Below are 114959 nucleotides of genomic sequence, written 5' to 3'. Positions count from 1 at the left end.
GGCACCGCCTGGCGGTGACCTCCGACGAGGACGTGGTCCGCCTGCTCGCGCTCAACGGGCTCGAGCTCAGCGACCCCCGCGACGAGGCCCGCCTGGCCGATCTGCGCCAACAGGCCGTCCGCTACATCAGCGACGTGCTCAAGCTGCGCCTCGACGACACGATCGCCGACAAGGTGCCGTGGGTGCAGCTGCCGCGGATCGCCTCCGGCAAGGCCGGCGCCCACCAGCGCCAGGCCTGCACCGTGCTCAAGGTGATGCACATCCTGTATCACCTCGAGGCGCGGGAGATGCGGGCGTCGCTGGCGATCTCCGACTCGGAGATCTTCTCGCTGGTCGAGGAGAGCGTGACCCGCATGTTCGACGAGCTGCGCACCGCCGGGGTGCCGGTGGTCGAGTTCTCGTGGTCGCGCAAGTCGAAGGAGTCGCAGCTGACCAAGCTGCTGCTGAAGCGCGAGACCAATGCGGCGCGCGTGTTCGACCGCCTGCGCTTCCGCCTGATCGTCCGCGACCCCGACGACCTGGTGCCGACGCTGCGGATCATGCTGCACCGCTGTATCCCGTTCAACTACGTGGTGCCCGACCAGACGGTCAACACGCTGATCGACCTCCACAGCCTCAAGGTCCTCGGCGACACGACGTTCGACACCGACGCGGCCAACCACCCGCAGCCGGGCAACGAGTTCTCGGGCAAGGGCTTCCACGTGCTCAACTTCGTCGCCGACCTGCCGGTCCGCGTCGACGCGCTGCTGCCCCACGACCACGACGAACGCCGCGGCCGGGTGGTGTTCGTGCTCGCGGAGTTCCAGGTGATGGACAAGCGCACCGCCGAGGCCAACGAGCAGGGCGAGAGCTCGCACGCCGAGTACAAGCGGCGGCAACACCAGCACGTCCGCATGCGCCTGCTCCGCGAGCCCCGCGACGGCTGAGGGCGCGATCTCGCCGTCTTGTGGGCGCCCGCGGCGGCGTCTACCGTCGATGCCGAGATGCAGGAGCGCCGTCGTCGTCGCCGTCGTCGCCGGGTGTGGCCGTGGGCGCTGCTGGTGGCGATCGCGCTGCTGCTGTTGTGGTACCGCCGCGAGGCGCCGCTGGTGCTCGGGACTTTTAATATCCGGACGTTCCCGGACAAGAAGACCGATCCGGAGGAGGTCGCGGCGGCGATCGCCGAGCTGAACGCGGACGCGTTCGCGGTGCAGGAGATCCGCGAGCCCGCGCGGCTGTTTGCGGTGCTGGACCGGGCGAACGCGCTGACGGGGCGGCGCTACGGGGCGGCGTTGACGGCGTCGTGCCGCGGCAACAGCAAGGGGCGGCTGCACGTCGGGGTGGTGTACGACGCGGCGCGGCTCGAGCTGAAGGAGCACCGGCCGCTCAGCGAGGGCGAAAAATGTCCTCTGGGACAGGCGCCGGCGTCGCTGACCTCGCTGCGCACGGCCAGGGGGCGGACGCTGGCGCTGGTGTCGGTGCACTTCGATTCGGGCGGCAAGCCGGAGCGGTGGGCCCGGCGCAAGCAGCAGTGGCAGTGGCTGTCGTCGATCCTGCCGCGGCTGCGCGAGGAGTTCGGCGGCGAGGTCGTGGTCGCGGGCGACTTCAACACGACGGGCTACCTCGAGGCGGAGGACGAGGAGCGGCGCTTCATCGACGGCATGGTCGAGCGCGAGGGGCTGCAGCTGCCGACCGGAGTGCTCGGCTGCACGGAGTACTGGCGGCCGAAGTCGAAGGTGCGGCGCTGGGAGGCGAGCCTGCTCGATCATTTCCTCGGCGGGAAGGACCTGTCCTTCGGGACACCCGAGGTCCTGGGCATGTGCGCGGCGCTGGGGTGCGCGGTCCAGACGGCGGAGCCGGCGAAGCTGCCCACGGTGTCCGACCACTGCCCGGTGCGCATCACGCTGCGGTGAGGCTGGGGACGCGCCGACCAGGGATCCGCGAGACGCTCCCCGTCAGGGCCTGCCCCGCGCAGGTCTGCTCCACGCGCGGCATCGAGACGTGCGGAACTGGAACCCGCCCGTGACCCGCGCGAGCATCACTCCGCGCGAACTCGTCACCTCCAGCAGGTGTCTCGTCTCGCCCCGTCGAGTCGCGCGCTTCAGATAACCTGGCCCGAAGGACAGGAGAACCGGTCGCGCCGCGGCTCACCACTTCACGGCGTCGCAGGTCGCGTCGAGGCTGGGGGCGTCGGCCTGCGGGAGACTGACCTCGAGCTTCTGGTCGCCGCTGCGGATGGTGTAGTTGCCGGGCTCGAGGCCGCCGACGACGCAGGCGATGGAAAGGGTCAGGCAGGTGTCGCAGGGGCCGCTGCGCTGGGTGTAGACGCCGCCGGCGTGGAGGTTGATCGTGCTGCCCTGGCGGTCGACCTCGCAGTTGGCGTTGAAGTCCTTGGGGCAGGCCATGCAGTCGTCGAGCACGACCACGATCTCGAGCTCGTCGCCGGCGGCGAACGAGGCGAGCGCGGGGGCGTCGACGCAGATCTCGCCTTCGCTGTAGTTGTGCTGCTCGGTGCAGGCCGGGGCGAACACCAGGAGGAGGGGGACGAGCCAGGTGAATCGCATGGGATCAGTATGGCAGATCGGTGGCGGATGGCCGGGCGCGCCGGCGCTCACAGCGAGCCGGCCCGGGTGACGCAGTTCCGGCCGTTGTGCTTGCAGTGGTAGAGCGCCTGGTCGGCGCGCTCGATGAGCTCGGCGGTGGCGTGGCCGTCGATCGGGTACTGAGCGACGCCCATGGAGACCGTGACGGCGAACGGGCCCTGGTCGCTGGTCATGGTCTGGGCGGCGACCTCCTCGCGCAGCTTGTTGGCGAAGATGGCAGCGCCCTCGGCGTCGGTGTCGGGCAGGACCAGCACGAACTCCTCGCCGCCGTAGCGGGCGACGATGTCGACCTTGCGCGCGCGGCCGGCGAACACCGCGGCGACGCGCTTCAGCACGGCGTCGCCGATCGGGTGGCCGTAGGTGTCGTTGACCCGCTTGAAGTGGTCGATGTCGGTGAGGATCAGGGAGAAGTTGCGACCTGTCCGTTCGGCCAGGGCGTGGATCTGGGCCAGGCGCTCCTGGAAGGCGCGGTGGTTGGTGAGGCCGGTGAGGCCGTCGGTGGTGGCGCGCTCCTCCATGGCCCGGTACATGCGCGCGTTCTGCAGGCCGACGCTGAGCTGGTGCGAGAGGACGCGGAGGATCTCGCGGGTGGCCCGCGGGAACTGCCGCTCGCGCACGGCGGCGAGGGTGAGGGTGCCGAGGACCTTGTCGCCGTGGAGCAGCGGCAGGACCAGCACGCTCTGGGCCGGGCGCAGGCGGGTGTGGACGTCGAACACGACGGTGTCGGGCTCGACGCGCTCGTCGGCGGCCGGCATGAAGTGGCGGTTCTTGGTCGCCATGGCGACCAGGCCGGAGCCGTGCTCGAACACGCGGTCGCGCAGCGACTCGGCGATGCTGCGCCAGCTGCCGCCGTGGGTCGGGTCGCGGTCGCCGGGGACGTCGACGGCGAGCACGCGGTGGGCCTCGGCGTGCTCGTCGTAGGTCGAGATCGCGGCGAGGTCGTAGGGGGCGATGGCGCGGATCGCCTCGAAGCTCTTGCCGTACAGCGCCTCGAGCCCGAGCGCGCCGCTCAGCAGCTCGCTGGCGCGGTACAGCTGCTCGTGCTCGTAGCGGCTGCGCATGGCGGTGATGAAGGCCCGCTCGTGGTCGACGGTGCGCAGCACGTGCTGCGCCGCGGAGGTCAGCTTGTCCTGATCGGCGCTGGTGAACGGCTTGCCGTCGATGCGGTCGGCGCACAGGATCCCGAGCAGCCGCTCGCCGCGGACCAGCGGCACGGCGCACAGGTCGGTGACTGCGACCGGGGCGCCGTAGTACGGCGGCAGGTGCTTCTCCGACATGTTCTTGAGGACGAGCGTCTTCGGGTTGCGCAGCAGCCCCGCGAGCACGCCCGGGTTGGCCAGCTCGGGCGCGGCGACCAGCGCCTTGGAGGCCGAGGCGGCCCGCTTGAGCACGAGCTCCTCCTCGGACATCCACACCAGCGCGCAGGTGTGCAGCTCGAGGTCGCCGCGGATGAGCTCGAGGCTGAACGCGACCTGCTCGTGGATCGCGTGCACGGCCGACTGGGTCAGCTGCGCCTCCTCGGCGTCCCGGCTCTTGCGCGGGGTCGCGGCGGCGACCAGGCGGAAATCGCGGGCCTCCTGGCGGATGTTCGACAGCTCGTCGGCGAGCCGCTGGGCGTGCTCACCCCGCAGGCGCCGGACCAGCGCGCCGAGGATCAGCAGGTTGCCGGCGGCGAAGAAGGCGATGTAGCTGAGGTGGAAGGCGATCCTGGCCCCTTGAGCATGTCCCGAAGACCAGCCGACGAGGATCTCGAGCAGGGCGATCGAGGCCAGCCACACGCCGGCGATCCAGCGCGCGCGGTGGAGCAGCAGCAGGAACGAGGCGAGGGCGTAGACCAGCGGGTGGGCCGGGCTGGCGAGGCCGCCGGTGACGGCGATCAGGAGGTAGGTGCCGGTGATGATCAGCAGGCCGAGCTCGAGCTCGTGGGTCTGCGAGTAGGTGGCGGCGTTGGGCCGCAGCTCGCGGACCAGCGCGCGCACGAGGGTGGCGGCGAACACCGTCAGCGAGGCGGCCAGGGCCGGGCTGCCCTCGTCGAAGGCGGTCGGCGTGGCGACGCCCACGGCCAGCACCAGCCAGGTGGCGAGCAGGACGAGGAGGCTCCAGCGCTCGCGGGCGCGGAGGCGGAGGCCGTGGAGGGTGCGGGCGAGCGTGGTCATGGCTTGGTCTTGTCGTCGCGGCGGATCTCGAACACCACTTCACCGGGCCGGATCAGGTTGAGGTCCTCGCGGGCGATCCGCGCGACCTCTTCCGGGTCGCGCTTGAGCGCGGCGATCTCGGCGCGCAGGGCCTCGATGTCGCCCTGCAGCCGCTCGTTGCCGCGGCGCAGCGAGGCGTGCTCCTTCTCCACGCGCGCGAGGTCCTCGGCGCTGCCGCCGGTGGCGACGTGCTGCGGCAGGTAGGCGATCGCGAACGCGAGCAGCGCGGCGAGCAAGATCCGGTTGACCCATTGCATGGGAGCGGGCCGACCTTGGCCGGGGTGATCGATCGGGGCAAAAAATCGGCGAGAGCGCCCGCGCGAGCGCGCGATGCTGCGCACCCGTGCAGTGACGGACAGCCGTCACAGGGCAGGTCGAGCGGACGCGACGATGGCGCGGGCCGTCCGCGGGCGCGGCCGACATGCGGGCTGCGCCGAAGGCGAGATGGCCGCGAGGACAGGTCCGTCGGGCTCAGGCTATCCCGAGGGACATGTCTGTTAGGCTCAGGCTGTCCCGAGGGACATGTCTGTCGGGTCAAACATCCCGGGCCATGCCTGTCGGGTTAGTATGTCCCGGAGGACATGTCCCGAAGGCTCAGTGGCGGTGGAGGATGCCGAGCTTCTCGATGCCGCACAGCTTGGCCACGTCCATCGCCTGCACGACCTTCTCGTGGCGGGTGTTCTGGTCGGCCTTGATGTTGACCGTCGACACCTTGTTGTCCTTGGCGGCGTTGCACAGGCGCATCTGCAGCTCGCGGTCGTCGACGACGACGCGGTCGACCTCGAACCGGCCGTCCTCGCTGATCTCGACCACCATGGCCTTGGCCTCGCTGGCGGGCTCGTTGCTCGAGGCCTTGGGCAGCTTGACCTTGAAGGCGCTGTCGGTGTTGAAGGTCGCGGTCAGCAGGAAGAAGATGAGCAGCTGGAAGGTGACGTCGATGAGCGGCGTCAGGTCGACCAGGTTGCCGCCGCTGCCGGGGCGCTTGCGACCGGCCTTGCCGCGGAAGTTCACGGGGTCACCTCGGCGGGCGCGGGCCGGGGCTCGGCCACCTGCGCGGCGGCAGGGCGGGCCTTGGCGGCGCGCCGACCGTCCTCGAGCAGGTTGACGATCGCCATCGCGTCCTCCTCCATCTCGAGCACCAGCTTGTTGGTGCGGTCGAGCAGCACGCGGTAGAGGAGCAGCATCGGGATCGCCACGGTGAGGCCGTAGGCGGTGGTGATGAGGGCCTGCCAGATGCCCTGGGCGAAGGTGTCAGGGCCGACCGCGCCGGAGGCGTAGGCCTCGACGAAGTTGCGGAACACCTGGATCATGCCGACGACGGTGCCGAGGAGGCCGAGCAGCGGCGAGATGGTGGCGACGGTGCCGACGATCTCGACGTTGCGGTCCATGTGGGCGATCTCGCGGGCGCCCACCTCCTCGACGGCCTCCTTGATGTCGGCGCGGGTGGTGCTGTGCTCGAACGCGCGGAGCGCGGAGGCGATCACGAGGGCGATCGACGAGGCGTTCTCCTCGCACAGCAGCAGCGCCTCGTTGACCTTGCCCTTGGCGACGAGGGCGCGGATGCGGTCGACGAAGGCCCGGGGCAGCACCTTGGACCGCTGGGTCGACCACAGCCGCTCGAAGAAGATGCCGACGCCCACGATCGAGGCGACCAAGATGGCCCACATCAGGGGCCCGCCCTGTTCGAAGAGTTCCTTGAGATCCATCGCGGTGGTTCGCCCGGTCGGAGAGGCCGGCGGTAGGCCCGTGAGTGTTGCCAGGTGCCCGGGCCGAGGCTCGGCGGAGGGCAGGGAAAGCGAGAAGAAGAGCGAGGAAAAAGGTCCGCCGGGAGCGGATTGAAGCGGTGTACTCTCTGCCAGGGGCCTGTCGCAACCTGTCGGTGCCGCCGCCATGGGAGTGCGCTCACGCGAAGGGGCTTGACGAGCCGGGGGCTTCGCTGTTAGACACTCCGCCCACCAAACGACCTGGGGGCGTAGCTCAGCTGGGAGAGCGTCGCGCTGGCAGCGCGAAGGTCAGGGGTTCGATCCCCCTCGCCTCCACCCCGCGGGAACCCAAACCCGCACCACACGAGACCGAGCCGGCACACCGCCTGCTCGGTCTCGGCTTTTGGTCCCTCGTCCGCCGCCCGGCGTCGCGCCTCCTGGCGTCCGCGCCCCGGGTCCCGCGGTCGGGCCTCCCGTCGCGCCCGCCAGGATCGCGTGGCGCCGCGCTCCACGGGCGCGCCGCGGTCCGCGGACGCGTGCGCTGCCCCTGCGAAAAACCCTGCGCCCGGCCTGCAGGCGCGGTGCGAAAGGGGTTTCAGCTTGAACGTCGCGGCGTGCCTGGCACCATGCCGGCGATGACCAAGCGCGCCGCTATCCTGGGTTCGGGCCACTACGTGCCGACGCGGGTCGTGACGAACGACGACCTGGCGAAGTTGATGCCGACCAGCGACGAATGGATCCACCAGCGCACGGGGATCCGCGAGCGCCGCTACATCGAGCGCTCGGGCATCGGCCCCAGCGACCTGGCGCTGCCGGCGGCCAGGATGGCGCTCGAGCAGGCCGGCCGCGAGGTGAAGGACATCGACGCGGTGATCTTCGCGACCCTCAGCCCGGACGTGAACTTCCCCGGGTCGGGCTGCTTCCTCGCTCACAAGCTGGGGATCGCCGGCGTGCCGGCGCTCGACGTGCGCAACCAGTGCTCGGGCTTCCTGTACAGCCTGTCGGTCGCCGACGCGTGGGTCCGCGCCGGCGTCTACAAGAACGTGCTCGTCGCCGGCGCCGAGGTCCACTCGACCGGGATGGAGTTCAACGAGCGCGGCCGCGACGTCGCGGTGCTGTTCGGCGACGGCGCTGGCTGTGTGGTGGTCGGCGAGGCCACGCGCGAAGACCAGGGCATCCACAACATCGAGCTCCACGCCGACGGCGTCGGCGCCCAGGAGCTGTGGGTCGAGGCCCCGGCCAGCATGTTCGTGCCGCGGCTGACCGAGGAGATGTTCGCCGAGGGCCGCCATTACCCGCGCATGAACGGCAAGCAGGTGTTCCGCTGGGCCACCGAGAAGATGCCCGAGGTGGCCCACTCGGTGGTCCGCAAGGCCGGCCTGACGATGGCCGACATCGACATGTTCGTGCCGCACCAGGCCAACATGCGCATCAACCAAATGGTGGCCGCCAAGCTCGGGATCCCCGAGGACCGGGTCGTCCACAACATCGAGCGCTACGGCAACACCACCGCCGCGACCATCCCGATCGGCATCAGCGAGTCGTGGCGCGCCGGCAAGATCGGCCCCGGCTCGCGCGTGCTGATGGCCGCCTTCGGCGCCGGCTTCACCTGGGCCGGGTCCGTGGCTGTCTTCTAGGACATGTCGCAAGGAGCAGCCATGACGCTCGAGATCAGGCCGCTCGCGGCGGACGAGGCCGAGCTGCTGGGGCAGGTCGCCGCCGACGTGTTCGACGACCCGATCGTGCCGGCGCGCGCGCGCGAGTTCCTGGCCGACCGGCACCACCACCTGATGGTCGCGCTCGCCGACGGGGTGGTGGTCGGCATGGTCTCGGCGGTCGATTACCTCCACCCCGACAAGGCCGACCCGGAGCTGTGGATCAACGAGGTCGGCGTGGCCTCGTCGCACCGCGGACAGGGGCTCGGACAGGCGCTGCTGCAGGCGACGCTGGCGCTGGGCCGCGAGCTCGGGTGCGGCGTGGCGTGGGTGGCGACCGACCGCGGCAACACCCCGGCGATGCGGCTGTACGCGGCCGCGGGCGGGGCGGAGGAGCCGCAAGACACGGTGCTGTTCACGTTCCGCCTCGAGTGAGGCGTGCGCGAGGCGGGCGCGGGCGCGTGGAACGCTGTCTCCACGAGCGGCGGCGCCGGTCGCAACGCGCTCCCGAGGTCGCGCGGCCGCTTGCGGGCAGATCGCGCGGGTGATACCAAACTGGCGGAGAACGCGGACGCAGGTCCGCGCAGCGCATGCGCAAGCCGCAAGACGACCTGGTCTTCATCGATGAGCGAGGCGTGGCGCAGCCGCACGGCGATCACGCGGGCACGCAGATGCGGGCCCGCGTGGGCGCGTACCGGCTGATGCCGACGCCGAACCACGTGGTGTTCATGCGCTTCACCGGCCAGGACGGCCGGCGCGACGAGGAAGACGGCGCGATCGTCCGCCTGGCCGGCGAGATCACGCACCCCGGGACGATGTGCGACGTCATCGCCCTGATCGCCCAGGCCAACTGGCGCGGCGAGCTGACGGTCCGCGACGGCGAGCACGTGCGCAGCATCTTCATCGACTCCGGCAACGCGGTGTGCGCCACCAGCGACGTCGACGAGGAGCGGTTCGGCAAGATCATGTACCGCTTCGGCGCGATCGACGAGTTCCAGCTGCGCCACACGCTCGACAAGCAGAAGGAGTCGACCCTGCGCTTCGGCGACATGGCGGTCGAGCTCGGGATCTCGAACCATTCGCAGGTCTATCACTACCTCGGCAAGCAGGCCGAAGAGATCGTGCTGGCGTCGATGCAGGTCGGCGACGGGATGTTCTGCTTCCTCGACGGCTTCGACGACGAGGCGATCCCGTTCCACCACTCGCTCAACCTCAACAACCTGCTGATGGACGGGGTCACGCGCATGGACGAGATGCGCTACTTCCGGCAGCGGGTGCCGAGCGGCGACTACGTGCCCGAGCGCGCCGAGGGCCGCACCGAGCCGCCCAAGGAGTTCCGCGCGATCTACGAGGCGATCGACGGGGTGCTCAGCGTGATCGAGCTCGGCCGCGTGCTCGGCCTCGGCGAGTTCCAGACCACCAAGCAGCTGTTCCAGCTGATCCAGTCGAAGCACGTGGTGATGCAGAAGCCGCGCATGCGCGGCGGGCCGCTCGAGGTGGTCGAGACCGCCAACGCGGTGCTGCAGCAGATCCACCAGGACGCCGACTCGGGCGGCAAGGGCACGATCCTGCGCAACAACCTGGCCAGCTTCGTCGACCCGACCTACGAGCAGCTGTTCTCGCGCGCGGGCCCGGCCGAAAAGGGCGCGTTCGAGGCCCAGCGAGTGGTCGACAACGCCAGGGCGCTGTTCGCCGGGGCCAACATCGAGCGCCAGCTCAAGGAGCTGCTGTACGACTACGTCAGCTTCGCGCTGTTCACCGCCGGCAGCCTGGTGCGCCGCTCGAAGGAGCAGGGCCTGAGCAAGCAGGTCGAGCCGCTGATGAGCCGGCTGCGGCCGATCGGGTGACGGTGACCGCCACGACCGGGACGACGCCGACTCTCCCGCCCTCGGGCTCGGGGATGTTCCGCGGGCTCGGGCTCGTGGCGACCACGGCGCTGGTGGTCGGCAACATGATCGGCTCGGGGATCTACGTGATCCCGTCGAGCCTGGCCGAGACCGCGGGGCCGCTGGGGCTGGTGGCGTGGGCGATCAACGCGGCCGGCTACCTGTGCCTCACGGCGGTGTTCGCCGACCTCGGCGGGGCCTATCCGGTGTCGGGTGGGCTGCAGGCGTTCGCGCGCCGGGCCTTCGGCGACCTTGTCGGGCTCGAGGTCGGGTTCCTGTACTGGCTGTGCGCGGTGATCGGCAACGCGGCGTTCCTCACCGCGTTCGTCGGCTACCTGGCGGTGCTGTGGCCGGCGGCGGGCGATCCGTGGACGGCCTTCGTGGTCAGTCAGGCGCTGCTGTGGGCGCTGACGCTGACGAACGCGATCGGAGTGCGCGCGGGCGGGGCGATCCAGGTGGTCACGGTGATCTGCAAGCTGGCGCCGCTGGTGATCCTCAGCGTGGCGCTGTGGCCGCTGGCCTCGCTCGAGCACGTGCAGCCGTTCGCGCCGAAGGGCTGGGGCTCGCTGCTGCCGGCGGTGTCGCTGGTGTCGTGGCTGTTCGTCGGCATGGAGTCGGTGACGGTGCCGGCCGAGGAGATCCGCGGGGCCGGTCGCACGATCCGCAAGTCGGTCTACATCGGCTTCGCCATGACCTGCGTGGTCTACCTGCTGGTGCTCGGCTCGCTCAGCCTGGCGGTCCCCGCCGAGCTGCTGGCGAAGAGCGCGAGCCCGCTGGCGGACGTGGCGGCGCATCACTTCGGGCCGACGGCGGCGACGCTGGTGACGGTGGGCGCGCTGGTGTCAGTGGCGGGGATCCTGAACGGCTGGGTGCTGGTCACCAGCCGCATGGCCCACGCGACCGCGCGCGACGGGCTGGGGCCGCGCGCGCTGGCGCAGCTGCACCCGCGCTTCGGCACGCCGACGCGCGCGCTGGTGCTCACGGCGGTGCTGTCGGGCGCGCTGGTCGGGCTGTACTTCAGCGGCTCGACGCTCGAGATCTACAACTTCATCGCCCTGCTCTCGACGGCGACCGCGCTGGTGGCGATCGGGGCGGCCTGCGCGGCCCAGCTGAGGCTGCTGCGGCGCGAACCCGATCGCTTCTCGCCGCAGCAACACCGCCGGGCGCCGTGGACCGCCTCGATCGGGCTGGCCGTGGTAGTGCTGATGATCGCCGGCTCGGGCGCGACGATCGTCGCGCTCACCGCGGCCTGCTTGCTGCTGCCGCTGCCGTACTACTTCTTCGCGCTGCGCCGGCGCCCCGCCGGCGCCGCAAAGTGACATGAATCAATGAACATGTGCGGAGGGACAGGTTGAAACGGACAGACCCGAAGGAGGTCACCTCGGCCGAGCTGCTGACGCTGCCGATCCACGAGCGGCTGGTCAAGCTCAACTGGCTCGGTCAGCTGTGGACGGCGCCCGACGGGACGCCGCTGCTGCCGGTCGAGTTTGTCGGCCGCCAGGGCCGCGCGGTCCAGCTGGTCGACGTGCGCGAGGCGGAGGAGCTGACCGGGCCGCTCGGCTACGTGCCAGGCAGCGTGTGGCTGCCGCTGGCGCGCATCCACGAGGCGGCGGGGCGGTGGTCGCCGGGCACGCCGGTGGTGCTGGTGTCGCGCAACGGCGGACCGCGAGCGGCCAGAGCGGCGCAGGAGCTCGAGTGCCTCGGCATGGAGTTCGTCGCGGTGATGGATGGCGGGATCTCGGCGTGGCGCAAGTTCGGGTTCGCGACGATGCGCGACGAGGCGATCCTGCGTCAGCCGACCCTGCCAGCGCCGGCGCCGCTCGAGATCGAGACGGCCCCGGGGCCGCTGGCGCAGGCGCAGATCGAGGCCCACATCGGCGACGCGCAGCGGGTCCGGTGGGTCAAGATGGCGGCGCTGATGCTGCACAGCAAGACGTCGTGCGTCGACGGTCGCGACGACCACGCGGTGGTCGGCACGCCGGGCGGCGACGCGGGCGAGTTCCTGCTGGCGCTGGCGGCGGTCGAGCGCGTGTCGGGCCAGCCGGTCCCGCTCGAGCGGATCGGCGCGCTGCTCGAGGGCTACGTCGAGACGTTCGGCCACTTCTACATCCACTCCGACACGACCGCGGCCAACAACCTGATCGCGGCGATGCGGGCCGATCCTGCACTTTCGGACAGGTTGCCGCCGACCAGCTCGGGGCCGAAGGAGTGGCGGGCGTTCCTCAACAGCCCGCCCGAGGCGCTGCGATCGCAGATGCTGGAGCACGTGATCACGCCCGGCAACCTCGGCTGCGGCCACCTGCGGCTGATGCTGCAGCACCCCGAGCGCTACCTGGTCCGCCGCCCGCTGGTCGAGGCGTTCCTGCGCGCGCTGTTCTCGATGCGCTGGAACGGGATGGTCGAGCTCGACCTGGTGATCCTCGGCGGCGGCCACGAGGAGGGCGCGGTCGTCAATGTCCGCCTCGAGCAAGGCGTGTGGGCGTTCACCCGCGTGCCGCTGATCTCGCCGGCGTGCGGCACGGCGGGGGTGCAGATCTTCGTCAACCACCCGCAGGTGGCCGACTTCATGCGCGAGCAGGTGGCGCGCTACTTCACGACCCACCCGGAGCTGCTGCCGCTCGGGGAGGCGGAGTACGGGATCCTCCGTAAGGACATCCGCCGGCTGGCGGAGATCCAGCAAGCAGCGACGCTGTCAGTGCTTGCGAAGGGTCTGCCGGTATACGACGTGGTGTTCCGCAACCAGCGCGAATTCACGGTCCAGTCGGTGGGCACGATCGGCTGAGGTCAGTCCGATCGGGGTCCATGGGCCAGGGGCCGCGGTTGCGGCAGGATGGGAGCATGCGAGCGAGGCGATGCTCCCGGCGCTCGGGATGATATGTCCGCCGGGACATATCATATGGCCTTCGGGACATGTCGACGCGGACGCTGGAGCGTCGAGCGGGTGACCTTCGAGGGCTCGCCGGCCTGTCCCGATCCGGCCTGGCGGGCCGCCGATGTCCTCCAGGGCATGTCGATACGATCCTGCTCTGCAGGACATGTCGTCAAGAGCATGTCCTGGAGGGCATGTCGATCAGGGCAGGCGGCGCGGGCCGAGGGCGCGGTGCTCGTCGCTACCCCAGCAGGTGATGTTGCCCGACGACTGCAGGGCGCACGAGTGGGCGGCGCCGAGGGCGAGCGCGGCGGCGCCGGTCAGGCCGGGGACAGGGGTCGGGCGCGGGCGCGAGGCGGCGGCGCCGTCAACCTGGCCGTTGCGGCCGGCGCCCCAGCACAGGACCTTGTCACCCTGGACTTTCGCGCAGGTGTGCGAGCCGCCGGCGGCGAGCTCGAGCGGCGCGGAGAGGCCGGCGACGACCACGGGGCTGCGCTGCGCGAAGGTGCCGCTGGTGCCGTCGCCGAGCTGGCCGTCCTGGTTGTGACCCCAGCAGGCCACGCCGCCGGTCTTGCGGCGGGCGCAGGTGTGCTTGCCGCCAGCGACCAGGTCGACGGCGTCGCTGAGGCCGGGGACCGGCTTGGGGGTCGAGCGGCCGGCGTGGAGGCCGTCGCCGAGCTGGCCCTCGGTGTTGCGGCCCCAGCAGAGGACGGTGCCGCTGTCGTTGCGGGCGCAGGTGTGCGCGTCGCCGGCCGCGAGCTGGACGGCGCGGCTGGTCGAAGGGACAGCCAGGGGCCGGGCCGCGCGGTCGGCCTGGGTGCCGAGCTGGCCGTTCTCGCCGAGGCCCCAGCAGACCGCGCCGCCGGCCTTGCGCCGGGCGCACGCGTGCGCGCCACCGGCGACGAGCTCGACCGCGTCGGCGAGCCCCGCGACGGTCACGGGCGTGTTGCTGCGCGCGCCCGGCCGCGCGCCGGCGCCGTCGCCGAGCTGGCCGTCCTCGTTGTTGCCCCAACACAGCACCTGGCCGCCGGGCTTGCGCGCGCAGGTGAAGTTGCCACCGGCTGACACTTCGGACATGCCCGAAAGACCAGGTACGGGCGCGGCCCGGGGCAGGTCGGCGCGGCCGCCGTCGCCGAGCTGGCCGTCGCTGTTCTTGCCCCAACACGCGACCGCACCCGACTTGCGGCGAATACAGCTGTGCTCGCCGTGCGCGGAGATGGCGACGGCCGGGTCCGCTGGTGGAGGGGCCGGCTGCTGCGGCTGGGGGCGCGGCTGAGGCTGCGGCTGCGGGGTCGGCGGAGCCGGGGTGGGTGGGCGCGGCGGAGGCTTGTAGCCACCATCACAGGCGGCGAGGGCGAGAGCGAGGAGCGCGACGCGCGAGCGGAGACGCATGCCCCCGCAGGGTAGATCATCCTCGTGGCACCGCGTCGTCCGGCCGCGTGCCAAAATGACAAACGTAAATATTTGGGAATAGGGCGCAGGGGGGCCTGCGCCCGCGTATGCGTCGGATCGATGTTGGCCCGCGCGTTGCACAAGCAGGGGCATGGCTACCAAGCAGGAGAAAAAAGAGGCGAGCGAGTCGACGGTCGTGGTCGTGGGCGGACACGGTGGGATGTCGAGCCGCTACCGCGAAGTCGCGCAACGCTTCGGTTGGTCGCTCCGCCACTTCGAGCAGCGGATCCCCCCGGGCGTGCGTCACGGAGCCGGCAAGATCGCGCTCGTCGTGGTGATGGTCGGCATGGTCTCGCACGCGCTCCGCGACCAGATCAAGGACCTCGTCACCGACGACACCAAGGTGGTGTATTTGCGCACGGCATCGGTGTCAGCCCTGCGAGCCGCGGTCGAGCAGAACGCTTCGTGAGCGACCGGCGGCCGGCGACGCGTGTCGCTCGAGGTCGCGGTGAAACACGACGTCGATCTTTCGGGTCGATGGCAGATGAAGCGTGGTGTCAGACTTTTGGAGCTTGATCGGTGTGCGGATCGTGCCAGTGATGGCGACGACGGAATGAAGCGCGGGCGGCGATCGGCTCGGAGATGGTGATCCGCCGGTGAGGCCGACGAGCTGAGGCGTGGGCGCGGAGCGCGAGGTGGAATTGACGCGGACGGCCGCCGCGGATGAACTGGCGGGGCATGAGCGAGACCCTGCGGTCGTGGAAGCGCATCGGTTCGCAATTCGGGATCCTCGCCGGGGCGGGGCTGGCCATGGTGGGCGTGGAGCCGTCGCGCGCGGCCCCGGTGTGCGTCATGGAGGGGCAATGCACCTTCACCAAGCCGCTGTTCTTGATCGCGCTCGACTACTCGACGGCGATGAACGCGATGTTCGACGCCGACGAGACGCGCTGGCAGCGAGCGGTCGCGGCGGTGCAAGGGATCGTCGACGGCGACAACGGCTACATCCAGGGCAACACCATGCTGGCGCTGATGCGCTTCGGGCACGACCCCGACGTCGAGCAGACGGGCACGACGATCGTCGGTGATTCGAGCGGGCTGGTCGACGGGCAGAAGCTCGATGTCGGGTTCTATGATCCGCTCGCGCCCGACAAGGATTATTTTCAGTGCAACGGCGTGGCCGTGAAGGAAACGCTGGCCGCAGTGCCGCCGCCGCTCGACGGGGCTCCGAGCGGGATCGGGGCGTGGACGGCGGGGGCGCTGATTCGGGCCGGCTCGCTGTTCGCGGCAGCGGCCGCCGATCATCCAGAGGAGGTCGGGCCGGACGCGCGCAAGCCGGCGCTGATCGTGATCACGCAGGGCGTGTGGAGCGATGGGGAGAACACCCAGGTGCTGCAGCCGCCGGAGGCCGATCCGTCGGCTGTCGCGCTGGCCATGTGGAACGAGGCGGCGATCCCGACCTACGTGCTGTCGGTCGGCGACGCCGCCGGCACGGCGAAGGCCAGCGAGCTGGCGGCGGCCGGCGGCACCGATCATGCGTTCGTCGAGCTGTCGATGCTCAATGACGCGTTGAAGATGATGATCCAGGCGATCATCGGCGGGGTCGTTCAACCGGTCTGCGACCCGAGGCGGCCGCGCGTCATGTTCATCCTCGACGGGTCGTCGTCGATGCTCAACGTGATGGGCGACAGCGTGCACGGGGCGATGGGGCAGACGCGCTGGGACCTGCTGCGCAACGGGGGGATCGAGACAGCCCTGAACCAGGGGACGCTGCCGCTGGCCGGGGGGAGTGTGCCGCTCGACATGTGGACGATCGTCGGCGCGACGGTGTTCGGCGATGATGCGCCGGCCGAGCACGAGCTCGTCGTCGACTACGCGCCATGCCGCGGCGGCGTACTCGCCTGGGCGCTCGACCCGCAGACCTCGTGTGTGGCGCCGGGGTGCGTCGACCCGTGGGGGGGGCCGCCGATCACGTGGACCTTCAAGACCGACGAGATCATGTTCCCCGGGCCGACGACGTCGGTGCAGAGCCATGTGCCGCGCTGCGACGAAGATCCGCAGAAGCCGGACGCGTGCGCCGGTTCGGGGGCGTTCGTGCACCTCGGGCTCGAGCTGGTGCAGGGACACCTGGCCGAGGCCCGCTCGAGCTGCTTGGCCGTGGACGCGGCGCACACCTGCGACGCGCAGACGAAATTTTACAACGTGCTGATCATGGACGGCACGTATGACTCGGTCGACGCGGACGTGCAGGCGTCGCTCGAGCAGATGGTCACCGACGGGGTGCGCACGTACGTGCTCGGGCTCGGCGAGCTGGCCGCGGCGCCGGAGGCGGTCGAGCAGCTGACGATGATGGCGGCGTGGGGCTCGGGCGGCGCGCTCGACTTCTTCCCGGCTGGGGACTCGCAGGTCGAGCTGCAGGCGGCCTTCGCGGCGATCTTCGAGCACATGTTCACCGAGGTGCTGGCGCAGACGATGATCGATCCGTGCTGCGGCGGGCTGCACTGCGGCGGGCTCGACAGCGGCGACGAGGTCGGCGAGCCCGATCCGTTGCCGGATCCCAGCGACTCGGACGCGACCTCCGACGGCGGGGAGCCGACCACCGCCGAGCCCGAGCCGACGACCGGCGCGATGACTTCGGAGGGCGCCACGACGGGCACCTCGACGACGGGCGGGATGACGACGGACGCGGCTACGACCGATGCGACGACGACCGGTGTGACGACGGGGGCGCCGACGGGTGGACAGCCGGGCACGAGCGAGGGGCCGGGCGAGGGCGGTGAAGGGTCGACCACCGCCGGCGAATCCGACAGCGGGGCGCCGGGCGGAGCGGCCAAGGAGGGCTGCGGCTGTGCGGCGGCGGCGGACGGTCCGGAGGCCTCGCTGCTGGGGTTCGGGCTGCTCGGGCTGGCCCGACGACGCCGCCGCGCGGGCTGATCTCGCATGACCTGAAAACGGGTCTCGGGACGCTGCACGCAGCGCGGCAGGGGCTGCGGGACGGACTGGAGGCGCGTCGCTCGCTCAGGGCGGCGGTCGGCCCGGCGCTCGTAGAAACATGCCAAAGGTTTGCTGCGAACGGACATGGGTTGAGAGACATGTCGCCGCTCGCTCGAGCGCTCGCCGGAATTCTGGATGCATTTTCGAATGACATGTCTTGAAGGACGTGTCGCCGGCGTCGTTCGGGCGCTCGCCGGAGCGCTCGAATGAACATGTCTTGAGGGACATGTAGTCGGTCGCTCGAGCGCTCGCCGGCATGTTCGAAGGGACATGTCGGCGGAGGCCCCGCATGGGCTCGTCGTTGGGGCGCCGGGACGTTAGCATGCGGGTTCTCGCGGGCGTGGGCGCCTTGGCTCGCGCGGAGGCGGGCGCGTGCTACCCGGCTGGCCGCGCGCACCGGGCCGCTTGCGAGGCGGCGGGGGCTCGCGTTCGGATTCGCAGCGGAGCGAGGAGCCGGCATGGCACGAAGAGCAGGAGTCGGGGCGCTGGCCGTGGTGGCGGCTTGCGTCGTCAACACGGGCGAGCAGACCACCGAGGCCGACTGGGATCGGCCGGTGACGCCGCCGGGCGACGCCGAGGCCGCCAAGGCGCGGGGCAGTTGTCACTACGAGGCCGGGGCGTTGCCGGCGGAGACGCAGGGCAAATCGTATCCGGGCGGCGACCAGATCCCGATCGATCACATCGTCGTGCTCATGCAGGAGAACCGCTCGTTCGATCACTACTTTCAGATGCTCCCGGTGCGTGGGCAACCGGAGGCCGACGTCGCGCCGGTGGATTTTTCGAACCCCGGGCCTGACGGCGCCCCGGTGGCGATCCACCACCAGAAGCATCCCTGCTTCGGCAACACCAACCACTCGTGGGACGCCGTGCACGAGCAGATCGCCGGCGGCAAGATGGACGGGTTCGTCAGCACCAACGAGGGCAAGGGCGACGAGGTGATCGACGCAACGCTGAAGGGCGAGCGGGCGATGGGTTATTACGACGAGCCCGACCTGCCGTTTTACTACTGGCTGGCCAACGAGTTCGCGCTCGGCGATCGTTACTTCAGCGCGGTGCCGGGGCCGACCTGGCCCAACCGGATGTACCTCTACGCGGGGTCGTCGTACGGGCGCACCGTCAACGTCAACTTCAAGCCCGACGTGACGATCTTCGACCACCTTGTGACGCGCGGCGTCGAGTTCAAGGTGTACTTCAGCGACGAGGGCGGGCTCGGTGATTTTTTGACCGGCATGCTGCCGGACCCGGGGGCGCAGCGGCGGCCGATCGCGCAGTATTTCGCCGACGCGGCGGCGGGCAAGCTGCCGGCGGTGTCGTTCGTCAACGCGACCTTCGACGCGCCGGAGTCGCAGGCGACGTGGGAGCACCCGCCGTCGGTGGCGGGGCTCGGGCAGCTGTTCGTGGCCCAGGTGGTCGTTGCGCTGCTGAAGAGCCCGAACTGGTCGCGCTCGGCGCTGTTCTTCGCGTACGACGAGCACGGCGGGCTGTTCGACCATGTGGCGCCGCCGGCCGCTTGCCCGCCCGACGCCCACGAGCCGGAGCTGCAGCCGCACGACCGGCCGGGCCGGTTCGACCAGCTCGGGCCGCGCGTGCCGTTCATCGTCGTCTCGCCGTACGCGAAGAAGCACCACGTCAGCCACGAGGTCTACGACCACACGTCGATCCTCCGCTTCATCGAGGCCCGCTTCGTCCTGCCGGCGCTGACCGCCCGCGACGCCAACGCGCTGGCGCCGTGGGACATGTTCGACTTCGCGGCGCCGCCGGACGCGACGCCGCCGAAGGTCACGCTGCCGCAGGTCGACGCCGGCGCGGTCGCTCGCTGCGCCAAGCTCTACCCGGAGAAGCCGTGAAAAATAACATGTCATTCAGGACATGGCGAAAGGGACATGCTGCCCGCGATCGCGGCCGCGCGGGTCGGCGCGAATGACATGGCCTTTGGGACATGTCATGGCGGCGGGGCGACCTGGATGCAGTAGAGGCGGGCGGTGCTGTTGCAGGAGATCGTGCCGTCGTCGGTCCACAGCACGCCGTTCTCGCTGATCGTGCCCTTGCGGCCGTCGCCCTCGCCCCGCTCCCAGTCGCCGCACATTTGGGTCGTCACCGACTTGAGGCCGTCGGCCTGGGTGCCGGTCCAGGCCTCCAGGCTGTCGTTCACCATCTGGCCGTTCTCGTTGACGTCGATGGGCACCATCATCGGCGACGTGATGTCGAGGAAGTCCGCCGTGCCGACCGCGAGCGTCTGGCCGTCGACGCGTACGTACGGGTCGTCCGTCACGCCGATCCGCGACTTCGCGTCGACCTCGCTGGTGCTGAGCCAGGCGACGAACTTGCGGCCGGCCAGCGCCGCATTGCTGCCGGCCGCGAGCACGCACTTGTCGTCGGCGCCGGACAGGCCGCCGACCAGGCTGCCCTGGTACAGGCTGCTGGTGACGAACACATAGCGCTGCTTGAAGGTGCAGTCGTCGTCGCAGAGGCCGCCGTCGCACTCCTCGCCGCAGTCGTGGCACACGATCTTGTCGCCGCACGTGGCCGGGGTGCACTCCGGGGTGCACGGGGCGTCGGTGGCGTTGTCGGGGCCGTCGTCGCACAGCTCGCGCTTGGCGTGGACGAAGCCGTCGCCGCAGCTGGCCAGCTGGCAGTTGTTGAGGCAGTCGTCGGTCTCTTCGGCGTTGCCGTCGTCGCACAGCTCGCCGTTGTCGACGTTGCCGTCGCCGCAGATGGGCGAGGGCTGCGTGGTGCCGGGGCCCGGCTCGGTCGACGTCGGCTCGGAGGTCGCCTCGGTCATCGACGGCAGCGTGGTCGGCGGGGTGGTGTTGCCGGGCGAGGTCGTCGAGGTCGAGGTCGCGTCGGTGAGGGTCTCGCTGTCGCCGCTGGTGCCGGGGCCGGTCGAGCCGGTCGTGAGGGCGCCGGTCGGGTTGAAGCAGGCGGGGAGCAGGAGCAGGGCGACGCCGAGCCGCAGGGCAGGAGGGAGCACGGGCCGAGTTTAGGGGCTCGTCGCCTGCCTGCCCAGCGCGGCGCAGGCACGCGGCCGCGCGATTTCTCGCGGGCGCGCCCGCGCTCAGCCGACCGGGCTGCAGTTCTTGATCTGGATGGCGTCGCTGTTGTTGTTCTCGAAGCACTCGAGGGCGAACTCGCCGCCCTGGCCGTCGTCGTCGACGACCACGGTGACGGTGCCGTCGACGGTGTCGTCGATGGTGCACGAGACGTCGCGGCACTCCTCGACCGGGACGGGCTCGGACGTGTACGCGACGCACAGGACCATGCCGTCGGCCGGGTCGCCGAGGTAGAAGGTCGCGGGCAGGTTGGCGCCGACGGCCTTCTTGCCGCGGTTGCAGACGGTGCTCGTCAGGACCACCTTGCCGTCCTTGCCCATGCAGCTCTGGTCGCCGAGCTTGCCGGTGATGTCGGGCAAGGCGGCCGGCGGCGTGTCACCCTGGCGGTTCTGGCGGTAGTTGTTGAGGTCGGGCTGGGTGAAGTTCGGCTGCCACTGCGAGATCGCAGGGATGCCGCCGTCGTCGTCGACGTTGGTGACCGAGTAGGCGTGCTGGTTCCACAGCGGACGCGACGAGGCCCAGCGGTCGAGCCTGTCCCGAAGGACACGTAGGCCGGTGAGGCCGACGCCCGGCGGGTGGACGGCGCGGCACACGTTGCCGGCGCCCGGGGTGCCGGCCAGCGGCTCGGTGCAGGCGTGGCCGCTGACGCACTGGGTGTCGTCGCTGCAGCGGCAGAAGCCGGCGTCGCAGATGAACGGCGCGCCGCACTCCTCGCCGGTCTCGCAGCGCAGGCCGCGGTGGATCGGGTCGATGTCGGGGCAGACCACGCTGCAGTTGTCGTTCGAGCCGACCAGGATCTCGGTGTTCTGGTCGTAGTCGGGGTCGCCGACCACGGGGTTTTCGTACCAGGTGCACGAGGTGCGGAAGGTCGAGTAGAGGACCTCGCCGGTGGCGCCGGCGTAGACGCGGAGGAAGCACTCGTCGGCGTAGACGGCCTCGGCGGCGCCGTCGCCCTCGAAGTCGAAGATCGACGAGCCGGTGTTCTGCGACGACAGGTCCTGCGACGCCTGCGACCAGCGGATCCACGGCGCGACGCAGCCGGGGGCGAGGCCGTCCTTGCAGTCGAGGTCGTAGATGCTGAAGGCCTTGCCGCCGGCGCTGGCGATCTCGGGGAAGCCGTCGGCGTCGAAGTCACCGATGGTCGGCGGGCCGCCGCTGCCGAGGTCCGTGACCGCGCTGAAGATCAGCTGGCCCTCGAGGGTGTAGAGCTCGACCAGGCCGCCGGTGACGCTGACGATCTCGGCGCGGCCGTCGAGCGCGGCGGCGTTGAAGCTGGCCGGGTCGGCGCCGGGGGTGCCGAAGTCGGCGAAGCCGTAGTGGGCGCCGCCGTCGGGGTCGCCGGGCCAGGCCATGTCCCAGGTGTTGGTGCCGACGTTCCAGCGCCACACGCCGGCGCCGATCAGCTCGGCCGCGCCGTCCTGGTCGAGGTCGCCGATGACCGAGAAGCGGCCCGCGCCGGCGCCGGGCACGACCTGGCCGGGGTTGAGGCGCGTGCCGCTGGCGCCGTCGTAGACCTCGCTGCCGGTGATGACCTCGGCGACGCCGTCGTCGTCGAGGTCGTGCAGCGAGGGGCCGTCCCAGCGGGTGACCATGCTGAAGTCGGTGCCGGCGGCGACCCACTTGGTGACGTACTTCTTGGTGGCGACGTCCCAGCCGAAGGCGATCGTGCCGGACACGGCGCGGTGGGTGACGATCTCGGCCAGGCCGTCGCCGTCGATGTCGCCGATCGCCGGCGGGCTGGCGGCGATGATGCGGTTGGCGGGGTCGTCGATCGACTCGATCAGCGCGCAGGTGGTGCCGTCGAGGATGCGGATGACGCCGTAGTAGTTGGGGTCGGAGCCCCAGCCGGACGGCTCGCCGCCGTCGGTGTAGTTGTAAGTGACGATGACGATCTCGGCCTGCGGGAACTCGACGTTGCTGCCGTGCGGGAGGTCGAAGATGAGCGGGGTGGTGAGCACCGACTTGTGGCCGGGGTAAGGATCGCCGTCGGGCGGGGCGGCCCACTCGCACTGCACGGCCGGCTCGAACAGGCCGATGGTGACGTCGCCGACGCACTCGTCGTTGCTCCACTGGTTCGGATCGAAGCCGTACGGGATACAGACGGCGGGGCTCTCGCCGACGGGGAGGCAGCCGTCGGCGCAGCAGTAGGTGTCGCCGCTGCAGTCGTCGTCGGTCTGACACTCGCCGTCGGTCGGGGCACACTCGCCGCCGGCGCACACGAGGCCGGGCTTGCACTCCGCGCTGACGCCACACGGCTCGCCGGCCTCGCCGCTGCCCTGACCGCCGGTGGTGGTGCCGGTGGTGGTCGGGTCGGTGGTGGTCGGGGCGGTGGTGGCGGTCGAGCCGTCGCTGGTGCTGGTCGGCTCGGTCAGGTTCGGCGTCGAGGTCGCGAGCGTGGCGGTGCCGTCGTCGGCCGGGCGCCCGTCGTCGCCGCAACCGGCGAGCGCGAGGACGAGCGTGCAAGGCAAGGCATAGGCGCGGGTCATCGGGCGACCTTCGCCTGGCCGCGCGCGAGCGTCAAGCGCAGGCCGGGTCACGAGATGTCCGAAGAGACAGGTGGTGAGGGGTGCTGCGAAATCGCGGACGCACCGTCATCTGCGCGTCGCGAAGCGCGCCGAAGATGGTGCGGCGCGAGCGGCGGCCAGGGCGGTGCGCTATCGTGCGCGGACGATGACGCCCGCCGGCAAGCTCGCGCTGCTCGCATCGCTGTATCTGGCGCAGGGGATGCCGTACGGGTTCTTCTCGCAGTTCCTGCCGGCGATGCTGCGCGAGCAGGGCGTGTCGCTCGAGGGCGTGGGGCTGGCGTCGCTGCTGGCGCTGCCGTGGGCGCTGAAGTTCGCGTGGGCGCCGCTGGTCGACCGCCACGGGCTCGATCGCTTCGGTCGCCGGCGCAGCTGGATCGTGCCGCTGCAGCTGCTCACGGTGATCACGCTGCTGGTGCTGGCGACGGTCGAGCCGACGGTCGACCTGCAGGCGATGCTGGTCGGGGTGCTGATCCTCAACTTCCTGGCGTCGACGCAGGACATCGCGACCGACGGGCTGGCGGTGACGATCCTGGCGCCGCAGGAGCGCGGGCTCGGCAACGGGGTGCAGGTCGCGGCGTATCGCCTGGGGATGATCCTGTGCGGTGGGGTGCTGCTGATCCTGTATCCGTGGCTCGGCTGGGCCCGCGTGTGCCAGTGCATGGCCGGGGCGATCGCGCTCACGACGCTGCCGATCGCGGCGTTCCGCGGCGAGCCGGCGCCGGAGCAGGCGGAGCGCCCGGGGCTGGCCGCGTTCACCGAGTTCTTCCGCCGGCCGGGGGTCGGCTCGTGGCTGGCCGCGATCGCGGCGTTCAAGCTCGGCGAGGCGTTCGGGGTCGGGATGCTGCGGCCGTTCTTCATCGACCTCGGCCTCGGCCTGGCCGACATCGGCTGGCTGACGGGCACGGCGGGGTTCTTGGCCGGGCTGGTCGGGGCGATGGTCGGCGGGGCATTCGTGACCCGCTACGGCCGCTACCGCTGCCTGTTCGTGTTCGCGGCGGTGCAGGCGCTGGCGGTCGCGTCGTACGCGATCGCGGCCGCGGGGGCGCGCGAGGGCTGGATGCTGTACGCGCTCTGCATGTTCGAGCACTTCTCGGGCGGGATGGCGACGGCGGCGCTGTTCACGATGATGATGGACGCGTCACGCCCACGCACCGCCGGCACCGACTACACGATCCAGGCCAGCGTGGTGGTGCTGGCGACCGGGATCGGGGCTGCGCTTTCAGGCTTCTCGGCGGCCAAGTTCGGCTACGGGGCGCACTTCTTGCTGGCGGCGGTGCTGTGCGCGCTCGGGGTGCTGCCGGCGGTGCTGCACTACGAGAAGGTCCGCCGCGGCGCGACCGAGCTGGCGAACGTGCCGTGAGCGGAGCGGGCAGGTCCGGCGCTGCGAAGGGACAGCGAGAGGGCGAGGCGACGGCTGTCCTTGCGGACAGGTGAGAGCGAAGCTCGGGGGGACTCGCTCGGGCTGGCTGGTCTGTCGGGCCCCGTTCGGCGAGCTCGAGGATCCTGGTGCTTCGGACATGCCCTTTAAAGCATGTCCAAAGCGACAGGTCGCATAGGACATGCTCTACGGGGCAGGCGGCTGCGCGGGCTTTTTGCTCGCCTCGGCGGGCTTGGCGGGCTTGATGGCGGGGTCGGTCGCTTGCGCGGGCTTGCTCGGCTCGGGCGGCTTGGCGGCGGGGTCGGTCGCTTGCGCGGGCTTGCTCGGCTCGGGCGGCTTGGCGGCGGGGTCCGTCGCTTGCGCGGGCTTGTTGCTTGGGGCGGGGTCGGTCCCTTGGGCGGGCTTGGTGGCCGGCTGGGTGGGCTTGGTGGCCGGCTGGGCGGGCTTGACCGACTTCGCGGGCTTGCCGGGGGCGGGCAGGACGGCGTCGATCACGTGGAGCACGCCGTTGGTGGCCGGAATGTCGGCGCGCGCCAGCGCGGGCAGCAGCGGCAGCGGGACGCCGGCGAGGGTCGTGAGCGTGGGCGGCGGGAGCTCGGCGGGCGGCTCGGCGGCGGCAGGCTCGGCGGCGGCAGGCTCGGCGGGGCTGCCGACCGCCGACGGGTAGGCCTTGCCGGGCAGCGGCGGGCCGGCGACGACGTGGTGCTGCAGCAGCGCGGCGAGCTTCTTCTTGTTCTTGAGCAGGCGGTCGAGCTCGCCCTTGGGCAGGGCGGCGAACGCCTTGTCGCTGGGGGCGAAGATCGTGAAGGGGCCGGGGCCCTGCAAGGCGTCGCGCAGGCCGGCGACGTCGACCGCGGACAGGAAGGTGGTGAGGCCGCCGGTCTCGCTGGCGGTGGCGAGGAGGTCGAGCGTGGGCGCGGGCGGGGCCTCGGGCTCCGGCGGGGCTTCGGGCTCGGGCTCGGGGGCGATCTCGGCGGCCACGGCGGGCGGCTCGGGCGGCGGTGCGTCGACCGGCGGGGCACTCTCGCCGCCGCGGGTGCAGGCCAGAGCGAGCGCGAGGGACAGGACAGGGGCGAAGCGGCGTGGCGACATCGGCGAGGCGGTTTTGACGCGCCGGGCCGGCGTTGTCAAAGGGCGCCGGGGGTTGCGATGGGGAGGCGCTCGCAGCCGCCGAATTCACGCGCAGAGCCCGGGCCGCGCAGCGGGTCTCCCACGAAGGTAGCGACAGCGGGAGGGTGACGAAGGTGGGGCGTGGGCGTCTGCTGTCGCGGCGCTCGCGCTCTGACGGCTCGGCGGCGATCGATGCGGTGACAGGGGGCGGCGAGCTTGTCGTAGCAGTGGACATGTCCCATGGGTAATGTTCTTAGAGACATGTCCTTCGGGGCATGTCCGAAGGGGCTGCCGCGGCGGTCAGTCGGCGGCGGCGGCGTCGAGCGGGCAGAGCCGCTGGATCAGCTCGTGGAGGCGATCCTTGGCGGTCGGGGCGACGTGGCCGCCGCGGGCAGTCAGGGGCTCGCGCATGGCCTCGGCCGCGATCCCGCCGACCATCCACGGGGTCGAGCCGCAGGCGGCGGCGTAGCCGTCGAGGAGGGCGTGGAGGCGCTCGGGAGGGGGGACGACGGTGGCGGACAGGCCGACGATGTCGGGGCGCAGCTCGTCGATCATGTGGCGCACGGCCTCGGGCGGGGTGCGGGCCCCGAGCACGATCGACTTGACGCCCCAGGTGGCCAGGCGCAGGCCGACGCCGTAGAGCGGGCCGGTGTGCTCCTCGTCGGCGAAGCAGGCCAGCACGACCTGCCGGCGCGCGCGCTCGGGCTGCACGAGGCGCAGCAGGAAGCGCATGGTGTTGCCGAGGATCTCGGCGGCCAGGTGTTCCTGGGCGACGCTGACGGTGCCCTGGGCCCAGCGCTCGCCGAGCTGCACGAGGGCGGGGCTGAACACCCGCTCGAACAGGGTAACGGCCGGGCCGAGGAACAGCGAGCTCTTGACGGCGGCCTCGATGCGGTCGGGGTCGAAGTGGTCGACGGCCTCGAGGATCCGCTGGACGGCGAGCTCGTCGTTGTCGGCCTCGACGCGGGCGGCCACGGCGCTCTCGTCGTCGGTGGCGAGCACGCTGCGTGCGGCTTCGGACGGCGCCATGCCCGCCTCGCACAGCTCGCGCACGCGGCGGATCCGCTCGACGTCACGGTCGCTGTAGAGGCGGTAGGCCGACGACGAGCGCCGGGGGGCGGGCAGGCCGTAGCGACGCTCCCAGGCGCGCAGGGTGGCCGCCGACACGCCGGTCATCTCGGCCACCGATTGGATGCGGTATCGTCCGGTACTCACGGGGGTCGCGGGTCGACGGAGAGGGTTCAGGGCTTGCGAAAGGTTGCGAGCAACTCTCCGCAAAGCTTGTATACTGCGATCCAGGCCGCTCTGCAACCGCTTGCGGCGCCATCCCCGGCTGGAGACTCGACCCCGCATGCTGGCACAAAGCTTGATCACGAGCATCCTGGCGCTCCTCGCCACCGCCGCGCCGGCCGAGGCCGAGGGCGGACTGTCGATCCGGATGAGCGGGTTCCGCAGCGACGCCGGTCAGGTGCTGGTGGCGGTGTATCGCGGCCCTGACGGCTTCCCGAGCGACCCGGGCAAGGCGTGGCAGACGGCGGTGGCGAAGGTGGCGAACGGAAAGGCGCAGGTCGACCTGGCGGCGCCGGTCGGCGAGTACGCGTTCGCCGTGGTCCACGACGAGAACGGCAACAACGCGATGGACACGACGTGGGTGGGGATCCCGAAGGAAGGGTTCGCCGCCTCGAACAACGCGAAGGGCCGGTTCGGGCCGCCGAAGTACCGCGACGCGAAATTCAGCGTGGCGGCCGGCGGGACGGTCCAGCGCGTGACGATCCAGTATCTCTGAGTCTCTCTTGCCGCGCGGGTCGCCGGTGAGGTCGTGCGCGCGCGGGAGCGGTTTGGAACAGGACCGGTTCGCGCGGGATCAGCGGGGCGCGTAGACGTGCAGCGTCGGGGCGAGGCCTTCGCTGACGGTGTAGTAGCCGCGGCCGTCGCTGGCGAAGGTGAGCGCCTCGCCCTGGCGCTCGAGCGCGAGCGGGAGGTGGCAGTCGGGGCCGCGGAAGGCCTCGGCGAGCGGGCGTGAGGGGTCGCGGCGCCAGGCGCGGGCGGCCAGGTAGGAGCGGAGGGCCACCAGCGTGCCGTCGCGGCTGACGGCGCCGCCGGTGACGAGGCCGAGCACGTCGGACTCGCCGGCCGCGACGAGCTCGCCGGAGCTCAGCGGGGCGGCGGCGCAGAACACGGCCGAGCCGCCGCGGCGCTTGGTGACGATGCAAAGGTCGCCGCGCACGGGGTCGACGAGCAAGGTCTCGGCGTTGTGAGCCTGGCCGCCCGGGTAGGTGAAGACCAGGCGCTCGACGCCGGACAGGCGGTGCTCGGCGGGCGCGGCGGCGAGGTCGACGGTCGGCTCGGCGACCCGGTAGACGACCACGTGCGCGCGCTTGCGCTGGTTGTCGCCGATGTCGCCGACGTAGAGCGCGTCGCGGCCGTCCTTGCCTGGCCCGAGGGCCATGTCCTCCCAGTCATGGACCGCGGCGCCGCCCAGCCGCCAGCGGCCGAGGTAGCGCGCGCCGTCGCGGGCGAACGCGTAGACGAGCGGGCCGCCGGCGTCGGAGTCGTTGTGGGTCCACAGCACGCCCGGGTTCTGACGGCTGGCGGCCAGGCCCGAGGCCTCGACGATCTCCGGCGGGGCGAGCGAGCCGGGGCTGGCGGCGACGGCGAACTCGGGGCACTCGACGGCCGGGGGGACGGGGGCGAGCGCGGGCGGGGGCGGGCCGGGGCTGTCGGAAGGGACAGGGCTCGAGGAACATGCTCCAAAGGCCAGGAGCGTGGCGAGCCGAGCGGCGGCGATCGAGGCCGCGGACCCGGTGGGAGCTGGGCTGCCCGGCGGGACAGTTGCTCGAAGGCGGGTCGCGGCGGGGGCTGGGCTGCCCGGCGGGACAGGTGCGCGAGGACAGGCCGCGGCGGGGGCTGGGCTGCCCGGCGGGACAGGTGCGCGAGGACAGGCTCCGGGGGACATGTGCTTCAGGACAGGGTCCCGAGGGCAGGTTCCGGGGGACATGTGCTTCAGGACAGGCCGGGGGCGGCCCGCGGGCTCATGTCTGCGGGCCCGAGGTCCGGTTCAAGGTGCGGAGGATCTCCTCGATGCGGACCACGAACTCGTTGGCGCTCTGGGGCCGCAGGCCGGGGTCCGTGTGGAGGCAGTCGTCGACCAGCTCGCTGAGGCGGCGCGGCATGCCGGGCAGCTTGCTGGCGAGCGAGGGTGCGGGGCGGGCGACCTTGGCCTTCATCAGCGCCTGCGGGTTGCCGGAGAACGGGGTCTCGCCGACGAGGGCCTCGAACAGCATCACGCCCATGGCGTAGATGTCGAACAGCGGGCTGGCGGGCTTGCCCAGCACCTGCTCGGGGGCCATGTACTCGGGCGTGGCCACGAAGGCGCCGGGGTTCTGCTTGCGCGCCTCGGCCTCGGCCCAGGCGGCGATGCCGAAGTCGAGCACCTGCACGGCCTCGCCGTCGCCGTCGGGCAGCGGCACGAGCATGACGTTCTCGGCCTTGAGGTCGCGGTGGACCTGGCCGGCGTTGTGGGCGGCGCGCACGGCCCGGGCGACGTCGCGGAGGATCCGCGCGGCCCGCAGGACCGGCAGGTAGCGCCGCTCGGCGACGGCCTCGAACAGGCTGCTGCCGACCAGCAGCTCGGTGACCAGGAACAGCCGGCCGTCGGCCAGCCGGCCGCCGTCGAACACCTGCGCGATGTTGGGGTGCGAGGTGTCGCTGGCGGCGCGGGCCATGCGGCGGAAGCGGTCGACGTCCTCGTCGCCGCGCACGAGGCTCTTCCACTGCGGGCTGAGCACCCGCACGGCGCAGCGGCTGCCCATCTGGATGTGCTCGCCGCGGTACAGATCGCCGAAGTTGGCGGGGCCGATGAACTCGAGCACGCGGAAGTAGGTCGCGACGAGGGTGCCCGCTTCGAGGGTGTCCTCTTCGTCCTGCGCCAGGCTCTGCACCTGCGTCCAGGCTACCACGGGGCTCGCCGCGGGCGGGAGAACTCGGCGCAGGACGGGCGGGGCGGGCGCCGCGGACCCGGTCCCCCTACCTTGGGACAGGTCGCGCCCGGCGGGCGGTGACACCGGGACCCGGCGGACTTCCGGGTGCGCGCGGCCCGAAGTTTGTTCACGCGGGCGGCGGCGGCGATCACGGCGATCGGCTCGGCGGCGCCGGCTGTCTCACGGCCCGCGACGGCGGCTGCGCCGAGGCCCCGTGGCACACTGACGCCGATGAGCGAGCAGGCGCCGGAACACGAGATCTACGCCCGGATCGGCGAGGAGGGCTTTGCGCGGCTGGCAGCGGCCTTTTATCGCCGCGTGGTCGACGACGACATCCTGGGGCCGATGTACCCGCGCGACGACATGACCGGGGCCGAGGTCCGCCTGCGCGACTTCCTGGTCGGCCGATTCGGCGGTCCGCAGCGCTACATCGCGCAGCGGGGCCATCCGCGGCTGCGGGCCAGGCACATGCCCTTCAAGCTCGACCTGCGCGCCCGCGATCGCTGGGTGGCGCTGATGGAAGCGGCGCTCGCCGAGGTCCAGCTCGAGCCGGGGGCGGCGGCGACGCTGCGGGGGTTCTTCGCCGACACCGCGACCTTCCTGATGAACCACGGGTAGCTCCCCGATGCGCCGGCGTGCGGCGCGGTGCGAGGGCAGCCCCGGCTGCGGGTGCTTTCGGGCATGTCTTTCGGGGCATGTCCACTCGGACATGTCCCGGGAGGCAGGCGAGTCAGGGCCGCGGCGGCAGGCCGGGGAACTCGACGCCGAACACGACGACGGCGTAGACCAGGTCCTGGTCGGGCAGGGCGGTGAGGCTGTGGCTGCTGCCGGGGCCGCAGTGGGAGCTGGCGCCGGCGCGCACGACGGTGCCGTCGTCCTCGACGAAGCCGCCCTGCAGCACCAGCACGTGCTCGTCGCCGAGGTGGTTGTGGTGCGGGAAGCGGGCGCCGGCGGCGACGCGCACGAACCCGACGTCGGCGCCCGCGGTGGCCGGGCCGCCCTCGAGGTGGAACAGCTCGACGTCCGGCAGCACGTTCTCCCACGCCGCGCGGTCGGTGAGGCGGTCCAGCAGCTCGCGCACGCGGGCCTCGGCGAGGTCGAGGAGGCGGGCGAGGCGGCCGATGAAGGGGCTGAAGCGGCGCTCGGGCGCGGTGACGGCGGCGAGCAGGCGGGCACGCATGGCGGCGGTCGGGCGGACCGGCTTCAGCGCGAGCGAGAGGGCGGTGAACGCCTCGGCGATGGCGCCGTCGACAGCATCAGCATCGCCTGTCCTGATGGACATGTCCTGAAGATCATCCTCGTGCGGCGCGGACGCGTGGCGCGGGTCCGGCGGCGGGGCTTCGCGGTCGCGGCCGGTCATCGGTCCCCCCTGTCTTCAGCATGAAGGGCGGCGCGCAGCTTGGCGAGGCCGGAAGCGGTCCGCGACTTGACGGTGCCGACCGGAACGGCGAGCCGCTCGGCGATCTCGGTGGCCGAGAGACCCTCGAAATAGGCCAATTCGAGCACCTGGCGCTGTGCGGGCGGCAGTTCGTGCAGTGCGCGGCGTACGCGCTCGTGGTCGAGGCTGTGGCCGGGATCGTCGCCGCCGGCGAGCCCGAGGTCGTCGAGGTCGCGCTCCTCGAGGGTCTCGACGCGGAAGCGACCGGCCCGGCGGCAGCGGTCGAGGGCCCGGCTGCGCAGGCGGATGAGGATCCAGGTGCGCACGCTGCCCCGCTCGGGGTCGTAGTCGGCGGACTTCTGCCAGACCTCCATCAGCACGTCGTGCACGAGGTCCTCGGCCTCGCGGCGGCTGCCGAGGATCCGGATCGCGGTGGCCAGCAGGGTGCCGGCGTAGCGGTCGTGCAGGTCGCCGAGCGCGTCACTGTCGCCGGAGGCCATGGCGGCGAGGAGCTCGCCGTCGCTGCGCTCGGGGCCCGAAGGCCCGGGCGGCGAGTTTGGGCCCAGCCGTGACACGGGTGCTGGACTATATGCGCGGCCGTATGCGTGCGCGTCAAGCATGGTGAGCGTGCGAGGTCGTCACGCTCTTACGCCGCTCCGGGGCGCCCGGATCGGTCTCCATCGGCCGCGGTCGCGACGCCGCGGGCGCGCAGTTCAGCCCAGACCTCGTCGCGGTCGACGTGCACGAGGATCGCGATCAGGTCGCCAGGCCGCGCCCACTCCAGGCCGCGACGGATCGCCGCGACCTCGCTCGCGGTCCGCTCGCACGCGATCCCGAGCGCGGCGAAGTTGCGCTCCAGCAGCCCCGGGACCTCGCCCGGGGCCCGTCCGCGCAGGTAGTGATCGAGGTCGCGGGTGAGCACGAGGTCGGGGCGCAGCGAGGCGACGGCGCGGGCGACGTCGCGGAGGTCTTCGTCGCGGCGGTCGCCGGCGATGCCGAGGCTGATCAATAAGCGCGCGCCGGCGCGGATCTGCCCGAGCAGCGGGGCGAGGCCGGCGATGCCGGCGGGGTTGTGGGCGAAGTCGAGGAACAGCTTGGCGTGGCCGACCTGGACCAACTGGGCGCGCCCGGGGTTGTCGTCGAAGCTGCGCAGGCCGGCGGCGATGGCGGCGTCGGGCAGGCCGAGCGCGGTCGCCAGGGCGGCGGCGGCGAGGGCGTTGGCGACGTTGTGCGTGGCGGCCCCGCCGAAGCAGAACGGGAGCTCGGCGACGGGCACGATGGCGACGTCGGGCTCGGCCCCGCGGCCGCGCGTGAGCGTCCCCGCGGGCGAGACGAACCACACCTCGCCGCCAGCCGCGCGGTGACGCAGCAGGCGCGGGTGCTGCGGGTCGCGCGAGAACCACACGACCGGCGCCGAGAAGGCCTCGGGCGGGAGGTCGAGCAGGGGGTTGGCAGCGCTGGCTGAAAGAGCAGGTAAATTGCCGCTGTCCGAAGGGGCAGACGCGGCGCTCGTCGGCGCGGATGTCCGAAGGGGCATGTCTGCATGGACATGGCCTTTCGGCAAGGTCGCTTCGGACATGTCCGATGAGGCAGGCACGCCGGCCGGGGCGTCGGCGCCGAGGATGACGCGGCCGTGGGGAGCGACCACGCGGGCGACCACGGCCTTGACGCGGGCCATGGCGGCGAGGTCGTCGATGCCGTGCTCGCCGAGGTGGTCGGCGGCGACGTTGGTGATGCAGGCGGCGTCGCAGCGGTCGACCGCGAGGCCGCGGCGGAGGATCCCGCCGCGGGCGACCTCGAGCACGGCGAGCGTGACGCGGTGGTCGCGGAGGACGATGCGGGCGGCGCCGGGGCCGGTCCAGTCGCCGGTCTCGACCACCTGCTCGGCGACGGCGAGGCCGTCGGTGGAGGTGTTGCCGGGGACATGGCCGGCGGTGCGGGCGATCCGGGCCAGCAGGCGCGCGGTGGTGGTCTTGCCGTTGGTGCCGGTGATGATGGCGACGGGGATCGCTCGCAAGCTGTCCCAGGGGACATCCGCGGGCAAGGGCGCGAGGATCCGCGGCCAGGTGCGCGAGCTGGCGCCCTCGCCGAGCGAGAGGCTGTCGTCGTCGAGCAGCAGCGGGACGCCGCGGGCGGCGGCGGCGGCCTGCAGCTCGGGGAGGACGGCGAGGCGCTCGCGCTCGCGGGCCGCCAGCAGGTCGGGCAGGAGCGCTTCGAGGTCGCGCGGGGGCTCGCCGGTCAGCGCCCGCTGGGCGCACTCGACGGCCCACTCGGTGACGTCGACGGCGACGTAGAGCGCGTCGGGCGGGGCCGGGAACACCAGAGCCGCGCCGTGATCGCCAGCCCACCGACGCACGGTCGTCGGCGCGTGCCAGCCGAGCCGCGCGGCCGCGCGGGCGACCGCGTCCCGCCAGGCGGCGAGGGCCCGCGCGAGGTCGTCGCCGGGCTCGAACTCGACCTCGGCGATCGCGCCCGGGCCGTCGAGGTCGAGGTTGACCCCGGTCAGCCGGCGGGCGTCGAGGAGTCGCATGGTCCTGTCCTTCGGGTCAGGTCAGTCGTCGAGCCCGGCGTCGCGGGCGAGGCGGACGCCGCGGGCGTCCTCGACGACGCCGGACGGGGTGGTCCGGTCCTCGACCGGGCGGTCGTCGTTGACCGGGCCGGTGAGGCCGACGGGCTGGCCGGCGAGGTGACCGGTGGGGTTGCTCGGCAGGCCGACGGCGAGCTGGCCGACGCTCGAGGTGGCGGCGGCGCGGGCGGCCGGGGCGAACCGGTCCTCGCGGAAGCGGACGATCTGCTTCCAGCAGCGCGAGATGTTGTCGCCGAAGATCAGCAGCAGGTCGCCCTGATCGCAGGCGGCGAGGGCGGCGTCGATCGAGCGCTGCTCGTCGAGGATGATCTGGATCTTGCTCTCGGCGACGCCCTGCTGCAGGAGGCCGGTGCGCAGCAGGTCGGCGACCTCGCCGGAGGCGCGGCCGCGCAGGCCGTCGTCCTGGCGGATGATGAACTGGTCGAAGGCGGGCGCGGCGTGGCGGGCGATCTCGGCGATGTCGGCGTCACGGCGGTCGCCGGGGGCCGCGAGCACGCAGACCCGCTTGCCCTTGACGTCGAGCCGCGAGACCAGGCTGGCCATGGCGCGCACGGCCGCGGGGTTGTGGCCGTAGTCGAGGATGACCTTGAACGGCAGCTCCTCGAACACGTTGAGCCGGCCGGGCGCCTGGAAGTAGGTGCTGTCGAAGGTGCGCAGGCCCTGGCGGATGTTCTCGAGCTTGACGCCCATGGCGTAGGCGACGCAGGTGGCGAACATCGCGTTCTGCACGTTGTGCAGCGCCTTGCCCTCGAGGGTGGCGGGGATGAGGTGCGTCCACAGCAGCGGGATGTGCGAGCCGCGGTCGTAGACGGTGATCATGTCGCCGTTGATGCCCTCCTCGAGCACGACCGCGAGGCCGCCGGCGCGGATGTGCCGGCGCACGAGGTCGTGCTTGGGGCTGGTGGTGACGTAGCCGATGCGGTTGGCCTGGGTGTAGTCGGCCATGCGCAGGCAGTGCTCGTCGTCGGCGTTGAGCACGGCGCAGTCGCGCGCGACCTCGACGACGATGCGCTTGAGCTCGGCGAGCTGGTCGAGGTTGTCGATGCCGCCGAGGCCGAGGTGATCGGCGGTGACGTTGAGGACGGCGCCGACGTTGCAGGCGCGGTAGCCCATGCCGGCGCGCAGCAGGCCGCCGCGCGCGGTCTCGAGGACGGCGAGGTCGACCAGCGGGTCGCGCAAGACCATCTGCGCGGCGACGGGGCCGGTCATGTCGCCGACGACGGTGCGCTCGCCGTCGATGTAGACGCCGTCAGTGGTGCACAGGCCGACGGTGGCGCCGGACATCTTGTGGATGTGGGCGATCATGCGGCAGACGGTGGTCTTGCCGTTGGTGCCGGTGACGGCGGCGATGGGGATCCGGCTCGGGGTGCCGGGCGGGAACAACATCTCCATGACCGGGCCGGCGACGTCGCGCGGGGTGCCCTCGGTGGGCGCGACGTGCATGCGGAAGCCGGGGGCGGCGTTGACCTCGCAGATGCCGCCGCCGGCCTCGCGGTGGCTGCGGGTGATGTCAGGGGTGATGAAGTCGATGCCGCAGATGTCGAGGCCGATCGCCTTGGCGGCGCGCACCGCCATCTCGCGGTTGTCGTGGTGGCAGACGTCGGTGAGGTCGATCGCGGTGCCGCCAGTGCTGAGGTTGCCGGTGCTGCGCAGGTAGACCTCTTCGCCGGCGGCCGGCACGGTGTCGGCGGTGTAACCCTTGAGCTCGAGCAGCCGCCGCGCCTGGTAATCGAGCTCGATGCGGGTGAGGACCTTCTCGTGGCCGATGCCGCGCCGCGGGTCGCTGTTCACGTGCTCGATGAGCTGGGTGATGGTCCGCTCGCCGTCGCCGACGACGTGGCCCGGGACGCGCTTGGCGACGGCGATCAGCTCGCCGGCGACGACCAACATGCGGTGGTCGAAGCCGGGGATGTAGGTCTCGACGATGACGCTGTTGGAGTGCTCCTGGGCCTTCTCGAAGGCGGCCCGCACGGCGGTCTCGCTCTGCAGGTCGATCGAGACGCCGCGGCCGTGGTTGGCGTCGAGCGGCTTGACGACCACGGGGAAGCCGAGCCGCGTGGCGGCGGCGACGGCCCGATCGGCGGTGCGCACGAGGTGCTGGCGCGGGACCGGGAGGCCGAGGTCGCCGAGGATCTTGTTGGTCTCCTCTTTGTCGCTGGCGATCTCGACGGCGATGTGGCGAGTCTCGGAGGTGACGGTGGCGCGGATGCGCTTCTGGTAGCGGCCGTGGCCGAACTGGACCAGCGACTGGTCGTTGAGGCGGATCCACGGGATGTCGCGCCGCTCGGCCGCCCGCACCAGCGAGGCGGTCGAGGGGCCGAACTGGCGCTTCTGGGCGAAGGCGATCAGGTCCTCGAGCCGCGACGGGAAATCGAAGCCTTCGGGCACGCCCTTGCGACCCTCGAAACCGTCAGGCAGGAGCGAGTGCAGGAGGTCGAGCGCGAGGTCGCTGGCGGCCTCGCCGACGCGCTCCTCTTCGTACTCGTAGACGACGTAGTACTGGCCGGTGGCGCCGGTGCTGCGGGTCTTGCCGAAGCTGACCTTGGCCCCGGTGAGCACCTGGATCTCGATGGCGACGTGCTCGAGCACGTGGCCGAGCCAGGTGCCGCTGTCCTCGCGCAGGCGGCGGACGAACCCTCCCGCGTCACCATACGAGCAGGTGTGCTGCTGCAGGCTCGGCAGCGCCTCGAGCAGCCCATCGACGAAGCCCGGGATCTTCGCGCTCGGCCACTGCTCGAGCTCGCCGAGGTCGAGGTTCATCCGGATGACCGGGAAGTGGGCGTAGAGGTTGGGACCGCGGTAGACGCGACGCTCGAGGATCTGCATGATGTCCCTTGGGGCAGGTTGTCGTGGACCGGAGAGGCGGAGAGCAGCAGGCCGCGAGGTGAGTATCGATCAGTCGTCGTCGTCGGGCGGCGGCAGCGGCGGGACGGCCTCGCGGGTGACGAAATTGTAGCGCGCGCCCTTGGTGAGGATATGCAGCTTGATGCCGGTCAAACAGATGGGTTGACCGGGTTTCGCGAAGGCCATCGAGGAGTGCTCGAGGTTGGCGACGTCCACGAGGGTGATGGCGCCGGCGCCGTCGACGTGCATGACGTCGTCAGGGCCGAGGAAGGCGGCGGTGTCTTCGTCGAGGCCGATGCCGACGGCGAAGGGGTTGAAGGCGAGGACCGACAGCAGTCTGCCCAGCCGGTCGCGCTGGCGGAAGTGCTGGTCGATGACGACGCGGTTGGTCAGGCCGAAGCCCGGCGCCAGCGATGCGAGACCCGCCTTGGGGGTCGCGCCCCCCTGGCCAAAGGCGATCATGTGCTCGGAGAGAATCGCGGCGCCGGCGGACGTGCCGCCGACCGTGACGCCGCGGGCGTTGAGCTTGCGGATCGAGCGGGCGACGGAGGTGCCGCCGAGGATCGTGCTGAGCTGCAGCTGGTTGCCGCCGGTGAAGAAGACGCCGGTGGCCTGCTCGAGGATGCCGAGCCAGTCCTCGCGCTCGGCGTCGGCGCGGGTCTCGAACGGCAAGGCGCGAGCGCTGTGGGCGCCCAACTGGCGGAAGATCTTTTCGTAGCGGACGCCGGTGTCGGCGAGGCGCGAGGCGGTCGGAATGACGGCGATCCGGGCGCCCGCCCCGCCGCTGATCTCGACGAAGCGGCGGAGGATGACCGGGTCCTGCTCCTTCTCTTCGGCGCCGCCGACAGGGACGATCCACCCGCGGCTGTGGTGCTCTTCGATGCGTGCTGGGCTCACGAGGCAGACCTCTCGAAGGGCCCGCATACCACTGTTTGACCGCCCTGGATCAGCCACCTGCCCCGGGCGATCACGCCGGCGATGTGACCGTGGTCGTCGAGGGCGACGAGGTCGGCGTCGGCCCCCGCGGCGAGCCGGCCCTTGTGCCCGAGGCGCAGGAGGTCGGCGACGTTGACCGTGAAGATCGGGAGGACCTCGGCGAGGTCCCGCCCGCGGGCCAGGAGCTCGGTCAGGGTGTCGCTGAGGGTGGTCGGACGGCCGACGTCCATGGCGCAGATGTGCCCGTGGCCGTCGAACACCGGCATGCAGCCGGCCCCGTCGGAGGAGCACGTGAGCCGGCTTACCGGCAGGCCCTGCGCGATCCAGCGGTCGATCGCGTCGGCGGCGTAGAGGCTGTCCCCGGGGTCATCTTCGGGCGGGAAGGCGGTGACGTCGACGCTGCAGCCGCGCGCGACGAGCTCGCCCGCCTCGATGAACAGCCGCCGGTTGCGGTTGACGTGGGTCGGGTGGAACACCCGCGGCGGCAGCTCGCTCACGTCGAGGGCCCGACGCACGAGGTCGAGGCCGCGCAGGCCGTCGCCCATGTGCAGGTGCACGATGCCGGCCTTGCCCGCCATCATGCCGCCGACGTGGACGTCGGCGGCGACCCGCAGCAGCTCGTCGAGGGTCGGCTGGGAGGAGCGGTGGTCGGACAGGGCCAGCTCGCCGACGCCGATGATCGGGTCGACGAACACGAGGTCGCGGCGCACGCTGCCGGTGAGCGTGGGCACGGGCAGCTCGTAGCTGCCGGTGTAGCACCAGGCGGACAGGCCCTCGTCGCGCAGGCCGAGGGTGCGGGCGACGAGGTCGGCGACGGTGCGGGTGGTGCCGTCAGTGCCGAGGACGCCGACGACGGAGGTGATGCCGGCGCGGGTGAGCTGGCTGAGGGTGATCGGCGGGACGCGGGTGCTCGGGCCGGCCTCGCCGCCGCCGCCGATGAGGTGGACGTGGGCGTCGATGAGGCCGGGGATCAGCCGGTGGCCGCGGAGGTCGTGCACGGCCGCGAGCTCGGGCGGGAGGGCCGGCAGCTCGGGGGCGATCGCGGCGATCTTGCCGCCGGCGAGCAGGACGTCGCAGACGCCGAGCGCGGCGGGGGCGAACACCTCGGCGCCGCGCAGCAGCAGCAGCGGCGGGCTGGCCGAAGGGACATGTCCGGAAGCGCCAGAGGAGCCCGCCATCGACCGGCGAGTCTAGCCGAGCTCGTCCGTGCCGGGAAGCCCGCGGCGCGCGGAGCGGGCGCCAGGACGGGCCGCGAAGGGCATGTCCGGAGGGACATGTTCGCAGGAACATGCTCGCGGGGGCATGCTCGCAGGGACATGCCCGGAGGGGCATGTCCGCAGGGACAGCAGCGGAGCCGACGGCTCAGGGGGCCGGGGGCGGCGCGAGGACGGCGGGGCCGAAGTCGGTCTTGTCGGCGGCGGCGACGCTCTCGCAGGACTTGCTGGGGTCGGTGTAGACCGTCGAGGGGGCGCCCTGCAGGTACATGGTGCCGCAGCCGCCGTTGCCGTAGGCGCGGTCGGGGTCGCAGCGGACGCAGCGCCAGCCGCTGCTGGTGCCGCTGCCGCGGTTGCACACGAAGTCCTCGTCGCAGAAGTACGAGCGGCAGTGCTGGTCGAGCACGTCGAAGCCGCGCAGGGCGCTGTTGCCGATCACGGCGGCGGTGCCCTCGGGCGCGCACACCTTGACCTCGGTCTGCTCCGGGTTGCCGGCGTCGCCGCTCAGCGACTCGTAGGTGCGGACCTGCAGGCCGGCGTTGCAGGCGCTGCCGTTGGGCGGACAGCCGGCGCTGCCGTACTGCTCGGGGGCGCACGAGTACGCGGCGGCCTCGTCGAGGGCGTCGTTGTAGGTCTTGGCGACCGGGACGCTGTCGTCGTCGAGGTAGGGCGCCGGGTTGCAGCTCACGTCCTCTTTGTCGAGGATGCTGCAGACCTTGTTGTCCTGGCTCTGGGTGAAGCCGCCGCCGCCGCCGCCGGCCGCGGCGCAGCTCGACTGCCCGCGCTTGTCGGAGAGGTGCTCGGCCAGGGGGACGTCGCAGTCGTCCGCGTTGTCGCAGCGGAAGATCCCGTCGCCGTCGGGGTTCATGATGAAGTTGCAGCCGAGCGAGGCGACCACGGCGAACAGGGCGGAGGCGACGAGCGAGCGGATGGGCATGGGGCGGGTGTGCGACCTCAGACGGGTACGCCCGCCGAGGATACGGAGGGGGGCGGAGGAGCGCAAGCCGGGATCTGGACCTCGAAGGTGGTGCCCTCGGGGCCGGTGGCGGCCACGCGCACGCTGCCCTCGTGGTCCTGCGCGAGCTGCTGGACGATCGAGAGCCCGAGGCCGGTGCCTTGCGGCTTGGCCGTGAAGAAGGCCTCGAACACCTTGTCGACGTCGGCGACCGGCAGGCCGGGGCCGTTGTCCTCGATGAGGACGCGGACGACCTCCGGGCCCTGACGCAGGCGCACGGCGATCCTCGGGGTCCGCGCGAGGTCCGAGGGGAGATCGCCGAGGTCGCCCAGATCGCCGGCGGACCCGCCGCGGCTGCCGACCAGCGCCTCCTGGGCGTTGCGCAGCAGGTTCATGAAAAGCTGCCGCAGCTGGCCGGCGTCGCCCAGCACCCACGCCGGCGCGGGCGCCTCGACGACGACCTCGACGCCGACGCTGGCCAGCTCCTCGGCCATGAAGTCGACCAGGCTGTGGAGCTCGGCCGCGAGGTCGGTCGGCACGCGCTCGGGCGGCTTGCGGCGGGCCAGGCCGAGGTAGTCCTCGGTGATCGCGGTGAGGCGATCGATCTCGGCGGTGATCTTGCGCAGGAGCTGCTGCGCCTCGGGGCTGGCCGAGGCGATCTCGTCGTCGAGCAGCTCGACGTTGAGGGCCACGCTCGACAGCGGGTTGCGGATCTCGTGCGTGACCTGGGCCGCGAGCTGGCCCACGGCGGCCAGGCGCTCGCCGCGGATCAGCCGGCGCTCGCGCTCCTGCAGCGCCTCGGCCATGTGGTTGAACTCGAGCGCGAGGCGGCCGACCTCGTCGCCGCGCAGGGCCCCGGGGGCGGCGACCCGCTGGGCCCAGTCGCCCTCGCCGAGCTGGCGCACGCTGATCGCCAGGCGCCGCAGCGGCCGCAGGGTCCAGATCACGCCGAGGGCCGCGAGGAGGGCCATGACGGCGGTGGCGGCGGCGAGCAGGGCGATGGTCCGCTCGGTTTCGCGCTCGCGCTCGCTGACCTGGATCTGCAGGTCGATGATCGCGCGCGAGACCTGCTCGTCGAGGCGACGGAACAGCTCGCTGATCTCGTTCTGCGTGCGCACGTCGGCCAGCGCCTCGGCCGGGTTCTGGTTGGCGGCGGCCGCTGCCAGGTCCTCGAGCCGGCTCAGGACCTCGCGGAATTCGCGGAGGGTGCGGACGGCCTCTTCGCCGCCGAGCCGCTCGGGGTGGGCGATCGCGCTGTCGAGCACGGAGCGGGCCTGCTGGACCTGTTCGGCGCGCATCTCGAAGGCCTCGGCGAGGGTGGCCTCGAGGCCGGAGCTGAGGCGCTGGACCTCGCTGCCGCGGCGCTCGCGGGCGTGGGTGCTGATGCGGACCGACTGGCGATAGGCGGTGGTGAGGTCCTGGTTGAACTTGACGTAGATGATGGTGAGGAGGTCGAAGCTGACCTTGAGGGCGCGGAGCTCGCGGATGATCAGCAGCGAGGTGACGCCGCTGGTGATGACCACGAGGACCACGAGGGCGGTGATTCGCGCGGCGAGGCTGTGGCGCAGGCGCAGCGGCGGAGCTGGCGGTGGGGGGAGCCTGAGGGGCACGCGCGGCGATGATGCCGCGTCGGCGCGGCCGGCAAAACCGGCAAGGCGAGGGGAAGGCCCGGGTCGGCGGGAAAAAACCGTGGGCGCGGTCCGGCGGCCGCGGCCGTCCGCGGGGGCCTGATGACGCGGGCCTCTTCCCTGGCGGCGCATCCCGTGCGACGTTTGGGCCCCGATGTCGCCCCGCCCGCGCCGACTGTCCCCGCCCGCGACCGCGCTGTCGCTGGCGCTCGCCCTGTCGCTCAGCATGCCCACGGCCGCGGTCGCCGCGCCGGTGGCGGGCAAGGGCTCGGTCCTCACCCTCGAGGGCGACGACCCCGGCAAGGCGGCGGCGCTGACGAAGGCGCTGCAGGCGGAGTTCGCGGCCCGCGGGGTCGGCGGCGGGCGCGGGATGTCGCTGTCGGAGCTCAAGCTGACGATGGGCTGCGACGAGCCGCCGTCGCCGAAGTGTCTGGCCGAGGGCGGGCGCACGCTCGGGGTCGACAACATGGTGTACGGCTCGCTCTCGAAGAGCGGCGGCGGGTTCGTGGTCCAGCTCCACCTGCTCGACGTCGGCGGCGCGAGCGTCAAGGAGTCGGTGACCGCGGAGTACCCGGCGGCGGCGTTCGAGGCGGGCCAGGTGCAGGCGACCGCGAAGGACCTGGTCGGGCGCGTGCTCGGGGCCGAGAAGGCCGCGGAGCCGGTCGCGGCCGAGCCGGAGCCGGAGCCGGAGCCGGAGCCGGACGCGGGCAAGTCGAAGCTGGTGTGGGGCCGCTACAAGGACCAGCCGAAGTGGAAGAAGGCCGGCCTGGCGGCTTCGGCGACGGTCGCGGTGCTGGCGTTCGGCGCGGGCATCGGCCTGTTCATGGCGTGGCGCAAGCCGAACGGCCCGGTGTTCAAGAAGATGCTGCAGCTGGCCGAGGACTCGTACGGCAACGGCAACCCCGACGACGACGTGGCCTACGGCGACGGCCAGAACATCTGCCAGAACGCCCGCGCGCCGCTCGGCGACGGCGTCACCAACGCCGCGGTCGCCAACCAGTGCACGCGCGGCGAGAACATGGCCAAGGCGACCACCGGCATGCTCGTGCTCGGCGGCGTCGCCCTGGTCTCGACGATCGCCTTCACCACGCTGATGTTCGTCCACCGCGAGACGCCCGGCATGGCCAAGCTGCGCAAGCACGGCGTCAACTTCGGCGCGGCCCCGACGTTCACCGGCGGGGTGATGTTCGGCGGCGGCATGCGCTTCTGAGCGCCGATCGTCAGGGCGACCGCGCGATTCCGCGGTCGTCGTATTCGGCTATGGTGATAGTTGACGACCCGGCGGGGTCGTGCTATTCGAGCGACGTCATGCTTCGCGCCACCCGCATCGTCCAGTCGCAGCTCGCGCTCTCGCAGCCGCAGCTCCTGGACTTGTCGTGCGCCTGAGGCGGCGGCTCCGGGCGAGCTGCAGGACGCTTTGATCGGGTGGCAGACCCGGTCTGCGAGGTTTTCGGCGCCTGAGCGCCGGCGCCCGGCGTGATTCGTTCACGCCGGCGGTCGCCGGTGACGGGCGGGATCTTCGCGTGGGATCTCAATGCTGCGTATGTCCGAATGGACATGTGATGCATTGAAGGTACGGGATCTTTCGGGTGCGGACCCCGAGGGTCTCTTTTTGCGTGCACCTGGGAGGACCAGGAGAAACTGTGAGTATGTCATGAGCATCAAGCCCCACCTGAATTGCGGGACGATCGGCCACGTCGATCACGGCAAGACGACCCTCACCGCGGCGCTGACCCGCGTGTGCGCGGCACACTTCGGCTCGAAGGCGCGGGCGTTCGAGGACATCGACAACGCGCCCGAGGAGCGCGAGCGCGGGATCACGATCAACGCCGCCCACGTCGAGTACGAGACGGAGGTCCGCCACTACGCGCACATCGACTGCCCCGGGCACGCCGACTACGTCAAGAACATGATCACGGGGGCGTCGCAGATGGACGCGGCGATCCTGCTGGTGGACGGCAGCCAGGGGCCGCAGCCGCAGACCCGTGAGCACATCCTCCTGGCGCGCCAGGTGGGGGTGCGGCAGATGGTCGTGTTCCTCAACAAGGTGGACGTCGCGGACCCGGAGATGCTCGAGCTGGTCGAGCTCGAGGTGACGGAGATGCTCGAGCGCCAGGGGTTCAGCGGGGTCCCGTTCGTGCGCGGTTCGGCACTGCAGGCGCTGCGGGGCGAGGACGAGCGATCGATCCTCGCGCTGCTCGCCGAGCTCGACCGCATGAGCCTGCCCGAGCGCGATGTCGTCGGGCCGTTCCTCATGCCGATCGAGGGGGTGTGCACGATCGCCGGCCGCGGCACGGTGGTGACCGGTCGCGTCGAGCGCGGGACGCTGACCACCGGGACGACGATCCAGGTGGTGGGCCGCGTCGACGGCCGCCCGCTGGAGGCGGTGGTGACGGGGATCCAGATGTTCCACAAGAACATCCCGGAGGCCCGCGCGGGGCTCAACGTCGGGATGCTGCTGCGCGGGGTCGACCGCGAGCAGGTGGAGCGCGGGCAAGTGGTGATCGCGCCCGATTCGATGCGACCGCACTCGAGCGGGACGGCGGAGATCTTCACGCTCTCGGAGAAGGAAGGGGGCCGCCGGACGAGCTTCGGCACGGGCTACGCGCCGCAGTTCTTCTTCGGGGCGTGCGATTCGACGGCGATCCTCGATGTGGGATCGCTGGGCTCGGTGACCCCGGGTGACCGGGCGACGGTGCGCTTCAAGCTCGGCAAGCCCGTGGCGTTCGAGCCGGGGATGAAGTTCGCAATCCGCGAGGGCGGCAAGACGGTCGGCGCAGGCGTGATCCTGGCGACGGAGTGAGCCGAAAGAAAAAATGAGCGCCGGCCGGTTCGTCGAACCGGCCGGCGCTGTCGCTCGAGCGAACGATCTCTTTTCTTTTAATGGAAAGAGAAGAAAGGGGGGCGATCAGAGGGTGTCGCCGGCGGTGCTGCCGTCGTCGGGGACGCCGTTCGGGTCCGGGTCGCCGCCGGTGTCGCCGGTGTCGCCAGTGGTGTCGCCGGTGTCGCCGGTGTCGCCGGTGTCGCCCGCCGTGTCGCCGGTGTCGCCCGCCGTGTCGCCGGTGTTGCCGGTGTCGCCCGCCGTGTCGCCGGTGTCACCGGTGTCACCGGTGCCACCGGTGTCGCCGGTGTCGCCGGTGTCGCCCGCCGTGTCGCCGGTGTCCTGCGGATCGGGGTCCTCGGGGTGGGGGGCGTCGTCGCAGTCGCAGTCGCCGTGATCGTCGTCGTCGTCGTCGTCGTCGTCGTCGTGATCGTCGTCGTCGTCGTCGTCGTGATCGCCGTCGTCGTCGTCGCAGTCGTGATCGCCGTTGTCGTCGTCGTGATCGTCGTCGTCGTCGTCGTCGATGCCGTCGTTGTCGTCGTCCTTGTCGTCGTTGTCGGAGATGCCGTCGCCGTCGCGGTCGAACAGGGAGCCGTTCAGGAGACCGTCACATCCGGTGACGCCGAGCGAGAGGGCGGTGAGCAGTACGAGGGGCAGGGAGCGAATCAGCATGAGGCGTGCGTCCTTCACCGCTCGAGTTCCCGCTTCGCTGTCGCCGTTACAGGTGCGCGGGAAAAAAATCGACGCGCGCCTCGCGGCTGCGCGTCGTCGGCGCCTGCACGGGAAGATCAGTAGCCGCGGTAGGACGGCGGCGGCGGCGCGTAGCGGTTGGGGAACGGGTCGGCGGAGTCGCGGCGTAGCAGATCGTCGTGGCCGGACTCGCGGAAGAAGGCGACGCCGATGACGCCGATGTTGCGGGGCTTGCCCATCTGCGCCGCGTAGCCGGCGTCGGTGTCGCTGAAGCGGAAGGCGGCGACCGTGTCGTCGGAGGTCCGCCAGCCCTCGATGGCGAAGCTGGTGTATGGGGCGACCACGTAGCCGCGCTTGTGGAAATCAGCCTCGGCGCCGTCGAGCACGTCGAGGCCGTCGACCGAGGCCACGACCTCCAGGCGCTGGCCCGTGTGGTTCTCGACGCCGATCGAGTAGCGTGCACCGATCTCCCCGATCGCGTAGACATCGCTGCCGACCTGCGCGGCCGACAGCGGCGAGCCGGACTCGTCGCGCAGGACGACGCTGACGGCGTCGCTCTGGCGGCTCGCCGGCAAGAGGTAGGGCGAGCCGGTCTTGTGCTGGGCGATCTGCTGGACCCCCGCGGCGTCGTTGTAGCGCAGGCTGAGCACCAGATCGGGGTTGTAGGCGTCGGCGCGTTCGAACCGGGTGCCGCGCACCGAGCTCGAGCGTTGCTCGCCATAAGCGGTGCCGATGCCGCGCGACCGCTCGCGTTCGGCGAGCTCGCCGCTCACGCTCGCCTCGCCCTTGCTCGGGGCCATCGGGGCGGGGGCGTCGGCCGCGTTGGCTGCCTCGAACTGGGCGCCCGCGGGCGTGTAGCCGGACGACTCGGGGGCGTTCAGGCTGGCCACGTCGGAGTGCTTGCTGCAAGCGGCGAGGGCGGCGACGGAGGCGAGGAGGAGCGAGGCGACGACGGTGGTGCGGGGCATGGCGTTCGTCCGGAGGTGCGACCGAAACGCGGCCGGGCGCCGGCGCTTACAGCGGGCGGCGCGGGCGAGTTTGCGCGGGGCGCTCGCGGGCGCGAGGCGGAGGATGAGGGGTCCGCGTTCGCATGGCGCGCGGCGGCTCGATCGCGGGCTCGCGCTCGCCTGTGCAGGACCGCGGGCGCGTGCACGGCCGGCGGACGCAGATGCGACACGGACCTGCTGCGCGCGGCTGGCAGCGCTACATCACTCTATGTCTATGTTCGAAAGAACATGTCCTTAAAAACATGTGCATGAGGACATGTTCGAAGGACAAGACGTGCAGTCGCAAGGGCGATGGGTGCCACGAGGGCGCGGGCTCACGCGTCTTCGGGGTGGATGTCCGCCCACTCGAGGTCGAAGCGCTGCAGGTACTTGCGCAGGCGGTCGGCGTCGTTGCTCGAGCGCTTGCGCAGGCGCGAGGCGGCGAACAGGGTGCGGCCGGCGTCGGAGAGGCTGCGGGCGGCCGCGCACACGCGCACGACCTCGGCCAGCTGGACGCGGTCGAACGGGTCGACCTCGGCGAGCCGCTCCTTGCCGAGCAGGCGGGTGAGCAGGTCGTCGCCGGTGTTGACGGCGGTGCCCGACCAGGCGGCGCGCAGGCGACCGAGCTCTCCCTCGACCTCGCGCGCGCCGATGCGCCCGTTCGGCGCCAGCGTGGCCATGCGCTCGACGGCCGCCGCGAGGTCGCGGAAGTTGCCCGACCACACCGCGTCGGCGGCGGTGGCGAATTTCAAAAAGGCGGCCCGCGCCTGCCCGTAGAAGCTGGCCTTACGGCCATGTCGTTGCGACCAGCGCTCGAGCTCGTAGTCGAGGTTGGGCTCGACGTCCTCGCGACGCTCGCGCAGACCGGGCAGGCGGAACGACCACAGATCGATGCGCGCCAGCAGGTCCTCGCGGAAGCGGCCGGAGGCGACATCGGCCCGCAGGTCGCGGTTGGTGCCGGCGACCAACTGGAACTCGCTGCGGACCTCGCGGTCGCTGCCGACCGGCAGGAACACGCGGTCCTCGATCGCGCGCAGCAGCATCGCCTGCTCGTCGACCCCGAGCTCGCCGATCTCGTCGAGGAACAGCAGGCCGCCGTCGGCCATCTTGAGCACGCCGGCGCGGTCACGGACGGCGCCGGTGAAGGCGCCGCGCACGTGGCCGAACAGCGCCGACATCGCCGCGTCGCCGCGCAGGGTGGCGCAGTTGAGCTCGACGAAGGTGCCGCGGATCTGGTGGCGGTTCTGCTTGAGCTCGAAGATCTTGCGGGCCAGGCGGGTCTTGCCGGCGCCGGTCGGGCCGGTCAGCAGGATCGGCGCACGCGTCACCCCGGCGACTTGCTCGATCTGCGCGATCAGCTCGTTGAAGGCCGCGTTGCGGGTGGCGATGCCCGCCTTGAGGAAGGACTCGCCGGCGCGGGCGTCCTCGGCGAAGCGCTCGGCGATCGGGGCGTAGCGCGCGAGGTCGAGGTCGATGATCGCGTGGGCGCCCGGGTCGCCCTGGTCGCGGCGCGCCGGCGGGATCGTCTGCAGCAGGCGGCCGGGCAGGTAGCGCGACTCGGTCAGCAGGAACAGGCAGATCTGCTGCACGTGCGTACCGGTGGTGATGTGCACCAGGTAATCCTCGTCGTCCGGGCGGAACGGGTAGCCGCGCACGAAATCGAGGAGGCCGGCGTAAACCTCCTCGAAGGCCCAGGGGTCGGCGAAATCGAGGGTGTGCAGGCGGACTCGCGTCTCCGGCGAGATCTGGGCGATGTCGGTGCTGACGGCCTCGGCCAGCTCTGCGTGGGCCTTGCCGTGGATGAGCTCGAGTCGGTCGACGATGAGGTCGTCGTGACGGCAGAGGTCGACGGTGGGCCGCCAGCGGTCCCAGCGGTTGCGTCCGCCGGTATCCATCTGGGAGCCGAGGATCCCCAGGACGACGGTGGGCCTCCGCATGCGGCTATCAAGTTATCAGAGATTATAGGTTCGGATAGAAAAGAATGCTGGCCAAGGCTCCGTGCCCTTCGGTAAGATCTTGAAACTTACTCGTTAATCCCTGAGTCGGGGCCGCCAGGCACGTTCCCTGCGATACCGGGCTTCAGGAGAACGCCGATGTCCAACCGTGACGCGCAAAACTACGAGGTCCATCAGCCCACGGGCGGAGTCCCGATCAAGCGGTGGACGCGTGGGGTGCAGGTAGAAGAGGCCGCGATCGCGCAGCTCGAGCGGATCGCGCAGATGCCCTTCATCCACCGCTGGGTGGCCGCGATGCCGGATGTGCACCTCGGCATCGGCGCGACGGTCGGCAGCGTGGTCCCGACCGTCGGCGCGGTGATCCCGGCAGCCGTCGGCGTCGACATCGGCTGCGGGATGATGGCGGTCGAGACCAGCCTCAAGGCGTCGGACCTGCCCGACAACCTGAGCGAGGTCCGCTCGGCGATCGAGAGGGCCGTGCCGCACGGCCGCACCACCAATCACGGCCGCGACAAGGGCGCCTGGCATTCGCCGCCGGCGCCGGTGGCGACGGTGTGGAAGCAGCTCGCGTCGCGCTTCGAGACGATCGTCGACAAGCACAAGGCGATCGAGAAGAGCAACACGGCGGTCCACCTCGGTACGCTCGGGACCGGCAACCACTTCATCGAGGTCTGCCTCGACGAGCGCGACCGGGTGTGGTTCATGCTGCACTCGGGCTCGCGCGGGGTCGGTAACCGCATCGGCTCGCACTTCATCGCCCTCGCCAAGGAGGAGATGAAGCGGTGGTTCGTCAGCCTGCCCGACCACAACCTGGCGTACCTGTCCGAGGGGACCAAATACTTCGACGACTACGTCGAGGCGGTCGAGTGGGCCCAGGACTTCGCGCGGCACAACCGCGAGCTGATGATGCAGGCGACGGTCCAGGCGGTCGCGGGTTGCAAGGGCATCCCGCCGTTCACCTTCGGGGCGACGGCGGTCAACTGCCACCACAACTACGTCGCGCGCGAGCACCACTACGGCAAGGACGTGCTCGTGACCCGCAAGGGGGCGGTACGGGCCCGCACGGGCGACCTGGGGATCATCCCGGGCAGCATGGGGACCCGCTCGTACATCGTCCGCGGCAAGGGCAACGCCGAGAGCTTCGACTCGTGCAGCCACGGGGCGGGGCGGGCGATGTCGCGGACCGAGGCGCGCAAGCGGTTCACGGTGGCCGACCACCGCAAGGCGACCGCGGGCGTCGAGTGCCGCAAGGACGAGGACGTGATCGACGAGACGCCGATGGCATACAAGGACATCGACGCGGTGATGGAGGCGCAGCGCGACCTGGTCGAGGTCGTCCACACGCTGCGCCAGGTCGTCTGCGTGAAGGGATAGGATGCAGGCGCCGAAGGACGCGATCGTGATCGACGGCTCGGAGGGCGAGGGCGGAGGCCAGATCCTCCGCACCTCGCTGGCCCTGTCGCTCATCACGGGGCGGCCCTTCCACCTGATCAAGCTGCGGGCCCGCCGGCACAAGCCGGGGCTGCTGCGCCAGCACCTCACGGCCGTGCGCGCCGCCACCAGCGTCGGCGCGGCCAAGGTCCAGGGCGACGCGCTCGGTTCGCAGGAGCTGGTCTTTCAGCCAGGTCCGGTCAAGCACGGCGAGTACGCGTTCTCGGTCGGCAGCGCCGGCAGCGTGACGCTGGTGCTGCAGACGGTGATCTGGCCGCTGCTGCACGCGCCGGGCACGTCGACGCTGAGCTTCGAGGGCGGGACGCACAACCCGATGGCGCCGCCGTTCGAGTTCATCGCCGAGGTGTTCCTGCCGCTGCTGCGCCGCATGGGCGCGCAGGTGCAGGCCAACCTCGAGCGCGTCGGCTTCTATCCGGCCGGCGGCGGGCGCTTCACCGCCACCATCACCGGCGGCGAGCCGCTGCAGCCGCTGCAGTGGCACGAGCGCGGCCAGGTCATCCGCCGCCAGGCGCGGGCCATCTACGCCAACCTGCCGAAGTCGATCGCCGACCGCGAGCTGCGGGCAGTGCAGAACCTGCTGGGCTGGGAGCGCTCCGAGATGCGCACGATCGAGGTCGAGAGCGCAGGGCCCGGCAACGCGCTGCTGCTGTCGGTCGAGTTCGAGCACGGCAGCGAGCTGTTCTCGGCGTTCGGCGAGAAGCGGATCTCCGCCGAGCAGGTGGCCGCGCGCGTGGTCAAGGAGCTCGGCGAACACCTCGGCTCCGACGCGCCCGTCGGCCCGCACCTCGCCGACCAACTGCTCATCCCGCTGGCCCTCGCCGGCGGCGGCAGCTTCCGCTCGCACGCGCTGACGCAGCACACGATCACCAACATGGGCATCGTCAGCCGCTTCCTGCCGGTGAAGTTCGAGGTGATCGACGCGCCCGGCGACACCCGCCGCGTGACCGTCGGGCCCGCCTGAGGGGCGACGCGGGCTGCGCACGTGCATGTCCGTGAGGACATGTCTTTTTGGTAATGTCCAAGAGGCCATGTCCGTTCGGACATGGCTCCGCCGAGCCCTGCGAGATCGGCCGCGGGCCACCTCGGGAGCGGGGACGTAGACCGGGCTACGCCGCAAATCGTCTTGACCGACCGGTCTGGTACCACTATCTTGACTGGGTGGTCCAGAATTTCTACGCTCAAGAAAGTGCCCGGCCGCGGGCCTACTACCAGCACTTACAGGCGATGCCTCGCGTCAAGGAGTTCGACCCGGAGGAGGCGCTCGACCGCGCGCTCGACATGTTCTGGCGGCGCGGCTACGAGGGCGCCTCGTTGCGCGACCTGCTCGAGCACATGGAGATCTCGCGCCAGAGCCTGTACGACACGTTCGGCGACAAGCGCTCGCTGTTTTTGAAGGTGCTCGCGCGCTACGAGGCGCTGGCGGTCGAGGGCATGCTCGACACGCTGACGCGGACCGGCTGGAGCCGGCCGATCGAGCGGCCGCTGACGGCGCTGGTGGCGATCCGCGGGTTCTTCGAGCTGTTCCTCGCCGAGGTCGTGCTCGACCGCGAACGCGGCTCGTGTCTGATGGCGAACACCGCGATCGAGGTCGGGCCGGCCGACCCGGAGATCCAGGCGGTGGTGCGCGCTTACTTCGGGCGGGTCGAGGAGGCGCTGCACGCGGCCCTGGAGCGCGCGCACGAGGCCGGCGAGCTGCGACCGGGCAGCGAGCCGCGGGCGCTGGCGCGCCACCTGGTCAATACGCTCTACGGCCTCGGGATCATGAGCCGGGCCGGAGCGGGGCGCGCGGCGCTGCGGCAGATGATCGACGTCGGGCTGTCCGTGCTGGCTTCGTGATCGCCGGCGGGTGAGCGGTGGGTTCGGGTCGATATGGCCCGAAGGACATGTTGTTGCGGGTGAAAATTTGTTCCGGGCCGGGCCCGGGGAGGGATCGTCATGCCGTTTTTCAATTACGCGGCCAAGGAGATCAACCTGAAGCTCGTGTATTACGGGCCAGGTCTGTCGGGCAAGACCGAGTGTGCGCAGTGGATCCACCGGAAGACCGATCCGTCGCGGCGCGGCGCGCTGCTGCGGCTCAACACCGACAGCGAGCGCACGCTGTTCTTCGACTTCATGCCGCTGACGCTCGGGACCCTCGGCGGGCTGCGCGTGCGCCTGCACGTGTACACGGTGCCGGGGCAGATCCACTACGCGGCGACGCGCAAGCTGGTGATGCGCTCGGCCGACGGGGTGGTGTTCGTGGCCGACTCGCAGGCGATGCGCATGGACGCCAACTGCGAGAGCCTCGACAACCTGCACCGCGACGTCGCCGAGCATCGACTCGACCTCGGCGACGCTTATGTCATCCAGTACAACAAGCGCGACACGCCGGACGCGCTGCCGCTGGCGGAGCTGCGCGCGGCGCTCAACCCCGCGGGCTGGCCCGAGTTCGAGACGGTGGCCACCCGCGGCGAGGGGGTGTTCGATGTGCTGCGCGCGGTGACGCGGCTGGCGCTCGCGCAGCTGCAGACGCCGCAGGCCGCCGGGCAGTGACGGCGGCCCGCGCGAGCGTCAGCCCGGGGTGAAGGCGCCGCAGGCCTGGTGGACCAGGTCGATGCCGTTGGTGAAGAACGGCGTGTAGTCGGCGGCGCAGATGCTGCCGATCGCGCCGTGGCTGAACTTGCTGACGAACTCCTGCAGGCGTGGCGCCGGGCCGCCGGCGAGGGCCTGCATGTCGGGGCCCATGTTGGGATCGCAGCCGCCGCCGGTCATGTTGCCGTCGCCGACCAGGCCGAGCACCACGACCGAGTCCGAGCTGCCGCCCTTGGCCGCCACGAGCGCGTCGTACCACTCCTGCGGGCCGCCGGGAGAGCCGGTGGCGCCGTTCTCGTTGGCGTCGTCCTTGTCGGACACGAACACCACCACCAGCAGCGCGTCGCTGCGGAGGAAGCCCTCGTCACAGCCGCCGGCGCCGTTCATCGCCGGGCTGACCGCCTCGGTCGCGGCGAACATCGGCCGCTTGTCGGCGACCGTCTGGTACTGGCCGACCGCGGCGGTGCAGCCGAAGGTGGCGTGCAGCTCGGGCTGGCTGTCGAGCATGTAGCGGCGGTTGTCGGCGAGGTTGCAGAACGCGCCGGAGTTGCTGTAGTCGCGCCCGGCGCCGTACTGCGAGGCGCACTCGCTGACCTGCAGGCCGGCGCACGGCAGGCCGTTGCAGGTCTCGGCGTTGCCGCCCTCGCACGTGTTGAGGCAGCACACCGGGGCCGGGCCGCAGTAGCACTTGCCGCCGCCCAGGCACTGGCTCGAGTTGGAGAGCGCCTTGCCGTCGTCGGCCCCGACCGCCATCACGTGCGTGTCCTGCATGCCGAGCGTGGTCTTGATGCCGTCGTAAAAGGCCGGGAACGCGGCGATGAGCCCCTCCTGCTCGGCCTTCATGGTCGTGTCGTTGTCGATCACGAACAGCAGGTCGACCTTCTCGCAGCCGGCCGCGGGCGCGCCGGTGGTGCCGTCGATCCCGGTGGTCTCGGGCGTCGAGGTGTCCGCGCCGCTGCCGGCGCTCGCGGCCCCGGTGCCGCCGCCCGAGTCGTCCGGCGGATCCGTCTCGGTGTCGCCCGGGGTCGCGTCGGTGCCTGCGACCCCGGTCGGCGGCGCAGCCGTGGCGGCGCCGCCGGGAGAGTCGGTGTCGGTGCCCACCGCTTGCGGGTCGTTTTCGACGCAGGCGGTGAGGGCCGAGGCGCACATCAGCCACCTGCCAAGAACGGTCTTCGTAGTGCGGGTCATGCCCAACTATTTAGCCCCGCCCGTGCGAACAGGTGCCTGGTGCGTGGGTACCATCACCGGCGGCGGCAATCGTCACACAGGGTGTGACCCGTTGTAACGCCGTTCGGAGGGCCGATTCGGGCGATCGAGGGCGGCTCGTGAATGTGGTGAGGCGTGACGACCATCATCGTCGCGTCGGCGCGCGCTATGATCATAGGGGCCGCCGCGCGCGCCCGCGGCGAGCCGCGCGCCGGACGTCGCGCGCCCCCGAGCCGGCGCGCGGCGCGAGGGCGCAAAGTGGAGCGATCGCGGCGGCGCTCAGCCGACCGGGACGAAGATGTCGCAGGCGGTGTCGATGACGCTGACGGCCTCGACGAAGAAGGGCGTGTAGTCGGCCGCGCAGACGCTGCCGATCACGCCGCCGGAGAACATGTCGACGAACGACTGCAGGCGCGGGGCCGCCTCGCCGCCGTCCTCGTCGGGGTCCCACACCGGCGGGCACAGGCCGCCCGGGAGGTTGCTGTCGCCGACCAGGCCGAGCACCACCGCGGCGTCGGGGACCCCGTGCTTGGCGGCCACGACCGCCTCGTACCACGCGGCCGGCTCGCCGGGCGAGCCCTCGTTCACCTCGATGTTGTCGTCCTCTTCGTCGGTGATGATGACGAGCACGAGGATCGCGTCGTCGCGCAAGAAGCCCTCGTTGCAGCCGCCGGGCCCGTTCTGCACGTCTCCGAGCGCGCTCAGGGCGGCGTGGATCGGCCGCTCGTCGCCGCTGCCGAACGCGCCGATGCCGGCGGTGCAGGCGAAGGTCGAGACGAGGTCCGGCTGCGAGGCGAGCATGTAGCGGCGCTCGTCGGCGATCGGGCAGCGGGCGCCGTACTGGTCGAACTGGCGGCCGCTGCCGTACTGGAACTCGCAGGCGTCGATGCTGATCTGGTCGCACGGGTCGCCGTTGCAGGTGGTGCCCTTGAAGATCGTGTCGCACACGTCCTGGCAGCAGGTCGGCGCGGGGGCGCAGATGCACTGCTGGAAGTCGCAGTCCTCGTCGCCGTTGCCGGCGTCGCCGTCGTCGGTCGAGATCGTCATGAGGTGGTAGTCGTCGGCCTCGAGGGTCTGCTCGATCGCCGCGATGAACCCGGGGAACGAGGCGATCAGGCTGCTCTGCTCGTCGGCCATCGAGTTGGAGTTGTCGATGACGAACAGGAAATCGACCTTGTCGCAGCCCGGGGGCATCAGCACCTCGCCGCCGGTGGGCTCGTCCGCGAGGTCGAGCTTGTCGGTCGCGCCGGCGCTGGTGGCCTCGCCTTCGCTCTCGCTGGCGAAGATGCCCGGCGGCAAGGTCACCGAGGTCGGGATCGCGGACGGTGGGGAACCGTCCGTGGCGCTCCCACGCAGGTGGTCCTCGCCGTTACACGCGACCACGAGCGTCCACGCCAACCACAGGTGGACAGGATGCGACATCGAGCGAGCCATGCCGATTCCTTAGCGCCGACCAGGCGCCGAGGACGGTGGATGGCGTCACAGCTCAGCGCGTGGCTTCGAGGTAGCGCTGCTCGAGCGAGCGACCCTTGCCGACGCCGGAGATCCGCGCACCCTGGGTCAGGAGCTCGCGCAGCACCGCGGCGATGACGTCTTCGGCGGCGCTATCGGGACCTGGCTGAAAGGACACCCGCAGCACGCGGCTCTGCGCGTCCCACTCGATAGCGACGTCGCCGAGGTGCGCGCGCAGGTGCTCGACCGGCTCCGGGCCCGGCGCGAGGACCACGAACACCTCGGCGTCCTGCGCGGTGAGGGCCGACACCGCGCCAGACTCGAGCGTCTGGCCCTTGTCGATGAAGGCCGCCTCGTCGCAGATGGCCTCGAGCTCCTGCAGGTTGTGCGACGACACGACGATCGTGCGCTGGCCGCGGTGGCTGCGGAGGGCCTCGCGCAGGTCGTGGGCGTGACGCGGATCGAGGCCCGCGGTCGGCTCGTCGAGCAGAATCAGCTCGGGGTCGCCGAGGAACGCCTGCGCGACGCCGACCCGCTTGACCTGCCCGTGCGACAGCGTGCCGGCGCGGCGCCCGGCCAGCTCGCCGAGGTCGACGATCGCCAGCACGCGCTCGGCCTCGCGACGAGCTGTCTCTGGGGACATGCCCTGAAGGCGGGCCAGGAAGGTAAGGTGCTCGCGCACGGTCAGCTCGCGGCCGAGCACCGCGTCCTGCGGCAGGGCCGCCAGGCGACCCTTGAAGCGCATGACGTCGGGCGGGCCGTCGAGCACGCTGATGGTGCCCTGGTCGGCGCGCAGGAAGCCGCACACGACCGAGAACAGGGTGGTCTTGCCGGCGCCGTTGGGGCCGATGAGGGCGAAGACCGAGCCGCGAGGGACGCGGAGATCGACGCCGCGGAGGGCGTGCACGGCGCCGAAGCGCTTGTGGACGGCGGCGAGCGCGAGCGCGGGAGCGGTCACAGGTCCCTCCGACGAAACACTTGAAAGCCGAGCCAGGTGTAGCCGGCGCACAGGGCGGCGCAGCCGGCCGCGTTGAGCAACCTGTACGAAAGGTCAGGGTGGAAGAACAAGGTCTTGTAGGCGAACGGGGTCAAGTACTGCAGCGCCGACAGGCCGGGGGTGAATGCCGCCCACACCCCGAGGATCCACAGCACGAACAGGAAGAAGAGCGCCAGGGCGCGCGCGGCCCCGGGCCCGCGCACCAGCTGCGAGGCGCACGCGACCGGGCCGAGCACCGCGAACGCGAACAACGCCAGGATCGGCCAGGTCGCCAGCAGGGCGAGGAAGCTGCCGAGGAAGTCGAAGCGCGGCAGGAAGGCGCCGCCGATCACCAGCACGGGGATCATGCCGAGGCCGGCGATCATGGCGACCAGCAGCACCTGCGACAGCAGCTTGCCGAGGACGAACGCGCCGCGGCTGGTCCGCAGGGCGACGAACCGGACGGTGCGCTGGTGGAGGTCGCCGGCGACGAGGTCGTAGCTGGTGAGCGAGATCAGCCACGGCAAGGCGCCGAGCGAGAACCACGCGAACACGAGGACCATCGCCGGGTAGGTCGCGAGGTGGCCGGCGATGACGTTGTCGCCGCCGGCGATGACGTAGAGGAGGCCGGTGTAGCCGGCGTCCTGGGCGGCTCCGGCGGCGGCGGTCGCGGCGAGCTGCTCGTTGGCGTCGCCCATGCCGCCGATGACCTCGGAGGCCGCCTCCTGGGCGAGCTTCACGACCTCGACGTAGATGTAGCTCGTGATCGAGGCGACGAGCAGATAGAGGAGCGCGAGGACGAGGGCGCGGCGGGTGCGGATCGATTCGCGGAGGTCGAAGCCGGCGATCAACCACGCGTCGCGCAAGAAAGTCGATGAGGTGGCCAAGCCGACGTCCAGAGTACCCGAGGTCGCCCGGCGCGAGAAGTGTGACAGCGGGGGCAGACCGCGGGGCGGCGGGCGTCGTTGACCCCGATCATGACGCGTCCTCGCTATCGTCCTCGCGGCCCCGGTGCCCTCTATTTGCTCGGGGTCCTCGTCGTCGGCGGCTCGATCGCCGCCCTGTCCGCCCTGGTCGCCCCCGATGTCGCGGCCGCCACCACCCGCGAGGTACGATGAAATGCGGCGTCGGTGCGGGATCTCGACCACGCGTCGCGCCGCGATCGCGGCGGCCGTCCGCGCGCACGGGCGACCCCTCGCGGTCCGGCCGGGGCGTGGTCGAGATCCCGGCTGACGCAGTGACATGTCCTCGGGGACATGTTTTGGACCGCGGCGGCCGCCGGTGACGCGGCGAGCTCGAGCCGTGACCGGTCGCGGGGTGGTGGCGCCTTGACGATCGCCGGCCCGGCGGCCTAGACAGGAGGCGCATGACCAGTCGGAACGGCGCGCGCGAGGGTCGGTCGCGGATCTTGTGGTTTCTGCCGCTCGGGCTCGGCGTCGCCGGGGTGGCCTGGGCGACATGTCTGAAGAGACAGGTTGAAGAGACGCCGGCAGCGGCGGCGCCGGACGAGGCGCCCGTGATCGCGCCGGTGATCGCTGCGGCGTCGCAGCCGGACATCGACCCGCGCAAGCTGGCGAAGGCGGCGATCGCCGGGACCGTGCGCGACGACAAGGGCCAGCCGATCGCCGGCGCGCAGGTGTGTGCGATCGCCATGGGCGGGCTGCTCGACGCGCGCGACACCTTCACGCCGCCGTGCGCCGTCAGCGAGCGCGACGGGCACTACCGCGTCGACGGCCTGTGGGCGGTGCGGCACTCGGTGAGCGCGTCGGCGCCGGGGTACGTGCCGGCGTTTCACACCCGCGGCGAGCGGCCGTCGAACCTCGACATGGTGGCGCTGGCGCCCGGCGGCGAGGCGCTCGGCGTCGACATCACGCTGCGCGGCGGGGGCGTGGAGATCCACGGCGTCGTCACGGACCTGAGCGGCGGCGCGGTCGAGGGCGCGATCGTCAGCGCGGGCGGGGTGTACCTCGGCACGGGCATGGCGTTCGCCACGTCGGGCGCGGAGGGAGCGTTCTCGTTGTGGCTCGCGCCCGGCCAGCCGCAGGTGCACGCGCGCGCCGAGGGCTACGCGCCCGGCAGCGACCGCGGAGCGGCGCCGGGGCACCGGTTCGAGCTGTTCTTGACGCCCGAGTCGGTGCTGGTCGGCAAGGTGGTGCGCGCGGGCGACGGCTCGCCGGTCGAGGGCGCGAAGGTCACGGCGACGCGCGGCGACACGTTCTTCGGCGGCGGCGGCGGTGTGTCGGTCACCGATGCCGGCGGCAACTTCCGCATCGCTCAACTTTCGCCCGGCGCGTACAAGCCGAGCGTGGCGGCCGACGACGCGTTCGGCATGGCGGCCGAGCAGGTGGTGCTCGGGCTCGGCGAGACGTCGGAGGCGATCGTGATCGAGGCCCACCCGGCGACGACGATCGCGGGCGCGGTGGTGGTGACGCCCGGCGGAGCATCCTGTCCCTCGGGACATGTGGGGCTGCAGGGCGCGGGCGAGCGCGACTTCGGGGCGGAGATCGAGGCCGACGGGCGGGTGCGCGTCCCGGGCCTGCTGCCGGGCACCTACGAGGTGACGGTGCGTTGCGAGGGGTTCGTGTCGGCCGAGAAGTACGCGCCGGTGACGGTTACCGAGCGGCCGATCGAGGACCTGCGGTGGGACGTGGCGCCGGGGCGGGCGATCCGCGGCACGGTGACGACGGCGAAGGGCGAGCCGGCGGCGGCGGTCAGCGTGATGGCGCGGGTCAAGGCCGAGGCCGGGCAAGCGGCCCCGCGCGCGAGCGGCCCGGCGTTCGTCGACTCCGACGCGAGCGGGCGCTTCGAGCTGGCGGGGCTGCAACCCGGCGCGTACGAGGTGCGGGCGTTCTCGAAGGGGACGCCGCGGCCGACCGGGGACAAGCCGATCGAAGTGACATTGCCCGAAGGACAGGACCTCGAGGACATCCGCGTCACGCTGCTGGCGTCGGGGCAGGTCCGCGGCGAGGTCCGTGACGTGCACGGCAACCCGGTCGCGCGGGCCCAGGTGTCGCTGCAGGCGCCGGGGCGGCGCGCGTCGGCGATGACGGCCGACGACGGGAGCTTCCACGTGCCCGAGGCGGCGGCCGGCGAGTACCGCGTGGCGGCCACGCGCGACGGCGTCAAGCTGCGCGCGCCGGGGACCGGCGACGACGACGTGCAGGGCGTGAAGTTGATGGTCGAGGCCGACGCGGTGGCGACCGTCAAGCTGACCGTCGAGACCGGCAACGGGAAGATCGTCGGGGTCGTGCGCGACGCCGGCGGCGCGGTCGTGGGCGACGCGTTCGTCGAGGCGACGCGCGAGTCGGAGAGCGCGCGCGGGTCGGGCGGGGCGGCGCCGCGGTTCTTCAGCCTGAACAGCAAGCCGCACCTGACCGACGCCGAGGGCCGCTTCGCGGTCGAGGAGCTGTTCCCCGGCAAGTACACGGTCCGCGCGTTCCGCCGCGGCGGCGGCGAGACGACGGTCGAGCACGTGGCGCTCGGCGCCGAGGTGACGCTGACGATCGCGCCGACCGGCCGCTTGGCGGGGACGGTGGCGCTCAAGGGCGGCGGTTCGCCGCAGGAGTTCTCGGCGACGCTGGCGGACCCGCGCACCGGGTATCAGCGCACCGACCAGTTCTTTCGCACGGGTGGCGCGTGGAGCTTCGCGGAGCTGCCGGCGGGCGAGTACAAGCTGTCGGTCAGCGCGCCGGAGGGCACGCAGGACGCCGAGGTGTCTCTCGGGACAGGTGAGGAGCGGGCCGGGGTGCGGGTCGAGCTGGCGGCGAAGGTCAAGCTGCGCGGGACGGTGGTCGACCTCGAGGGGGCGCCGGTGGTCGGCGCGGCGGTGCGGGTCAGCCAGGGCCAGGGCTACACGATCGACGACCGCCACACCCCGCGGACCGACGCGCAGGGCCGCTTCGAGGTCGAGGGAGCGCCGGTCGGCCTGGTGACGGTGCTGGTGGCGGCGCCGCGCGGTACGGCGGTGGATTACAGCCAGACGACGTGGACCACCACGATCGCCGGCGGGCCCGAGGTCGAGCTGCCGCCGATCCGGGTCGCCAAGCAGCGCCTCAAGTCGGGCGAGGCGAGCGGAGACCTCGGCTACGCGATCAAGCTCGGGGCACCCGCGGCCGACCCGGCGCAGCGCAAGTTCGAGGTCGCGCTGGTGCGCCCCGGGTCGCCGGCGGCGGCGGCAGGCCTGCGAGCGGGCGACGTGATCGTCAGCGTCGACGGCGAGGACGTGACCGGCGAGCGGCGCTACCTCTACGAGCAGCTGACGCGCGCGCCAGTCGGCACGACGCTGCGCCTCGGGCTCGAGCGCGGCGCGACGCTCGAGGTCACCACCGGGGCGCCGCCGTGAATGGTGACTCGTGGGGTCGCCTCGCACCGGCGCGCGGCGGGCGATAATGTCCGCTCGCCGTTTGCGCACTTCCCACCGCGTGGGGTTTCAGGCACACCTGCGGTGGTGTCCTTCGCCTGGAACGACGCAGACGCGGAGGTCTATCAGGTGGGCGGCACCGAGGTGCTGCTGTGGCGCCCGGCCGAGCGGTTCCTGATCACCAGGCTCAAAGGACAGGCGACGCTCGGGGCGCTGCAGTTCTACACCGGACGGGCCGAGCGCGAGATGAGCCTCGGCCGCCTGACGGTGTTCCACGAGTGGGCCGAGATGGCCGGCTACTCGCCCGCGGCGCGCGACGAGCTCAAGCGGTGGGGCAAGCTGCACAACGGCGCGTTCGAGCAGGTGGAGTACCTGGTGCGCTCGAAGGTGGTGGCGATGCTGATCTCGGTGGCAGCATTGACGCTCGGCCGCGACCTGCACGCGACGACCGACGAGGTGCAATTCCTCGACGACCTGTTCCGCGCGCTCGAGCGCCGCGGTCTTTGAGACAGTGACTGCGAGAGGTCGCGGGTGGGCGTGCAAAGGCTCGACCCTGCGACGAGTAGATCGATACGGGTCGGCGCTTCGCCGCGCTCGCGGCCTCGGCGGCAATGGACGGTGCGCGTCAGAAGCGTACTTGCAGGCCAGTGGCGCGGAGCTGCAATTCGTAGCGGCGCAACGGCGTGCGGTGGTGCCAGCGCCCGACGGCCACCCCGATCGTCGGCGCAGCGAAGGCGCCGGTGAACGCCGCGAACGACAGGGCGCACACGGCGGGGCCCGTCTCGTCCTCTCCGTCCCCGGCCGCCAGGATGCCGCCGCTCGACGCGTCGATCCTGCCCCACAGCGCGCGTCCTCGCCACTGCTTCGGGTTGCTGCGCGAAGAGCCCGATGCCCGGTGTCCCTGGCTCCACCATCCTGGATGCCGAGCACTGGCTCTTGCCGCGGGGCGCGGACGCCGTTGCTGGCCGACACGACCTGAAGCACGTCGCCTCGTCGAGGGAGACGACGCTGTTGACCGCAAGCAGCCCGGTGACCCACGACAGCTCGAGCGGCCAGAAGCTGTTGGACGGCACGTCGGACGTCCCCGCGGTATGATTGGTGCGGGCGACGGTGATGCTCGCCGAGGTCTCGGCGACGGCGACGACCACGAGCAAGTCAGTCGCAAAGAATTCGTCGCGGTGATGCGACGCGCGGCGCATGTGCGCGCGTCGCTTCGATGACGTCGCTGCAACACGCGGAGCATCCTTCGATCGAGGGCCCGCAAAAACCCCGGTGAGATGAAATCGACTTCACGCGAAACTGCGGCGGTGGAGCCGCGTCGCGGCGGTCTCGTGCGAGAACGCGCAGTGGTCACCGAGGCGGGCAGAAGTGCCCGTGTCCGATGTTCTTGGTTCTGTGCTAAGTGGTCGGTTCGCACCTGCGAGGACGCCCACCATGAACCTCCGACCGCTCGGCTCCACCGGCCTTCAAGTGTCCTCTATCGGTCTCGGCGGCATGCCGCTCTCGCTCGAAGGGAGGCCGGCCAAGTCGGAGGCGATCAAGGTGATCCACGCGTCGCTGCGAGCCGGCGTGACGCTCATCGACACGGCCGACGTGTACTGCCTCGACCAGGCGGAGATCGGGCACAACGAGAAGCTGATCGAGGCGGCGCTCGAGCAGTGGCAAGACCCGGAGTCGGTGGTGGTGGCGACCAAGGGCGGGCTGACCCGACCCGGCGGCGCATGGGTCACCGACGCCCACCCGCGCCGCCTCAAGGCCGCCTGCGAGGCCAGCCTCAAGGCGCTCAAGGTCCCGGCGATCACGCTCTATCAGCTGCACTCGGTCGACGACGCGGTCCCGCTCGAGGACAGCGTCGGCGCTCTGGCGGAGCTGCGCCGCGCCGGCAAGATCGTGCACATCGGCCTCTCCAATGTGACAGCCGCGCAGATCCGCCGGGCCCAGCAGGTCGCGCCGATCGTCAGCGTGCAGAATCGCTGCAGCGTGTTCGACCGCCGCGACTTCGGCAACGGAGTGATCTCGCTGTGCGAGGCGGAGAAGATCGCCTACCTCGCCTACAGCCCGGTCGGTGGCTCCCGCGGCAAGCACCGTGTCGCCGAGGATCCGACGTTGCGCCGCGTCGCCGCCGACCACGGCGTGTCCCCGTTCCAGATCGCCCTCGCGTGGCTCGTGGCCCGCTCGCCGGTCGTCATCCCCATCCCGGGCGCGAGCAAGATCCCCAGCGCCATCGACAGCGCGGCGGCCGGGGCGCTCACACTCTCGCACGACGACCTCGCCGCTCTGGAGCATGCGTTCCCGACGACGCAGGCGTCTCCGTCGGCCGCACGCGCCGTCTGAGGACCCCCTTTACGCCGTTTTGCGGCGTGATACGGTCGCCGCGCATGACTCAGGGTCTCGATCTCGCAGGGCAGCTGGCGCAGTTCAAGGCAGTGGTCGACTCGTTGCCGTGGGCCGTCTTCTGGAAGGACCTCGACTCGCGCTACCTCGGCGGCAATCAGGCGATGGCGAAGTTGTGCGGCTTCGCTTCACCGGATGACCTGGTGGGGCTCAGCGACACGGACCTGTGGTGGCGAGACGACGCCGCCTCGTACCGGGCCGACGACCTCGACGTGATCCAGTCAGGCCAGCAGCGGCTCTACGTGCGCCTGCCGTTCCCCGGAGAGGGCGGCAGCACGATCTGGATCGATCGCCACCGCATCCCGCTGCGCGACCCCAGCGGGGCGATCGCCGGCGTGATCGGGTGGTTCGAGGACGTGACCACCAGGAAGAACGCCGAGGACGCCGAGGCGCAGGCGCAGCTCGAGGCGACGCTCGAGATGGCGACGCCGCTGCTGCCGGTGGCCGACGGCGTGCTGGTGATGCCGCTGATCGGCAAGCTCGACGCCCAGCGGGCGGCGCAGATGTCCGAGACGCTGCTGACAGGGGTGACGCAGTACCGCGCCCACACGGCGATCCTCGATGTCACCGGCGTGCGGCGCATGGACACCACGGCGATCGAGGCGCTGGCGCGGGCGGCCGCGGGCGTGCGCCTGCTCGGGGCGGCGGCGGTGGTGACGGGCGTGGGCCCGACGGTGGCGCAGGCGATCGTGCGGCTGGGCGTGGATTTCGGCCAGGTGGTCGTGCTCGGTGACCTCAAGGCCGGGGTGGCGCACGCCCTCGCGTCGGCCCACAAGCGCCGCGCCTGAGCCGGTCGGCGCGGCGGGTGCGGGGCGTGGTAGCCTGTCGCCCCGTCCATGCACGCGCTGTGGTTCATGATCCTGGCTCTGGCGGTGCTGGCGATCGCCTACCGCTACTACTCGGCGTTCCTGGCGGCGAAGGTGCTGGCGCTCGACGACGCCCGCATCACGCCGGCGCACGTGCGCAACGACGGCCAGAACTACCACCCGACGTCGCGCTGGGTGCTGTTCGGCCACCACTTCGCGGCCATCACCGGCGCCGGTCCCCTGGTCGGCCCGGTGCTGGCGGCCCAGTTCGGCTTTTTGCCCGGTTACTCGTGGATCTTGATCGGCGTGGTGCTCGGCGGGGCGGTCCACGACCTGGTGATGCTGACGGCCTCGGTGCGCCGCGGCGGCCGCTCGCTGGCGGAGATCGCCCGCGACGAGCTCGGACCCGGCGTCGGCGCGGTCGCGGGCGTGGCGATCCTCTTCATCGTCGTCATCGCCCTCGCCGGCCTCGGCCGGGTGGTCGTCGGCGCGCTGGCCGAGAGCGCGTGGGGAGTGTTCACGATCGGCGCGTCGATCCCGATCGCGCTGGCGATGGGCCTCTATATCTACAAGGTGCGCCGCGGCAGCGCCCAGGGCGTGCGCGAGGCGACCGCGGTCGGGGTGCTGTTATTATTACTGTGTGTGGTGTTCGGCAAGCAGGTCCAGGACTCGAGCCTGGGCCAGCTGCTGCAATTGTCGGAGACGACGATCACGCTGCTGATCGCGGCCTATGGGTTCGTCGCCAGCGTGCTGCCGGTGTGGATGCTGCTGTGCCCGCGCGACTATCTGTCGTCGTACATGAAGATCGGGACGATCGCGCTGCTCGTCCTGGGGATCGTGCTGGTCAACCCGGTGATCGAGATGCCGCTGCTGAACACGGTCGGGGCGGGCACGATCGCGGTCGACGGCGAGGTGTTCCCGGCGGTGGTCCGCGGGTCGCTGTTCCCGTTCGTGTTCATCACCATCGCCTGCGGGGCGATCTCGGGCTTCCACGCGCTGATCGCCTCGGGCACGACGCCGAAGATGGTCGACAAGGAGTCCGACATCCGGCCGATCGGCTACGGGGCGATGCTGATGGAGGGGCTGGTCGGGATCACGGCGCTGCTGGCCGCGACGGCGCTGCCACCCGCCGATTACTTCGCGATCAACACCGACCCGAAGATCGCGGTGGTCGCCGACGCGAAGGGCGGGCTGGCGCCGACGCGCGAGGCCCTGGCGGCGCTCGACCCGGTGATGACGGCGGACGATCGCCGACGGCTCGGGTTGGCAGAGGGGCAGTCGGCGACGGCGGCGGCGGAGCGCTCGCTGAAGCTGTCGGAGGTGCTGCGGCTTTCCAATGGGTCACTCGCAGCATTGGGCTACCACGCCGAAGCGGGCTCGCTGCACGCGTCGGAGCTGAGCACGGGTGACTTCAAGCGCCTCGGGGTGAAGGTCGAGGACCTGCCGAAGCTGGCGGAGGCGACCGACGAGGTGATCGCGGCACGCACGGGCGGGGCAGTGTCGCTGGCGGTCGGGATGGCGCGGGTGTTCTCGGGCCTGCCCGGCATGCGCGCGCTGCTCGACTATTGGTACCACTTCGCCATCATGTTCGAGGCGTTGTTCATCCTGACGACGATCGACACGGGGACGCGGGTGGGCCGGTTCCTGCTGCAGGAGTTCATGGGGCGGTTCCACCGCAAGCTCGGCGATCCGTCGTGGCCGCCGGGGGCGGTGCTGTCGTCGCTGGTGATCGTGGCCGGGTGGAGCTACTTCATCCTGACCGGATCGATCGCCACGATCTGGCCGATGTTCGGCATCGCCAACCAGCTGCTGGCCGCGGTGGCGCTGGCGGTCGGGACGACGATCGTGCTCAAGGAGGGCCGCCGCCCGGCCTACGCGTGGGTGACCCTCGGGCCGCTGCTGTTCGTCGGCACGACGACCCTGACGGCCGGGTTCCGCTCGCTGGTCGAGGTCTACGTGCCGATGACCCGCGACCCGGCGACGGCGACGATGGGGATCGTCAACACGATCGTGACGGGGACGCTGCTGGCGTGCGTGGTGGCGATCCTGGCGATGAGCGGGCGCAAATGGCTGGAGATCCTGCGCGCGCGGACGGGGTGAACGAGAGAGATGACTTTTCGGACATGCTCGATGGAGCATGTCCGATGGAGCATGTGTTTGCGGTCATCTGGATCGCAGCGCCTCGTCGAACCAGCGCTCGCGCGCAGCCACGCGAGCAAGGCGGGCGCGACGGAGGCGTCGTCCAGCAGCTCGAAGGCGGCGACGATGGCGGACTGCGCTGCGGCTTCGACCCGCGGGAGACGGTCGAGCAGCGCGGGGATGTGATCGCGCGCGCCGAGGCGGCCGAGGGCGAGCGCCGCGGTGGCGGGGTGGGCGTCGAGGTGACGGGCGACGAGCGGCGCGATCGAGGCGTCGCCGAGGCAGCCGACGGCCGCGAGCAATTGCTCGAAATCGCGGCGGGTTTTTTCAGCGATTTTTGCCGCGGCCTTCGGTGTGCGCGGCGTGGCGGCGGCGAGGATGCGCTCCAGGATCGCGCTCGGCACGCTGGCCCGGCGCTCGGCCAGGACGCGGAGGACCGCGGCGTGTTGGGTGGAAAAAGCATCGTCGAGCCACTCGACGAGCAGCTGTTCGGCCGGGCCACCGGGTAGCCGCCGGAGCAGCGCGATCAGGTCGGCGCGGCGATTCGGGGTGGTCGCGAACTGGGTCCGCGCCGCAGCGAGCAGGTCGTCGGCGGGACCCTCGCAGATGGCCTCGATCGCGGTCCACTTGGTGTCGGCGCGGGCGAGCTCGGCGAGCTGGCGGGCGCCGGTCATGCGACCTCGAGGAGATGACGCGGCATGGCGAGCGCGGGAGGCATGGGCGGAAGGCGGAGGGTAGCACGCGTGCGGGCAGGCTCGGGCGCGGCGGCGAGCGGCATCGTCCTGGTCCTTTGAACATGTTTTATGAGACATGTCGTAAAGGGCGGGCAGTCAATAGCCAGGACGGCGGTTTTGGCGCCCGCGGCGAGGGCCATCCGGGGCGCGGCGGTGGCGTCGCCGGCATACACTTGCGGAGCGTTGACTCCCGCGCGCGCCGGTCTACCCTCAGGACGATCTCGGTCGTCATGCCGCTCCGCTTCGAAGAGGCCCGCACACCCAAGGGCGCGCCGCTGCTCATCATCCACTCCAGCGGCCACGTGGCGCTGTCGGACGCCGAGGCGTTCGGGGCCCTGGTCGGGCCGGGCGGGCCGAACCACCGCTGGCGCGTGCTGCTGTTGACGGAGAAGGGGATCGAGTACGCCCCGGACGCGCGCAAGTACTTCCCGACGACGCAGGGCAACTACCTCGCCATCGCCGCGGTGGTGACGAACCCGATCGTGCGCGCGGCGATCAACGTGATGATCCGCCTGGCCGGCGGAGCCCGCGATTTCCGCTCGTTCTCCGCCGAGGCCGAGGCGCTGGCCTGGCTCGACGAGTTGGAAGACGCAGGGCGCTGAGAGGCGCGCAGTGAACCTGGCGGAAGGGACAGGCGTCAGCGGCCCGCCCGCTCGTCTCTGCCGCAGCGCAGGCGCGCGGAGGGGACAGGCTTCAGCGCAGCGGCTTCAGCATGCGCTCGAGGCCGTTGATCTTGATCTCGAGGGTGAGCGCGAGCTGGCGGCCGAGCTTGCTCGACGGGAAGCCCTGGCGCGAGAACCACACCAGGTACGGCTCGGGCAGGTCGAGCAGCGCGAGGCCCTGGTACTTGCCGAACGGCATGCGGGCGTCGATCAGGTCCTGCAGCGCCTCGGGGTCGAGCTGGAGTTCGGCCACGCGCGCAGGATAGCCGAACCGCGGGCCGCTTGCAGCCGCGGGAGCGGCGCCCCAGTCGCCGATCCGGACATGTCTATTCAGACATGCTCGATGGAGCATGGCCGCTCGGACATGCTCGAGAGAGCATGTCGCATCAGACAGGCCCGCCCGCTCAGCGGCTGAGGGCCCGGCGGTAGAGGTCGAGGTAGCGGGCGGCGCTGCGGCGCCAGCTGAAGTCCTGCTGCATGCCGTTGCGGACGATCTGCTGCCACACCGGGCGGTTGTGGTAGAGCGCGATCGTGCGGCCGAGGGCCCAGGCGAGGGCGGAGGCGTCGATGTCGTTGAACAGGACGCCGGTGGCCTGGCCGGCGCTCAGGCTCTCGGGGGTGGTGTCGACGACGCTGTCGGCCAGGCCGCCGGTCCGGCGCACGACCGGGACGGTGCCGTAGCGCAGGCCGTACAGCTGGGTGAGGCCGCACGGCTCGGTGCGCGAGGGGATGATGATGGCGTCGCCGCCGGCCTGCATGCGGTGGGCGAGCGGCTCGTCGTAGCCGCCGCGGTAGGCGACGCGGCCGGGGTTGAGGCGCGCGGCCTGCTGGAAGCCCTCGACGAGGCGCTCCTCGCCGGAGCCGAGGACGGCGAGCTGGCCGCCGCGCTCGAGGATCGAGCGGCCGGCGCTGAGCAGCAGGTCGAGGCCCTTCATGGTCACGAGCCGGCTGACGACCACGAACAGCGGCGCGTCGGGGTCAGGGTGGAGGCCGAGCTCGAGCTGCAGCGCGCGCTTGCCGTGGCGCTTGCCGGCGAGGTCGTCGACGCTGTACGGCGCGGGCAGGTGGGCGTCGGTGGCCGGGTCCCAGACCGCGGTGTCGATGCCGTTGAGGATCCCGTAGAGGTCGGCGTCGCGCCGCCGCAGCAGGCCGTGGAGACCGTGGCCGTAGGTCTCGGTCTGGATCTGGCTGGCGTAGGTCGGGCTGACGGTGGTGATCTTGTCGCTGTACCAGAGGCCGGCCTTGAGGAAGCCGAGGTGGCCGTGGAACTCGACGCCGTGGATGTCGAACATCGAGGCGGGCAGCCGCAGCGCGCCCATGGCCTCGGAGCGGAACACGCCCTGGTAGGCGAGGTTGTGGATGGTGGTGACGGTGGCCACGCGCTGCTGCGGCGGCATCATGGCGACGTAGGCGGGCACGAGGCCGGCCTGCCAGTCGTGGCCGTGGATCAGGTCGGGCCGCCAGCGCTGGCCGCCCTCGGGCCCGGCGAGCCACACGGCGGCGTCGCACAGGGCGCCGAAGCGCAGGTGGTTGTCGCCGAAGTCGCGCCCGTGCTCGTCGACGTAGGGGTTACCTGGCCGATTGTACAGGTGAGGGGCGTCGAGCACGAGCAGCTCGAGCCGACCGACGCGGCCGTACATCAGCTTGGCCGGACCGCCGCCGACGAGGCCGTGCAGGTCGACCTCGCGGCCGCGCGTCTGCAGGCCGGCCAAGACCTTGGGGTAGCCGGGCACGAGGACGCGCACGTCGACGCCGAGCTCGGCGAGCGCGAGCGGCAAGGCGCCGACGACGTCGGCCAGGCCGCCGGTCTTGACCAGGGGATAGACTTCGGAGGCGACGAACAGGACGCGCATGTGAAAACCCGGGGGCGCTACAGGCGGTCGATCATCTCACGCGTGATCAGGGTGACGCCGCCGGCGGTGCGGTGGAACCGACGCGCGTCCTCCTCCGGATCCTCGCCGACCACCAGGCCCTCGGGGATCTCGACGCCGCGGTCGACGACGACCTTGCTGAGCCGCGCGCTGCGGTTCACCACGACGTCGGGCAAGATCACGGCGCCCTCGAGCCGCGAGTAGGAGTGACAGCGGACGTTGGAGAACAGGAGGCTGCGCTTCACGAGCGAGCCGGAGATGATGCACCCGCCCGAGACCATGCTGCCGAGGCAGTGGCCGCGCCGGTTGTCCTCGTCGTGGACGAACTTGGCCGGCGGGAGCTGCTCCTGGTAGGTCCAGATCCGCCACTGCGGGTCGTAGAGGTCGAACGGCGGGATGATGTTGGTGAGGTCGATGTTGGCCTCCCAGTAGGCATCGACGGTGCCGACGTCCCGCCAGTACGGCGAGCCGCCCGACTCGCTGACGACGCAGCTCTCCTGGAAGCGGTGCGCGAACACGCTGGCCCGGCCCTGCACGAGGTACGGGATGATGTCCTTGCCGAAGTCGTGGTTCGAGTTCGGATCCTCGGCGTCGCGCCGCAGCTGGTCGAACAGGAAGTTGCCGTTGAACACGTAGATGCCCATGCTCGCCAGCGACATCTCGGGGTTGCCGACGATGGGCGGCGGGTCGGCCGGCTTCTCGACGAAGCGGACCACGCGACCGCCAGGGTCGACCGCCATGACCCCGAACGCGCTGGCCTCCTTGCGCGGGACCTCGAAGCAGGCGACCGTGACGTCGGCGCCGCGGGTCACGTGCTGCCAGAGCATCTTGCCGTAGTCCATCTTGTAGATGTGATCTCCGGCGAGGACGATGACGTGCGACGGCTGCAGGCTCTGGAAGATGTCGAGGTTCTGCCACACGGCGTCGGCCGTGCCGCGGTACCAGTCCTCCTCGTTGAGCCGCTGCTGGGCCGGGAGGAGGTCGACGAACTCGTCCATCTCGCCGCGCAGGAAGCTCCAGCCGCGCTGCAAGTGGCGCAGGAGGCTGTGCGACTTGTACTGCGTCAGCACGGAGATCTTGCGGAACCCCGAGTTGATCGCGTTCGACAGCGCGAAGTCGATGATGCGGAACTTGCCGCCGAAGTAGACGGCCGGCTTGGCCCGGCGATCGGTGAGAGCGGCGAGGCGACTGCCACGCCCACCGGCCAACACGAGGGTCAGCGCGGTTCGAGTGAGTTCACGAAGACGCGGCTCGAAGACCATACAGGGCCCTCCCTCCGGTCATGTACCACCGCCCGGGTGGCGAGATCAACATCGCGGCAGGATGGCCACCTCCGGGCCCGTCCACGCAGCAGGGCTCGCATCACAGCCAGTGCCGCCGCCGGAACCAGACGATGAGCCCGGCAGCAGTCAGCGCCATCAGGCCGAGGGCGAAAGGATATCCCATGGTCCACCGCAGCTCCGGCATGATGTCGAAATTCATGCCGTAGATGCCGGCGATGAAGGTCAGGGGCAGCATGACGGTCGAGATCTGGGTCAGGACCTTCATGATCTCGTTGGTCTTGTTGGCCGAGACCGAGAGATAGGCCTCGACCGCCGCCTGCACGCCCTCGCGGTTGGCCTCGGAGATGTCGGCGACGCGCACGAAGTGGTCGTAGATGTCGCGGAAGAAGGCGATGCTGTCGCGCGGGATGAGGTCGATGTGGCCGCGCGCGAGCGACTCCAAGATCAGTCGCTGGTGACCGGTGATCCGGCGCAGGCGGTTGATCGTCTTCTTGGCGTCGAGCACGAGCTCGAGCTGCTCCGGCTCGGGCCGGTGGATGATGAGGTCCTCGAGCACGTCGAGCCGGGCGCCGATCTTGTCCATGACCGGCAAGTAATTGTCGACGAGCCGGTCGAGCAGGCGGTGCAGCACGCGCACGCTGATCCACGGGCGATGACAGGGGTCGCACACGTCACGGTGGAGCTCGCTGACCGAGCGCAAGGTGTTGTCCGCGTGGTGGGTGACGACGTAGCGCGGGCCGGCGAAGATGTCGAGCTCGAGGGTGTTGACGACGAAGCCGGTGTCGAGGTCGAGGCTGTGAAAGTCGACGCCGTGGACGATGAGAAACACGTAGTCGTCGTAGACGTCGAGCTTGGGGTGGCCGTAGTCGTGGAGCATGTCCTCGATGGCCAGCGGATGGAAATGGAACACGTCGGCGAGCACGCGCGCCTCGTCGTCGGTCGGGTCCTGGAGGTCGAGCCAGAGCGTGATCTCGGGGTCCGCGAGCAGCCGCGTCAGGGCCCCGAGCTCGGTCTCGTTCCAGTGGCCGCGCGTCGGGTGAAAGGCGTGCAGCGTGAACACCCGCCGAGGGTACCACGCGCGCCGCGAGCCTCAGCCGCGCGCCCGGACGTCGGCCCGCGTCTGCTCGGCCAGCGCGAGCTCGACCGCGAGCCCGCCAGTCCGCGTGCTCAGCACAGGGCGCAGGGCGACGCCGACGGTGACCCGCAGGTCCGGCGGACACAGCAGCGCGGCGCGCCAGGCGGGGAACCTGTCCCGAAGGACGTGTCCGATGTGGGCGTAGAGGTCGCGCAAGGTCCGGGCGCGGCCGACCCGGAGGCCGTAGGGCGGGTTGGTGAGCAGCAGGCCGCGGGCGCTGAACGGCTCGCAGGCGGCGAACGGGCGCACGGCGAAGGCGATCGCGCCGTCGACCCCGGCGCGCTGGGCGTTGGCGCGCGCGGCCGCGACGGCGCCCTCGTCGCGATCGGAGGCGACGATCGGCGCGTAGGGACATGGCTCTTGGGTCAGGCTCGCGGCGGCCTTGCGCAGGGCCGGGTAGGCGGCGGCGAGGGCGGGCCAGCGGGCGCACGAGAAGTCGCGCAGGGCCCCGGCGGGCTTGCCGTGGGCGATGAGGGCGGCCTCGATGGCGATCGTGCCGGAGCCGCAGAACGGGTCGAGCAGCGGCTCGCCGGGGCGCCAGCCGACGGCGGCGAGCAAGGCGGCGGCGAGGGTCGGGCGCAGCGGGGCCTTGGCGGTGGCGAGCCGGTAGCCGCGGCGGTGCAGCGGGTCGCCGGAGCTGTCGACGCTGACGGTGCAGCGGTCGCGCTCGAGGCGGATCACCAGCAGCACGGTCGAATGGGTCGAGCTGGCCTCGGGGTCATCCTCGCCGTCGTCGTGGGGGTGCGCGAGCTCGACGTGGGCGCCGAGGCGCGCGGCGACGGCGAGGTGGACGCGCTCGGCGATCGCGCCGGTGTGGTAGAGGCGCGACTTGTGGGCGGTGGCGCGCACGGCCAGGCGCACCGGCGCGTGCGGGGGAAACAGGTCCTCCCAGGCGATGTCGGTCATCCGCTTGGACAGCAGGGCGAAGCTGTGGGCCGGGAACTCGGCCAGGCGCACGAGCACGCGGGTGGCTGTCCTTAAGTGCAGGTTGGCGGCGATCAGCGCCGCCCAGTCGCCGCGAAAACCGACGCCGCCCGGCACGACCTTCCCGGGGCCGAGGCCGAGGGCGTCGAGCTCGGCGGCGACCAGCGGCTCCAGCCCGGGCAGGGCCACGGCGAACAACTCGCGCATCGAGCCCAGTCTAGCGCGACTGCGACGTCGATCACAACGCGGCGCTGTCGAAGCAGAAGTCCCGCGTCGCCGCCCCCGCCGCGCCGGGCTCCGTCACTTGAAGTTCTGCACCATCCACATGCTGCCGCCGCCGGCGTCGGCGAAGCCGCAGGCGACCATGCTGTACTGCTCGCTCGACATGTTGATGTAGTGGCCGTGCATCTGGAAGTCCTCGCCCGGTCCCTCGGCCCACATCTGCTCGAGGCAGCCCGGGAGCGACTGCTCGGCCGGGCTCGGCCACCCGGGGCACTCGTTCTGGGCGGACTCGCCGCACATGCCGAAGGCGCCGTGCGGGGTGCCGCTCTGGCCGTCAGCCGCGGCCTCGGCGTCGGAGCAGCTCTCGGCGTCGGTCCACCGCTGATAGGCCGGCAGGCCCAGCGTGGCGCGGTACATGTTGATGGTGTCGACGCACAGCTGTCGCGCCTGCTCGTACGGATCGGCGGGGTCGCCGGTGGTGTCGGAGGCCGAGCTCGGATCGCTGGTCGGGCCGGCGGAGGGATCGCTGGTCGGACCGGCGGAAGGATCGGCGCCGGTGGTGGTGGCGCTGGTGCTGGTCGGGTTCGGCGGCTCTTCGTCGTCGGTGGTCGCGCCGGGGCCGTCGCTGGTGCCGCTCATCGAATTGGTGGCGGCGTCGTTGCCGGTGGTCGCGGAGCCGTCGCTGCCGTCGCTGCTGCTGCCGTCGGTCGGCGCCGCGGTGAGGCCGTCGAGCGGATCCTTGGGGTCGGAGCAGGCGGTGAGACACAGCGGGGCGAGCAGGATCAGCGAGACGTAATTGCGCATGAGGCCTCCGTAAAGCGAGAGCGACCATAGCAGGCGCGGGCTGGGGCGGCGTGGGGGCGCGCGTGTCCATGCCGGAAGCCTCGCGGCCTCGAGAGCGCGGGCGCGCGAGCGTGCCCTCGCCGCGGGTGCGGCCATGTCGCGCGCGCGAGCGAGTAGACTCGGAGCGTGTACTTCGTGATCGCGCTCGTCGGGATGGGTATGATCGGCTGGCTTGTCATCGCCCTCGTCACGCAGGGGCCGATCGCACAGGCTGCGCACGACCAACTGCGCGCGAGCGGGACGAAGGCGACGGGGACGATCCTGGCGGTCGGCGCCGGCCGGGTCACGTCGCGTCAGGGGTCGCTGCAGATCTACACGCGGCCGGTGACGCTGAAGGTCGCGCTGCCGGGCGGCGAGGCGCAGATCGAGGCCGCGATCGTGGTGCCGGAGATGTTGCAATCGCTGCTGCTCGCCGGGGCCCCGTGCGAGGTCATCGTCGACCCGGCGGATCACAAGCGCGTGTGCATCACTTCGATCGGCAACGCCTTTGGCGTGCATACCCCGGTCGATCTCGGGACGCTCTACTCGCGCTGGTGAGCGGGCTGGTCCGTTGCCCGCAGCTCGGCGCAGTCGCAGACAAATCGTGCATGCCCGGGCTGGGCGCGTGAATTGGCAGGCTGAAGCGAGCACGTGAACGAACGCGCGCGGTGCGCGGACGAAGTGTGCGTCGTGGCAAACGCGTCACCGCGGCGGGATATGGCGGGGCCGGGGCGTCATGGCATGATGCGCGCCATGTCGCTTCCGCCTCTTCGCCGCGCCAAGATCGTCTGCACGATCGGTCCCTCGAGCCAGGACCAGATCGGCGCGCTCATCTCGGCCGGCATGAACGTCGCCCGCCTCAACTTCTCGCACGGGTCGCACGAGGACCACACGCGGGTGTTCCAGACGATCCGGAGCGAGGCGTCGGCGCGCGACATCGCCGTGGCGGTGCTCGCCGACCTGCAGGGGCCCAAGATCCGCGTCGGCAAGATCCCCGCGCCGGGCCTCGAGCTCAAGGCCAACGAAGAGTTCATCCTCAGCGTCGACCCCGAGGCCAAGGTCGAGGCGGGTCGCGTGGCGATCGACTACCCGCACCTGGCCGGCGAGGTGAAGCCGGGCGACCGCATCTTGATGGACGACGGGGCGCTCGAGGTGCGCGTGACCGGCGTCGAGGGCCCAGACATCAAGACGCAGGTGGTGACCGGCGGCCTGCTGACGTCGCGCAAGGGCGTCAACCTGCCGGGGGTCCACCTGTCGCTGCCGTCGATCACGGAGAAGGACAAGGAGGACCTGCGGTTCGCGCTCGAGCTGGGCGTCGACCTGGTGGCGATCTCGTTCGTGCGTCAGCCGGAGGACGTGCTGGCGGTGCGGACGATGATGGAGGAGTACGGGCGGGTGGTGCCGATCGTGGCCAAGATCGAGAAGCCCGAGGCGGTCACCAACCTGAAGTCGATCCTCGAGGTGTCGAACGGGATCATGATCGCCCGCGGCGACCTCGGGGTGGAGATCGGGCCCGAGGAGGTGCCGGTGATCCAGAAGCAGGGCATCGAGCTGGCCAACCGCGTCGGCAAGCTGGTGATCACGGCGACGCAGATGCTCGACTCGATGATCCGCAACCCGCGGCCGACCCGCGCCGAGGCGTCCGACGTCGCCAACGCGGTGCTCGACGGGTCCGACGCGGTGATGCTGTCCGGAGAGACAGCCTCGGGCGCGTACCCGCTGCAGGCGGTGCACACGATGGACAAGATCGTGCGCTCGATCGAGCGCCAGGAGCGCTACTGGCGAGAGCCGTCCGACCTCGACCTCGGCCACTCGACCAACGCGATCGCCCGCGCCGCGGTCGTCTGCTGCAAGTCGCTGCCCGACACCAAGGCGATCGTGACGTACACGGTGTCCGGCGGGATCGCCCGCCTCGTCAGCGACTACCGCCCGCGCGTGCCGATCTTCGCGTTCACGCCGAACCCGGCGACCTACCAGGCGCTCGCCGTGTACTGGGGCGTGGTCCCGGTGCTCTTCACGGTGTCGAGCCCGCACGGCAACAGCATCTTCGTCGACATCGAAAGGCTCATCCTCAGCCGCGGAATGCTGGCGCGCGGGGACCGCGTCGTGATCACCCTCGGGTACCCGGTGAAAGATCACAAGTCCGTGAACCTGCTCAAGCTCCACGTGGTCGGGGAGAGCTTGCCTCCCCCGCCGAACCTGTGATACACACCGCCTCCCCTTGGGGAAGCCCATGGGGAGGCCACGCACGCGAAGGTGGCGGAATTGGTAGACGCGCCAGACTAAGGATCTGGTGGGGTAACCTGTGAGGGTTCGAGTCCCTCCCTTCGCACCACGCCGAGGACGCTCTCCTCGGCGTTTTTGTTTTGGTCGCGCGACCCGCAGGTCGCCGCGCCTCACGCGAGCCGGCGAGTTTCGCGGGTTCGCGGGCGGCGCGGTCGGGCTATAACCCGCGCCATGACTGCGTCCGCAATCTCCACGGTCGCCGTGATCGGCGCCGGCACCATGGGCCACGGGATCGCCCAGGTCGCCGCCGCCGCCGGCTTCGAGACCCGCCTCTACGACGTGCGCGCCGACCTGGTCGAGACCGGGCTGACGAAGATCCGCGCCAACCTCGACGGCGGGGTGGCCAAGGGCAAGGTCACCGAGGCCCAGCGGACGGCCACGCTGGCGGCCCTGCGCGGCGAGACCGAGCTGGCGGCGGCCGTCACCGGCGCCGATCTCGTGGTCGAGGCGGTGCCCGAGAAGCTGGCGCTGAAGCAGGAGCTGTTCACGAAGGTGGCGGCGCACGTGGCGTCGACGGCGGTGCTGGCGACCAACACCAGCTCGCTCAGCGTGACGGCGATCGCGGCCGGGCTGCCCCACCCGGAGCGGGTGATCGGGACGCATTTCTTCAACCCGGTGCACGTGATGAAGCTGCTCGAGATCGTGGTCGGGCAGCAGACCGCGCCGGAGGTGCTGGCGGCGGTGCAAGGCTGGGGCGCGAAGCTCGGCAAGGACTGCATCGTGGTCCGCGACTCGCCCGGCTTCGCGACCAGCCGCCTGGGCCTGGTGATCGGGCTCGAGGCGATCCGCATGGTCGAGGAGCAGGTGGCGTCGGCAGAGGACATCGACAAGGCGATGTGCCTCGGCTACGGCTTCCCGATGGGCCCGCTCAAGCTGACCGACCTGGTCGGGCTCGACGTGCGCCTCAACATTGCCGAGTACCTGGCGGCCAACCTGCAACAGGGCGACCACTTCCGCCCGCCGGCGCTGCTCCGCGAGATGGTGGCGGCAGGCAAGCTCGGGAAGAAGTCGGGCGAAGGTTTTTACAAGTGGTGAGCGGCGGGTGACCGCGAGCGACGGGCCGGCACCTTCGCGGGGATGTCGGCAGGTCGCGGGGCGCGATGATGCGAGGGGTGAGTGAAGCGGAGGTCGCGGTGGCGAGCGCGGCGGGCCGTTCGCTGCGGGTGGTGAAGTGGAGGCCGCGGCGAGGCGACCGTTCGCCCCGCGGTTGCGACCGTTCGCTGGGTTGACGGGCACGATGCACCCAAGCCCGGGCGTATGAGCGAGCGCAGGAGGCGCTCGCATGTGGAGCCCGTGGAGACAGCACTTCGAAGAGAACGCGCGCAGGCCGTTGCCGGTGGTCGAGGCCGCAGGGGTGCCGCCGCGCTGGCAGGCGCCGCTGTGCCGGTCGCTGGCGATCTTCCAGGTCGGCGAGAGCGGTGAGGGGCGGATCGTCCGCGAGATCGAGCGCTCGCACCTGGCAGGCGTCGACGCCGACTATCGGGCGGCGCTGAAGCTGTTCGTCAAGGAAGAGGGCCGGCATGCGCGGATCCTGGCGGCGATGGTGCGCGCCCTGGGAGGATCGCTGCGCGGCTCGGCGTGGACCGACCGCCTGTTCGTGCACGGGCGCCGGCTGCTGGGGCTGCGACTCAAGCTGCTGGTGCTGCTGGTGGCCGAGGTCATCGGCATCGGCTTCTACGGGATGATCGCGGAGCGATTGGGGACCTGTTCGATGGGACAGGTGCTGCGGGAGATCTGCGGCGACGAGGAGGCCCACCTCGAGTTCCACTGCGGATTCTTCCGCCAACAGACGGCGTCGCCGTGGCGGCGGGCGATCTTCAGCGCGGTGTGGTTCGTGGTGGCCGCGGCCGCGTGCACGCTGGTGCTGATCGATCACCGAGCGACGCTGCGCGCGCTGGCGATCGAGGGGGCGCCGCGGCGGCTGTGGAGCCTCGTCACCGGGGTGCGGCGACGGGTGTGCGAGACCCAGGCCGCCGCGCCCGTGTTAGCGTGAGCGCGTGAGCCAGAAGGACTTCGAGCGGGTCTACTCGCAGGCGCCGTGGGAGCAGCAAGTCGGCTACTGCCGGGCGCTGCGAGCCGGCGACCTGATCTTCGTGACAGGCACGGCGCCGATCGACGCGAGCGGCGCGGGGGTGTTCGCGCCGGGCGACGCGTACGCGCAGGCTCGCCGCTGCCTGGAGCTGATCGAGCAGGCGCTGCGACCGTTCGGGACGGACCGGACACGGATCGTGCGGACGCGGATGTTCGTGACGGAGATCGACCGCTGGGCCGAGTACGGGCGCGCCCACGCGGAATTTTTTAAAGAGGACCGACCGACGACGACGATGGTCGAGGTGCGGCGGCTGATCGATCCGGCGATGCTGATCGAGATCGAGGCGGACGTGTACGCGCCGCTGTGAACTGGGGAAGGCTCGTGTTCCCGATCGGGTAACCTTCGCGCGTGCAGGACCTGCTCGATGCCCTCGCCGCGCCGCTGCGCGCGCTCGCCTCTGCAGCGGCCGAGGCCCACGTGTCGGCGTACCCGCGGGGCTTCGAGCTCTACGCGGTGCCGCTGCCCGAGCCCGAGCTGCGCGCGCTGGTCCGCGACTGGGAGGTCGACTGGGACTGGCTGTGCGACGAGGTCCGCGGGCTGGTGGTGGCTCACCTGCGCGCGCTGCAGGCGGCGGGCACGATCGACGCGGTGACGGTGGGCGCGAGCACGCAGGCGTGGCGGGCGGCCGCTCGCGGGGCGACGCATCCGCTGGTGCGCCTGCTGGCCGACGCGGAGTTCGGCGGGGCGCGGGCGGACGAGGTGACGGCGGCGCTGGCCGAGGCGGCGACGCTGCCGGGGGCTGACCCCGAGCGGCCGGCGCTGGTGCGCACCGGCGTGTGAACACAAGCTGTCTTTTGAGACATCTCGGAAACTCAGGTGCGAGCGGTCTGCGGACGGCCGGGCTCGCGCCGGGCGCACGGCACGCCACGCGAGCCCCGGGCCGCGTGGTTGCTCGCGGTTGGGCGCCGTGCTAGGCAGCCCGCTCCCATGCCGGGCGGACTCTCCCAGCGGCAGCGCGAGGCCCTGAGCGGGCAGGCCGCGCCCGGACGGGCCAGGGTGCTCGCCGTCGGGATCGACGATTACGACCGCGACTGCGGCTTCGAGCCGCTGACGACCTGCCGCAACGACGCGCTCGGGTTCGCGGACTGCTTCCGCGACGTGCCGCAGCTCGAGGCCGACCTCGAGGGCGTCAAGGCGCTGGTGTCGGGGCGAGGGGCGACGCCGTCGCGCGGCGCGATCGTCAAGGCGCTGCGAGAGCTGGTCCGGTCGAGCGCCGCGGGTGACCGGGTGATCTTCTACTTCAGCGGTCGCGGGCACCACCTCGTCGGCGATCCCGCGGCCTATCTGGTGCCGCAGGACGCTTTCGCGGACGACGATGCGAGCTGCCTGGTGTCGCTGTCCGTGGTCGCGGAGATCCTCGCCAGCTCGCCCGCCGAGCAGAAGCTCATCGTGCTCGATGCGCGCCCGACGGCCCCCGAGGCGTTCGACGCGTCGCTGCGCACCCTCGAGGGGGTGACGATCCTGGCGATGTCGGCCGAGAGCGCGCCGACGCGATCGCCGAACCCGCAGCACGGCCTGTTCACCGCGCTGTTGCTGCCGGCCCTGCGCGGCGAGGAGCCGGGGGCGCTGGTCGAGCGGATGTTGACCGTCTCGCGCCTCCACGAATTCTTGGCGGCGCAGATCCACCGATGGGCCCCCTCGACGCGCTCGGTGCTGTCACTGCATGACGCGTCCGACGAGGCGCTGGTGCTCGCGGACTTCAGCGGCCCGATCTTGAGCCAGGGCGCGCTCGGCATCGATGGTCGACTGTTCGACACGGTGGAGATGTCGGTCGGCGCGCGGCAGATCCTCGTCAAGGAGGTCTTGACCGGGCTGTCGCGCACCCATTATTCGCAGGCGTACCTCGAGACGCGCGCGAACGCGGCGCTCGGCGAGCACCTGGAGGAGGAGCTCGGGCGCGTGGTCAGCCGGCTGCGCGCGCGCTTCAAGTGGGCGTCGTCGGCGGTGTCCGTCGAGGGCAGCGGCGTCAGCTTCCCCGACGGCCACTACAGCGTCCGCTACGAGGCGACGGAGAAGCTGCGCGGGGTCCTGGTCGAGGACCTGTCGCTGCGGCCGGCCTGGCTCGACGCGCCGGGGCTCGTGGCCGATCTGCTCGAGTGCCTGCAACTCCGACCGGAGCGCATCACGTTCGCGCTGCGTGCGGGCTGCGTGCCGGCGCAGTGCGTGTCGCGGCTCGAGGCGCACGGGTGGGTCATCACCTCCGAGCTGGCGCACAAGGTCGAGGCGGCGCACGGGGAGTGCACGTTGATTTTGGACAGGCAGACACTGACGCTGGTCGACCTGCCGCTGCGTGAGATGTTCGCGGAGACGCCGGACCGGGACGCGGTGCGCAAGGCCGCGGCTGCGCTGGCGGTGTTCGGCGGGCAGTAGGCGGCGCGTCCGGGTGGGCCCGCGCGTCCTCCGCGAGGGGCTGCGCGGGCGCGCCGGGCTCGACCGCGGCCGGCTGCGGTCGAGCCCGGCACGCCCGATCGGGCGAGTCGGTGGTGGAACGCGGCCGGGTTCGGCGGCATACAGGGGCGCATGCTTGCCCGTCTCTCGAAGGACCTCTCCGTGCCGTCCCGCTGCCTCGGGGCGGCGTTGCTCGCCCTGGTCGCGGCCTGCCAGCCGAAGCCCGCGGCCGAGCCGGCGACCGAGCCTCCGCCCGTCAGCGAGCCGCCGAAGCCGGTGACCGCGGGCGCCGAGGGCGGCGAGGTCGAGGGCACCTGCAAGGTCGACGCGGACTGCGTGCCGGCCTCGTGCTGCCACCCCGCGAGCTGCGTGCCCGCGGCGCAGAAGCCGGACTGCACCGACGTGATGTGCACGATGCAGTGCGCGCCGAACACGATGGACTGCGGGGGCCACTGCGCGTGCGAGGCGGGCAGCTGCAAGGCGGTGCTCGCGGGCAGTATCTGAGGACATGTCCGAACGGACATGTTGATTGTCCAGGGCCCGCGGGTCCCGAGCGACATGTCCGCCGGGACATTTGATTTTTGCCGGGGCGCTCGCGCCCTGGGCCCGGCGGCGCGTGTAAAACGGCGCAAGATGTGGTGCACTGCGGATCGTGCTCGAGGCGATCAGCATCGACCAGCTCCGCACCCTCCGCGCCGTCGCCGAGGCCGGCAGCTTCACCGCGGCGGCGCGCCAGCTCGGGCGGGTGCAGGCGGCGGTCAGTCAGTCGATCCAGCGGCTCGAGGCGCAGCTCCAGCTGAAGTTGTTCGACAGGACGGGGCGCGTGCCGGTGCTGACCGAGCACGGGGCGGCGCTGGTGGCGGCCGCCGAGCAGATCCACGCCGACTTCGAGGCCGTCGAGGCCGTGGTGGCGCGGCTGCAGCGGGGCGAGGAGACGCGGCTCTCGCTGGTGGTCGACGCCATGTTCCCGAGCGCGGCGCTGGTCGGCTTCGCCCGCGAGTTCGCGGCGGCGCACCCGGGGGTCGAGCTGACGATCGCCACCGAGATGCTCGACGCCGTGACGGCGATGGTGCGCGAGCGCCGGGCGACGCTGGGGATCGCCGGCATCGACGCGGACCTCAGGGGGCTCGAGCAGCGCCAGCTGGCCGATTTGAAGATGATCGCCGTCGCGGCGCCGTCGCACCCGCTGGCCGCGATCGTGGGGCCGATCGACGACGCGGCGCTGGGGTCGGCGGTGCAGATCGTGCTCAGCGAGCGCGCGGCCGACGGGCGCGGTTCGGCCAATCGCGGGGTGCTGTCGGCGCGGACGTGGCGCGTGGCCGATCTCTCGACGAAGCACGCGCTGATCGTCGGCGGGCTCGGTTGGGGTCACGAGCCCGAGCACCTGGTGCGCGAGGCGATGGGTCGCGGGGAGCTGGTGGCGCTGAACCTGGCCGCGTGGGGCGACGCGCCGCCGCTGCGACAGCTGACGCTGGTGCGACGCAAGCGGTCGCCGCTCGGGCCGGTCGCGGGCTGGGCGGTCGATCGGCTGACCGATCTGTGTCGCCTGGCGCTGCGTGGATCGACGGCCGCGGCGTGAAGCCGCGTGTGCTGGCGATCCGTCGATTCGTGCCACTGCGGCAGCGCGGGGGTTGTGGCGTGAATTCGGGGCATCACCTCGGGTGATGGCGGGCATCACCTGCGGCGCAGTTCCGCTGGCGAGGCGCGGCGTCATGATGTCGGACCATGGACACGACGATCACGACTCCGACCCTTCCTGGCCTCGAACTCCCGGGGCGAGCCCGCCGCGTCGAGGCCGTGCACCGCGGCGGCCCGATGCACTGGGTCGGCGATGGATTTCAAGTGCGCGGGGTGTTCCCGAGCCGCAGCTTGCCGATGGAGCGGGTGAGCCCGTTCCTGTTGCTCGACCATCACCCGCGGCAGGCCTATCCGGCGCTGACGCAGGGGCGGCGCGGCGTCGGCTGGCATCCGCATCGCGGGTTCGAGACGGTGAGCCTGGCGTGGGAAGGCACGATCGCGCACCGCGACACGGCCGGGCATTCGGGGATCATCGGGCCCGGTGATGTCCAGTGGATGACGGCGGCCGGGGGCATCCTGCACGAGGAGTATCACGAGCAGGAGTTCGCCCGCCGCGGCGGTGCCGTGCGCTTCTTGCAGCTGTGGGTCAACCTGCCGGCGCGGCTGAAGATGAGCGAGCCGGGGTATCAACCGATCACCGCGGCCGACATCCCGAGCGTCGAACTCGACGACGACGCGGGCCGCGTGCGGGTGATCGCCGGCGAGTTCGCGGGGGCCCGCGGACCGGCGCGCACGCACACGCCGATCACGCTGCTCGACGTCGAGCTGCGGGCGAGGCACCGCGTGCGCGTGCCGCTGCCGGAGCACCACAACGCGCTGGTGCTGGTCGAGTCGGGCCACGCGAAGTCGGGCAGCGAGCACGCCCGCGACGGCGAGCTGCTGGTGTTCGAGAACTCGGGGGCGTTCGTCGAGCTGGTGGCCAAGGACGACGCGCATCTGGTGGTCCTGGCCGGTGAGCCCATCGACGAGCCGATCGCGTCGTACGGGCCGTTCGTGATGAACACCCGCAGCGAGCTGGCGGCCGCGGTCCGCGACTTCGAGCTCGGCAAGTTCGGCCCGGTGCCGGCGTGACAGGGTCGGCTGCGCGCGGACTGGGGTGAACGGCGGCGGTCGATGTCCTGATGGACATGTCCGTTGGGACATGCGAAGGAGCAGCCGTGGCGACCCTGCGAGCGCGTCGGGTCCGCGGCGCGACGGAGCTCGCGGGGCCGGGCGTCCGCGCGAGCGGTCGGCGGGCTGTCCTTCAGGACCCGCCGAGGCGGCGGCGGTCGGCGGGCTGTCCTTCAGGACAGGCCGAGGCGGCGGCGCAGGCGGCGGGCGGCCTGGCGGGAGATCGGGACGAGGTCGCCGCCGGGCATGCGGGCGTTGTAGCCGCCGGTGTCGAGCGGCTCGAGGCGCTCGATCTTCTCGAGGTTGACGAGGGCGCGCCGGTGGACGCGCTCGAAGGCGGCGGCGGGCAGCCTGTCCTCGAGGTCCTGCAAGCTCTGGTCGGTGAGCAGGGTGCGGCCGTCGAGGTGGAGGGTGACGAGGGCGCCGTCGAACACGGCGTGGCTCAGGGCCTGCGGGTCGACGAGGAGGATGCCCTCGCGGGTGGTGACCGGCAGGCGCACGAGCTCGCGCGGGCCGCCACGCTGGCCGCCGAGGCGCTGACGCGCCCGCTCGAGCGCGCGGTGCAGCCGCACGGCCTCGATCGGCTTCAACAGATAGTCGACGACGCCGAGGTCGAAGGCGTCGACGGCGTGCTCGTCGTGCGCGGTGGTGAAGATGACGTAGGGGCCGTCGTCGCCGAGGAGGGCCGCGGTCTCGAGGCCGGTGAGGCCGGGCATGCGGATGTCGAGCAATACGACGTCGACCTCGGCCTCCGGGTCGCGCAGGCGCGCGAGCGCTGCCTGGCCGGCGTCACACTCGCCCGCGAGCTCGACGCCAGGGAGGTCGGCGAGCAGCCGGACCAGCCGCCGCCGCGCCAGCTCCTCGTCATCGACGACGAGAATTTTTAATAAAAGGGAGGTCATCGGGACGTGGTGAAGGCGGTTGAGCGGCGGGTCGGCAGGTGCTGCGGTTACGCATGTCCGAGGGGACATGTCCTTTGTGCACGGCGGCGCTGCGCCTGGTGAAGATAGGTGGGTGTCTGAAGGGACAGGTTGATTCTGCGGCTCATGTGACCACCGTGGGCGGGGGGCCGGTGGGGATGGTGACGACGGCGCGGGTGCCGTGGTCGGCGGGGCCGATGACGAGGTCGGCGCGGCCGTCGTAGGCGAGGTCGAGGCGGCGGCGGGCCATGTGCAGGCCCTCGCCGCCGGGGCGCGGGCCGGTGAACGGGCCGGGGTTGTCGATCACGATCTGCAGGCCGGATGGCCCCAAGGACAGGTGGATGCGGACCGGCCCGCGGTGGCCGGCGGCCGGGCCGTGCTTGATCGCGTTCTCGGCCAGCGGCAGCAGCAGCAGCGGGGGGACGGCGATGTCGCCGGGGTCGCCGTCGACGGTGCAGTCGAAGCGGCCGGGGTCGCGCACGGCGTGGAGGGCGAACAGGTCGCGGCAGAGGTCGAGCTCGCGGCGCAGCGACCAGGCGGGCAGGCGGACGCCGTCGAGGATCGTGCGCAGCATGGCGGACAGGCGCAGGACGGCGCGCTCGGCGACTTCGCCGTCGGTGCGGCACCACTCGGCGATGGCGTTGAGGGTGTTGAAGAGGAAGTGCGGGTCGAGGTGGCTGCGCAGGGCGAGCAGCTGGGCGCGCTCGGCTTCGCGGGCGAGCGCCCCGACGCGGGCACGCTCGCGGTCGAGGCTGGCCTCGAGGTCGATGTCGCGGCCGAGACCCCAGCCGCCGACGAGGAACAGGGCGAGGGCGACCAGCAAGCTGGCGTCCTCGGTGAGGAAGGTGCGGCCGACGCCGAACACGGCCGGGAGGAGGACGCCGAGGACGGCGACGAAGGCGGCGCCGACGAGGCCGTAGAGCGCGAGGCCGAGCCAGCCGCGGGTGGCCGTGGCGCGCCACAGCCACGGGGCGATCAGCGCGAACACGAGGCACATGGCGAGGCCGACGACGACCGCGCCAGGGTCGCGTGCGGGCGAGTAGCGGTACTGGGCGACGACCAGCGGGACGCTGACGAGCACGATCGGGACCAGCCGCCGGGGGGCGAGCAGGGCCTGCAGCGTGGAGACGATCAGGGCCATGAGAGGTGGCGAGGGCGGCCGATCGGGAGCGTGGTGCGGAGGGCGCCGCGGCGCTTGCCGACGAGGTTCATCCAGGCGGTGCGCAGGAGGATCCGGAGGTCGAGCAGGGCGGTGCGCTGCTCAGCGTAGGCGGCGTCGAGCGCGGCGGTCAAGGCTGACCCTTGGGCCAGGTAGACCTGGGCCAGGCCGGTGAGCCCGGGCGGGACGTCGAAGCGGCGGGCGAACGGCGGGTGCTCGGCGATCAGCCGCTCGGCGTCGGCGGCGGTGAGCGGACGCGGCCCGACGAGGCTCATGTCGCCGCGCAGGACGTTGACCAACAGCTGCGGCAGCTCGTCGAGGCCGCGCAGGCGCAAGAACCGGCCGAAGCGGGTCGGGCGGCGCGCGGCGGGGTCGGGCTCGCAGGTCATGGTGCGCAGCTTGAGGATGTGGAAGACCCGCCGGTCGCGACCGATGCGCGGCTGGGCGAAGAAGATCGGCCGACCGTCGCACAGCAGCACGCCGCAGGCGAGGGCGGCGACGGCGACGGCGAACAGCGGGACCAGCGGGAGCAGCAGCGCGAGGTCAAAGGCGCGCTTGCGGGCGAGGGCGCTCATCGCCGGTCCTCCAGCGCGGCGAGGTCGAGCAGCGGCAAGAAGGCCGCGGCCGCGAGCGCGAGCGGCAAGAGGGAGAGGAGGAGGGCGAAGACGCTGTGCAAGAGGGCGAACATCGAGGGCTCGACGCGCAAGGTGGCACGCGGTCGTCCGCGCGGGCGCGGCCGGGCGGGCGAACGGTCGCGGGCGGCGGTCGAACGGTCGCGGGGCTGGCAGGTCAGGGGCGAGGAGGCGCGGGAGTGGCCGGACGCGGTCTCGGGGACATGTCGCCCGGTGGGGTGGGCTCCTGGGCGTGGGCCGCGGTAGATCGGGTGGGCGGCGTGAGGCCGGCCCGAGCGGTGACCTACATGTCTTTCGGAACATGTTCTTCGGGCCGTACGCAGGAAGTGACGCTCGGGTGTGTGGAACTACATGTCCTCAAGGACATGTCAGTGTCAGGGGTCGACGATACGGGCCTGGCAGACCAGGCCGGCGGCGGCGGTGCTGCAGGCGCGGTCGTTGAAGGCGCCGGTGGCGGTCTCGGCGAGCTCGATGCAATTCTCGCGCGGGCACTCGGGGTCATCGAGGACGTCCGTGGTGCACAGCGGGGAGCAGTCCTCGTTGTTGGGCTCGCCGAGGCGCCACGGCAGGTAGTCGACGGGCGCGCCGTCGAGCGCGACCCAGTCGATGGCGTCCGGGTTGACGGTGCAGGCGTCCCACAGCGCCTCGCGGCGGTGCAGCCCGGTCCAGAAGCCCAGCTCGGCCGGCTGCTGGCCGAGGTGGTCGAGGACGCGGTCGCGGACGAAGGCCAGCTCGGTGGGGTTGCGCGGGTGGACCAGGTGGACCGCGGCGCCGTACTGCTGGCAGAAGGCCTCGCCGGGGCTGAAGGCGAGCGGCTGGCTGCAGACCCAGAAGGTGGCGTCGCCGAGCGCCGACAGGCTGCAGCCGTCGCACTCGAGGTTGGCGGGCGAGTGCTCGTCGACGAGGCCGTCGCAGTCGTCGTCGACGCCGGCGTTGCAGAGCTCGTCGGCGTCGGGGTTGATGGCGATCGCGGTGTCGTCGCAGTCGCCGGCGACCAGGACCGCGCCGGGCGGCGGCTCGCAGGCGACCCCGGCCGGATCGCCGGCGCCGAAGCCGTCGCCGTCGCCGTCGAGGTACCAGGGCGTCTCGGGCTGGCCCATGGGACAGCCGCCGGTGGTGGGCGCTTCGGTGGTGAGCGCGTCGGTGGTCGTGGGCTCGCTCGTGCTCGAGCTCGAGGTCGAGTTCGCGCCCGTCGCGGTCGAGGTCGTGGGGGGTAGGTCGCCGGTGGTCGTGGCTCCGCCGGTGGACAGCTGCGGCGGGCTGTCGGAGAAGCAGGCTGCGAGGGCGCAGAGCGCGAGAGGGACGCCGACGGCGAGGCGCATGCGGCGAGGATAGCACCGTCCGGCGGCGGAGCACCGCGAGGGTGACTGCGTCGGGGCGAATCGAATGTCCTCGGGGACATGTCCCAAGGAGCATGTGTAAGAAGATGTCCCGAGGGACATCTCGTTCGTGCTTACGACGCGCATCCCGGTGCGGCCCGGTCTCTTGAAGAAAAATCAATCGTCGTGGACGCCGACCTCGCGCTCGAGCTCGAACACGTGGGGGTCGTCGACGGCGAGCTCGCGCAGGGCGGCGGCGAGGCGGACCAGGTACTCGCGGTTCATGCCGCTGGGGCCGCGGCTGAGGGCGATCTGGCGGGCGATCGCGGCGGCGGAGGCGGGGCCGAGCCAGTTGGGGTTGCCGGGCGCGGCGACGTAGGTGAGGGCGGTGACCTCGGCGGGCGCGGCTCCCAGGACCTGCACCGACAGCTCGAGGCGGGTGTAGCCGCCCTGCTCGCGCACGTCGAGGGTGTGCAGCACGGCGGGCACGTCGGCCGGGGCCACGCGGTAGGCGACGCCGCCGCAGATGGCCGCCGCGCTGGGCACGAGGGTGACGACCCGACCCGGGGCCTCGGGCACGCCGCGGTGGTCGGTCGAGCCCTGGTAGAAGCGGCGCTCGTAGCCGGTGGCGCGGGCCGGCAAGCGCTCGGCGTAGGGGATCGCCGGCCGCCAGATCAGCGAGCCGTAGCCGAACAACCACAAGGGTGTCTCATCGGTCATGTCGGAGAGGATAGGTCCTGAAGGACAGGTCGCACGGGTCAGGCGGTGAAGCGCGGCGGGCGACGGCCGGCCCACGGGCGCGCGCGCTCGAGCTCGCCGGCGAGGCGGAACAGGGTCGCCTCGTCGCCCCAGCGGCCGACGAACTGGACGCCGATCGGCAGGCCGGCGGGGCTCCAGTGCAGCGGCACCGACATGGCAGGCTGGCCGGTGACGTTGAACACGGGGGTCCACGGCAGGTAGGCGTAGACGTCGTCGGCGCTGGGGTCGTGGGCCATGAGGCGGCGCAGCAGGCCGCCGGCGCGGGCGCGGCCGAGCAGCTTCATCAGCGAGGCGGACAGGCCCTGCGGGCCGAGGCTGCCGAGCGGCGCGGGCGGCTGGGCCAGGGTCGGGGTGACGAGCACGTCATAGTCGGCGAAGAACGGGCCGATCTGCAGCGCGGCCCGCTGCAGGTGGCGCTTGGCGGCCACGAAGTCGGCGGCGCCGAGGGCCTTGCCGATCTGTCCCAAAGTCCAGGTGACAAACTCGAACTCGCCGGCGCGCGGGCGTCGGCCGGTCAGGCGCGCGGCCTCGTCGATGTCGGCCGCGACCTCGCCGCAGAGGATGGCGAAGAAGGCGCGCGAGAAGGCCGGGCCGTCGACCGCGGGCGCGGCCTCGTCGACCTGGTGGCCGAGGTCGCGCAGGAGGGCGGCGGCGGACGTGACGGCGGCGACGCAGTCGTCGTGGACCTGGCCGCCGAGCATCGGCCGGGTGGTGACGGCGATGCGCAGCTGGCCCGGCGGGGTCGAGACCTCGCTGAGGTAAGGGCGGGCCGGCGAGGCCGGGAAGTAGGCGGCGCCAGGCTCCGGGAGGCAGGTGGCGTCGAGCAGGGCGGCGCTGTCGCGGACGGAGCGGGTCAGCGCGTGGAGGACGGCGAAGCCCTGCCAGCCCTCGCCGCGCTCGGGGCCGATCGGGGTGCGGCCGCGGGTGGGCTTGAGGCCGAACAATCCGCAGCACGAGGCGGGGATCCGGATCGAGCCGCCGCCGTCGCTGCCGCTGGCGAGCGGGACGATGCGCGCGGCCACGGCGGCGCCCGAACCACCGCTGCTGCCGCCGGCCGAGCGCGACAGGTCCCACGGGTTCCTGCACGCGCCGTGGGCCAGGGTCTCGACCGTCGGGACGATGCCGAACTCGGAGGTCGCGGACTTGGCCACCGGGATCAGGCCCGCGGCTCGGTAGCGGCGCACGATCTCCGAGTCGGCCGGCGACACCACGCCGCGCAGGAACCGGCTGCCGCCCTGCAGCGGCGCGCCCTCGGCCCCGGAGACCAGGTCCTTGAGCAGCGTCGGCACGCCGCGAAACGGCCCTTCGGGCAATGTCCTCTGGGCCAGGTCGCGGGCGCGCTCGTACATCGGCGCGACCACGGCGCCGAGCGCGACGCCGTCGGTCTCGCAGCGGTGAATGGCCTCGTCCACCAGCTCGAGCGGCGAGACCTCGCCCGCGCGCACGAGGGCGGCGAGGGCGAGGCCGTCGAGGTCCTCATACTCGGCGATCATGCGCCGAGCATAGCGGGTTCAGGGGACGTTGGCAGCGCCGGGGGTGGGGTTGGCCGACAGCTTCCAGTCGGTGGCGGCGTTGTTGGTGTCGTTGCCGTTGGGCAGGCGCACGAGCGAGCGCTTCTCGGTGTTCGAGTCCTGGATGTTCATCGGCAGGACGGTGCCCTCGACCAGGCTGACGACCCCGAGGCCGACGATGTTGGTGTTGGCCATGGTGATGGGACCCTCGTAGCTGAGGGCGTCGACGAGGGTCGTGCCGGACACGAGGGCGATACCGTCGGGCGAGCCGTTCTGGATCTGGTCGACGCTGCCGGCGAAGTTGACCTTGAGCGCGCCGTTGGGGGCGACGAACGCGGCCTTGGCGATGACCAGGTACTGGTTCGGCTGGATCGAGCCGGCGCCGGAGATGTCGATGGTCGCGTACGGGTTGTTGTTGCTGCCGTTGATCAGGAGGACCTTGTGGTCCGCGAGGTCGATCGGCGCGGCGGTCGTGTTGAGGAGCTCGATGAACTCCTCGGAGTCGCTGTCGACCTGGTCGTAGTCGATCTCGTTGATGATGAGGCCGAGGATCGGGCAGGAGCCGCAGTCGGGGCCGCCGCAGTCGACGCCGGTCTCCCCGCCGTTCTGGATGCCGTCCTGGCACGAGACGCCGACGCACACGTTGTTGGTGCAGTTGTTCTCGGCGCAGTCGTCGTTGGTCTCGCAGGCCAGGCCGCCCTCGCACGGGTCGCAGTCGGGGCCGCCGCAGTCGACGTCGGTCTCGCTGCCGTTCTTCTCGGTGTCCTCGCAGGTCGCGGGCGAGCACACGCTGTTGTCGCAGACGCCGCTCTCGCAGTCGTTGCCGCCGTTGCAGGTGTCGCCGTCGACGCACTTGTCGCAGGTGAGGCCGCCGCAGTCGACGTCGGACTCCTCGCCGTTGACGATCTGGTCCTCGCAGCTGGCGGCCACGCAGACCTCGTCGGTGCAGACCTTCGAGACGCAGTCCTCGGGCACGGCGCAGATCTGGTCGTCGGCGCAGGCGGGACACTCGCCGCCGCCGCAGTCGATGTCGGTCTCGAGGTTGTTCTGCTGGCCGTCGAGGCAGGCCGCGGGCGGCAGGCCGCAGACTTCGTTGATGCAGCTGTTGCTGTCGCAGTCGGTGTCGACCTGGCAGGTGCCGCCGTCGGTGCAGGGCGAGCAGGTCGGGCCGCCGCAGTCGGTGTCGGTCTCGTCGCCGTTCTTCTCGCCGTCGCCGCACTGGTCCGGGGCGTCGGTGGTCGAGGTCGTTTCGGTGGTCGACGTGGAGTCGGTGGTCGACGTGGAGTCGGTGGTCGACGCGGTGTCGGTCGTGTCGGTGGTCTCGGTCGTCGTGGTCGTCGAGGTCACCGACTCGGTGGTGGAGGAGTCAGTGGTCGAGACGGTCGGGTCGACGGTGGTCGAGGTGGTCGGCGTGTCGGTGGTCGGCCCGGCGGTGGTCTGGGTGCCGTCGGTGGTCGACGTGCTGGTCGACGTGTCGGTGTCACCGTCGGTGTCGGCCGGGGCCGGATTGCTACAAGCAGGAAGGACAAGGAGCGCGAATCCAAGACGATAGGAGAGCTTCGACATCGCCGGGAGGGTAGCGGAAAGCCGGGCGACCGAGCGCCGCGGGGTGGTGCGAGGCGAGCGAGCTTTCTCAGCCTCACGCGCCTGCAAGGTAGAGCCGGGTCGGCGATGCGCGAGCTCGGCGGACGATCGACCGACGTGGACCCAGGGACGGGGCAGGGCGCGGTCCTTCTCGCGCCCCGCGGACGCGGTTCACGGCACGAACAACTTCTCGAGCCGCATGCCGCCGGGATAGGCGTAGGCCGAGGTCTTGTCGCCCGGACCGGCCGGGTTGTAGCCGATCACGTGGATGCCGAACGGTTCGGTCGAGGCCGCCATGGAGGTGATCGCGTCGGCGCCGCCAGGCAGCGGGAAGTCGGCGATCTGATAGTTGTCGTCGCCCGCGAAGTTGGCGAGCTTCCAGTCGCCGACGACCTGGCCGTCGATCGTCACGTCCGCGCCGCCGGTGCGGCGCACGATCTGCACGAAGTTGGCTTCGTAGTCGGCGCCCGTCACGAACACGTAACGATCGCGCCACTGCTCGACGGCGATCATCTGGATCATCGCCGGGTCGCCGATCCCGCCCGCGGCCTCGTTGCCGGCCAAATACTGGACCGGGAGGATCGGCGCGTCGTTGAGGCCGACGAACAGCAGGCTGACGCCGAAATCGGCCTCGACCTCGACGAACTCGCCGCGCTCGGCGAGCATCTTGAACTCGGTGTTGGCGTCGCCGCTGTTGGTGATGGCGAGCGTGACGTCGTCGTCGCCGGCGTAGACGCGCCAGTACTGCTTCTCGGTGCCGGAGCGCGGGGGCGAGGGCGGGCCGATGTACGTGCTGCCCCAGTACTCGAGCGGGATCATCTGCTCCTGGAGGTGGTTGCACCACCCGGAGCCGAACGGCACGTAGGCGCAGTCGGTCGCGCCCATGACCCAGATGTTCTTGTCGGCGCTGACGAGCGTGCCGGACACGTCGTGGTGCACGTAGTCGGTGTCGCCCGGCGGCGAGGAGGCGGCGACCTGCAGCACGTCGAAGCGGTGCATGACCTTGGTCCCGGTGGCGCCCGGCTCGACCGCCTCGAACTGGGTGCCGAAGCCGGCGGTGCGCTGGCGCGGCTGCCACGTCACGGTGGTGTCGTCCTCGAGGGCGATGACGGTGAAGTAGCTGGGGCGGCCGTTGATGGTGTCGGGCTGGGCGGCGTCGACGAACGGCGGCCACGAGGCGACGACGTAGTCCTTGCGCAGCCAGCGGACCGGCAGCAGCATCGAGGCGTCGTTGCTGGAGTCGTTGGCGAGCGGCGAGTGCAGGTAGGCGGCGACCGGGCGGTCGCTGACGAGGCGGAACACCCCGCCGTTGCGGAAGCTGGTGAACGCCAGCGGGTCGACGGTGATGTCGAACACGTGCGACTCGCCGGGCGCGAGGATTACCGGGTCGAGGATCGCCTGCTCGGTGAAGTCGTTGGCCGGGGTGTAGTAGAGCTGGACGGCGGCGAGCTCGTCGGGGTCGGTGTTGCCGACGATCAGCGCGTCGGGTTCGTCGGGGCCGTTGTGGCTGTCCATGCGGATGGCCAGGAACTCGCAGCCGATCGAGGTCGGGTCGTCGTCGGTGTCGCACGGGCCGGCGCACGCGGACGACTCGATGTCGTCGACGCACTGGTGCGCGCACGGGCTCGACTCCCACTCGGTGCCGGTGGCCTTGCAGGTCTGCAGCACGTTGGCCTGCCCGGGGTCGCAGCGGGTCTGGCCGGGCAGACACAGCGGCTCGAAGCCGGTGGTCGGGTCGGGCGCCGTGGTGGTGGTGGTCGCCGGTTCGCCGGTGGCGGTCGTGGTGGCGCTGGCGCTGGCGCTGTCGGCGGGGTTGATCAGGTCGGGGCAGGCCGCGAGCAGCACGAGCGCGCCCAGACACACGCGGGGAGCGTAAAGGTGGGGCATCGATGCAATCCAATCATGATAAGCAGGACCTGGCCCGAAGACCAGGTGCAAAGGGACAGCAGGCGAGCGCGGCAGGATCGCCGCGCCTCGCGGTCACGGGGCGTAGATCTTCTTGAGGTTCATGCCGCCGGGGTAGGCGTAGGCCGAGCTGGGGATGCCGGGCTGGTAGCCGAGGACGACGATGTTGAAGGGGTCGGTCGACTCGGCGACGTAGCTGCGGGCCTCGGCGCCGTCGGCCAGCTGGTAGTCGGCGACCTCCCACTGGTTGTCCGCGCCGGTGCCGTTGATGAGGTACCAGCCGGTGACGGTCTGGCCGTTGATCGAGACGTCGGCGGCGCCCTTCTTGCGGATCACCTGGGCGTAGTTGAGCTCGTAGCCGATGCCGGTGACGACCGCGTAGCGGGTCAGCCACTGCTCGACGGCGATCATCTGGTACATCGCGGGGTCGCCGATGTTGTTGGCCGCCTTGCCGCCCGTCAGGTACTGCACCGGCAGGATCGGCCCGGTCGCGGTGAAGATCAGGCTGACGTTGTGCGGGACCTCGATCTCCTTCCAGTCGCCGCGCTTGACCAGCGTGATCGGCTGCACCTTGAAGCTCTGGTCGTTGGACTCGACGGTGACGGTGACGCCGTCCTTGCCGGCGTAGATCCGCCAGTAGTGCTTCTCCATCGCCCGCGACGGCGAGTGGGGGCCGACGTACTTCTTGCCCCAGTACTCGAGCGGGATCATCTGCTCCTGCAGGTGGTTGCAGTAGCCGACGGTGAACGGCACGAACGCGCACTCGGTCGCGCCCATCACCCAGATCTTCTTGTCGGCGCTGACGACCGTGCCCGACAGGTCGTGGGTGATCATCTCCATGTTGGTGGCCGACGACGCGCCGACCTGCAGCACGTCGAAGCGGTTGAGCGTGATCGTGCCCGTCTCGCCGGCCGGGACCGCGGGGATGAGGACGCCCTGGGCGGCGGTGTCGCGCGGGGCGACCCACTGGACGGTGGTGTTGTCCTCGACGGCGATGACGTTGAAGTAGCTCGGCCGGCCGTTGATCTCGTCGGGCTTCACCGGGTCGGCGAAGCCGGGGTACGAGGCGATGACGTAGTCCTTGGCCAGGGTCGGCGTCGGCAGCAGCATCGACGAGTCGTTGCTGGCGGTGTTGGCGAGCGCCGAGTGCAGGTAGGCGGTGACCGGCACGTCGCTCTCGACGCGGAACACGCCGCCGGTGCGGAACGCGGTGTAGCCCTTCAGCGTGTCGTTGACGACGTCGAAGATGTGCGACTCGCCGGGCCCGAGCAGCACCGGCTCGAACAGCGGCTCCTCGGTGAAGCTGTTGTTGGGCGTGAACCACAGCTGGATCTGGGCCGTGCGCGTCGTGTCGGTGTTGCCGACGATCAGAACATCCTTGGCATCGTCCTCGAAGTTGAAGCTGTTCATGCGGATGGCGAGGAACTCGCAGCCGACCGAGGTCGGGTTGTCGATGCGCTCGCACGGGCCGGTGCACTCGGCGGTGCCGGCGCTGACGTCCTCGATGCAGTCCTCGACGTCGGTGCAGGGGGTCGACTCCCACGCCAGGCCGGTGTCCTTGCACTCCTGGACCACGCCCTTGTTCTTCGGGTCGCAGCGCAGGGTGCCCGGGTAGCACTCGAGCATGAAGCCGGTGGTGGTGAGGTCGGGGATCGTGGTCGGCGCCGGGCCGGTGGTCGTCGAGGTCGAGGTGTCGCCGTCGGTGCCGCCGGTCGCGTTGCCCAGGAGGCCGGGGCAACCGGTCAGCAGGAGCGGGACGAGGACCGCGGCGAGGGGGGCTTGGGAGGGGAGTCGCATGCTGAATTCCAGGGGTAAGGAGAAGTCGAGCACACCGCGAGCGGCGGGTCAGCCGCCCTCGGCGGCGAGCACCAGGAAGTCGAGCAGGATGTCGATCTTCTTGTCGCTGACGGTGAGCCCGGTGGCGTCGAAGACGATGTTCTGGCCGTCGACCGCGAGCTCGTTGTAGTTGACGGTGATGCCGATCTGGTCGGCGAGGCTGCGCTTGAAGTGGTCGACGAGGCCCTTGTTCTCCTCGACCAGGTCGGCGTTGTCCTCGTAGAGCTCGCCGACGCCCTGGCCGCCGTCGAGCACGCGCAGCTCGTCGGTCGGGACGACGGTGATGCGGTCCTGGATGCCGTCCGAGTCCTGGAGGTCCAGGCGCAGCACGCTGACCGCGTTGGCGTAGCCGCAGTAGTCGCCCTTGGTGCGCCACACGCGGAAGGTGACGTCGAGGTCGTTGGCGCCGATGGCGTTCTTGCCGAGGCCGGTCAGCGTGATGCCCTGCGCGCCTTCGGGGTCGGGCGCGCCGTCGTCGTCGTAGCGGCGCGGGATAACGCCCTCGGCGAGCATGCGCTCGGCCATGCCGAGCAGCAGGCCGGGGTGCATCTGCACCGCCATCATCGCGTCGCCGTCGAGCGCCTGGCCGACCTCGAGCGCGACCGCCTTGGGCAGGTCGAGGTTGGTCTGCATGCCGAGCGAGATGACGCCGGCGTCGGGGAAGATGGCGAACTCTTTGGCGACGACCTTGACCGAGTTGGTGCCGATCGTCCACGGCTCGAACTTCATCAGCTGGACCGGCTCCGACTGCTCGCGGATGAGCTCGGTCATCTTGATCTCGAGCGCCTTCTCGAACTCGGGGTACTCGGCGGTGATGAAGCCCATCGCCGTCAGCGAGAGGTCGAGGATCGTCAGCTCTTCGTAAGCGGCCACCAGGGCGCTGGTGTCGCCGTCGATCTCCTCGAGCCGCAGCGGGATGCTGATCTTCGACTTGCCGTTGCCCGCCAGCTGCGAGGTGCCGCCGTCGGTGACGGCCTGGACCGCGAAGTCGACGGCGAAGATGACGCAGCGGCTGCACTTGTCGAGCTCGCTGGTCAGCTCGACCTCGGTCTTCTTGGGCACGATCTGCAGGTTGAGCCCAAACAGCGACAGGTCGCCGCCGGCCACCGGGTTGGTGTCGCTGGTGATGCCCTTGAGCAGCTCCTCGATGCCGCGCTCGCTGATGACGAGCGCCATCGGGAAGCTGGGCTTGTCGGGGATCGCCTCGAGCAGGACGCCCTCGCGCGCGACGGCTTTTTCGAAGCCGTCCTGGTGGTCGCTGCAGTCGAGCTCCTGCTGCTCTCCGCGGACGCACGACTCGAGGTCGCAGGCGGCGCACAGGGCGAGGACGTAAGCGAGGCCGGTGGAGGCGAAGCGTCGATGGCTCATGTCAGAAGTTCCTTAAGGCAGGAGGGCGCGAGAGGCGAGTTTTGCCCGCGCGCACGGGGGAAGGCGTGCAGGCGTCGGCGCAGCGGCCGTATGGCCCCAGGCGGCCCTGGGTCTCTCATTTTGGCACCTTTTCGCGGCGAGTGACAAGCGAGGCGAGTTCGCGCGCATTCGCAGTCTACGGCCGGGGCCGATGACACCAGCGACAGATCGGGCGTGGTCCGGGTGACACAGGCCGCACAGGAACATTTGGTCGCCATGACCGCCGCTGGTATGGTGCAGGAGATGACCCGGGCGCACCCCCCCCTGCACCTCTCGGTTCGGGCCCTCGCGTGGGCTGCGGCCGCGGCGCTCGCCGGAGCGGCCTGCAACTCGGACGACCGCGAGCAGTTCCCGGGCTCGACCTCGGGGACGACCGAGATCGACCCGACCGAGGTGCCGACGTTCACCACGGCCGAGCCGATGGACACGACGTCGGAGCCGCCGCCGCCGCCGTCGCCGAAGACGTGCCGCAGCGCGATCTTCTGCGCGGTCCAGTGCGCGATCAAGATCCCCAACCCGACGCCGCCCGAGTTCGACTGGCAGTCGTGCTTCTTCACCGACTGCCTCGACGAGATCAACTACGTCGAGTGGCTCAAGCTGTTCGACCTGACCGAGTGCGTGGTCGGGGTCTGCTCGGCGTCGCCGGCCTGCATGGACGGCGGCGACAGCGACGATTGTAACGCATGCTACCTGCAGAAGCTCAGCGCCACCAATCCGCCGACGCCGGAGTGCGTGGACCAGGCGAACGCGTGCAAATAGGGGCCGAGCATGCGCTCTTGCCTCGCAGCCTCGCCCGCCCGCCGGCCGCTCGTGCGCGCGCCGGCCGAGGCCCGTGACGCTGATGGATCCCGCCTGACCTGGCCATCGGGTCAGGACATGGATGTTAAGCCTTACTTGCTGATCGCGGGCGTGTTGGCGTGCAACTCGGACGACCGCGAGGTCTGGGCGCCGAGCACCACGGGGACCACGGAGGCCGACCCGACGGTGGTGCCGGTGTTCACGACCGAGCCGCCGGTCGAGTCGACCTCGACGACCGAGCCGACGCCGTCGGACTGGAGCTGTCGCCAGGCGCTCGAGTGCTCGCGAGACTGCGCGCTCGACCTCGACGCGTGGGACAGCTTCGAGGGCGAGTGGCAGCTGTGCTTCGACAAGTGCCTGGCCCCGCTGACCGCCGCGGAGTGGCTGGCGCTGTTCGACCTGTTCGAGTGCGTGGTCCCGCTGTGCAGCGCGATGCCGCAGTGCATGCCCGACGACGGCACCTGTACCGCCTGTTATCTCGCCAACCTGCTGGCCATCGAGCCCAACCTGCCCGCCGAGTGCGCCGCGCAGATCCTGGCCTGCTACTGAGCCCATTTCTCCTCGCTTTTCCTGTACCCTTCGCAGTCACCTTCTCGGCCGCCGCATGACCCTGATTTCCAAGCCCCGCACCGCTGCTCTGATCCCCGCCGGCGTGCTGCTCTTCGCTGCCGCGGCCTCGCCGGAGGCCCTCGCGGCCGTCCAGGAGCCGACGGCCAGCGATCCGGCGACAGAGGCGGCGCCGGCGCCCGAGCCTGCACCGACGCCCGCGGCCGAGCCGGCCCCCGCGAGCGCGGGCGTGCAGGCGGGGGCGAGCGCGGGCGCGGGCAAGGCCGAGGTCAAGGCCGACGCGTCTGTCCCGAAGGCCAGGAAGTCGGGCAGGCGCCAGGCGCCCGACGGCGTGATCCTCGACGAGAAGACGGGCAAGGTCAAAGACACCCGCAAGTGGATCCACCGCTACTCGCCGGAGCGGCACCTGTTCGAGCTCGGGGTCTTCGGCGGCCTCAACCTGCCGCCCGACGATCACGACCTCTACAAGCCGATCGCCGGCCGGCCCGACGAGCACAAGGCGCTGTGGCGGCTGGGCCCGGCGGTCGGTGCCCGCGTCGGCTACTTCCCGCTGCGGATCTTCGGCGTCGAGGCCGAGTTCTCGGCGACGCCGACGTTCGTCCGCAACGTGCACAACAGCCCGGCGTTCGTCTACGGCCTGCGCGGCAGCGCGGTGCTGCAGCTGCCGTACCGCGTCACGCCGTTCCTGCTCGGCGGTTACGGCATGCTCGGCATCAGCTCGCCGGGCAACGGCCTCGGCAGCGACGTCGACCCGGCCGGCCACTGGGGCGGCGGCCTCAAGATCTTCATCTCGCGCATGGCGGCGTTCCGCGTCGACGCGCGCCACATCGTCTCGGCCAAGGCGGCCAAGCCGATGCCGGCGTTCACCAGCCACGCGCAGGTGACCGTGGGCTTCAGCCTGGTGCTCGGGCGCGTGCGCCCGCAGCCGGCCGCGAAGGACCTCGACTGGGACAAGGACGGCGTGCTCAACGACGTCGACCAGTGCCCGAAGCTGGCCGGCGACCCGCCCGACGGCTGCCCGTCGATCGACTCCGACAACGACACCTTCCTCGACCGCGTCGACAAGTGCCCGTTCGAGGCCGGCGTGGCGCCCGACGGCTGCCCGCCGCCCGACACCGACAAGGACGGCATCCTCGATCCGGACGACCAGTGCCCGACCGAGCCGTGGCCCGAGGCGCCCGGGTGCCCGCCGCCGCCCGACACCGACGGCGACAAGATCATCGACAAGGACGACAAGTGCCCGATGCACCCGGAGTCGTACAACGGCTTCGAGGACACCGACGGCTGCCCGGACAAGCTGCCCGAGAAGGCCAAGGAGTGGGACAAGCGCCCGCTCGAGGGCATCAACTTCGAGACCCGCTCCGACAAGATCAAGAAGGGCTCGGAGAAGACGCTCGACGTGGCGGTCGGCGTGCTCAAGGAGTTCCCCAGCCTCAAGATCGAGATCCAGGGTCACACCGACGATGTCGGCGGCCGCGACTTCAACCTCGAGCTGTCGCAGCGCCGCGCCGATTCGGTAAAGCGCTACCTGGTCGAGCACGGGATCGAGGAGTCGCGCGTCAAGACCTCGGGCTTCGGCCCCGACAAGCCGATCGATCCGGCCAAGACCTCCAAGGCCCGCGCCAAGAACCGCCGCATCGAGTTCCGGGTGCTCATCGACCGGCCCGAGGGCGCTTCCTCGAGCGACGACGGCGACGCCCCGTCCGCGGCGCCGGCGACCGGCAAGTAACGGCCTGTCCTGCGGGACAGGTCGCCCGCCGGGCTACCCGGCCGCGCGAGCGGTCGGCAGCCCTGCGCAGGCTGGGCGTGAGCGGGATCAGCAGCTCGTGGACCGGCCGCGCGAGCGGTCAGCCGCGGTGGAACTGGCGGTCGCGCCCGTAGGCCGGGCGCGGTGGGACCGGGCGGTCCGTAGCTGGCCGCGCGCGAGCGGACGGGTCAGCCGCTCGTGGTCCGCTGCGCGAGTGGCTCGTCCTGCGGGACAGGTCGCTCGGCCCGCCATCGTCTCCCGATTGATCTGACCGAAAGGTCATGTCCTATGGAGCATGTCTTTTGCGACATGCTCATGAAGACATGTCTATACGGTCATGGATCGCGGTGGACCGTCTCGGGCGAGAAGGCGGGCAGGCACACCGCGACGTACTCGGCGCCCTCGTCGCCGGGGGTGCTGTAGCGGACGTGCTCGCCGCCGCGGACCAGCACGGCCTGGCCGGCCGCGACGTCGAGGATGCCGCCCTCGTGTTCGACCCGCAGGGTGCCGCGCAGGACCAGCGAGTACTCGTCGAATTCGGGCCTCTGGCCGCGCTCGCGCCAGCCGGCAGGCGAGCGCATGTGGGCGATGCTGACGGCGGTCGCGTGGGTGTTGACGCGGCCGACGTACTCGTCGATGAGCTTGGGCGGCTCGCCGTCGGCGACGACGCGCGTGGGCTGGGCGATGAGCTTGGGCATGGGGGGAGGTTACCCGGAGGCTCGCGCGCCAGATGTCGTCCCGAGGCCCCATGAACGGCGTCGCCGATGATGAGGGCTTGAGGTCCGCGCGACGCGGAGGCTAAGGTCGGAGCATGCTCAGTTCGCTTCGCGTCTCGGCGGTGGTGCTCGCGGTGCTCGTCGCCGGTTGTTATTCGGGGATCGGCGCCGACGACACGGTCCCGATCTCCGGCACCGGCCCCGACACCAGCGAGGGCGACGGCAGCGACGGCGGTGTGACGACGGGCACCAGCGGCGATCCCGGCACGACCACGGACGCCGACCTCACCACCACGGCGCCGGCGCTCACGACGGGCGGAGAGTCCGCGACGGGGACCACGGCGCCGCCGATGACGACCGGTCCCGATGTGACCACCGGTCCGGACACGACGACGACCACCGATCCGGGCACCACCGATCCGGGCACCGCCTCGACGACGACCACGGGCGAGCCGGCCAACCCGGACGTGCCCGACGGGGTGCCGTACTGCGAGCCGGCCAAGGGCTGGGATCCCGCCTGGAAGCAGCTCGAGGAGGACGTCCTTGCGCTGGTCAACCAGCGGCGGGCGGAGGGCGCGAACTGCGGCGCGCAGGGCAATTTCGGGCCCGCGGGCCCGTTGTCGATGGACCCGGCGCTGCGGTGCGCCGCGCGCATGCACTCCAAGGACATGAGCGACCGCGACTTCTTCGATCACACCAACCCGGACGGCGAGCCGCCGTGGGACCGGATGGGCAAGGCGGGTTACGGCAGCTACAGCAACGCGGGCGAGAACATCGCCGGCGGCTCGCCCGACGCCGCCGGAACGATGGACCAGTGGATGAACAGCGACGGCCACTGCGCCAACATCATGAACCCCGCGTTCGAGCACATCGGCGTCGGGTACTACCCCGGCGGTCAATGGGGCCACTTGTGGACCCAAGTGTTCGGGGCGAAGTAGAGCGCGCATAGCCTTTTTGCTGCCCGTCCGGCTACCATGGGCGCCGTCCGGGCATGCCGAACCTCGTGAGCGCGAGCCTCTCCCGCCTCCTCGATCTGTCGAGCGATTGGCTCGCCGTCCTCGGCACCGGCGGCGAGCTGCAGGCGGCCAACGCCGGCCTGCGGCAGCTGTTCGGCGGCCCGCCGCTCGGCATGCAGTTCGTCGAACTGCTGCGTTCGGTCGACCAGCCGGCGTGGCTAGAGGCCTGGCGCCGCGCTCTGGCGGGCGAGACGGCGCGAGTGGTCTGTCGCCCGCGGGCCGGCGAGCTGGCTGTCGCTTGGACCATGGTCCGAGAGGCAGGTTGCGACGAGGTGTGCGTGGTCGGGCGCCCGGCCGAGGACCCGCGCGCGCTGCAGGGCGAGGTGCTGCGCAGCGTGGTCGCCAACGTGCCGATCGTGCTGCTGGCGACCGACGTCCGCGGTGCGCTGCTGCTGCTCGAGGGCCGCGGCCTGCAGGCGCTGGGGCTCGAGCCGCGCGGCTACCTCGGCGAGCCGGTGTACGAGGTGTTCGCCGGGCTGCCGGCGCTGCTCGACGGGGTCCGGCGGGCGCTCAAGGGCCTGAGCCTGCGCGGGGTGTTCGAGTTCACCGACCGCCACTTCGAGACCTGGACGGCGCCGTTCCACGACGCGCACGGGACCCAGCTGGGCGCGATCGGGGTGGCGACGGACATCAGCGAGAGCGTGCGCTCGGAGCAGCGGCTGCGCGAGCTGAACGAGAAGCTCGAGGTGGCGCGCGACGAGGCGATCGAGGCCAGCCGGGCCAAGAGCGCCTTCTTGGCCAACATGAGCCACGAGCTGCGGACGCCGCTCAACGCGATCATCGGCTACTCGGAGATCGTGCTCGAGGAGCTGCGCGGGCGTCGCGACCAGGTCGCCGTCGACGTGCACAAGATCCACGGCGCCGGCAACCACCTGCTCGGGATCATCAGCGACATCCTCGACCTGTCGAAGATCGAGGCCGGGCGGATGGAGCTGCACATCGAGTCGTTCTCGGTGCAGGGCATGCTGAACGACGTGTGCAACACGGCGCAGCGGCTGATGACGCAGAACAACAACGTGTTCGACCTGCACATCGCCGAGGACCTCGGCGAGATGACGGCCGACCTGACCAAGGTGCGGCAGGTGCTGTTCAACCTGCTCAGCAACGCCGCCAAGTTCACCGAGCGCGGGCGCATCGCGCTCGAGGTGAGCCGGCTGCCGAGCGCCGCGGCCGAGCCCGGCGGGCCGCGCGACCGCAGCCAGGACTGGTTCGAGTTCGTGGTCGCCGACAACGGCATCGGCATGTCGGCGGAGCAGACGAACCGGCTGTTCCAGACGTTTTATCAGGGCGACTCGTCGACCACCCGCAAGTACGGCGGGACCGGCCTCGGCCTGGCGATCAGCCGCCGCTTCTGCCAGATGATGGCCGGCGAGATCGCGGTCGAGAGCGCCCCCGGCACCGGCTCGACGTTCCGCGTGCGCCTGCCGGCGCGGGTGATCGGCGCCAGCCTGCCGGCCGAGGAGGGCTCGCGCGAGCCGAGCCTGCCGGTCGGGCCGCGCAACGACGCGGCGCCGCAGGCGATGCTGGTCATCGACGACGACCCCAACGTCTACGACCTGATGGAGCGGATCTTGAGCCGCGAGGGGCTCGAGGTCTACGGCGCGGCGACCGGCAAGGAGGGCCTGGCGCTGGCCAAGCGGCTCAAGCCGGTGGTGATCGCGCTCGACATCATGATGCCAGGGATGGACGGCTGGGCGGTGCTGCAGGCGATCCGCGCCGACCCCGACCTCAAGGGCACGGCGGTGGTGGTGGTCAGCATGCTCGACGAGAAGCCGCTCGGGCTGGCGCTCGGGGCCGACGACTACCTGACCAAGCCGCTGCGCCGCGAGCAGCTGGTGGCCAGCATCCAGCGGCTGGTGCCGGTGCGCGACGGCTACATCCTGGTGGTCGAGGACGACGAGGGCCTGCGCGAGCTGCTGCAGCGGACCCTGCTCGAGGAGGGCTGGTCGGTGCGGGTGGCCAGCACCGGCCCGCAGGCGCTCGACCTGATCGAGAAGAGCCGGCCGGGCCTGATCTTGCTCGACCTGAAGATCCCCGAGCTCGACGGCTACGAGGTGCTGCAGCGGATCCGCAGCCGCCCCGAGTTCGTGCGCGTGCCGGTGGCGGTGATGACGGCCCAGGAGCTGGCCCGCGACGACTGGGAGCGCCTCGGCGGCCGCGTCGAGCAGGTCATCCAGAAGGGCATGTACTCGCGCAACCGGCTGATGCGCGAGATCCGTCGCCTGGCGGCCCACTTCGTCCGCCGCTGAACGTTCGAACATGCTCTGAAGGGCATGTCCGATCGGGCATGCTCCGGAGAACATGTCCTATTGGTCAGGCGCCGGACAGCTCGCGGGCGCAGGCGGCTCGCCGCTCGGGCGTGAGGCCCGGGGCGAGCTCGAGCTGCTGCATGGGGAACTGCCGTTCGCCCTCGGGTTTGAAGGAGATCTGGCGCTCGCGCTTGCCGTCGCGGACGCGCAGGACGTAGGGCACGGTCGAGTCGCCGGGCTCGCCGGCGATGCGCTCGACGACCTTCATGCCGTCGCGCAGGCCGGCGCGCCAGGCGGGCGAGCCCTTGCGCAGGCCGGTGATGACGCGGTCGGCGGCGGCGGTGGCGTCGACGTCCCAGCCGCGCTCGAACTCGTGGCGGAGGCTGTCGACGACGCGCAAACACGGGCCGAACACGTCGGCCGGCAGGCGGATGGCAACGCCCTGGACGACGAAGCGCTCGAGGTCGTCGGCGAGGTCGGGGCCGCCGAGCTCGCGGTAGACCGGCGGGAACACGCTGGCGGCGTCGGGCGCGAGCTTGACGGGGGAGGCCTGCACCTTGGCCCGCATGGCCTTCATGACGTCGTCGAGGTCGCGCGCGCCGCCGGTGGCCTGGCGCAGCCGCTGCTCCCAGATCGCGGCGAGCAGCGGGCCGCGGCGGTAGGGCAGGCGGCTGACGGTGTGGTCGTTCCAGTAGTCGGCGACGATCCGCGCGTTGGGCTCGTCGCGCACCGGCGAGGTCCAGTACTCGACGAGGCCGGTGTTCCAGGCGGCGACGAAGTCCTCGAGGCTGTAGAGGCCGGCGCGCAGCAGCAGGCGCCAGGTGTAGAACTCGGTGAAGCCCTCGGCGAACCACTTGCCGGCGCCCTCGGCGAGGCCCTCGGCCTGGCCGCCCAGCTGGCGCGCGTTCCAGGTGTGGAAATACTCGTGGGCCAGGAGGTGGCGCAGCGGCGGGAACGGGAGGTCCTGCGAGACGCTGAGGGTGAAGGCGTCGGACCGGCCGGTGCCGCCGTAGGTCAGGCTGCCGGCGATCTTCTGCTGCGGGGCGAGGGTGATCAGGAAGGCGCCGTCCTTGTCGCCCCAGAACTCGCGCTCGGCGGCGATGACGGCCAGCGAGAGGTCGAAGAAGGCGTCGTGGCCGAAGTCGTAGCTGCCGAGGATCGCCACGCGCACCTGACCGCCGGGGTCGGTGCGGACGCTGAGGTCGCGGCCGCCGATGACGACGCTCTCGACGACGTCGCCGACGACGCCGGGCCGGGCGCCGGCGAGGTGCTCGAGGTCGCTGGCGAAGCCGAAGCCGGCCGGGGCGCCGCGCCACTCGAAGCGGGCAGGGTCGTCCTCGCGGCCCTCGGGATAGGCGAACAGCGACTCGCCGAACACGTCGAACCAGGTCGGCCGGATGATCGGCTTGAACGGCTGGCCGTCCTCGGAGGTCGGGTCGTGGTCGAAGCCGGAGACGAGGCGGTAGCGGATCTGCAGCGGGGCGCCGGCGGGGGCGGCGATCGTGCGCACGGTGGGGCCGTCCTCGGCGACGGCGGTGGCGCCCTCGACCTCGAGGTCGCGGATCAACTTCCACAGCTCGCGGGCGTCGCCCCACTGCTCGGGCAGCTTGAGGCGCGTGAGGCCGTCAGCGTCGCCGCGCAGGCGGATCTCGACTTGCAAGGCGACGAGCGCGTCCTGCTCGAACACGGGCGAGAGGGCGTAGGCGACGGGCTCGGGCGCGGTCGCGGGGGCCTGGGCAGCCGCGGGCTGCGGCTCGCGGGCAGGTGGGGCTGAGCGCGTGACGGTGCAGGCGCAGGCGAGCGCGAAAAGGGCGGCGGGGGAGACGATCGCGGGCGAGCGGCGCGGCACGGCGCGCGACAGTAGTGGGGGCGCGCGCCAGGCTCAAGGCGGATGTCGTGAGTCGCCGCGGGCGGTGGGTGCGCCCGCCAGGTGTGGTCGGGAGTCAGGGAATAATCGTAGTTCGCGGTGCTTGCTTCGGGGTCGAAGCAAAAACGTCGCGGGCGCGAATCGTAGGAGTTGACGGGGCGGCGGGGCGGTGGTATTTCATTCGCATCATGGCCCTCGCCGTCCACACCGATCTCGCGCGCTCGCAGACGCTGCGCGTGACTTCGTCGTTGTGTCGACGCTGAGGCGGCGGCTCGGTCCGAGCTGCAACAAGCTGTAAGTAGTGGCGGCCAAGTTCGGCCCGGGGCGCGTGCCTGCGCGTGCCTGCGCGTGCCTGCGCGTGCCTGCGCGTGCCTGCGCGTGCCTGCGCGTGCAGACGCCAGACGCACCGGTCCGCGCCGCCGCGCTCGAGTCGTCGCATTCATGCGCGCGAGTCGTGCTCGGCAGGGCCGGCGATTGATGCCACCGCGTCGCCGCGGCTGCATCGATTCACCACGCCGCGAATCAAACATTGGGTCCCGTGTCCGAACGGCCAGGTGCTCGACTGCAACTCGAGCTATTCGGGTTCGAATCCCGACGGGACCTTTTTATAAAATAAAGAATGGGGAGAGATCAGAGCATGGTCCCGTGTCCGAGCGGCCAGGTGCCCGTCTGCAACACGGGTTATTCGGGTTCGAATCCCGACGGGACCTCTTTTGAGAACTGGGAGAGATCGGAGCAGAGCATGGTCCCGTGTCCGAGCGGCCAGGTGCCCGTCTGCAACACGGGTTATTCGGGTTCGAATCCCGACGGGACCTTTTGTGCGGCTGAAAGCCCTCTGCGGCTCACGGCTGCGATCGAGGCGGCACTGCGTGTGCCGTGGGGGCGGTGGTCACGGCGCCCAGATCGTTCGCCCTGCCAGGGCCGTGCCGGAAGGACACGTCGCGGCAGGTCAGGTGAACAGCGGGTTTTCGCCAGTGCCGGCGCGGGCGCGGGTGTTGGTTCTCGTCTTCATGGTCAGCTCGTTTCTCGCCCGCCGACGGGTTCGCACAGCGGACAGGTTTAAAGAACACGGCTAGTAGAGGGGGTTGATGGCGACGCCGCCAGCGCGCGTGTGGGTCCTGGTCTTCATGGTCAGCTCGTCCTCGGCCGCGGGCGGGTGGCCCGCTGCCGTTGTCGGGTTGCGATCGGGCGGCACTGCGTGTGCCGTGGGGCCGCGGCGGTCGTCGCGGCCTGGCGTTCGTCTCGCATGGGGAAATGTCCGGAGGGACATGCTCTGCGAGGTCAGTGGTAGAGCGGGTTGTCGCCGCCGGCGCGGGTGTTGGTCTTGATCTTCATCAGTCCTTCGTTTCTCGGGTCCGGTGGTTCGTTGTCGTGGCGGCACCGCGTGTGCCGTGATGCCACAGCGGTCGCGGCGGCTGCCTCGCAACATGTCAAAAAGGACATGTCGGGCAGGGGCGGCGCTAGCCGCTGTACAGCGGGTTGGTACCAACAGAGCCGGAGCCAGAGCCGGCGCGGGTGCTCGTCTTCGTCTTCATGGTGACTCGCTTTCTCGGCCGCGTATTGGCCGATCTTCACGGTGGCAGGCGAGGCCGGTGAAGTCGAGGCGGCGGATCGCTCGTGCGGCGGCCGCGGAGCTCAGGCATGCGTCCGCGCGGCGCGGGCGAGAGCGGGCGACGATCGCCGCGGGCAGACAGGCACGTGGGTATGTCCTGAAGAGCATGCTCTTGGAGACATGTTCATGGGGACATGTGATGCTCCGCTCGCCGGGGCCTTCGCTGCGAAGGCGGCCGGACGAGGGCGGGGAGAGCCGCCGCTCGCGGGCCCGAGAAAGCACGAAGGCCGCCGCGCTGCAGGCAGCGGGCGGCCGGGGCGAGCGGAGAGATCTGCGCTCAGAGGGTGATGCCGTTGCCGGCGCAGGCGCTGTAGACGGCGCTGCGGCGCGCGCCGGTCAGCTGGTCGGCGGCGCTGCGGGCGTTGTCGGCGTTGCCGGCCTTGCAGGCAGACACGCCCATGAGCTCGATCGCGTCCTGCGAGCGCGCGAGCGCGTTGGCCTGCTTGGCGAGGCTGTACGCGAGGGGATGGTTGCTCTGCTGCGCGGCCTGGCGGGCGCGGTCGAGGGTGTCCTTGGCCTTGGTGGCGTTGTCCTCGACGGCCGGCTTGGGCGCGGGCGCGGGCATGGCGTTGGCCGGGGTGGGCGCAGGTCCGGGCAGCGAGGTGCCGGCCTCGGCGGCCTTCTTGTAGGCCTCCTCCTGGGCCTTCTTGGCCTCCATGTGCTTGCGGACCTGGTCGAACAGATCCTCCTCTTCCTCCTCGGGCTCGGTGCTCTTGGCCCGGCGCTTCTTCTTCTTCTTCGGCTCCTCGCTCTCGACGTCGCGCGGGGCGGGCTCGGGGTCGGGCGGGGGCGCGACGATCGGGACCGGATCGGGCGGCGGCGGCTCGACCTTGGCGGGGATCGGCGTGGGGTCGGCCTTGACCGGCGGGGCGGTCTTCGGCTCGATTTTGGCCGGCGGCGGCGTGACGGCGCGATTGGCCTGCGGGGCGACCTCGGGCTCGGTCTGGATGTACGCGGCGGCGCCGGCAGCCAGCGCGGCGCCGAGGCCGACGATCGCGACCCACGGGGTCCGCCGCTTCGGCAGCTCGGCGATGATCGACTCGGTCGGCCGCAGCTCGGCGCTCGAGGTCAGGCGCTCGCCCGACTGCGACTGGCGCAGGGCGGCGGCCCGCAAGGTCTCGGGGGCGACGTCGGCGGCGGCGACCCGGCGCGCGCTGACCGAGGCGGCGGCCGAGGCTTCATCTGGCTTTGCGGACAGGGCCGCAGGGACAGCCACGATCTCGGCCGCCCGGACCCGCGCGGAGTCGCTGGAGATCGGCGCCCGCATCGAGTCGGCAGGCGCGGCGGCGCGGGTCGAGTCGGCCGGGGCCGGGGCGCGCACGGAGTCGGCGGCGATCGGGGCCCGCATCGAGTCGGCCGGGATCGCGGCGCGCAGGGACTCGGCCGAGGCGCGCATCGAGTCGCTGAGGCTCGCGCGCATGGACTCGCCGGGCGCGGGGATCCGGATGATCTCGGCGGGCAGCGGAGCGGGCTTGGCCGAAGGCGGCGGCACGGCGGCGACCGTCGGCTCGGCAGCAGGGGCCGGCGGAGGCGGCGGCGCAGCGGCGATCGGCGCCGGCGCAGGCGGGGGCTCGGCAGCGTAGGGCGGAGGCGGGGGCGGGGTCTCGGCGGCGTAGTGCGGCGGAGGCGGCGGGGTCTCGGCGGCGAAGGGCGGCGGCGGCGGCAGCTCGGCGGCGCTGGGCGGAGGCGGCTCGGCGGCGGCGACGGGCGGCTCGGCGGCGGCGGGCGCAGGAGGCTCGGCGGCAGCGGGCGCGGGTGGCTCGGCGGCAGCGGGCGGCTGCTCGGCAGCCACGGGCGTCTCGGGCGCTGCGGGCGTCGCGAGCGCTGCGGCGACAGGCGTGGCGGCCGGCGGGGCTTCGGGCGCGGGGGCCGGCGGCGGCTCGGCGGCGACCGGGGCCTCGGTCGGCTTGTCGGCTGCGCTTTCGGACATGGCCGAAGGTACAGGTGCCGAGGCGACCGGCTCGGACGGGCGGCGCGGCGAGGGGATCAGCGTCGGCACCGCGATCGACGGCGGCCGTCGCGGGCCGACCGGCGGCGGCGGGGCGATCGAGGTCGGCGGGGGCGGAGGCGGGCCCGGCGGAGTGGCGGGGGCGTCGATGAGCCCGCGCATGACCACCGAGGGGGCGATCTTCGCCGGCGCGGCGCCGGAGGTCGACGGCGACGGCTCCTCGACGGCAGCGGCGGCGGCGGCCGAGCTGACCGAAGGGACAGGTGCGGAGAGGTTGTCCGAAGAGACAGGTAGCGTCGAGGCCAGCGGCTTGGGCGGCGGCGGTGGCGGGGGCGTCGAGGGCAGCGGCTCGGCGGGCGCGACGGTGGCGAAGGCGCCGGTGGCCGTCGTCGGCGCGCCGGCCTCGTCGGCGGGGATCGCCGACAGCGCGGCGGCGAAGGCCTCCATGCTCGGGTGGCGATCGGCAGGCGACTTGGACAGCGCCTTGAGCACGACCTCCTCGACCGCGGCCGGGATGTCGGCGTCGGGCGCGACCTGGCGCAGCGGCAGCGGCGTGGCGTGCAGGTGCTGCGCGACCAGTCGGATCGGGTTGGTCTCGTTGAACGGCAGCTTCCCGGTCAGCAGCTCGTAGGCGATGATGCCGAGCGAGTAGACGTCGGTGCGGATGTCCGTCGGCTCGCCGCAGCCCTGCTCCGGCGCGGCATAGCGGGCCATCTGCGTCCCGACCTCGCCGGCGCCCGGGCCGAGGTTGGCGGCGATGTGCTCGAACACCGCCGTGCTCACGATCTTGATCGCCTCGTTCTTCGGCCGGTTGCGGACCGCGTAGCAGTGCCGCGCCTGCAGCGTGCCGAGCACGATGCCCCGCTCGTGCAGGGCCTGCAGGAGCTGGCTCAGGCGAATGAAGAGGTGGCGGGCGCGCGACCACGGCAGCCGACCGCCGCGCTCGAGCATCGCCGAAAGATGATCACCGTCGAGGAAATCGGTGACGATGAAGAGCTCGCCCTCGAGGGTCATGCCGACGTCGAATGCGTCGACGAGGTTGACCAACGCATCAGGCTGCTGCTGCTGGATCTTGATGTTGCGGTCGATGCGAGCGCGGATCCGCGAGACCACCGTAGGGTTCTGCGCGAGGCTCGGGACGAGGATCCGGACCGCGACCGGCCGGTTCATCAACAGGTCTTCGGCGCGGTAGACCGCGCCGGTCGAACCCTGACCGATGGATTGGGTGATCCGGTAGCGGTTGGCCAGCAGCGTGCCGAGGAGCGCAGAACGGGGCTTCCACGCGGCGACGTCGCTGGCCTGCTCGAGAAGGGGCGCCATGGAGCACTACCATACCGAGTTCTGTGGGCCTTCGCACCCGGCCTCGCGGATTCGCGGTGCGATCGGGCGCGCGCCGCTCCGGGCGGGGCGGCTCCGGGCCTGCCCGAGGCGCGCGCGGCTGGGGGACAAGGGCCGCACCGCCGTGGGTGCGAGGCAGGCTCACCTGTCCGGAGGAACAGATTTCGTGAGGTGCTCGGGGCTCCACAGGCCCTCGCTGCGGGCGACGAAGGCGGCGGCGACGTGGTCGCCGAGCACGTTCACCGAGGTGCGGGCCATGTCGAGGATCCGGTCGATGCCGATGATCACGGCGATACCCTCGCCCGGGACGCCGAACATGGTCAGCATGCCGACCAGCAGCGGGATCGAGCCGCCCGGGACGGCGGCGGCGCCGACCGAGGTGAGCACCGCCATGGCGATGATGACCGCCATCTGGCCGAGGCTGAGCGCCACCCCGAACACCTGGCACAGGAAGATCACGGTGATGCCCTCGAACAGGGCGGTGCCGTTCATGCACATCGTCGCGCCGAGCGGATAGACGAAGCCGCAGATCCGCGGCGGGATGCCGAGGTTTTGCTGGCCGACGAGGAGGTTGGTCGGCAGGGTGGCGCTGCTCGAGGAGGTCGAGAAGGCGGTGACGAGGGCGGCGCGGATCTTGGAGAAGAAGATCCACGGCGACACGCCGACGAGGGCGCGGATCACGAGGCCCATGGTGCCGATGGCGTGCAGCGCGAGGGCGCCCAGGACCAGGGCCACGTAGACGCCGAGCGGGGCGAGCAGGGCGAAGCCGAACAGGGCGGTGACGCCGAAGATCAGGCCGGCCACGCCGTAGGGCGCGATCTTCATGGCCATGTCGACGATCGCCGAGATGACCTCGGCGAGCGCCTCGAGGAAGCCCATCATGGTCTTTTGCCGGTCCTCGCGGATCAGGGTGATGCCGGCGCCGAACATCAGGCCGAAGAAGATCACGCCGAGCATGTCGCCGTCGACCGCCGACTTGAGCGGGTTACGGGTGACGATGCCGACGAAGGTCTCGACGCCGAAGCTGGTCGGCGCGGGCGGGGGGCCGCTGGTGCGCGCGTACTGGGCCACGAGCTCGTCGCGGACCGCGGGCGAGACGTAGGCGCCAGGGTCGACGAGGCTGACGAGCAGCAGGCCGAGAGCGGAGGCGAGCGCGGTGGTGACGAGGAAGAAGGCGAGGGTCTTGACGCCCATGCGGCCGGCGCGGCGGATGTCGCCGACGCCGGCGACGCCGAGGGCGATCGAGGCGAACACCAGCGGCATCACCACCATCGAGAGGATGCGCAGGAAGACCTGGCCGAGCGGGCCGGCGACGTAGGTCAGCACGAACTGGACGACGGCATGGTCGGCGCCGAGGCCGAGGTTGGCGCCGAGGCCGAGGGCCGCGCCGACCGCGAGGCCGAGCAAGATCCGGGTGTGCAGCGGCATGCGGCGCGCATGGTAGGACATGCGAGCCCATCCGCGCGCGCCCGGGCGTCGATCGATCGCCGGGTCGGCGGCGGGCCCGCCGGAGCGCGCGCGTGCGCGGGCCGGAGGCGGCCCCGCCGAGACTTCAGCCCGGCGCGATCTCCCTCAGCGCCATGCCGCCGGGGTAGGCGTACGAGGCGCCCTGGGCCTCGCCCGTGACGATGACGCCGAAGGTGGTGGTCTTGGCCGAGGCGGTGTTGGTGCCGGCCTGGCAGTCGCCCTCGCCGGGGTTGATGTTGACGACCGCGGTGACGTACTGGGTGCCGGGGATCTGCTTCCAGTGGTCGTCGGGCACGAGGCCGCCGAGGCAGCCGAGCTCGACGTTGTTGTTCATGGCCTTGCGGACCAGGCGGACGTTGTCGTTGGCGTACGAGCTGTCGACCAGGAACACGTAGTCGCCGAGCCACTGCTCGGTCGGGACCATCAGCACCATCGAGGGGTCGCCGGGGTTGCCGTTGGCCGGCACGCCGGGGGCCTCGGAGCCGTACATGTAGCCGGCGACCATGATCGGGTTGTTGGACTGGATGCGGAAGTCGCCGCTGGCGTTGAATTGGATGAAGCCGCCGGCGGGGATGACCTGCGTGGCCTCGGCCAGGCCCTCGGGCTTGGGCGTGAAGGTGACGGTCGCGCCGGACTCGCGCGCGAGGACCCGCCAGAACATGTCCTCGGTGCCGCGGGCGGGGCTGCGCAGGGCGACGTACTCGATGCCCCACGTGTCGACCGGGAAGATCTGCTCCTCGAGGTGGTCGCAGAAGGTCACCGTCTTGTTCGGCACCTGCCCGCACGAGTGGCCGCCGAACACCGCGACCGGCTTGTCGGCGACGATCTCCGAGCCGGTGGTGTCGCCGCTGTTGGTCTGCAGCTGGACGTAGTCGTAGCGGTCGAGCTTGATCTCGGTGGTGACGCCCTTCGTCAGCGCGGGCATGCCGTTCTGGCCGGCGGCGACGTTGACCGTGGGCTTGAGCGAGATCGTGGTGTCGTCGGCGGTGGCGACCACGACCAGCGAGGAGCCGCTGCCGAGGCCCTCGCCCCACGCGAGGTGGAAGTAGCGCGAGCCGAGCGCGTGGGTCGGCAGCAGCAGCGAGGCGTCGGTGGTGAAGGCGAGCGCGCCGCCGAGCGGGTTGAACTGGGTGGCGACGATCGGCAGGTCGGAGACGACGCGGAAGGCCCGGCCGGGGGCGATGCCGGAGCCGGTGAAGCCGGCGTCGCCGGGGTAGAAGCCGTTCTGGTTGTTGCTGCTGCCCGACAGCAGGAAGGTCCGGACCTGGCGCGGGGCGATCACGCCGGTCAGCAGCTTCTGCTCGGCGCCGTTCTTGTTGCCGTCGAAGATCTCGACGTTGACCGGCTCGGTGGCGCTCGGGTTGGAGACGGCGACCGCGTAGACGTAGGCGTCGCGCGGCGGGACGTTGGCCATGTCGACGGCCCAGAACTCGCAGCCGATGCTCGACTGCCGCTTGGCCACCACGCTGCACGCGGCCATGCAGGCGCCCATGTCGGGGTCGCACAGCTCGTCGCCGTCGCACGTGACCGGCGCCTCGTAGCCGGTGCCGTACTCGTTGCAGGTGCGGCGGGTGTTCTGGTCGGTGCAGGTCTGCTCGCCGGGGGTGCAGAGCACGGCGCTGCAGGCCCCGGCCTCGGCGTCGCACGCCTGGCCTTCGGGACATGTGGTTTGCTGGGGCACCAGGCAGCCGCAGGTCTCGAGCGTCGAGGCGTCGAGGCAGGTCGGCGGGGCCGCGCAGTCGCAGGTCTCGCAGGTCTTGGCGCCGTCCTGGCAGCCGGTGCCGGCCGGGCAGGGGTCGCCGATCCAATTGCCGCCGACGCAGATCTGGTGCTGCTCGCCGTCGCACCGCTCGTCGGTGCCCACGCAGCCCGACGGGGTGGTGGTCGGCTCGCTGGTCGGGCCGGCGGTGCTGGTGGTGGTCGTCGACTGGGTCGTGGTCTCGGTCGGGCTGCTGCTGCTCGCGCTGGAGCTGGAGGTCTCGTTCTCGGTCGTGGCCGGGGTGTACGGCCCCGGGCAGCCGGCGAGGGCGAGGGCCAGGGTCGGACAGGCGAGCCAGCGTAAGCGCATGGTCCGATGTTGCCGCGGGTCCAGCGGGTCGACAAGATCCAGGCGGTTGGACAGGGTCCGCGCATGGGAGGCCGGGATCGGCCCGAGCCTCGCATGTCCTTCTGGACAGGCCCACCGGAGGCCGGCAAAATAGTTCGTGTGACGGCCGGAGGGCGAGGACGGCGTTGCGCGGCGGCGCTGCTGCTGCTGCGGGTCCTGGCGGCCTGCGAGGTGGCGGCGCCCAGCGACGACATCTTGCCGCTCGACGAGGCGGGGCCCGAGCTCTCACCTTGTGTGTCCTCGGAGGCGGCGTTTTTGCGCGCGGCGCTCGAGCCGATGCCGCGCGACGACGGCGCCGAGCTGAGGTGCACGGTCACGGCGATGCGCGGTGACGCGGGGTCTCGCGTCCTCGATCTCGCGTGCGACGGGGAGGCGATGCGGCTTTACGTCGAGGCCGACCCGGCGCCGGCCGGCGATGGTTTCGCGGCGGGCCAGGAATTGCGGGTGCGGGCGATCGTCGCGCCGGGCGAGGTGGCGAGCGACCCGGACGTGTGGTTACGCGTCGAGGACGCGGGCGGGGCGCTGCTGCTGGCGGCGGCCGTCGGCGCGCGCGTCGATCCGCCGGAGGGCGGCGGGTGGGCCGCGCCGTTCGCGTGGCGCGAGGCGGCCAGCGCCTGCATGGTCGAAGAGACAGCTTGCGGCGAGCTGCGGCGCGGCGCGCTGGACCTGCAGCTCTCGGGCGGCGCGCCGCTCCGCCTGTACGATGGGACATCTTCGGCGGCCGGCGACGAAGGGGCGTTTGTGGCCTACGTCGAGGCGGCGCGGACGAATGTCTCGGGGTCCGGTTGTCCCCGGCAGCGGCTCGTGTTCGGACTCATCGCGGCGCGCTGACGTCGCGCTTGAAATATTTGGGCGGATCCGAGCCGGTTTGGTAGGTTGCCGGGGGTGCCGGTCGTCGATCGCTACAAGCACGGGAGTTTCTGCTGGGCCGAGCTCGGCAGTCCGGATCCGGCGGTGACGACGCGGTTCTATGGGGGCCTCTTCGATCTCGGGATCCACCACGGCAAGGCCTACACGATCTTGCGCAAGCAACAGCGCGACGTGGTGGCGATCCATCGCATGCGCGCCGACAAGATCGAGCGCGGCGACACGCCGCTGTGGCTGCCGTACGTCAACGTCGAGTCGATCGACCGCGCGGTGGCGCGGGTCGAGCCGCGCGGCGGGCGGGTGATCGTGGCGCCGCGCGAGGAGTACGACGCGGGCCGCGTGGCGGTGGTCGAGGATCCGAGCGGGGCGCAGCTGGCGTTGTGGCAGGCGGTCCACCACGCGGGCGCCGGGCTCATCGACGAGCCGGCGACGATGTGTTGGTGGGAGCTCAACACGCGCGACGCGGACGAGGCCGGGGTCTTCTACAGCGACGTGATCGGCTGGCGGCGGGCCGAGCGGGAGGTCGAGTCGACCCGCTACACCGACTTCTTCGTCGGCGAGCGCAAGGTCGGCGGCATGCTGCAGATGACCGAGGCCTGGGGCTCGATGGCGTCGCACTGGATGACGTACTTCCGGGTCGAGGACTGCGACGAGAGCGCGGCCCTCGCGGCGCGGCTCGGCGGCGCGATTGCGGTCGCGCCGTGCGACATCCCGCCGGTCGGCCGCTTCGCGGTCGTCAGCGACCCACACGGGGCCGTCTTCTCGATCGTCGCGTACGGCCAGACGGGCCCGAAGGTCCGCGAGCCGAGCGGGGGTTGACCGCGATCGCCCGCAGCGAGTAGCGTCCACGGCGATGATCCGCGCCCGCGGGATCCACAAGAGCTACCGCCTCGCCGGCGCAAGGGCGGGCGAGCTGCCGGTGCTCCGCGGCGTCGACTTCGACGTGGGCGCCGGCGAATTCACGGCGGTGGTCGGGCGCTCGGGCAGCGGCAAGAGCACGCTGCTGGCGCTGCTCGGCGGGCTCGACACCGACTACTCGGGCGAGCTCAAGGTCGCGGGCAAGGAGCTGCGCGCGCTGTCCGACGCCGAGCTCAGCGCCTACCGCAACGCCACCATCGGCTTCGTGTTCCAGGCGTTCCACCTGCTCGACCACCTGAGCTGCGAGGACAACGTCGCCTTGCCGGCGCTGTTCAGCGTCCAGGGCAAGGAGAGCAAGGACGTGCGGCTCGGGCGGGCGCGCGAGCTGATGGAGATGGTCGGCATCAGCGACAAGTGCGGGACGCGGCCGAGCACGCTGTCGGGCGGGCAGAAGCAGCGGCTGGCGATCGCGCGGGCGCTCTATCACAAGCCGCAGCTGCTCATCTGCGACGAGCCGACCGGCAACCTCGACAGCGCGTCGGCGTCGGCCATCATCGCGCTGTTTCGCAAGCTGCGCGACGAGTCCGGGGTGACGCTGACGATCGTGACCCACGACCCGACGATCGCGGCGGCGGCCGACCGGGTGATCGAGATCCGCGACGGCGTGGTCGAGCTCGGCGGAGTGAACACCAGCGCGGCCTCGGCGGCCCCGAGCGGCGACGAGGAGGTGCGGCCATGAGCAGCCTCGGCGCGATCGTCCGCGGCAACCTGCGCAACAACGCGATCCACTTCGCGCTGGCGTCGGTCGGCGTGATCGTCGGCATCGCCGCGTTCGCGTTCTTCCTGGCCCTCGGCGCCGGCGTGCGCCAGGTCGTGCTCGGCAAGATCTTCCCGCTCGACCAGCTCGAGGTGATCGCCAAGTCGATGACGCTCGACGTCGGCCCCGTCAGCCTCGGGCTCGCCAGCGACGTGCTCGACGAGTCGGCGGCGCAGCAGC

96 protein-coding genes and 5 tRNA genes (2 of these 101 cut by a window edge) are annotated in these 114959 nt (G+C 71.5%); 51 read left to right on the top strand and 50 right to left on the bottom strand.

Annotated elements, in window-relative coordinates; translation table 11 throughout:
• Both POL25_RS12380 and POL25_RS12375 read left to right on the top strand, forming a co-directional pair.
• A protein-coding gene (locus POL25_RS12380) for a TIGR04552 family protein (protein ID WP_272086179.1) crosses the window boundary here: on the top strand, positions 1–926 show its 3' portion. It extends 157 nt beyond the left edge of the window; the window shows 926 of its 1083 coding nt (coding positions 158–1083); its start codon lies beyond the left edge, outside the window; it ends in the stop codon at positions 924–926.
• A 57-nt stretch (positions 927–983) separates the two neighbouring features.
• On the top strand, positions 984–1892 hold the full coding sequence (locus tag POL25_RS12375; protein WP_272086178.1) for an endonuclease/exonuclease/phosphatase family protein: 909 nt from the start codon (positions 984–986) through the stop codon (positions 1890–1892).
• A gap of 234 nt (positions 1893–2126) precedes the next feature.
• Here the strand turns inward: POL25_RS12375 and POL25_RS12370 are convergent, their stop codons facing one another.
• From POL25_RS12370 to POL25_RS12350, 5 genes are all read right to left on the bottom strand, one after another.
• On the bottom strand, positions 2127–2543 hold the full coding sequence (locus tag POL25_RS12370) for a hypothetical protein (RefSeq protein ID WP_272086177.1): 417 nt from the start codon (positions 2541–2543) through the stop codon (positions 2127–2129).
• A 47-nt stretch (positions 2544–2590) separates the two neighbouring features.
• Positions 2591–4738: a sensor domain-containing diguanylate cyclase gene (locus POL25_RS12365; RefSeq protein WP_272086176.1), complete on the bottom strand. Its 2148-nt coding sequence runs from the start codon at positions 4736–4738 to the stop codon at positions 2591–2593.
• Positions 4735–5034, bottom strand: a complete 300-nt coding sequence (locus POL25_RS12360; protein ID WP_272086175.1) for an FtsB family cell division protein — start codon at positions 5032–5034, stop codon at positions 4735–4737. The genes POL25_RS12365 and POL25_RS12360 overlap by 4 nt, the downstream gene beginning before the upstream one ends.
• Before the next feature lie 337 nt (positions 5035–5371).
• Complete coding sequence (locus tag POL25_RS12355; protein WP_272086174.1) at positions 5372–5788, bottom strand: ExbD/TolR family protein; 417 nt, start codon at positions 5786–5788, stop codon at positions 5372–5374.
• Entirely contained in the window at positions 5785–6483 is a 699-nt protein-coding gene (locus tag POL25_RS12350) for a MotA/TolQ/ExbB proton channel family protein (RefSeq protein ID WP_272086173.1), read from the bottom strand. The genes POL25_RS12355 and POL25_RS12350 overlap by 4 nt, the downstream gene beginning before the upstream one ends.
• 260 nt (positions 6484–6743) lie before the next feature.
• Between POL25_RS12350 and POL25_RS12345 the strand changes: the two genes are divergently transcribed.
• The 6 genes from POL25_RS12345 (at position 6744) to POL25_RS12320 (ending at position 12803) form a co-directional block, all read left to right on the top strand.
• A tRNA-Ala gene (locus POL25_RS12345) sits at positions 6744–6816 on the top strand.
• Positions 6817–7115: 299 nt separating this feature from the next.
• A complete protein-coding gene (locus POL25_RS12340; protein WP_272086172.1) occupies positions 7116–8117 on the top strand; it encodes a 3-oxoacyl-ACP synthase III family protein in 1002 nt (333 codons plus the stop codon).
• Between the two features lie 21 nt (positions 8118–8138).
• On the top strand, positions 8139–8570 hold the full coding sequence (locus tag POL25_RS12335) for a GNAT family N-acetyltransferase (RefSeq protein ID WP_272086171.1): 432 nt from the start codon (positions 8139–8141) through the stop codon (positions 8568–8570).
• 155 nt (positions 8571–8725) lie between these two features.
• A complete protein-coding gene (locus POL25_RS12330; protein ID WP_272086170.1) occupies positions 8726–9982 on the top strand; it encodes a DUF4388 domain-containing protein in 1257 nt (418 codons plus the stop codon).
• A 2-nt stretch (positions 9983–9984) separates the two neighbouring features.
• On the top strand, positions 9985–11340 hold the full coding sequence (locus tag POL25_RS12325; protein ID WP_272086169.1) for an APC family permease: 1356 nt from the start codon (positions 9985–9987) through the stop codon (positions 11338–11340).
• A gap of 32 nt (positions 11341–11372) precedes the next feature.
• Complete coding sequence (locus POL25_RS12320) at positions 11373–12803, top strand: rhodanese-like domain-containing protein (protein ID WP_272086168.1); 1431 nt, start codon at positions 11373–11375, stop codon at positions 12801–12803.
• A gap of 288 nt (positions 12804–13091) precedes the next feature.
• On the opposite strand, the gene POL25_RS12315 is transcribed toward POL25_RS12320, so the two are convergent.
• Positions 13092–14282, bottom strand: coding sequence for an RCC1 domain-containing protein (locus tag POL25_RS12315; protein ID WP_272086167.1), 1191 nt, complete (start codon positions 14280–14282; stop codon positions 13092–13094).
• 151 nt (positions 14283–14433) lie between these two features.
• On the opposite strand from POL25_RS12315, the gene POL25_RS12310 reads away from it, so the two are divergent.
• From POL25_RS12310 to POL25_RS12300, 3 genes are all read left to right on the top strand, one after another.
• Positions 14434–14751: a DUF2325 domain-containing protein gene (locus tag POL25_RS12310; protein WP_272086166.1), complete on the top strand. Its 318-nt coding sequence runs from the start codon at positions 14434–14436 to the stop codon at positions 14749–14751.
• A gap of 269 nt (positions 14752–15020) precedes the next feature.
• Positions 15021–17213, top strand: coding sequence for an MYXO-CTERM sorting domain-containing protein (locus POL25_RS12305; RefSeq protein WP_272086165.1), 2193 nt, complete (start codon positions 15021–15023; stop codon positions 17211–17213).
• Positions 17214–17731: 518 nt separating this feature from the next.
• Complete coding sequence (locus POL25_RS12300; protein ID WP_272086164.1) at positions 17732–19120, top strand: phospholipase C; 1389 nt, start codon at positions 17732–17734, stop codon at positions 19118–19120.
• Positions 19121–19215: 95 nt separating this feature from the next.
• Here the strand turns inward: POL25_RS12300 and POL25_RS12295 are convergent, their stop codons facing one another.
• Together POL25_RS12295 and POL25_RS12290 are read right to left on the bottom strand one after the other, a co-directional pair.
• Positions 19216–20244 (bottom strand): DUF4215 domain-containing protein, encoded by a 1029-nt coding sequence (locus tag POL25_RS12295; RefSeq protein WP_272086163.1) that lies wholly within the window; start codon positions 20242–20244, stop codon positions 19216–19218.
• 84 nt (positions 20245–20328) lie between these two features.
• Positions 20329–22809 carry an FG-GAP repeat domain-containing protein gene (locus POL25_RS12290; RefSeq protein ID WP_272086162.1) on the bottom strand — a complete coding sequence of 827 codons (2481 nt, stop codon included), beginning with the start codon at positions 22807–22809 and terminating at the stop codon, positions 20329–20331.
• Between the two features lie 184 nt (positions 22810–22993).
• Between POL25_RS12290 and POL25_RS12285 the strand changes: the two genes are divergently transcribed.
• The gene (locus POL25_RS12285) at positions 22994–24208 is read left to right on the top strand and encodes an MFS transporter (protein WP_272086161.1); all 1215 of its coding nucleotides are present in this window, start codon (positions 22994–22996) and stop codon (positions 24206–24208) included.
• A 204-nt stretch (positions 24209–24412) separates the two neighbouring features.
• Here POL25_RS12285 and POL25_RS12280 read toward each other — a convergent pair whose 3' ends face one another.
• Both POL25_RS12280 and POL25_RS12275 read right to left on the bottom strand, forming a co-directional pair.
• On the bottom strand, positions 24413–25318 hold the full coding sequence (locus POL25_RS12280) for a fasciclin domain-containing protein (RefSeq protein ID WP_272086160.1): 906 nt from the start codon (positions 25316–25318) through the stop codon (positions 24413–24415).
• Between the two features lie 318 nt (positions 25319–25636).
• Positions 25637–26551, bottom strand: coding sequence for a MerR family transcriptional regulator (locus POL25_RS12275; RefSeq protein ID WP_272086159.1), 915 nt, complete (start codon positions 26549–26551; stop codon positions 25637–25639).
• A 136-nt stretch (positions 26552–26687) separates the two neighbouring features.
• On the opposite strand from POL25_RS12275, the gene POL25_RS12270 reads away from it, so the two are divergent.
• Positions 26688–27122, top strand: coding sequence for a DUF2141 domain-containing protein (locus tag POL25_RS12270; RefSeq protein ID WP_272086158.1), 435 nt, complete (start codon positions 26688–26690; stop codon positions 27120–27122).
• A gap of 78 nt (positions 27123–27200) precedes the next feature.
• Here POL25_RS12270 and POL25_RS12265 read toward each other — a convergent pair whose 3' ends face one another.
• Positions 27201–28292: a hypothetical protein gene (locus POL25_RS12265; RefSeq protein WP_272086157.1), complete on the bottom strand. Its 1092-nt coding sequence runs from the start codon at positions 28290–28292 to the stop codon at positions 27201–27203.
• 76 nt (positions 28293–28368) lie between these two features.
• A complete protein-coding gene (locus tag POL25_RS12260; RefSeq protein ID WP_272086156.1) occupies positions 28369–29295 on the bottom strand; it encodes a serine/threonine-protein kinase in 927 nt (308 codons plus the stop codon).
• A gap of 252 nt (positions 29296–29547) precedes the next feature.
• Between POL25_RS12260 and POL25_RS12255 the strand changes: the two genes are divergently transcribed.
• Positions 29548–29934 carry a globin domain-containing protein gene (locus POL25_RS12255; RefSeq protein ID WP_272086155.1) on the top strand — a complete coding sequence of 129 codons (387 nt, stop codon included), beginning with the start codon at positions 29548–29550 and terminating at the stop codon, positions 29932–29934.
• 112 nt (positions 29935–30046) lie between these two features.
• Here the strand turns inward: POL25_RS12255 and POL25_RS12250 are convergent, their stop codons facing one another.
• The 8 genes from POL25_RS12250 to POL25_RS44250 all read right to left on the bottom strand — a co-directional run bounded on the left by POL25_RS12250 (position 30047) and on the right by POL25_RS44250 (position 40840).
• On the bottom strand, positions 30047–30598 hold the full coding sequence (locus POL25_RS12250) for a cupin domain-containing protein (protein WP_272086154.1): 552 nt from the start codon (positions 30596–30598) through the stop codon (positions 30047–30049).
• Positions 30599–30672: 74 nt separating this feature from the next.
• On the bottom strand, positions 30673–31269 hold the full coding sequence (locus tag POL25_RS12245; protein WP_272086153.1) for a sigma-70 family RNA polymerase sigma factor: 597 nt from the start codon (positions 31267–31269) through the stop codon (positions 30673–30675).
• Between the two features lie 71 nt (positions 31270–31340).
• Positions 31341–33224 carry a Mur ligase family protein gene (locus POL25_RS12240; RefSeq protein ID WP_272086152.1) on the bottom strand — a complete coding sequence of 628 codons (1884 nt, stop codon included), beginning with the start codon at positions 33222–33224 and terminating at the stop codon, positions 31341–31343.
• A 21-nt stretch (positions 33225–33245) separates the two neighbouring features.
• A complete protein-coding gene (gene cphA, locus POL25_RS12235) occupies positions 33246–36107 on the bottom strand; it encodes a cyanophycin synthetase (protein WP_272086151.1) in 2862 nt (953 codons plus the stop codon).
• A 69-nt stretch (positions 36108–36176) separates the two neighbouring features.
• Positions 36177–37022 (bottom strand): cyanophycinase, encoded by an 846-nt coding sequence (locus POL25_RS12230; RefSeq protein ID WP_272086150.1) that lies wholly within the window; start codon positions 37020–37022, stop codon positions 36177–36179.
• A complete protein-coding gene (gene iadA, locus POL25_RS12225; protein WP_272086149.1) occupies positions 37019–38239 on the bottom strand; it encodes a beta-aspartyl-peptidase in 1221 nt (406 codons plus the stop codon). Before iadA ends, POL25_RS12230 begins: the two co-directional genes overlap by 4 nt.
• A gap of 184 nt (positions 38240–38423) precedes the next feature.
• Positions 38424–39212 (bottom strand): hypothetical protein, encoded by a 789-nt coding sequence (locus POL25_RS12220; RefSeq protein ID WP_272086148.1) that lies wholly within the window; start codon positions 39210–39212, stop codon positions 38424–38426.
• Between the two features lie 17 nt (positions 39213–39229).
• Complete coding sequence (locus POL25_RS44250) at positions 39230–40840, bottom strand: sensor histidine kinase (protein ID WP_272086147.1); 1611 nt, start codon at positions 40838–40840, stop codon at positions 39230–39232.
• A 172-nt stretch (positions 40841–41012) separates the two neighbouring features.
• On the opposite strand from POL25_RS44250, the gene POL25_RS12210 reads away from it, so the two are divergent.
• Positions 41013–42068 carry a hypothetical protein gene (locus tag POL25_RS12210; RefSeq protein ID WP_272086146.1) on the top strand — a complete coding sequence of 352 codons (1056 nt, stop codon included), beginning with the start codon at positions 41013–41015 and terminating at the stop codon, positions 42066–42068.
• A 444-nt stretch (positions 42069–42512) separates the two neighbouring features.
• Positions 42513–43661 (top strand): elongation factor Tu, encoded by a 1149-nt coding sequence (locus POL25_RS12205; protein ID WP_272086145.1) that lies wholly within the window; start codon positions 42513–42515, stop codon positions 43659–43661.
• Between the two features lie 105 nt (positions 43662–43766).
• On the opposite strand, the gene POL25_RS12200 is transcribed toward POL25_RS12205, so the two are convergent.
• The 3 genes from POL25_RS12200 to rtcR all read right to left on the bottom strand — a co-directional run bounded on the left by POL25_RS12200 (position 43767) and on the right by rtcR (position 47292).
• Positions 43767–44351: a hypothetical protein gene (locus POL25_RS12200; RefSeq protein ID WP_272086144.1), complete on the bottom strand. Its 585-nt coding sequence runs from the start codon at positions 44349–44351 to the stop codon at positions 43767–43769.
• A gap of 116 nt (positions 44352–44467) precedes the next feature.
• On the bottom strand, positions 44468–45337 hold the full coding sequence (locus POL25_RS12195) for a hypothetical protein (protein ID WP_272086143.1): 870 nt from the start codon (positions 45335–45337) through the stop codon (positions 44468–44470).
• A gap of 353 nt (positions 45338–45690) precedes the next feature.
• Entirely contained in the window at positions 45691–47292 is a 1602-nt protein-coding gene (gene rtcR, locus POL25_RS12190) for an RNA repair transcriptional activator RtcR (RefSeq protein WP_272086142.1), read from the bottom strand.
• 156 nt (positions 47293–47448) lie between these two features.
• On the opposite strand from rtcR, the gene POL25_RS12185 reads away from it, so the two are divergent.
• From POL25_RS12185 to POL25_RS12170, 4 genes are all read left to right on the top strand, one after another.
• The gene (locus POL25_RS12185) at positions 47449–48684 is read left to right on the top strand and encodes an RtcB family protein (protein ID WP_272086141.1); all 1236 of its coding nucleotides are present in this window, start codon (positions 47449–47451) and stop codon (positions 48682–48684) included.
• A 1-nt stretch (position 48685) separates the two neighbouring features.
• Positions 48686–49723, top strand: coding sequence for an RNA 3'-terminal phosphate cyclase (gene rtcA, locus POL25_RS12180; RefSeq protein WP_272086140.1), 1038 nt, complete (start codon positions 48686–48688; stop codon positions 49721–49723).
• A gap of 263 nt (positions 49724–49986) precedes the next feature.
• Positions 49987–50598, top strand: coding sequence for a TetR/AcrR family transcriptional regulator (locus POL25_RS12175; RefSeq protein WP_272086139.1), 612 nt, complete (start codon positions 49987–49989; stop codon positions 50596–50598).
• 99 nt (positions 50599–50697) lie between these two features.
• Positions 50698–51294 carry a GTP-binding protein gene (locus POL25_RS12170; RefSeq protein ID WP_272086138.1) on the top strand — a complete coding sequence of 199 codons (597 nt, stop codon included), beginning with the start codon at positions 50698–50700 and terminating at the stop codon, positions 51292–51294.
• Between the two features lie 18 nt (positions 51295–51312).
• Here POL25_RS12170 and POL25_RS12165 read toward each other — a convergent pair whose 3' ends face one another.
• The 4 genes from POL25_RS12165 to POL25_RS12150 all read right to left on the bottom strand — a co-directional run bounded on the left by POL25_RS12165 (position 51313) and on the right by POL25_RS12150 (position 55854).
• A complete protein-coding gene (locus POL25_RS12165) occupies positions 51313–52521 on the bottom strand; it encodes a hypothetical protein (protein WP_272086137.1) in 1209 nt (402 codons plus the stop codon).
• A gap of 297 nt (positions 52522–52818) precedes the next feature.
• Complete coding sequence (locus POL25_RS12160) at positions 52819–53973, bottom strand: hypothetical protein (RefSeq protein ID WP_272086136.1); 1155 nt, start codon at positions 53971–53973, stop codon at positions 52819–52821.
• Positions 53974–54025: 52 nt separating this feature from the next.
• Complete coding sequence (locus POL25_RS12155) at positions 54026–54949, bottom strand: ABC transporter ATP-binding protein (protein ID WP_272086135.1); 924 nt, start codon at positions 54947–54949, stop codon at positions 54026–54028.
• A complete protein-coding gene (locus tag POL25_RS12150; RefSeq protein ID WP_272086134.1) occupies positions 54946–55854 on the bottom strand; it encodes an ABC transporter permease in 909 nt (302 codons plus the stop codon). Before POL25_RS12150 ends, POL25_RS12155 begins: the two co-directional genes overlap by 4 nt.
• A 90-nt stretch (positions 55855–55944) precedes the next feature.
• On the opposite strand from POL25_RS12150, the gene POL25_RS12145 reads away from it, so the two are divergent.
• The 3 genes from POL25_RS12145 to POL25_RS12135 all read left to right on the top strand — a co-directional run bounded on the left by POL25_RS12145 (position 55945) and on the right by POL25_RS12135 (position 59834).
• A complete protein-coding gene (locus POL25_RS12145) occupies positions 55945–56085 on the top strand; it encodes a hypothetical protein (RefSeq protein ID WP_272086133.1) in 141 nt (46 codons plus the stop codon).
• 248 nt (positions 56086–56333) lie between these two features.
• Entirely contained in the window at positions 56334–59309 is a 2976-nt protein-coding gene (locus tag POL25_RS12140) for a carboxypeptidase regulatory-like domain-containing protein (RefSeq protein ID WP_272086132.1), read from the top strand.
• 105 nt (positions 59310–59414) lie between these two features.
• A complete protein-coding gene (locus tag POL25_RS12135; RefSeq protein ID WP_272086131.1) occupies positions 59415–59834 on the top strand; it encodes a hypothetical protein in 420 nt (139 codons plus the stop codon).
• A gap of 118 nt (positions 59835–59952) precedes the next feature.
• Here the strand turns inward: POL25_RS12135 and POL25_RS12130 are convergent, their stop codons facing one another.
• On the bottom strand, positions 59953–60096 hold the full coding sequence (locus tag POL25_RS12130) for a hypothetical protein (protein WP_272086130.1): 144 nt from the start codon (positions 60094–60096) through the stop codon (positions 59953–59955).
• A 665-nt stretch (positions 60097–60761) separates the two neighbouring features.
• Between POL25_RS12130 and POL25_RS12125 the strand changes: the two genes are divergently transcribed.
• The 5 genes from POL25_RS12125 (at position 60762) to POL25_RS12105 (ending at position 66002) form a co-directional block, all read left to right on the top strand.
• Positions 60762–61661 (top strand): aldo/keto reductase, encoded by a 900-nt coding sequence (locus tag POL25_RS12125; RefSeq protein WP_272086129.1) that lies wholly within the window; start codon positions 60762–60764, stop codon positions 61659–61661.
• 44 nt (positions 61662–61705) lie between these two features.
• Positions 61706–62509: a PAS domain-containing protein gene (locus POL25_RS12120; protein ID WP_272086128.1), complete on the top strand. Its 804-nt coding sequence runs from the start codon at positions 61706–61708 to the stop codon at positions 62507–62509.
• A gap of 48 nt (positions 62510–62557) precedes the next feature.
• On the top strand, positions 62558–64627 hold the full coding sequence (locus POL25_RS12115) for a carbon starvation CstA family protein (RefSeq protein ID WP_272086126.1): 2070 nt from the start codon (positions 62558–62560) through the stop codon (positions 64625–64627).
• Positions 64628–64671: 44 nt separating this feature from the next.
• Positions 64672–65175, top strand: coding sequence for a hypothetical protein (locus tag POL25_RS12110; RefSeq protein ID WP_272086125.1), 504 nt, complete (start codon positions 64672–64674; stop codon positions 65173–65175).
• Between the two features lie 455 nt (positions 65176–65630).
• Entirely contained in the window at positions 65631–66002 is a 372-nt protein-coding gene (locus tag POL25_RS12105) for a DUF7793 family protein (RefSeq protein ID WP_272086124.1), read from the top strand.
• A gap of 91 nt (positions 66003–66093) precedes the next feature.
• Here the strand turns inward: POL25_RS12105 and POL25_RS12100 are convergent, their stop codons facing one another.
• From POL25_RS12100 to POL25_RS12075, 6 genes are all read right to left on the bottom strand, one after another.
• A complete protein-coding gene (locus tag POL25_RS12100; RefSeq protein WP_272086123.1) occupies positions 66094–66315 on the bottom strand; it encodes a DUF3820 family protein in 222 nt (73 codons plus the stop codon).
• Positions 66316–66466: 151 nt separating this feature from the next.
• Positions 66467–67915 carry a glycogen synthase GlgA gene (gene glgA, locus POL25_RS12095; RefSeq protein ID WP_272086122.1) on the bottom strand — a complete coding sequence of 483 codons (1449 nt, stop codon included), beginning with the start codon at positions 67913–67915 and terminating at the stop codon, positions 66467–66469.
• 17 nt (positions 67916–67932) lie between these two features.
• Positions 67933–69195 (bottom strand): glucose-1-phosphate adenylyltransferase, encoded by a 1263-nt coding sequence (gene glgC, locus POL25_RS12090; RefSeq protein WP_272086121.1) that lies wholly within the window; start codon positions 69193–69195, stop codon positions 67933–67935.
• Between the two features lie 100 nt (positions 69196–69295).
• Complete coding sequence (gene corA / locus POL25_RS12085) at positions 69296–70276, bottom strand: magnesium/cobalt transporter CorA (protein ID WP_272086120.1); 981 nt, start codon at positions 70274–70276, stop codon at positions 69296–69298.
• A gap of 30 nt (positions 70277–70306) precedes the next feature.
• On the bottom strand, positions 70307–71482 hold the full coding sequence (locus POL25_RS12080) for a THUMP domain-containing class I SAM-dependent RNA methyltransferase (RefSeq protein ID WP_272086119.1): 1176 nt from the start codon (positions 71480–71482) through the stop codon (positions 70307–70309).
• Between the two features lie 93 nt (positions 71483–71575).
• Positions 71576–72301, bottom strand: coding sequence for a CAP domain-containing protein (locus tag POL25_RS12075; RefSeq protein ID WP_272086118.1), 726 nt, complete (start codon positions 72299–72301; stop codon positions 71576–71578).
• Positions 72302–72466: 165 nt separating this feature from the next.
• Here POL25_RS12075 and POL25_RS12070 point away from each other — a divergent pair, with 165 nt between their 5' ends.
• From POL25_RS12070 to POL25_RS12020, 11 genes are all read left to right on the top strand, one after another.
• Positions 72467–72877, top strand: a complete 411-nt coding sequence (locus tag POL25_RS12070; protein ID WP_272086117.1) for a hypothetical protein — start codon at positions 72467–72469, stop codon at positions 72875–72877.
• A gap of 195 nt (positions 72878–73072) precedes the next feature.
• A complete protein-coding gene (gene pyk / locus POL25_RS12065) occupies positions 73073–74524 on the top strand; it encodes a pyruvate kinase (protein WP_272086116.1) in 1452 nt (483 codons plus the stop codon).
• Positions 74525–74569: 45 nt separating this feature from the next.
• A tRNA-Leu gene (locus POL25_RS12060) sits at positions 74570–74654 on the top strand.
• A 122-nt stretch (positions 74655–74776) separates the two neighbouring features.
• Positions 74777–75640 carry a 3-hydroxyacyl-CoA dehydrogenase family protein gene (locus POL25_RS12055; RefSeq protein ID WP_272086115.1) on the top strand — a complete coding sequence of 288 codons (864 nt, stop codon included), beginning with the start codon at positions 74777–74779 and terminating at the stop codon, positions 75638–75640.
• 247 nt (positions 75641–75887) lie between these two features.
• On the top strand, positions 75888–76598 hold the full coding sequence (locus tag POL25_RS12050) for a hypothetical protein (RefSeq protein WP_272086114.1): 711 nt from the start codon (positions 75888–75890) through the stop codon (positions 76596–76598).
• A gap of 4 nt (positions 76599–76602) precedes the next feature.
• Positions 76603–77004: a RidA family protein gene (locus POL25_RS12045; RefSeq protein WP_272086113.1), complete on the top strand. Its 402-nt coding sequence runs from the start codon at positions 76603–76605 to the stop codon at positions 77002–77004.
• Between the two features lie 41 nt (positions 77005–77045).
• Complete coding sequence (locus POL25_RS12040; RefSeq protein ID WP_272086112.1) at positions 77046–77477, top strand: hypothetical protein; 432 nt, start codon at positions 77046–77048, stop codon at positions 77475–77477.
• A 147-nt stretch (positions 77478–77624) separates the two neighbouring features.
• A complete protein-coding gene (locus POL25_RS12035) occupies positions 77625–79067 on the top strand; it encodes a caspase family protein (protein ID WP_272086111.1) in 1443 nt (480 codons plus the stop codon).
• Between the two features lie 150 nt (positions 79068–79217).
• Positions 79218–79589 (top strand): hypothetical protein, encoded by a 372-nt coding sequence (locus tag POL25_RS12030; RefSeq protein ID WP_272086110.1) that lies wholly within the window; start codon positions 79218–79220, stop codon positions 79587–79589.
• Between the two features lie 148 nt (positions 79590–79737).
• Positions 79738–80664, top strand: a complete 927-nt coding sequence (locus POL25_RS12025) for a LysR family transcriptional regulator (RefSeq protein ID WP_272086109.1) — start codon at positions 79738–79740, stop codon at positions 80662–80664.
• Positions 80665–80810: 146 nt separating this feature from the next.
• Entirely contained in the window at positions 80811–81734 is a 924-nt protein-coding gene (locus POL25_RS12020; protein ID WP_272086108.1) for a pirin family protein, read from the top strand.
• 212 nt (positions 81735–81946) lie between these two features.
• On the opposite strand, the gene POL25_RS12015 is transcribed toward POL25_RS12020, so the two are convergent.
• The 10 genes from POL25_RS12015 to POL25_RS11970 all read right to left on the bottom strand — a co-directional run bounded on the left by POL25_RS12015 (position 81947) and on the right by POL25_RS11970 (position 94766).
• Positions 81947–82744: a LytR/AlgR family response regulator transcription factor gene (locus POL25_RS12015; RefSeq protein ID WP_272086107.1), complete on the bottom strand. Its 798-nt coding sequence runs from the start codon at positions 82742–82744 to the stop codon at positions 81947–81949.
• Positions 82745–82817: 73 nt separating this feature from the next.
• Positions 82818–83834: a sensor histidine kinase gene (locus tag POL25_RS12010; RefSeq protein ID WP_272086106.1), complete on the bottom strand. Its 1017-nt coding sequence runs from the start codon at positions 83832–83834 to the stop codon at positions 82818–82820.
• A complete protein-coding gene (locus POL25_RS12005; RefSeq protein WP_272086105.1) occupies positions 83825–84427 on the bottom strand; it encodes a sugar transferase in 603 nt (200 codons plus the stop codon). The genes POL25_RS12010 and POL25_RS12005 overlap by 10 nt, the downstream gene beginning before the upstream one ends.
• Positions 84428–84858: 431 nt before the next feature.
• Complete coding sequence (locus tag POL25_RS12000; RefSeq protein WP_272086104.1) at positions 84859–85806, bottom strand: MopE-related protein; 948 nt, start codon at positions 85804–85806, stop codon at positions 84859–84861.
• A 174-nt stretch (positions 85807–85980) separates the two neighbouring features.
• Positions 85981–86523, bottom strand: coding sequence for a gamma-glutamylcyclotransferase (locus POL25_RS11995; RefSeq protein WP_272086103.1), 543 nt, complete (start codon positions 86521–86523; stop codon positions 85981–85983).
• 38 nt (positions 86524–86561) lie between these two features.
• Entirely contained in the window at positions 86562–88055 is a 1494-nt protein-coding gene (locus POL25_RS11990) for an amidase (protein WP_272086102.1), read from the bottom strand.
• An 18-nt stretch (positions 88056–88073) separates the two neighbouring features.
• Complete coding sequence (locus POL25_RS11985; protein WP_272086101.1) at positions 88074–89639, bottom strand: lamin tail domain-containing protein; 1566 nt, start codon at positions 89637–89639, stop codon at positions 88074–88076.
• A 189-nt stretch (positions 89640–89828) separates the two neighbouring features.
• A complete protein-coding gene (locus tag POL25_RS11980; protein ID WP_272086100.1) occupies positions 89829–91544 on the bottom strand; it encodes an IgGFc-binding protein in 1716 nt (571 codons plus the stop codon).
• A 93-nt stretch (positions 91545–91637) separates the two neighbouring features.
• Complete coding sequence (locus POL25_RS11975) at positions 91638–93359, bottom strand: IgGFc-binding protein (protein ID WP_272086099.1); 1722 nt, start codon at positions 93357–93359, stop codon at positions 91638–91640.
• 48 nt (positions 93360–93407) lie between these two features.
• On the bottom strand, positions 93408–94766 hold the full coding sequence (locus tag POL25_RS11970; RefSeq protein ID WP_272086098.1) for a hypothetical protein: 1359 nt from the start codon (positions 94764–94766) through the stop codon (positions 93408–93410).
• Positions 94767–95021: 255 nt separating this feature from the next.
• Between POL25_RS11970 and POL25_RS11965 the strand changes: the two genes are divergently transcribed.
• The 3 genes from POL25_RS11965 to POL25_RS11955 all read left to right on the top strand — a co-directional run bounded on the left by POL25_RS11965 (position 95022) and on the right by POL25_RS11955 (position 97899).
• Entirely contained in the window at positions 95022–95564 is a 543-nt protein-coding gene (locus POL25_RS11965) for a hypothetical protein (RefSeq protein WP_272086097.1), read from the top strand.
• Positions 95565–95681: 117 nt separating this feature from the next.
• On the top strand, positions 95682–96152 hold the full coding sequence (locus tag POL25_RS11960) for a hypothetical protein (RefSeq protein ID WP_272086096.1): 471 nt from the start codon (positions 95682–95684) through the stop codon (positions 96150–96152).
• A gap of 55 nt (positions 96153–96207) precedes the next feature.
• Positions 96208–97899, top strand: a complete 1692-nt coding sequence (locus tag POL25_RS11955; protein ID WP_272086095.1) for an OmpA family protein — start codon at positions 96208–96210, stop codon at positions 97897–97899.
• A 353-nt stretch (positions 97900–98252) separates the two neighbouring features.
• Here POL25_RS11955 and POL25_RS11950 read toward each other — a convergent pair whose 3' ends face one another.
• A complete protein-coding gene (locus POL25_RS11950) occupies positions 98253–98615 on the bottom strand; it encodes a cupin domain-containing protein (RefSeq protein ID WP_272086094.1) in 363 nt (120 codons plus the stop codon).
• Between the two features lie 113 nt (positions 98616–98728).
• Here POL25_RS11950 and POL25_RS11945 point away from each other — a divergent pair, with 113 nt between their 5' ends.
• Both POL25_RS11945 and POL25_RS11940 read left to right on the top strand, forming a co-directional pair.
• The gene (locus tag POL25_RS11945; protein ID WP_272086093.1) at positions 98729–99571 is read left to right on the top strand and encodes a CAP domain-containing protein; all 843 of its coding nucleotides are present in this window, start codon (positions 98729–98731) and stop codon (positions 99569–99571) included.
• Positions 99572–99624: 53 nt separating this feature from the next.
• Entirely contained in the window at positions 99625–101898 is a 2274-nt protein-coding gene (locus POL25_RS11940; protein WP_272086092.1) for a response regulator, read from the top strand.
• Positions 101899–101962: 64 nt separating this feature from the next.
• On the opposite strand, the gene POL25_RS11935 is transcribed toward POL25_RS11940, so the two are convergent.
• Positions 101963–103747: a M61 family metallopeptidase gene (locus tag POL25_RS11935; protein WP_272086091.1), complete on the bottom strand. Its 1785-nt coding sequence runs from the start codon at positions 103745–103747 to the stop codon at positions 101963–101965.
• Positions 103748–104297: 550 nt separating this feature from the next.
• Between POL25_RS11935 and POL25_RS11930 the strand changes: the two genes are divergently transcribed.
• The 3 genes from POL25_RS11930 to POL25_RS11920 all read left to right on the top strand — a co-directional run bounded on the left by POL25_RS11930 (position 104298) and on the right by POL25_RS11920 (position 104580).
• Positions 104298–104368, top strand: a tRNA-Cys gene (locus POL25_RS11930).
• Positions 104369–104404: 36 nt separating this feature from the next.
• A tRNA-Cys gene (locus POL25_RS11925) sits at positions 104405–104475 on the top strand.
• A 34-nt stretch (positions 104476–104509) separates the two neighbouring features.
• Positions 104510–104580 (top strand) — tRNA-Cys (locus POL25_RS11920).
• Between the two features lie 466 nt (positions 104581–105046).
• Here POL25_RS11920 and POL25_RS11915 read toward each other — a convergent pair.
• The 4 genes from POL25_RS11915 to POL25_RS11900 all read right to left on the bottom strand — a co-directional run bounded on the left by POL25_RS11915 (position 105047) and on the right by POL25_RS11900 (position 112198).
• Positions 105047–105340, bottom strand: coding sequence for a hypothetical protein (locus POL25_RS11915; RefSeq protein WP_272086090.1), 294 nt, complete (start codon positions 105338–105340; stop codon positions 105047–105049).
• Positions 105341–105654: 314 nt separating this feature from the next.
• A complete protein-coding gene (locus tag POL25_RS11910) occupies positions 105655–108645 on the bottom strand; it encodes a serine/threonine-protein kinase (protein ID WP_272086089.1) in 2991 nt (996 codons plus the stop codon).
• A gap of 159 nt (positions 108646–108804) precedes the next feature.
• Positions 108805–110091, bottom strand: coding sequence for a dicarboxylate/amino acid:cation symporter (locus POL25_RS11905; RefSeq protein ID WP_272086088.1), 1287 nt, complete (start codon positions 110089–110091; stop codon positions 108805–108807).
• Positions 110092–110215: 124 nt separating this feature from the next.
• Entirely contained in the window at positions 110216–112198 is a 1983-nt protein-coding gene (locus POL25_RS11900; protein WP_272086087.1) for an IgGFc-binding protein, read from the bottom strand.
• A gap of 93 nt (positions 112199–112291) precedes the next feature.
• On the opposite strand from POL25_RS11900, the gene POL25_RS11895 reads away from it, so the two are divergent.
• The 4 genes in view from POL25_RS11895 to POL25_RS11880 are tightly spaced (at most 54 nt apart) and all read left to right on the top strand, a layout consistent with a single transcriptional unit that may run on beyond the window.
• The gene (locus POL25_RS11895; RefSeq protein ID WP_272086086.1) at positions 112292–113068 is read left to right on the top strand and encodes a hypothetical protein; all 777 of its coding nucleotides are present in this window, start codon (positions 112292–112294) and stop codon (positions 113066–113068) included.
• Positions 113069–113122: 54 nt separating this feature from the next.
• Positions 113123–113923 (top strand): VOC family protein, encoded by an 801-nt coding sequence (locus tag POL25_RS11890; protein WP_272086085.1) that lies wholly within the window; start codon positions 113123–113125, stop codon positions 113921–113923.
• A gap of 34 nt (positions 113924–113957) precedes the next feature.
• Positions 113958–114701, top strand: coding sequence for an ABC transporter ATP-binding protein (locus POL25_RS11885; RefSeq protein WP_272086084.1), 744 nt, complete (start codon positions 113958–113960; stop codon positions 114699–114701).
• A protein-coding gene (locus POL25_RS11880; protein ID WP_272086083.1) for an ABC transporter permease crosses the window boundary here: on the top strand, positions 114698–114959 show its start. The gene runs 1115 nt beyond the window's last position; only the first 262 of its 1377 coding nucleotides appear in the window; its start codon is at positions 114698–114700; the stop codon falls past the right edge of the window. The genes POL25_RS11885 and POL25_RS11880 overlap by 4 nt, the downstream gene beginning before the upstream one ends.

Origin of the sequence: Nannocystis bainbridge (assembly GCF_028368995.1) — a bacterium.
In the GTDB taxonomy this organism is placed as follows: Bacteria; Myxococcota_A; Polyangia; order Nannocystales; family Nannocystaceae; genus Nannocystis; species Nannocystis bainbridge.
The sequence above is the reverse complement of the archived record's forward strand: the minus strand, read 5'-3'. Positions and strand labels throughout refer to the sequence as shown.

Bases quoted from the DNA above. Each gene is read 5' to 3' on its own strand.
- POL25_RS12375 (WP_272086178.1), top strand. From the start codon at position 984: ATGCAGGAGCGCCGTCGTCGTCGCCGTCGTCGCCGGGTGTGGCCGTGG.
- POL25_RS12370 (WP_272086177.1), bottom strand. From the start codon at position 2,543: ATGCGATTCACCTGGCTCGTCCCCCTCCTCCTGGTGTTCGCCCCGGCC.
- POL25_RS12365 (WP_272086176.1), bottom strand. From the start codon at position 4,738: ATGACCACGCTCGCCCGCACCCTCCACGGCCTCCGCCTCCGCGCCCGC.
- POL25_RS12360 (WP_272086175.1), bottom strand. From the start codon at position 5,034: ATGCAATGGGTCAACCGGATCTTGCTCGCCGCGCTGCTCGCGTTCGCG.
- POL25_RS12350 (WP_272086173.1), bottom strand. From the start codon at position 6,483: ATGGATCTCAAGGAACTCTTCGAACAGGGCGGGCCCCTGATGTGGGCC.
- POL25_RS12340 (WP_272086172.1), top strand. From the start codon at position 7,116: ATGACCAAGCGCGCCGCTATCCTGGGTTCGGGCCACTACGTGCCGACG.
- POL25_RS12335 (WP_272086171.1), top strand. From the start codon at position 8,139: ATGACGCTCGAGATCAGGCCGCTCGCGGCGGACGAGGCCGAGCTGCTG.
- POL25_RS12330 (WP_272086170.1), top strand. From the start codon at position 8,726: ATGCGCAAGCCGCAAGACGACCTGGTCTTCATCGATGAGCGAGGCGTG.
- POL25_RS12315 (WP_272086167.1), bottom strand. From the start codon at position 14,282: ATGCGTCTCCGCTCGCGCGTCGCGCTCCTCGCTCTCGCCCTCGCCGCC.
- POL25_RS12310 (WP_272086166.1), top strand. From the start codon at position 14,434: ATGGCTACCAAGCAGGAGAAAAAAGAGGCGAGCGAGTCGACGGTCGTG.
- POL25_RS12305 (WP_272086165.1), top strand. From the start codon at position 15,021: ATGAGCGAGACCCTGCGGTCGTGGAAGCGCATCGGTTCGCAATTCGGG.
- POL25_RS12300 (WP_272086164.1), top strand. From the start codon at position 17,732: ATGGCACGAAGAGCAGGAGTCGGGGCGCTGGCCGTGGTGGCGGCTTGC.
- POL25_RS12290 (WP_272086162.1), bottom strand. From the start codon at position 22,809: ATGACCCGCGCCTATGCCTTGCCTTGCACGCTCGTCCTCGCGCTCGCC.
- POL25_RS12285 (WP_272086161.1), top strand. From the start codon at position 22,994: ATGACGCCCGCCGGCAAGCTCGCGCTGCTCGCATCGCTGTATCTGGCG.
- POL25_RS12280 (WP_272086160.1), bottom strand. From the start codon at position 25,318: ATGTCGCCACGCCGCTTCGCCCCTGTCCTGTCCCTCGCGCTCGCTCTG.
- POL25_RS12270 (WP_272086158.1), top strand. From the start codon at position 26,688: ATGCTGGCACAAAGCTTGATCACGAGCATCCTGGCGCTCCTCGCCACC.
- POL25_RS12265 (WP_272086157.1), bottom strand. From the start codon at position 28,292: ATGTCCCCCGGAGCCTGTCCTCGCGCACCTGTCCCGCCGGGCAGCCCA.
- POL25_RS12255 (WP_272086155.1), top strand. From the start codon at position 29,548: ATGAGCGAGCAGGCGCCGGAACACGAGATCTACGCCCGGATCGGCGAG.
- POL25_RS12250 (WP_272086154.1), bottom strand. From the start codon at position 30,598: ATGTCCATCAGGACAGGCGATGCTGATGCTGTCGACGGCGCCATCGCC.
- POL25_RS12240 (WP_272086152.1), bottom strand. From the start codon at position 33,224: ATGCGACTCCTCGACGCCCGCCGGCTGACCGGGGTCAACCTCGACCTC.
- cphA (WP_272086151.1), bottom strand. From the start codon at position 36,107: ATGCAGATCCTCGAGCGTCGCGTCTACCGCGGTCCCAACCTCTACGCC.
- iadA (WP_272086149.1), bottom strand. From the start codon at position 38,239: ATGGCGGGCTCCTCTGGCGCTTCCGGACATGTCCCTTCGGCCAGCCCG.
- POL25_RS12220 (WP_272086148.1), bottom strand. From the start codon at position 39,212: ATGCCCATCCGCTCGCTCGTCGCCTCCGCCCTGTTCGCCGTGGTCGCC.
- POL25_RS12210 (WP_272086146.1), top strand. From the start codon at position 41,013: ATGTCGCCCCGCCCGCGCCGACTGTCCCCGCCCGCGACCGCGCTGTCG.
- POL25_RS12205 (WP_272086145.1), top strand. From the start codon at position 42,513: ATGAGCATCAAGCCCCACCTGAATTGCGGGACGATCGGCCACGTCGAT.
- POL25_RS12200 (WP_272086144.1), bottom strand. From the start codon at position 44,351: ATGCTGATTCGCTCCCTGCCCCTCGTACTGCTCACCGCCCTCTCGCTC.
- POL25_RS12195 (WP_272086143.1), bottom strand. From the start codon at position 45,337: ATGCCCCGCACCACCGTCGTCGCCTCGCTCCTCCTCGCCTCCGTCGCC.
- rtcR (WP_272086142.1), bottom strand. From the start codon at position 47,292: ATGCGGAGGCCCACCGTCGTCCTGGGGATCCTCGGCTCCCAGATGGAT.
- POL25_RS12185 (WP_272086141.1), top strand. From the start codon at position 47,449: ATGTCCAACCGTGACGCGCAAAACTACGAGGTCCATCAGCCCACGGGC.
- rtcA (WP_272086140.1), top strand. From the start codon at position 48,686: ATGCAGGCGCCGAAGGACGCGATCGTGATCGACGGCTCGGAGGGCGAG.
- POL25_RS12175 (WP_272086139.1), top strand. From the start codon at position 49,987: ATGCCTCGCGTCAAGGAGTTCGACCCGGAGGAGGCGCTCGACCGCGCG.
- POL25_RS12170 (WP_272086138.1), top strand. From the start codon at position 50,698: ATGCCGTTTTTCAATTACGCGGCCAAGGAGATCAACCTGAAGCTCGTG.
- POL25_RS12165 (WP_272086137.1), bottom strand. From the start codon at position 52,521: ATGACCCGCACTACGAAGACCGTTCTTGGCAGGTGGCTGATGTGCGCC.
- POL25_RS12160 (WP_272086136.1), bottom strand. From the start codon at position 53,973: ATGGCTCGCTCGATGTCGCATCCTGTCCACCTGTGGTTGGCGTGGACG.
- POL25_RS12145 (WP_272086133.1), top strand. From the start codon at position 55,945: ATGACGCGTCCTCGCTATCGTCCTCGCGGCCCCGGTGCCCTCTATTTG.
- POL25_RS12140 (WP_272086132.1), top strand. From the start codon at position 56,334: ATGACCAGTCGGAACGGCGCGCGCGAGGGTCGGTCGCGGATCTTGTGG.
- POL25_RS12125 (WP_272086129.1), top strand. From the start codon at position 60,762: ATGAACCTCCGACCGCTCGGCTCCACCGGCCTTCAAGTGTCCTCTATC.
- POL25_RS12120 (WP_272086128.1), top strand. From the start codon at position 61,706: ATGACTCAGGGTCTCGATCTCGCAGGGCAGCTGGCGCAGTTCAAGGCA.
- POL25_RS12115 (WP_272086126.1), top strand. From the start codon at position 62,558: ATGCACGCGCTGTGGTTCATGATCCTGGCTCTGGCGGTGCTGGCGATC.
- POL25_RS12110 (WP_272086125.1), top strand. From the start codon at position 64,672: ATGGAGCATGTGTTTGCGGTCATCTGGATCGCAGCGCCTCGTCGAACC.
- POL25_RS12105 (WP_272086124.1), top strand. From the start codon at position 65,631: ATGCCGCTCCGCTTCGAAGAGGCCCGCACACCCAAGGGCGCGCCGCTG.
- glgA (WP_272086122.1), bottom strand. From the start codon at position 67,915: ATGCGCGTCCTGTTCGTCGCCTCCGAAGTCTATCCCCTGGTCAAGACC.
- glgC (WP_272086121.1), bottom strand. From the start codon at position 69,195: ATGGTCTTCGAGCCGCGTCTTCGTGAACTCACTCGAACCGCGCTGACC.
- POL25_RS12080 (WP_272086119.1), bottom strand. From the start codon at position 71,482: ATGCGCGAGTTGTTCGCCGTGGCCCTGCCCGGGCTGGAGCCGCTGGTC.
- POL25_RS12075 (WP_272086118.1), bottom strand. From the start codon at position 72,301: ATGCGCAATTACGTCTCGCTGATCCTGCTCGCCCCGCTGTGTCTCACC.
- pyk (WP_272086116.1), top strand. From the start codon at position 73,073: ATGTCGCTTCCGCCTCTTCGCCGCGCCAAGATCGTCTGCACGATCGGT.
- POL25_RS12055 (WP_272086115.1), top strand. From the start codon at position 74,777: ATGACTGCGTCCGCAATCTCCACGGTCGCCGTGATCGGCGCCGGCACC.
- POL25_RS12050 (WP_272086114.1), top strand. From the start codon at position 75,888: ATGTGGAGCCCGTGGAGACAGCACTTCGAAGAGAACGCGCGCAGGCCG.
- POL25_RS12035 (WP_272086111.1), top strand. From the start codon at position 77,625: ATGCCGGGCGGACTCTCCCAGCGGCAGCGCGAGGCCCTGAGCGGGCAG.
- POL25_RS12030 (WP_272086110.1), top strand. From the start codon at position 79,218: ATGCTTGCCCGTCTCTCGAAGGACCTCTCCGTGCCGTCCCGCTGCCTC.
- POL25_RS12020 (WP_272086108.1), top strand. From the start codon at position 80,811: ATGGACACGACGATCACGACTCCGACCCTTCCTGGCCTCGAACTCCCG.
- POL25_RS12015 (WP_272086107.1), bottom strand. From the start codon at position 82,744: ATGTCCCCTCGGACATGCGTAACCGCAGCACCTGCCGACCCGCCGCTC.
- POL25_RS12010 (WP_272086106.1), bottom strand. From the start codon at position 83,834: ATGGCCCTGATCGTCTCCACGCTGCAGGCCCTGCTCGCCCCCCGGCGG.
- POL25_RS12005 (WP_272086105.1), bottom strand. From the start codon at position 84,427: ATGAGCGCCCTCGCCCGCAAGCGCGCCTTTGACCTCGCGCTGCTGCTC.
- POL25_RS12000 (WP_272086104.1), bottom strand. From the start codon at position 85,806: ATGCGCCTCGCCGTCGGCGTCCCTCTCGCGCTCTGCGCCCTCGCAGCC.
- POL25_RS11995 (WP_272086103.1), bottom strand. From the start codon at position 86,523: ATGACCGATGAGACACCCTTGTGGTTGTTCGGCTACGGCTCGCTGATC.
- POL25_RS11990 (WP_272086102.1), bottom strand. From the start codon at position 88,055: ATGATCGCCGAGTATGAGGACCTCGACGGCCTCGCCCTCGCCGCCCTC.
- POL25_RS11985 (WP_272086101.1), bottom strand. From the start codon at position 89,639: ATGTCGAAGCTCTCCTATCGTCTTGGATTCGCGCTCCTTGTCCTTCCT.
- POL25_RS11980 (WP_272086100.1), bottom strand. From the start codon at position 91,544: ATGCCCCACCTTTACGCTCCCCGCGTGTGTCTGGGCGCGCTCGTGCTG.
- POL25_RS11975 (WP_272086099.1), bottom strand. From the start codon at position 93,359: ATGCGACTCCCCTCCCAAGCCCCCCTCGCCGCGGTCCTCGTCCCGCTC.
- POL25_RS11970 (WP_272086098.1), bottom strand. From the start codon at position 94,766: ATGAGCCATCGACGCTTCGCCTCCACCGGCCTCGCTTACGTCCTCGCC.
- POL25_RS11965 (WP_272086097.1), top strand. From the start codon at position 95,022: ATGACCGCCGCTGGTATGGTGCAGGAGATGACCCGGGCGCACCCCCCC.
- POL25_RS11960 (WP_272086096.1), top strand. From the start codon at position 95,682: ATGGATGTTAAGCCTTACTTGCTGATCGCGGGCGTGTTGGCGTGCAAC.
- POL25_RS11955 (WP_272086095.1), top strand. From the start codon at position 96,208: ATGACCCTGATTTCCAAGCCCCGCACCGCTGCTCTGATCCCCGCCGGC.
- POL25_RS11950 (WP_272086094.1), bottom strand. From the start codon at position 98,615: ATGCCCAAGCTCATCGCCCAGCCCACGCGCGTCGTCGCCGACGGCGAG.
- POL25_RS11945 (WP_272086093.1), top strand. From the start codon at position 98,729: ATGCTCAGTTCGCTTCGCGTCTCGGCGGTGGTGCTCGCGGTGCTCGTC.
- POL25_RS11940 (WP_272086092.1), top strand. From the start codon at position 99,625: ATGCCGAACCTCGTGAGCGCGAGCCTCTCCCGCCTCCTCGATCTGTCG.
- POL25_RS11910 (WP_272086089.1), bottom strand. From the start codon at position 108,645: ATGGCGCCCCTTCTCGAGCAGGCCAGCGACGTCGCCGCGTGGAAGCCC.
- POL25_RS11905 (WP_272086088.1), bottom strand. From the start codon at position 110,091: ATGCCGCTGCACACCCGGATCTTGCTCGGCCTCGCGGTCGGCGCGGCC.
- POL25_RS11900 (WP_272086087.1), bottom strand. From the start codon at position 112,198: ATGCGCTTACGCTGGCTCGCCTGTCCGACCCTGGCCCTCGCCCTCGCC.
- POL25_RS11895 (WP_272086086.1), top strand. From the start codon at position 112,292: ATGTCCTTCTGGACAGGCCCACCGGAGGCCGGCAAAATAGTTCGTGTG.
- POL25_RS11885 (WP_272086084.1), top strand. From the start codon at position 113,958: ATGATCCGCGCCCGCGGGATCCACAAGAGCTACCGCCTCGCCGGCGCA.